Raw genomic sequence first — 113,161 nt, 5'->3', positions numbered from 1 at the left:
CTTCGATCTCTATGACCACGCCGTCGCTTCGGGGTTCCTCGTCACGGTATTCACCAACGGCACGCTGGTGACGGAAGCCATTGCCGACCGTTTCGCCGCGCGCCCTCCCCATCGCATCGAAATCAGCCTGCACGGACTCACTGATGAGACGTTCGAACAAGTCACCCAGGGGCGAGGCTCGCATGGGCGATGCTTGGCGGCGATCCGGCTGCTGCGCGAACGAGGACTCCCGCTGCTCCTCAAGACGACGGCCATGACCGCAAATCGTCACGAGATCATTGAGATCAAACGCTACGCGGAGAAGCTCGGAGTGGGATACAAGCTCGGCGAGGACATGCGGCCTGCGCTCGACGGCGGGGAGACGCCGTTCCGGTACGCCCTGTCACAGGCCGAGCAGGACGAGTTGAACCGCCGGGACCCGACCCTGTGGCAGGAGGCTTGCCGGAAACAGGCTGCGCCTCCACCCCCCTGTCGAAGCGGAATGCGCACGTTTCACATCGACGCCTACGGCGGACTGCAACTGTGCTCAGGGAACCGCGCCCAGAGCTACGATCTCCGCCGAGGCTCGTTCAAAGAAGGCTTCTATCGGCATCTGCCGACCTTCGCTTGTCCCTGGAAAGCTCAACCGTCCTCTCACCTCCCTTCAACCGGCCGCCAACCATGCGTGACCGCCTAGCTCTCCTCTCGCAGGAATATCAGGACTTCAGCCGCCGCGTCCACGAATGCGCCGCCCGCACCCGTCGGGTGATCAAAGCGCAACTGGAGCTGACTTACCGTTGTAATCTCCACTGCCGTCACTGCTACACCGATCCCTATAACCATCGAGATTGGTTTCCTCGCGAGCTGACCCTGCCGGAGATCGGACGGCTTGTGAATGAAATGGCGGACCTAGGCATCCTGTGGTTGAACCTGACCGGCGGCGAGATTTTCGCGCATCCTCACTTTTGGGATATCTACGAGGACGCCTATGGCAAGGGCTTTCTGTTGCAGTTATATACGAATGGCACGCTGTTCACTCAAGCGACCGTCGAGCGGTTGCAGCAGCGGCCGCCGTTTTCGATCGACATCTCCTGCCATTCGGTGAACGAGAGCGCGTTTGATCACTTTACCCAGGTGCCGGGATCGTTCCGGGCTTTCATGAAGGGCATTGCCTTGCTCAAAGACAGCGGCCTGCCGTTCACCCTCAGAACCAAAGCAATGAATTGGAACAAGGAGGAACTGCCTGCGATCCGGCGATTCGTCGAATCGCTGGGTCTCACGTTCGGCTTCACCACCGCCCTCTCGCCACGGCTCAACGGCGATTTGTCGCCGCTCGATTTCAGGTTGGCTCCGGAAGATGTCGTAGTCCTGGAGCAGCGTGATGACGCCACCCGGACGGGCGACCGACCGTGTTCGGCTTCGGCTGACTTATCGGCTCCGCCCACGGACCGGCTGTACCGCTGCGGCTGCGGCACAGACGCCTTTCACATCAACGCCTGGGGCGAGTTGGGCGCCTGCACAATGGAGTATGAGCACCGCGTCTCTCTCCGGGAGTACTCGCTGCGCGACGCGATCGACAAGGTCTTTGCGGCCATCCACGCCAGCCGATATCATGAGTCGTCCCCCTGCCTGACCTGTCAGATCTTTACCTTTTGCGAGAAAAAACCCTCGGAAGCCCGCCGGGAGTGCGGGAGCGTTCAGGCGCCGATTCCGTACGCTTGCGACATGGCCCTGGCGCGCGCTGAGCAGGCCCTGGGTCGGACGTTGCTCCATCCGCTGGGCCTGAGAAAGAGGAGCTTGGCGGCCCTATGAGCGAGAAAAAACCGTACAGTACGCCAGAACTCTACCGGGTCGAGCTGAACCAGGAACAGGCGATTCTGAGCGCGTGCAGCCTCACGGCGACCAATCCGATGGCCGGCGGCATGGACGTGACTTGCCGAGCCGGCGGGTGCAAGAGAGCCAACCCCGGCGGCAGCTCCGACAGCGGTCTGCGCCCCTCGTAAAGGAAGCTGTTCGATGAGCGAGAAAAAGCCGTACAGTACGCCAGAACTCTATCGGATCGAGTTGAACCAGGAACAGGCGATTCTGAGCGCGTGCAGCCTGCTATCCGGCAACCCGATGGCCGGCGGACTCGACCTGTTCTGTCGCATGGGCGGATGCAAGAGAAACGCGACTCGTCGCGGATCCGACAGCGGTCAGCGACCGTCCTGACTAGACGAGCAGCGGAGTGAGCCCAACCGATGCCGATATATTGCCGACCAGAATATCCCTCGGGGGCCGCTCGACCATGATCATCGATTTCGAACTCGGAGGCTACCAGGTCCGACTGGCGGAGCACAACAACCGCCCACTGATCAGTTGGCCCGTGAACCCGTTCACCACGTTTGTGGTTCAGTCCGCGGATTTATCAGACTGCCCCGCAGACTGCCGCGCAGACCGTCCCGCGGACATACATGTCACGGTCACCCTGGTGCGCACTCTCCCCGATTTCCCGGATCGGCTCTTGCGCTTCGATGCCTGTCGCGGACTCTGGGCCTTATATGAGAGCCCGTCAGGCTACATGCTGGAAGCCCTGGACACGCAAACCTCTGCGCCGCGAAGCCGGTCGTTGATCGACGCCTCGTTCTCTCGCATCCACACCTGGATCACTGAGCAGACGTTCGAAGAAACCTGCGGCTGGTCTCCTGTTCAGATCCTCAACCCGCTCGTGGAAGTCTGTCTGGTGACCAGGCTCGCGCGAGACGGCGGCGCGCTGCTCCATGCTGCGGGAATCCTGACGCCGGCAGGCGGCGTGGCATTCTCCGGTCCATCGGGAGCCGGCAAGTCGACACTCTCGGGGTTGTACGCCGATCGCGGATCGACGGTGTTGAGCGATGAGCGGACGATCCTCCGACGGTATCCGCACGGTATCATGCTGCATGGCACTCCTTGGGTGGGATCGGGCCGGTTCGCCGCCAACGACTCGGGTCCCTTGTCGAGGCTGTACTGTATCCGGCATGGGCAAGACCGCCACGCCGTCACACCACTGTCCCCTCCCGCTCTCTTTCGATTCCTGCTCGGCCAGTGCGTGCTTCCGCTTTGGGATCGGGAAGGGTTGGAAGGAGCCCTGTCATTTCTTTCGGAATTGGTCGAACGGGTGGGGGGCGCCGAACTGGCGTTTCTCAACACCCCCGACATCGTGGACTATCTGGAGGCCGACGGTGCCCCACTGTCAATGGTCGCACGATGAAGACGCTGACGGCTGAGAACTTTTTCACGTCGCTATCGCGCCGGTCCGTCGCGGCCAGACGGCCCGAAGCCGTCACCTTTGAGCTGACGTACGGGTGCAATCTCCGCTGCGTGCACTGCTACAATCCGACCCACCGGGCGCTGCCGAATGAACTGACGATCGCAGAAGTCACGACGATCCTCGATCAAGTGGCGGAACTGGGGGTCCTGCACCTGACCTTCAGCGGCGGAGAACCTTTTACCCGTCCGGACTTCTTGGACATCCTGCGGCATGCCCGCCGCCTGGGGTTTGTCCTGCACATCCTGACCAACGCCACACGCGTGACGCCGAAGGCGACGGCGGTCCTGGAAGAAGTCGGCGTGAACCGGATCATTGTGTCGATGTACGGCGCGACGGCGCCGACGTACGAACGGATGACCGGCATCGCAGGATCCTATACATCCTTTCGGAACGGGCTTCGTCACCTGGCCGCCTGCTCCCTGCCGGTCATCGTCCGCATGCCGGTGACGACGGTGAATCACGCCGAAGTCGAGGCCTGCCGGAAGTTGATCGAACCGTACGGCTGGAAATTCCAATACTCGCTGGACATCATGCCGAAGACAGACGGCGATAAGACACCGCTTCGGTACCGTCTGAGCCCTGAAGGGAAGATCGCGATCGATCAGGCCAGGTTATTCAACGCCAACGGCACCCCTGTCGAGGACCCTTGCTCGTCGAATGACCGCTTCATCGAGTGCGCCTGCGGGCGCAGCCGGTTCGCCATCACCCCGTACGGTGGGATGAACCTCTGCACAGCGTTCCCGATTCCCAACTACGACCTGCGCAGGGGGACTGTCCGGGAGGGATGGGAGGTCCTCAAGCAGACCGTGGACCGGGCGGAGCCGAACGCGCAGTACGAATGTCCGAGCTGCGAACTGCGTCCGTACTGCCGGCAAGGCCGCAGCGACGCCTGGCTGGAGACCGGCGATATGAGCGTGTGCCTTCCCCATTTCAAGGAGTGGGCCACCTTGGAGAAGCAAGCCCATGTCCCCCTCAACCCTCGACGATCTGGCTGAAGCGTACTCGCGGGTCAGCCTCGCCAACAAACGCACGCTCGACCGGTTCGTCCAGGTCGGCCGGCTTTTCCACGACGGCGGGATCGACTTCATCGTCCTGAAGGGCGCCGACCTGCTCTCCCGCGTCTATGGTGTCCGCGGCCTCAGACCGATCACGGACGTCGATCTTCTGGTGCATGAGCGGGATCTGTGGAAGATCGACGAGATTCTGACGGCCTCGGGTTTTCGTCGGCTCATCGACGGCAATCCCGCTTATGTGTCGCCGGAGGGCGGACTCATCCTGGATATCACGACCGCGGTGTGGTACGCGGACGATCAGGCCGGCCTGTGGGAACGCGCCGTGCGCCGGACGCTCGACGGGCTTTCGATCAAATGCCTGGAGGGGTATGATCTGCTGTTGTATCTGACCGCCTACAGCGTCGTTCATCGTGGCTACTTTGTCCCCTCATTCATGACCGACCTCCGCCTGCTTACGCGAAAAGAGCGGATCGATTGGCAACCTCTGATCGCAGAGGCAACGCGTCACCATCTGAAAATTCCCGTCTACCATGGGCTCTCCTTCGCCTGTCGGCAGGAGCCGCGCGTTTTTGTACCGGACGGGGTCCTCAGGCGGTTGGCTCCGTCCAGTGCGGGGGAACGCCTGCTGGCCTGGCTTCTGCGCAGATTGGTGGGGACGCAGCCGATCGAGGGACTCGGCCATTTGTTGCTGTTTCTCACCAGGCCTCCGGGGCAGAAACGCCTATGGCTCCGGCGTACTTTCTGGCCGCCGCCAGAGTTTCTCGCATCTCGCTACGGCGACCTCGCGAAGTCGCAGCCCGTCATGCTCCGCGTCACGCGTGCGCTCCATCTAATCCATCAAGCCGGGCTCCTGATCGGCCGAATCCTGGCGCGTTCGATTGCACGCTCGTGTTGACGCGTACGTCGTCATGATCCGCCGTCTCGTCCTCGACAACTCGTCGGCTTTTCAGCCTCCGGCTGATCTGCTCCCTCTTCTGAGTTCCCCGCACGGAGGCCCGCTGATCAGGCTCAGGGTCGCAAGCTGGAGTATGTTTCCGACCCTTCAGGAAGGCGACGTCCTCGAAGTCGAGGAGGCGCACGACATCCGTCCCGGAGACATCGTCGTCTTCCGCCGCAACAACGTCCTCGTCTGTCATCGCGTGACGGGTTATGGCCGACCGGGCGAAATCCTCACGGCCGGAGACCGGACCCGGGAGCCCGGCGAAGCCGTCCCCCTGTGCGACGTGCTGGCCAAGGTCCATGCGATCAGCAGGCGCGGGAAACGGTTGGTTCCCGGCCGACCGGCCGAACCGACCGTGGCCGCGCAGCTACGTCTGGTGCTGGATCGGTCTCTGACGGCTTGGAACACGGCATGGCGCCATCGGGCCGAAGAAGTCTGGGAATGGCTGAGGTGTAGTCCTCGTGGTCGCGCCCTGCTGTCCTGGTTGATCAGGCGCGGAGCGCGAGTACATGTCATCAGGCGGACGCCGCTTCACTCGCTTGGAGCGTTTTCCGTCGTCCGCCGTGAGACGATCCGGCTGGACGAAGTCGAAAGGACGCCGCTCGTTCGCGTAGCGCCAGCCGCGGAACGCGTACGGCTCGAAGTCCGGCTCGGGCCTTATGCGCTCGGCGCGTGCGATCCGGCCTCCGGCAAGATTTTTGTCCAGCCGCTCGTCAAGGACCTCGGCCTGGAGCAGGTCCTCCACAAGCTGACCCGGCGTCTAGAAGCCGGCCCGTCCCTCGAGAAACAGCCTATCGAGACAGGGCTCGGCCTCCAACCCGAAGATCGCTCAGGATCCGTCATCGGTCGCTTGCCCGGTTGAAACCTTTCCGTTGTTTCACCCGATGTCACACACGCATCTTTTTGTCGGTTTCGAACGTAGAATGCTATGATTGAGGCGTGTAAGTCGCGTGGGAAGGTTCGATCCCGCTAAGCACCGGTCTGCATGGACACCTCATCCCGACACGCCTCATCCTTGATCGATCCGAAGCTCATGGCCCAGGTGGTCAAGGGAGATCACCAGGCATTCAGCCAGTTGTATGATCAATCCAGCTCGCTGCTGTATACGCTGGCCCTTCGCATTCTGGGGAATCGGGACGAGGCGGCCGAACTGCTCCAGGACATTTATTTGGAGGTCTGGAAGAAAGTCGCCCGGTACGATGTCGGGCGGGGCACGCCGATGGCATGGCTGGTCACGCTCACCAGAAGCCGCGCGCTCGACCGGCTGCGTGCACGAGCTTCAAAGGCTCGGACCGTCGTCGACTCGATGGACCTTTCAACGCCCCACGTCCCGGACCAGTCGCCGGGCCCGTTCGAAATCCAGGCGGACCTGGAGTTGCGGAACGCCGTCAGCAAAGCGTTGGCCGAACTGCCGGAAGCCCAACAGCAGGCCCTGGAATTGGCGTACTATGAGGGATTGTCCCACACAGAAATCGCGGCCCGGTTGAATGAACCCGTGGGAACGATCAAGACCAGAATCAAACTCGGTATGAACAAGCTGCGCACGGCTTTGAGGGGATGTTGCGACCAGGGCGACGCTCGATGAACCACGAGGAATTTGAAGAAGCGGTCCCCTTGTATGCGGTCGGCGCGTTGGAACGCACGGACCGGCAGGCGCTCGAAGCGCATTTGCTGTCCGGCTGCCCGTCGTGCCATACGGCCTTGAAGGAGTACCAGGCCGTAGCGGCCATGTTGCCGTACGGGCTGGCTCCCGCGCCTCCGCCTCGCGGGCTCAAAGCGAAAATCATGGCCCCTCGAAGTCCGGCCGACACGGAGGCGGTCAAGCGACCGAGCAAACCCAGCCTCGAACCGGGCGAATGGATGAACCACCTGTTTCCACCGCTTCCGTCCGCGCGATCGTTTCCTTCCAACGCCGCCCGGTTTGCGCTGGCGTTCGCCGCACTGCTGGTCGTCGCCGGAGCCGGCTATGTCGGGTGGACCCTCTACATGCAGACCCCGGCGGAAACGGAGAGGCTCCAACAGCTTGAAACAGCGCTCCAACGGGAAACCGCGAAGATGGCGTCGCTCCAACGCGAGGTCAGAGACAAAGAACTCGCCCTCGCACAGATGCGGCAGGAACTTGAGCGACAGGACGTCGAGATCGGTGAGTTGCGGGACACCGTGATCCGCCGCGAAGCGGAGCTCGACGATGCGCGCGCGCAACTCGCCCAGCTCGAGAAGGACAGCACCGCGTTCCGGCGTGTACGGGCGCTGCAGGACGAGATCGCGGCGTTGTTGCGGATGCCGACCGTCAAGGTTGTCTCATTGTCCGGTTCCGAGATGGCGAAGGGGGCCGGCGGGCTGTTGCTGTACGATCCCGATACGAAAAAAGCGTGGCTGTACGCCTTCAACCTGCCTCCGCTCCCGGGCGGCAAAACCTACCAACTTTGGGCCGTCCAGGAGAAGCCCGTCAGCGCGGGCACCTTCACCACGGACGCCGGACAGAAAGGCCGGTTGCTGATCCGATACCTTCCCGAATTCTCCCGCACCACCAAGTTTGCCGTCAGCCTGGAACCGGAAGGCGGCCGTCCCCAGCCGACCGGCGCGATCTATCTCATCGGCCAACTGTAGTCCCCACCCACTCCCGGCTTGACAGGTCCGTGCAGGGCGGTTACAAGAGCCGGATTTTTTCTCCTCGTGATTGTCTCGTCGTCGAGCGATCATGGTCGCATGTCCAAGGAGCCCTGCTCGTCATGCTACGACCCGGACCGCTCCTTTGTTTCCGGAACGTCGCCATTTTGGTGGCTCTGGCCGTTCCATGGATCGCTCCGGCCTGGGCGCTGGAAAAATACGGCCGGCCGTTGCCGGCCCTCGGCGACACGGCGGAGTCCGCCGGCCTTGAAGCCGCCGAGCAGCACTGGCTACGCGGCTACCTGCTCACCGCCGCGTTTGTCGATAATCCGACCTTCGCCGCCAGACCGGACAACACCGGACTCGTCGGCCTGCGCCACATGCTCCATCTTGAAACGGATCTGTACAAACAGTACCTGCAGTTCTACACCGATCAGAATTTCTTCTCCGACCGGCGCGGCGGATGGATCGCGCTCTCGGAATGGGACGCCACGTTTGCGTTCACCGGTTCGCTGGGCAACTGGGGCTGGCGGTTGCAGTACGAGCGAGACGCGCCGCTCGATCGGAGCGGAATCAAACAGATCTACGCGGACACGCTGATGACCTACCGCTGGCCTGACGCGAGCCAATGGAGCTGGTGGCGAACGCATTTCCCCAACCAAAACCTGACGACCTATGCCGGAGCCGGCTGGCTGTTCCACAACGAAAACTACTTCGCCCGCCCAGACAACACCGGCCGGGCGCTTTTCCGATACGTCGCGCACGCGGACCTGGACTTGTATCGCAACCGCGTCGTGCTGTTCGCCGACACGAATTTCTTCACGGACCGGAGCGCCGGCAACGCCGTGCGTCCGACCGAATTGGATCTGGTCGTCGGTCTCGCGCTGCGGCACGGGGACCTGGAGCTCAGCCTGATCCACGAGCGCGACATGCCGCTGGACCGCGGCGGGCTGGTCCAGCGGTATCTCGCGCTCCAACTGCGTTATGAGTTCGAGTGGGTGCGCCGCTCATCTGCAGCAACCCGTTGAATCGGAACGGCGTACCGGCTTCTCCTGACCGGAAGGCTGTGTTAAGATAACGCCCGTTTTATCCGCACGCTGCACGGACGGAGAGTCGAGGGACAGGATCATGACGGAGTTCACGCAGAAGGATGTCGAATTCATGCGGTTGGCGCTGGAGCAGGCCAGGTTGGCCCCTGCGCTCGGTGAAGTGCCGATCGCCGCGGTGTTGGTCCTGGACGGTCAGGTGGTGGCGCAGGTGCACAACTACCGGGAGGCGTGGCAGGACCCCACCGCGCACGCCGAAGTCGTGGCGATCCGTGAAGCCGCGACGCGGCTCGGGACATGGCGCTTGACCGGCGCCACGCTGTATGTGACCGTCGAACCCTGCTCGATGTGCGCCGGAGCGATCATTCAGTCGCGGGTCGCCCGACTGGTCTTCGGCGCGAAGGATCCCAAGGCCGGGGCCTGCGGATCGGTCTTCAACATTCCGGCCGAACGTCGTCTCAACCACCGAGTTCAGGTCATCGGAGGCGTGCTGGAACGGGAAAGCCAGGAACTGATGCAGAGTTTCTTCCGGCGGTTGCGCGACATCGGCGAGCGGGCCGGCCTTCCGGTTCGCTAGGAGCCTGTCCGACATTACCGTTCGTCGCGAGGCGAAGGAGGCGTGAGCAGATGCGCGGCCGCAGGACCCGAAAAACCGGAGGCGTATTCGCTGGAATACGTTGAGGTTTTTCGGGGCCGAGAACAAAGCAGATGCTCCTGCATCGTTCGCCATAGCAGAATGGGTAATGTCGCACAGGCTCCTAGACTGACGGTCTATCCTCCGGCGGCTTTCCTCCTCAAACTCACCTCATAGAATCCGGCCCTTCCGGTTCCGCCCACTGCCAGCACTGGAGCGGCGATTCCTCGCCTTCCGCTGTGACGGCGCCCACGTACCCCCCGTCCAACGGCAACAACCGAACGTGGCAACTCCGGGTTTCGACACCGGGCTTCTTGATCGTGACGCGCGCGGACGATTGCTCCGGAATCAGTTCGACCTCCAACCGATCGAGCGGAAAAGTCAGCCCGGTTCCCCAGGCCTTCAGGCAAGCCTCCCGACACACCCACAAGGTAAAGAACAACCGCCGCCGCTCTTCAGGAGAACGCTCGCGGAGCGCCGACGCTTCATGCGGCGCAAAGAACCGTTCGGCAAGTTTGAGCACGTCGACGTGCTCTCGAATGCGCTCGACATCGATTCCCACTTCCCTTCCCCAGGCAAAGGCATAGAGCACATGCTCGTGCGAGTGCGACAGGTTGAATCGCAGGTTGCGGGTCGGATTTCGGTCGGAAAGCAGCATGGGTTTGCCTTGCGGACCGGCGCCGAAGCTGAGCGTTCCGGGATCTTGCCCCAGATACCCGCCCAACAACGCTCTTAGAATTCCACGCACGGCAATGAGCTGGGCTCGCCGGTCAGCGGATATGAGCCGCTCCGCTCTGGCCCGTTCATCGGCCGACAAAAGCCGCCAAAAACGATCGTAGGTTTCCGGGGGACACGTCAGGGAGGCGCGCCATACATGAATCTCCCCCGGCTGCAACACCGGCACATCGGGAGGGACAAGCCAGGCTTCGGTCTGCACAGCGCCAGAAGTTCAGAAAATGGAGAAGGTCGGGCTATCGGTCCGCCGCGCACGGTTAGGCGCGCTTCGGATTGCTCCGCAGCCTACCGGAAGCACGGCCGGCCCGCCATTGGTCTTGCGGGTGCTCATCACGTTTCATGCGTTCATTCCGATTGCAAAAGTCTGACGCGCACGATAAGCTTCAGCCCCTACAGTCGTCTCTCCGGCCGCTCGGAACAATCGCCCGGCGGCCGGCTCAGCAAGCTCGGTGGAGAGGTGCGAGAGTGGCCGAATCGGGCGGTCTCGAAAACCGTTGTCCCGTAAGGGACCGTGGGTTCGAATCCCACCCTCTCCGCCAAACCGCACTTCGTGCGTACTGCGTGCTCTTTTAGGCTTTCTCGTCATTGACGCACGCGAACACGCACCTCACGCATTCTTCATATTTCATGACGCTCCTCGTACGGAGAGTCATGCAATCGTTCTCGGCGACCGGATAAAGACAGAATCGAGTCCGGCACCTTCCATCCTGCTCGACCCGGAGGCCTTACTGAGGCCTTACTACTATGGCCGACGGGATAGACAGCTTGATTTTGTGCATGACAGTCCGCTCCACAGGCTAGCCGCAAGTCAGACCGTCGGGTTTTTGCCCCGCAACGCCTTCCTCAATTCCAACATCGCCAAGGTATCCCGGGCGCAGTAGCGCAGCAAGGCGTCCCGCAGCCGCATCTTTTCCACCCAATCGGCCTCCTCAAAGATCATCCGCTCGTACACCCTGGCCGCCATGTGACCGTCTCGAACCTCCAAATCCTCGTAGCCCAGCGTCGATACGGCGGCGGGCAGAACGGCCTTGATCGAAAAAGACCCTTGGAACTCCGGATGATAGTAGTGTGCTTTGATGACCTCGAGCAGATCCCAGAGGCGGGCGATCACCCGTTCGATGTCCTGTCGCAACGCCGGAATCGCCTCCGCCAGCTGCTCCAACACCTGCCGCTCATAGCTGGAATACACGCAGATACTGCCCTCCCGTCCCAACGAGTCCAGGAGGGCGACAGCCAGTTCTTCGCGAGGGTCTTTCGATTCCACGCTGAGAAATTCATGATGCAGAATCTCGCCCGCTTGCGTCTCGATGTGATCGGACCACTGGATCGGGATTGCCTGATAGGGTCTCGTCCGAGGAAACTTCGGGACCACCGGCATGAACGTCTCGAAGTCCAGATGATGCACCGGATAACGCACGGTCGCGAGCGCCGTCTTGAGCCCAGGACTTATCCATTCCACGTTGTCCTTTACGCGACGCTGAATCGAAGAGAGCTTGAATTCGTCCGGAATATCGTCGATGGTTTGAATCCCTTCCTGCGCGAGTGTTTGAAACGTCCGTCCCCCGCCGGGCAAGTAAAAGATCCAGCGGGCGGGTTTGCTCTGTGTACAGTGCTGCCAGAACGGACATTCGTACGGCGCATGGCAGTGTCCGTCCGGCTCGATCGCCGGAGGAACCGATGAAGTCAACATGGTCCGCATCTCGGCCAACCTGGCGGGAATGGCGCTGAGCCGACTCTCGACCTGCTCCGTAAGATTCTGCACGAGAAACAATCGGGCAAGATCGACCTCGCCTCCTTCGTAGACATAGCGGGTGTTCACATGCATCAGACAGGCCTCAACCGGGCGGATGCCGGCTCCTCGCAAGACAAACGCCTGAATGGCCAGGTCGTCGACATGGACATCCTTTACCCTGGAAGAGGATTTGACTTCGATCAGCCGCCAGGCGCCGGGACGGGACGGGGCGCCGGCCAGCCGTTCCAGAATATCGACGCGGATCAGCACATCCTCGAACCGAAAGGCGCCCTCAAAAATCGCCGGAACGGCCGGATCGGTCAGCAATTCGTCGGTTCGCGACAGGGCTTCCGTCACGCGACGATGGTCCGCTTCAACCAGGACACCGCCCGGAAAACGGCGACGGGCCAGTTCGCCGATTTCAGCGCCTCTGTCAAGAATCGCCTGGGTCGATTCGTCCGGCTCGGTCGCCAGTTCAGGGGAGTGAACTTCCAGATACAGCCGCTTGTGGCACTGAAGACCGGAAAGAAACCGCGATTTGGACAAACGGAAAGATCCGGTCGCCGCTTGGGAAAGACGCTGAGGGAAGATCAACAATGTCGCTTCACCGACGGCCGCGTATCTCTTCCCGGCCCCCGGGTCAGTTCGATACGGGCCACCCCTTTCACATTGGCGCAGAGATCGCCCAGTCCCGGCACCACCAGGCGGAAGGGCCCCCCTTTCGACGCCGGCAGCGGAGCTCCATCAACCTCATACACGAGCACCCCGTGCTCGATCGCTTGCGCGAGCGTCAGGCTCGCGGCGAACTGCCCGTCCTGAGAATGGAACGTGACGTGGTCGGCGTCGACGGCCAGCGCCGGCACGTCGAGAAGACCCTTCACCCTGATCCCTTTCCCTTTCGTCCCCGGCAGCAGCGCGCTGAGATCGTGGATGTGATGCTCGGCCGGCAACGCCGCCAACGACGCCCGGTCCAGCATCACGGGTTGAAGGACGGCTCCATCGATCCGCAACACGTCCGGCCCGCTTCTCTCCTTTTCCGTAATGGTCTTGATCATCGCCGTCAACGCGTCGTTGAGGGGCGTGGGAATGCCCAGCTCCCGTCCTCGCCGCGCCACGTATCCGTTCAAATAATCGATCTCCGTCCGCCGACCGGCTTTCCAATCGTCGTACATGGAGGTATGAATGTCTCGAATCTCCTGTGTCCACTTCACCACCCGGTCCGCCATATCCGGGGCCAACGTCACCTTGCAGCCTGCCGAGACCGCAGCGACTTCTCCCACGATGTGACGGATCACGTCGAGCATTTCCGGATGTTCCAGCGCCTTGGCCACCCGATCGTTGATGATGACGGTCAACGGATTGAAGACGCAGTTCCAGCACATCTTTTCCCATTTGCTCCGCCGAATGTCGTCCACAATCTGGCAGGGAATCCCGGCTTGGGCGAACAGGTCCGCAATCCGAAGCACACGCTGGCTCCTGTGCCCCATGAGTTCCCCGATCGCCACGGCGCCCTTCTTGTAATGATCGATGACACCCGGCTCGGCGATTTTCGCATAGATGAAGGCGACCCCGCCGACGACGCAGTCCCGTTTCAGCCGTTCGATGATCCGATCCTCCGCATCGACTCCGTTCTGGAGAGTGAGGAAGACGGTTCGTTCCGTGACGACCGATTCGAGCTGACTCATCACCTCGTCCAGATCGTAGGCTTTCACAGAAAGGATCACGAAGTCGGGTCTCGGTAACGCTCGGGGATCGGACGCGGCCATGGGGGTGACCGTGAACGTCCCGGCGGCGCTCCGAATCGTCAGGCCGCGTTCCTTCACGGCCTGCAGCGTCCTGGGCCGCAGCAGAAAGGACACGTTCGGATTGGTCTTCGCCAGATGAGCGCCGAAAAATCCGCCGACTGCCCCGGCGCCCACCATCATGATCTGTTCCATGACCCCCTCCGCATCCGGCCGTCGGCGCTCACCTGTCGCGACGAGCAGGCGAGAAGCTCACCGAAAAACAGGCCTCAGGCTGAGCGCCGACCGCCCACGGCCACTATAGCACGTCCGTTTCGGTCCGAAAAAGTGACGTATAATGCCCGCATGTCGTCCCATGATTCGAAGATCCATGAAGCGAAAGCGCGTCTGGCTTCGGCCCGTTCAGTCACCGTGCTCACCGGCGCCGGTATCTCCGCGGACAGCGGCGTGCCCACTTTCCGCGGCGCCGACGGTCTCTGGAGGAACTTCAAGGCGGAAGACCTTGCCACGCCGGAAGCCTTCGCGCGCGACCCCCGCCTGGTCTGGGAGTGGTACAACTGGCGGCGGGAACTGATCGCGACCAAGCAGCCCAATCCCGCCCATTACACGTTGGCCGAGATGGAACAGCGGTTCCAGCAATTCTGGTTGATCACCCAAAATGTGGACGGCCTGCATCGTGCGGCGGGGTCCTGCAAGCTGTCCGAGCTCCACGGTAATATCTGGAGCGTTCGGTGCACCGAGTGCGGCGTCGTGTCGGAAAACCGGGACGTGCCCATTGCGATCCTCCCCTCCTGCGCCGCGTGCGGCGGTTTACTGCGCCCGCACATCGTGTGGTTCGGCGAAGCGCTGCCTGAAGGGCCCTTGCATCGAAGCTACGCCGCCGCACAGGCTTGCGACATCTTTCTGATCATCGGCACATCCGGTCTGGTCTACCCCGCCGCCATGTTCGGCCCCCTGGCCAAAGAGAGGGGCGCCTATGTCGTCGAGATCAATCGGGATCCGACGCCTTATGCGGACATGGTCGATGTCTCCATCCAGGGCCGGGCCGCCGAGATCGTTCCTCGCCTGCTCTAGCGCGCATTATTCATGAGCGCTTTTGGCTGCCTCTGCCCAGTGCTCTCGATCCTGCAATGGTCCGCGCCCGGCGATGCTCCGGTACCTGGACTTTCCGGCACACGTCCGCTATGGTAGCCGCATCCCGGGCTGACGGTGGTTGTGTTCATGCCCGCTCGCCCGCACCTCCGACACCATGCAGAGCATTCGCGTCGCCTCGCTGCAATACTTCATTCGCCCCGTGCAGACTTTCGAGCAGTTCCGCGATCAGGTCACGGCGCTGGTCGAAACGGCGGCGGACTACAAAGTTCATTTGCTCGTGTTTCCGGAGTACTTCACCGTTCAACTCCTCACGCTCGGCGACGTCAAGAAACCGATCCGTGAGCAGGTCCGCGATCTGGCCCGGCAGGCGCCGCGTTTTCTCGACTTGATGAAGGCGCTGGCCGTCGCGAATCGGATCTACATCGTCGCCGGGACGATTCCGGTCCTGGACGACGGCTCTGATCGGGTCTACAACGACAGCTTCATCTTCAGCCCGTCGGGAACCCACGGAGTCCAAGGTAAGCTCCACATGACCCGCTTCGAAAGAGACGAATGGAACGTATCGGCCCGGTCCACATTCCGCATCTTCGACACGGCGTTCGGACGATTGGCCATCACGATCTGTTACGACGTGGAATTCCCGGAAATCGCCCGCGCCGCCGGGCGCGAGGGCGCGCACATCCTGGTGGTGCCGAGCTGTACCGACGAGCGGCAGGGGTTTCTGCGCGTCCGATACTGCGCCCAGGCCCGCGCGATCGAGAACCAGATGTACGTGATCCAGTCGTGCACCGTGGGTTCTCTCCCGATGGTGCCGGCCGTGAGTCTGAACTACGGCCAGGCGTCGATCCTGACCCCGAGCGATTTCTCCTTCGCTCGAGACGGCATTCTCGCCGAAGGTCATCCTAATCAGGAAATGATGGTGATCGGCGACTTGAACCTGGAGACGATCCGGCAAAGTCGGTCGTTCGGCACGGTGCTGCCGCTCCTGGACAGCCACCACTCCCTTCAGATCGCCGATAAGCCGGAAGTGGTCCGATTGTGAGCCCGACGCCGGGACCCATCGCGGTCCGCACCACGCAGCCGGCCGACATTCCTCAGATCATCGAGTTGTCGAAGCTGGTCTACCCGTTGGGCCCTCCCTGGACCGCCGCGCAGTTGACCTCACACCTTCGCGTGTTTCCGGAAGGTCAACTGGTCGCCGTCGAAGCCGGAACGGACGAGGTCGTCGGCATGGCCGCGAGCCTGATCATCCTGTGGGACGACTATGACGTGCGGCAGTCCTGGCGGGATTTTACGGCCAACGGAATGTTCACGAATCACGATCCGGAGCGAGGGCGAACGCTCTACGGCGCGGAAGTCATGGTGCGGCCTTCCCTGCAACATCGCGGGATCGGAACCGCGCTCTATCATGCCAGACGCGACGTAGTGACCCGCCTGAAGCTGCTGCGCGTTCGAGCCGGCGCCCGTTTGCGGGGATACCACCGTTACGCCGACCGGATGAGCGCCGAAGACTATGTCCTTGCCGTTCTGCAAGGAGAACTTACCGATCCCACCCTCTCGTTCCAACTCAAAATGGGATTTCATGTCCTAGCGGTCGTTCCCGATTATCTCCCGAACGATCCCGAAAGCTTGGGACATGTCGCGGTGATTGAATGGATCAATGAGCGGGTGGCGAAGCCGGAAGATTATCTTGGGCGCGATCCGCGATTCCAACGAGACACCAGAACAGGATGACGCCGCGGGCGATTCGGGCGGCTTCGCTATCGCGAATCGGGAGCCGGCGACAAGCCGGGCAACAGGGTGGGAAGTTCATCGAGACCGGCGATCGTCAGCCGCCGCGCGTCGGTGCCGTCCGGCCGATCGCCTTCCGGCCTGTCTCGTTGGAGGTGGAACGCCCAAAGTCCGGCCGCCCTTGCTGCTTGAACATCCTCGGTCAGACTGTCACCGACATGCAGCGCTTCGCCCGGATCGGCCGCATGCTTGTCCAGCGCGACACGAAAAATTCTGGCCGACGGCTTGGCGGCGTGAGCAAGGCTCGAAATCGTCACCGTGTCGAACAGATCGGCGATCCGCAACCCTCTCAACACGTTGAACAGCCGCGAATCGAAATTGGATACAATCCCCAATTCGTACCCGCGTCCTTTCAATTCTTTGAGCACGCCGAGCGTCTCCGGGTAGAGCGTCCAACACTCCGGCCCATCGAAGGCCTGGAAGATTTCATCGAAATAGTCGTCGAATCCTTCGAACATCCCGACCCGGTAGAACACATTATGGACGATGTCGAACCACCACATCCGTTCGCATTGTTTGATTTCCGCAGGATCGGCGGCGGCGAACACCGGCGGCGGCGCTTCCTGAAACGCCCGCGCGAATGCGGCCTTTACGGCGGCCAGCGTCTCACCCGTCCGCTTCACTCCGTATTTCTCCGCGTACCGGAGATAGATCTCGGCGACCGAGCCCTTGACGCGGAACAGCGTCCCGGCCGCATCGAAAAAGACGACCTGAATCCGGCTCGTCACGGAGTCGACGTCCTCCGACTGAGATCCCGGGCGGAAATGAGATCCTGCACAACAGTCCTCATCGGCGGATTCTTGAAAGTAAAGCGGTACCGACGAGGCTGCGGTTAACCTAGATGAAAATACGGGCGTGGGCGACCTGCTGCTCGTCCGTAAGCCCGCCGGCCTTGTCTCGTATGCGCGGATTCTATTCAGCTCGCGAAGTCGAAGTCAAAACATCCCCATCTCTTCGCTTTCCTTGACAGAACCTAGACCCTCTGCTAGCTTTCACAATAGTTCAATGAAATTGGAGACTTACGTGGCCTCTCGCATTTTCATCGTGGACAGCAGCCCGGCTGTTCGGCGGATGGTCGAGCAAATCTCCGCCCCCGAGGGGTTCGAGGTCGTCGGGTTTCAAGACGGCCCGACCGCGCTCGAGGCGGCCAAGCGCCTGAGCCCGGATCTGATCATCGCAGACTATCATCTCGATAAGATGACATTCTCCGGGTTTTGCAAGGAACTGAATCAGCACGACAATCTGTCCGACACGTACATCGTCTCGTTGATCACCCTTTCAGACCGGCCGGACGAGAACCACTTGCGGTCCTTGGGCGTCAGGGCCTTCCTCAAGAAACCCTTCCAATCCGAGCACCTGCTGGAAGTGATCAAGAGTTTGCATCAAGACGGCAAGCAGACCAAGGCCGACGCCACAGGCTCGAAGCCCAAACGGAAGACATGGCCGCCTGAATCTCAGACCACCGACACCGACGAATCCGTCGAGCTGTCCGACCATTCTGCCAGCGAGCCTTCAGCCGAAGAACATGAGGCTTCTGTCACCGAACTGCCGGCTTCCCCTGTCGCCTCGACTCCGAATTCCTCGACGCCGCCAACGTCTCAGACAGAATCCCAAGGGCAGCCGGTAAGCATTGTGGAGGAGGCCATGCGCGACCTGCTCGCCCATCTGGTGCAATCCATGACCGAGCGCGCGGAGCGAAAAGCGGAGGAACTCCTGACAGGAATGCTCAGCCGGCAGGTCGAAGCCCAAGTATCACAAGCCGTCAAAGACGAAATCGAGAAACAACTCACTGTCGGCTTGCTGGCGGAACGGATCGCTCAAGTGGCTCGCGACGGCATTGCGGACGAGTTGCCGAAGGCCATGTCTCGACAGAATTCGGACCTCGAATCGATGCTCTCGAAGCACATCCGAGAATCGGCTGTCTCGGCCGTGCAGAACACGATCGAACACGCTGGGGGACAACTTGTCGAATCGGCCATCCGCAGACAATTGCCGGGCATTGTCCGCGAACAATTGGGGGCGATCGATGAGCTCGTGAAGGAAGCCGTACAGGAAGCGGCGGCGCGACACGCGCGCGACGCCGCGGAAGCCGTGGTAAGAGAAATCGCCGAGAAGAGCATCGCGCTGGCCGTTCGGCAGATCGTGCCGGATCTCGCGGAGAATCACGTCAAAGACGAGATCAAAAGACTGACAGCTTAATTTCAGCCTTCGTCCTCGTTCACAAATCTCTCAAGCCTTTTTCCCCTTTTTGCTGCGCCGCGCCTTCGCCAGGGCTTTCAACCGTTGAATGTTCTTACGATGCTTCCTTCTCGTTTTTCTGTCCTTCTCTCGTCCTCTCGCCATGATCTCAGCATCCCTCTCGGTTAAGGTGCGAACCTGTTCCAAAGCGGCGCATGTATAACACGGCGAGCCGTGCGCGGACAAGCGCGGCCGGTTCGATGACTCCCACAAATGCGCGCGCTGCGCCTTGTGAGGGCGGATCGGCCATGTTAAGATGACCGCTCATCTCCACCGCCTATGCAGGGTTTATGTCAGGCCATCAACTCGAGAAGACCTACGACCCGAAGCAGGTCGAAGAACGGTGGTATCAGGTCTGGATCAACCGGGGCTATTTTCACGCGACTGTGACCCATCCCGGCCAACCGTACTGCATCGTCATCCCTCCGCCCAATGTGACTGGATCGCTCCATGTCGGACATGCGTTGAACAATTCCCTGCAGGATATCCTGATCCGCTGGCGCCGCATGCAGGGGCGCAATGTGCTCTGGATGCCGGGCACCGACCATGCCGGCATCGCGACGCAGAACGTGGTGGAACGGCAACTGCTCGCCGAAGGCACCTCGCGCGAAGCCCTAGGACGGGAACGATTCCTCGAACGAGTCTGGGAATGGAAAGCGAAATCGGGCGACACCATCATCCGACAATTGAAGCGTCTCGGCGCTTCGTGCGACTGGGAGCGCCTGCGATTCACCATGGACGAAGGACTCTCCAAAGCGGTCCGCGAGGTTTTCGTCCGCCTCTACGAAGAGGGGCTTATCTACCGAGGGGAACGGTTGATCAACTGGTGTCCGCGCTGCCTCACCGCACTGTCGGACATCGAAGTCGAGCATGAAGAAATCAAAGGGAAGCTCTACTCCATCGAATACCCGCTCGCAGACGACCCGCACACGAAGCTGATGGTCGCCACCACCAGGCCGGAGACCATGCTGGGCGACACAGCGGTCGCCGTTCACCCGGAGGACGCACGCTACAACCGGTTGATCGGCAAGCAGGTGAAACTCCCGCTGACCAACCGCACGATCCCGATCGTCGGAGACCCGATTTTGGTCGATCGGGAGTTCGGCACGGGCGCGGTCAAGATCACGCCCGCCCATGACTTCAACGACTTCGAAGCCGGCGAGCGGCACAGGCTCCCGCGGCTTGCCATTCTGGACCATCATGCCAGGCTCGATCCGGTCGGCTTGAAGAACGCGGCGGTAGAAGCCTCCGTCATCGAACAGATCGAACGGCTTCCCGTCTCCAAGGCCAGGCCGAAGATCGAGCAGATCCTGCGAGACAGAGGAACACTCGTCAAGGTTGAAGACCACAAGATGGCGATCGGCAAGTGCTACCGGTGCAAGACGGTCATCGAGCCCTATCTGTCGCCGCAGTGGTTCGTCAAGATCAAGCCGCTCGCCGGGCCGGCGATCAAGGCGGTTGAAGACGGGCGGGTTCGCCTGATCCCGGAAGCCTGGGTCAACAACTATCTGGGCTGGATGCGGGACATCAAAGACTGGTGCATTTCGCGACAGATCTGGTGGGGTCACCAGATTCCGGCTTGGTATTGCATTCCTTGCGGCCGTGATGCTGGGACACTTTTCGAGACATCTCATATAGGTGGAGCCACTGCCGAAAGCGGAATGCTTTCCTCTGCATGGAAAACGTCTATAACGCTCACTCCAGAAGCAAAACCGATAGTGGCGAAGACTGCCCCAACGCACTGCCCGGACTGTGGCCAAAGCAACCCACAGGACTTTTATCGCGATCCCGACGTGCTGGACACCTGGTTTTCCTCGGCCCTCTGGCCCTTCTCGACCTTGGGTTGGCCGGAGCAGACCCCTGAGCTGAAGACTTTCTACCCCACGTCGACATTGGTGACGGGTCTCGACATCCTGTTCTTCTGGGTCGCCCGGATGATCATGATGGGGCTCAAGTTCATGGGTGACGTTCCTTTCCGCGACGTCTACATTCATGCGCTGGTCCGGGACGCCGAGGGTCAGAAGATGAGCAAGTCGAAGGGCAACGTCATCGATCCGCTCCACGTGATGGAACAGTACGGCACCGACGCGCTGCGCTTCACACTGGCCTCCATGGCCTCTCCCGGTCGCGACATCAAGTTGGCGGAAGAGCGGATCGAAGGCTATAGGAACTTCGCCAACAAGATCTGGAACGCGGCCCGGTTCATTCTCCTGAACTTCGAAGGCCCGCGGGAGCAAGTTCCCGCCGCGACGCGCTCGTTTCCCGACCGGTGGATCCTGAGTCGACTGAACTTCACCATCAGAAGCGTGAACCAGGAGCTGGAACAATATCGCTTCGACCGGGCCGCCAGCCGCTTGTATCACTTTATCTGGCACGAATACTGCGACTGGTATCTGGAGCTGATCAAGCCTGCCTTATCGGATCAAAACAGCCCCGAAGCCAACCGCTCCAGACACACGCTGGTTGAAACCTTCGAGACCGTCCAACGGCTGTTGCACCCGTTCATGCCGTTCATCACCGAGGAGATTTGGCAGGCGCTGCCTCATGAGGGCGAGAGCGTTGTGATTCAACCCTATCCCGACGAACGACCTGATTGGGACTCCAAGGACACGGAAAGCGCGTTCATCATCCTCGAACAGTGCGTGACGACCGCCCGAACCGCCAGAGTGCTGCTGAATTATCCGCCGGGAAAGCCGGTGGCCTTTTTCGCGTGGGGGGGCCATGAGCGTAACGGCAAGATTCTGGAAAATCTGCTAGGACATGTCGCGCACCTCGGTCGCGGGGCCGTGCAGGTTATTCCGGTCGACCGGTGGCCTTCGTCCAACTTGTTGAGACTTGCCGCGGAAGGCCTGACCGTCGGCATGGTTGTCGAAGGAGACGTCGACTTACAGAAGGCTCTGGCCCGCATCAGCAAGCAGAGAGCTGAGGGGGCCACGGAAGCCCAACGATTGGAAGCCAAGCTGAAGAGCGTCGATTTCACATCCAAGGCGCCTCCCGACGTCGTCGCCGAGCATCAGGAGCGCCTCAAGGTTCTGCAACGTGATCAAGCCATCCTGTTCAGCAGCGAAGAGCAGCTCCGTGCGATCATGGGGCGACGATCACCATGATCCCCATACCCTCCGCAGACATCCGTCAGGCCGTTCGCTCGGCACTTCGGGAAGACCTTGCGCTCGGCGACGCGACGACCGCGGCGCTCTTTTCCGGTCCCTGCCCGGCTCGGGGACTGATCGTGGCCCGACAGACTCTGGTCGCAGCCGGCATCGCCGCGGCCCACGAGGTCTTTCGCTCGCTCGATCCTTCGCTGAAGATCGTCCGTGCAGTGAAAGAGGGAACGAAGCTCGCAACAGGCGACGTCCTGCTGGCCATTGAAGGCGACGGCCGCTCGCTCTTGATGGGAGAACGGATCGCCCTTAACTTCCTGCAACACCTGTCCGGCATCGCGACCCTCACTGCGCGATTCTGCCGAGCCGTTCGAGGTTATCCGGTCAGGATCCTGGACACGAGAAAGACCGTGCCCGGATCACGCTCCCTGGAAAAGTGGGCGGTCCGGCTGGGCGGCGGGTCGAATCATCGCCATAGTCTTGGCGACGGCGTCTTGATCAAGGACAACCATCTCGCCCTCTTGAGAGCGCGGGGGCTGAACGTCGCAGACGCCTGCCGACTGGCCAGGGAGCGCTGCCCTCACGGCCTGCGGATCATCGTCGAGGCGGAATCCCTGGAGCAGATCCGCGAGGCGCTGGACGGAGGGGCCGATGTCATCCTGCTCGACAATATGGCCCCGGCGACCGTGCGCCGGGCCGTGGACACGATCAAAGGGCGCGCTCTGGTGGAGGTCTCGGGCGGCATCACGCTGGAAAATGTCCGGGAAATGGCCGAAGCCGGGGCGAATTTCATTTCGATCGGCGCGTTGACCCATTCGGCTCCGGCCGCCGATCTCAGCATGGATATTCTTCCGCTCGGAAACCGGCGCCGGACCGCGTAACCCGTGCCTCACTCATCTTTTTCCCTCCCGCTCACGGTCGACTCGATCAAAAGGCATCTCTCGACCAAGACCGTCGGCCGCACGCTCCATCTTCTGGAGGAGACGGATTCCACCAACACCACAGCGGCGATGTTGGCCCAGCAAGGAGCGGAAGACGGCACGACCGTGGTCGCGGAATTCCAGACCGCCGGCAGAGGGCGCCGCGGCCGGTCGTGGTTCTCGCCGCGCAGGCTGAATCTGTCTTGCTCGGTGATCGTGTTGCGTCAGCCGTCGCCGGAACGAAAGGCGCAGTGGTTGTCATGGATTCCGCTGGCCTCGGCCCTGGCCTGCGCCGACGCGGTTCAACAGGAGACTTCGCTGACGCCGTTGCTCAAATGGCCCAATGACCTGCTGGTGAATGACCGGAAAGTCGGCGGCTTGCTCTGTGAAAGCGCGTGCCGGCGGGACGGCGCCCCGTTTGTCGTCATCGGCATCGGCCTCAACGTCAATATCGATCGCGACCGGTTTCCCGACGATCTTCGCAGAAGCGCCACCTCGCTGATGGCGGAGACCGGTCATTCGGTCGATCGCGCGCAGTTGTTGGCGAGGCTCTTGGAGCAGGTTGAGCGTCGCTTGGAGATGCTCGCATCGGAGCCAATCGAGCGGCTGAGACAGGAATACAGCGGCCGTTGCGCGACCCTGGGACGCAGGGTCCTCGTCACCCTGGCGCAGGGCGAACAGATCGAGGGGGTGGCCGACTCGATCGCCGAGAACGGCTGCCTGAGAGTCATTCACAGCGGCACACCGTCCGCCGTTCCACATCCGGAGCTGTTTGAGATTCACGCCGGGGATGTCCTCCACCTGAGATGATGGCAACACCGGGCGAAGACAGGGTAAAATTTGACCCATGCTGTTGGCCATCGATATCGGAAATTCCAACATCGTCTGGGGACTGTTTGACGGTCGGACCCTGAAGGGCCATTGGCGGTTGGCGACCGATCCCAGAAAGACTTCCGACGAGTACGGGATTTTGTTCTCGAACCTGCTGGCGGTGGCGGGAGTGAAGCCGGAACAGATCTCGGGCGCGGTCATTTCCAGCGTCGTCCCCGCCTTGACCCGTCCCTTCGAGACCATGGCCCAGACGTTTTTCGGCCAAGTTCCGCTGATGATCTCTTGTGACACGGACACTGGCCTCACCTTGCGCTACGCCAACCCGAAAGAGATCGGCAGCGACCGGTTGGTCAATGCAGCGGCCGCGTACGAGCGATACCGAGCCGACCTCATCATCGTCGACTTCGGCACCGCGACCACCTTCTGCGCCGTCACCAAGGCCGGTGAATACCTCGGCGGCGTCATTGCGCCGGGTCTGGGCATCTCCGCGGATGCGCTGTTTTCCCGTACGGCCCAATTACCCAAGGTGGAACTGGTCCGTCCCAAGTCCGTGATCGGCCGGGACACGGCGAGCAGCATCCAATCCGGCCTGGTCTACGGCTATGCGGGGTTGGTGGATGAGATCGTCCGACGCATGGAACAGGAGTTGGGCCATTCCTCCCTGGTGGTCGCGACCGGCGGACTGTCTGCGATCATCGCTCCCGAATCTCGAACGATTCGAGAAGTGCGTCCCCTGCTGACCTTGGACGGCCTGGAACTGCTTTACCGGCGAAGTCGAGGCGAAGGTTGAAGTCGCTTCTCCGCACACGCACCGCCCTGACCTTCTTCACTCACGCGGAAACATCCCCGACGAAACAAATCTCTTGAGACCCGTTGACTTTAAGGTCTTGGTGGCTATCTGGCTGCGTGTACAGGTACACCAGTGGATCAAGACGAGAAGAACCCCAATACAATCGACGAGTTAGAAGCGAAGACTCAGGAAGTCCCTTCTCCGTCGGAAGAATCGCAGGAAGAAACGAGACCGGTTGCTGAACTCAGGCAGGCGCTCTCTTCCAAGACCGCGGAATGTCAAGCGCTTCAGGACAAGTATCTCCGGCTGGCGGCAGAGTTCGAGAATTACAAGCGCGTGGCGCAGCGGGAGCAACGGGAGCAGATCCGATTCGGGAACGAGCAAATTCTACGGGAACTGTTGCCGGTTATCGACAACTTGGAACGTGCGATTCGCTCGGCCAAAGAGAACGGCGGAGGCGAAGCCCTCGTTCAGGGCGTCGAACTGACCTTGAAGCAACTGACGGAAGCGTTGGCAAAGTTTGGAGTCCGTCCGATTGCAAGCGTCGGAGAGCCGTTCGACCCGACCTGCCATCAGGCTGTGGCCCAAGTCGAGTCCGCCGCCGTTGCGGCCAACACCGTGGTGGAAGAATTTCAAAAAGGCTATTTGTTGCATGACCGATTGCTGCGTGCCGCCATGGTCAGCGTATCCACCGGAACGCCGGACAAACCCGAGAATTCCGCGTCGTAAGGGCGGCATCGACGGACGCAATGAATTTTTGAACAAGGAAGGAGACGCACATGGGTAAGGTCATCGGCATCGATCTTGGAACCACCAATTCCTGCGTCGCGATCATGAGCGGCGGAGACCCGGTCGTCATCGCCAACGCGGAAGGCAGTCGAACCACTCCGTCGGTCGTCGCCATCACAGACAAAGGCGAACGGCTGGTCGGCCAAATCGCGAAACGTCAGGCCATTACCAACCCGGAAAACACCATCTTCTCCGTCAAGCGGCTGATGGGGCGCAAGTACCGTTCGCGTGAAGTGCAGGAAGCGATCAAGAGGCTCCCCTATAAAGTCGTCGAGGCGGACAACGGCGACGCGCACGTCGAGCTGCGCGGCAAACGGTACAGCCCGCCTGAGATCTCGGCGATGATTCTCCAGAAAATGAGGCAGACCGCGGAGGATTATCTCGGCGAGAAGGTCAGCGAGGCGGTCATCACCGTGCCGGCGTACTTCGACGACAGCCAGCGCCAGGCCACCAAGGACGCGGGACAGATCGCCGGCCTCAACGTGCTTCGCATCATCAACGAACCGACGGCCGCCTCGCTGGCCTACGGCCTCGACAAGAAAAAGGACGAACGCATTGCGGTCTACGACCTCGGCGGCGGGACGTTCGATATCTCCATTCTGGAGATCGGCGACGGTGTCTTCGAAGTCAAGTCCACCAACGGCGATACCTACCTCGGCGGCGATGATTTCGACCTCCGGATCATGGACTGGCTGGTGGAGGAATTCAAAAAAGACCAAGGGATCGATCTGCGCAAGGACCGGATGGCCCTTCAGCGGCTCAAGGAAGCGGCCGAGCGGGCGAAAATCGAGTTGTCGTCTTCGCAGGAGACCGAGATCAATCTGCCCTTCATCACTGCGGACGCCAGCGGGCCGAAGCACCTGGTGACCAAGCTTACGCGGGCCAAGCTGGAACAGCTTGTCGACGATCTGATCCAGCGCACCATCGAGCCCTGCAAGAAAGCCTTGGCCGATGCGGGCGTGACGGCCAAGGACATCAACGAAGTGGTGCTGGTCGGCGGTATGACCCGAATGCCCAAAGTCATCCAGGTCGTCCGCGAATTTTTCGGCAAGGAACCGCATCGTGGCGTGAATCCCGACGAAGTCGTGGCGGTCGGCGCGGCCATCCAGGGCGGCGTGTTGAAGGGCGACGTCAAGGACGTGCTGCTTCTGGACGTGACGCCGCTCACACTGGGTATCGAGACCCTGGGCGGAATCTTCACGCACCTGATCGAGCGCAACACGACCATCCCGACCAAGAAGAGCCAGATCTTTTCCACGGCGGCCGACAACCAAACCGCGGTGACGATCCGAGTCTTCCAAGGCGAGCGCGAGATGGCGAACGACAACAAGCTGCTCGGACAGTTCGACCTTGTCGGCATCCCGCCGGCTCCGCGCGGTGTACCCCAGATCGAGGTGACGTTCGATATCGACGCCAACGGCATCGTGCATGTGTCCGCGAAGGATCTGGGTACGGGCAAAGAACAGTCGATCAAGATCACGGCCTCCAGCGGACTCAGCAAGGAAGAGGTCGAGAAGCTTGTCAAAGAAGCCCAGGCCCACACCGAAGAAGACAAGAAGCGGCGCAAGCTCGCCGAGGCTCGCAACCAGGCCGACACGCTGATCTACAGTACCGAGAAGAATCTGACCGAGCACGGCGACAAGATCGGCGAGGACGACAAGAACAAGATCAAGGACGCGATTGCGGCCGTCCGTAAGGCGATGGAAGGCGACGACGTCGCGGCCATCGAATCAGCGGTGCAAGCGCTGACCAGCGCGTCGCACAAGCTGGCCGAGGAGATGTACAAGAAGGCGTCCGCCGCCGCTGGCGCCGGCCCGAGCGGTACGCAGGGGAACGGCGGCGCCCAGGGCAAGACGGACGACAAGGTCGTGGACGCCGAATTCGAAGAAGTGGACAAAGAGAAAAAGTAAGGTACAATACGCCGCAGCCGGACCGAGTTCCGCCCGCGCGGGACTCGGTTTTTGTTCGACATAGAAAGCTATGGCTTCCGTGGCCAAACGCGATTATTACGAGACGCTCGGAGTCGATCGAAACGCTTCCGAGGAGGACATCAAGAAGGCCTACCGCAGGCTGGCGCGCCAGTACCATCCCGATCTCCAATCTACCGAACAGCAGAAAAAAGCCGCAGAAGAAAGATTCAAAGAGATCAACGAAGCCTACGAAATTCTAAGCGACCAAGAGAAACGCCGGCGTTACGACATGTTCGGCCATGTCGGCGCGCAGCAGGGCCCCGGCGGATTCGAGGGCTTCGACTTTGGCCGTGGCGGCTTCGGCGACATCTTCAACGACATTTTCGAAGATTTCTTTGGCGGCCCGCGCGGGCGTGCGAGAGCCGAACGTGGATCGGATCTCCAGTACAACCTGGAGTTATCCTTCGAAGAAGCGGTGTACGGGAAAGAAGCCAAGCTCAAGATTCCGCGGTGGGAGGTCTGTTCGGAATGCAAAGGCAGCGGCGCCCGGTCGGCTTCCTCGATCAAAGTCTGCCCCAGTTGCAAGGGTTCCGGACAGCTCCGATTCCAGCAGGGCTTCTTCAGTGTCAGCCGGCCTTGCGGCCAATGCGACGGCAGCGGTCATGTCATCACGGAGCCCTGCGGCACCTGCCAAGGCCGGCAACGTGTCTACCGGGAGCGGACCCTGTCCGTGCACATTCCCGCCGGGATCGAATCGGGCATGCGGTTGCGACTGGCCAACGAAGGCGAGCACGGCGTCAACGGCGGACCTCCCGGCGACCTGTACGTCGCCGTGACCGTCAAGCCGCATCCGATCTTTTCGCGCAAAGGTAACGACATTCTGTGCGACGTCCCCGTCAGCTTCGTGACGGCGGCGCTGGGCGGGAAAGTGGAAGTGCCCACGCTGAAGGGCAAGACGGTCATCAAGATTCCTCCGGGCACGCAACATGACAAGGTGTTGCGCCTGAAGGGTCTGGGGGTGCCTAGTCTGAAGGGACACCAGACGGGCGATCAGTTGTGCGCGATCAAAATACACATTCCGACCAAGCTGACGCCCAGGCAGAAGGAACTGCTGACCGAATTCGCCAAAGAAAGCGGGATGATACTGGACAACGAGGGAGACGGTTTCTTCGACAAGATGAAGACCTTCTTCGAATAGTCCCCTTCGTCCGCTTCCCGCCTCGCCTCTCGTTCCAACCAACCATCGAGCCCGTCACCCATGCCTGTTTTCTTTATTACTGCGGCACAGGTTCAAAACGGGACCGTGATCATCGTCGGCCCGCTCCTCGATCATCTGCGCGCCAGCTTGCGGGTGCAGGCGGGCGAGGAAATCCGGGTGGGCGACGAACGGCGCCGGCGTTATCGGATTTCAATCACCAGGATAGGCCGACATGAACTGGTCGGCCGGATTGTGCAGGAAGAACAGGAACCGGATCGTCGGAGCCCCCCGCTCATTCTCGCTCCGTCCCTGCTCAAGGGCGACCGGATGGATTGGCTGATCCAAAAGGCCACAGAACTCGGAGTCTCCTCGATCGTTCCGCTGATCACGCGCTATTCGGTCGTCCGGCCGCGGACGACGCGCATTCCTCACCAGCGAGTTCGCTGGGAACGTATCGCCCTCGAAGCGGCCCAACAGTCCGAACGTTGGGACATCCCGACCCTTGAGGATCCCTGCGACTTCGAGGAGTTTGTTCAGCGACAGCCCGACACACACGGCAAGCTCATCCTGGGCGAGCGGGCGAGCGGACTCGGCCTGCTGGCTGTTCCTCTGCCGGAAAGTTCCACAAGGCCGATCGTCCTGGCGGTGGGGCCGGAAGGTGGGTGGGCGCCCGAAGAAGTGGAACAGGCTCGCGCCTGCGGCTTCACTTCCGTCACCCTGGGGAATCGAATCCTCCGGGCCGAAACCGCCGCCCTGACGGGACTCAGTGTGCTGCAAAGCCGGTTGGGAGAACTGGGCTAGCCCGGATTATTCACAACGCTTCGTCACGAAAACGCGCAGACGCGTTGTGCTAGACCCATTGCAGCAAGAAGAGCAATGGGTGCCCCCAAGCGCAGCCGCGAGGGAGGGAGGCGTACTTGAAACAGTACGTTGACCGACTGAGTGGCGAGCACGCCCGTCGGAACAGCGTATCGGGGTACCCATTGCCCTGCTGTTGCAATGGGCCGAAGCAGTAGAAGCGTTCGTGAATAATCCGGGCGAGAGGACGTGAGAGGTGAGGAGCCTAACGTTTTACGGGTTCTAGGGGTGCCGCGATGTGCACGATAGTTCCCCGCTCGCCGCTGGCCCACCCGTGGAACGGATCGGGAAAAGAGAGGCCGAACAGGGACACCTTGGCGTCGTTCTTCTCCTCCACCCACGTAAAGCCTGCATCGGTGGTTCGGAAAACGCTGCCCCGTTCGCCCACGATCCAGCCGGCCTGAGGACTGGTAAACCGAATACGGATGAGATCGGTCACTCTCGTGCAGGACTTCGTGCAGGGCAGGGTCCGGTCGATCCAGCGGTTGCCCGCATCGCTTGTCTGAAACATCGCGCCGGCGTTGCCCACGGCCCAGCCATTCGACGAATCGTTGAAAAACACGTCAAAGAACGTCACCGAGCTCGGCGCCTCCTGCGCGATCCATGTGGCACCGCCGTCTGCGGTCGATAGAATGGTGCCCAGCGCTCCGACCGCTGTCCCTCGCCGCGAATCCACGAAATGCACCGCGTAAAGCGCCGCGTTGGTCCCGCTTATTTGGTCCGACCAGTGGATGCCACCGTCCTCCGTGTACAGAATCGTGCCTGATCCGCCCACCACCCACCCGTGCGTAGGTGAGACAAAATAGAGGCCGTACAAGGGCACCTGCACTCCGGACGATTGAGGAGCCCAACTCTCGCCCCCGTCTTTGGAGTGGCGAATCGTTCCGTTGGCCCCGACGACCCAGCCGCGTCGGGAATCCACGAAGAACACACCGGTCAACCGAGCCGACGTCCCGCTGGGAACTTTTTTCCATCGCTTCCCGCCGTCGACGGTCTTAAGAATCGCGCCGCCGTCCCCCACCGCCCAGCCGAGCCGGGTATCGTGGAAATGGACTCCCATCAACGTGACTTCGGTGCCGCTTTTCTGCTGCGCCACCAACACGTGTTGGGATTCGGCCGCCGGGAGCGGACCGGGCGAGTTGGCGAGCCACAAACTGAAGAGAAATACCGTGATGACTGGTCGAGGCGGGAAAGCGGAGGATTTCATGAAGGACGAGATTACTGGGTCGTGCTCGCTTCCGGACTCGTATCGTTGAAGTAACGCTGATCCGGCAATCCCTTCGCTTTAATCGTGAACGGTCCGGCCTCCAAGGTCAGCCATTTTTTCGGCGTGCAACAGCTTCCGTCCGGCAGTAAATCCCACGAACCCCGGCGCACCACCAACGGACCGGTCGACAGATCGGGATTGAACTCCCCCTTCTTGCCGACGCCGAAGACGTTCCGGCGTGGGACACGGACTTTGATTTCGGTATCCGTCCACGACACGACCATTGCGGCGATATTGTTGAACAGCACCTCGGTCCTCGACACGTTCTCGCCGAGATCGATGGGGGCGCTGTCATGCCCCCCTTCGTTCAGTCCGGGCTGCGTCGCTTCGGTCGTCTTCAGGAACGTGCCGAACCCAGACCCTTTGATTGTCACAATCTCATCGACGCCGGCCGATGTCGGAGAGTAGGACTCGATCTTCGGCGTGATCACCGTGAATGTCCCGGCTTCCGTGGACACGATCCCGCGCTCGGCACAGCAGGACCCGTCCGGGTTCGGCTTGGTGCCTCCCCGCTTCACCACAACCGGACCGCTCTTGGCGCTAAACGGCACCCAGGCGTCGATTCGGTCATCGTGCCAGCGATAAATGATGGCCGGCACCCCGCCGATCTCGACGCTATTTTCACCCTTATTGAAATCGGCGAAGGCGAACGGCGTTGAGCCGCTCTCCGAGTACAGTCCGAAATGCTCGCCCATGATTTTGATGAGTGTCCCAATCGGCGCGCTCGCAGGCGTGACCGCCGACGCCTTGGGCACCTGGACCGTGAAGTTCCCGACCGCCCGTTCTGCCCCGCCGTGTTTGAGGACGACCGGCCCGCTGGACGCATCGAGCGGCACATGGACGACGATCAAATTATCGGCCCATTTCGCCACCGTCGCCGGCCGCCCGTTAAAGAGCACGCCGTCACCCGGGGATTTGGTCTGGCCGAATCCCTTCCCGAACAGCACAACTTTCGTTCCAACAGGTCCGCTGAGCGGATCGACGCGCACGGAGGGGATCAGCGTTACAGGCACGGCGTTGCTGACCGTGTATTCGACCGGGGCGCAACAGGAGCCGTCGGGCAATGGGTCCGAGGATGCGAGCCGCACGACCACGTCCCCCGACGTCGCATTGGCCGGGATCTCCACTTCGATGGTGTCGTCCCGCCAGCGGCGCGCCCGCACAGGCACCCCGCCGATCAACACATCGTTGACGCCGAACATCGTATTACGATCGCGGGACCCGGCGGTGTTGCCGAAATGCGCCCCGTGAATACGGAGCAGGGCCCCCGGTTCCGCTTCGGACGGCGTCACGGAATGGATCGTCGGCCGCACGACCTTGAACGTCCCCGCCTGAACTTTCTTCTTGCCTGCGACCACTTCAACCGGTCCATCGGCGGCCCTGAACGGCACCTTCACCTCGATCAGATCCGGCTCCCAGCGCTGAATTAAAGCCGCGACGCCGTTGAACAGCACCCGGTTGGCCTGCGCGGATTTGAATGCACCGAACCCGGCGCCTGCAATCGCTACCGTGGCGCCGGGCGTCGCAGACTCCGGCGTGATCGTGATCCGGACCGCAGCGAAGGCTTGGGAATCCGACGCCACAGCGAGCGACACGATCACGAACAGACCGACAAGCCCCAGCGAAGCCGCAACGCGGACAATACCGCCAGGACCTGAGTCTGGGCGGGGACGGTCGCCGACCTGCTGCGAACGGAGGAGGCGGACATGTCGTGAAACGTTCATACGTCGTCCTGATCGAAAATTTGACCCTGCGCGCGGCCCTGAAACCCCGCGCAACTGAGGCATGAGGCCGAGACGGGGACGCACCGTGAAGCGAAGGGACAATGCGGACTATAACAACCGCGTTTTTTTCTTGTCAAGCAAGGGCAAAGCCCGTGAGATCAGTTTACCGGAGACGCGGGAGTCGAGGCGTTGAGGGCCGATACGGCCGCTCTTCGGATCTCCGGGTCTCGATCGCCCGTGGCCGTCCGTTCCAGAGCCGACCGCACTTCGGCTGAATCCCGCAACGGCGCCAAGGCTTCGATGGAGGCCAGCCTGGTCTGTCTGTTCGCATGTCCCAGCAGCGCCGTCAGCACCGGCACCGCCCGGTCGTCCCGCAACCGGCCGAGTTCCCGGATCGTGTTTTCTCGAACCAGAGCCGGATAGAGCGATTCTCCCGGTAGAAATCCGTGCGCATCCTGCAACTGCTCGGTCTTCGGCGTTTCGGCCTGGATCATTCGTTGCAGACTGCGAATCAGCGCCTCCGTCACGTCCGAGCGCGATCGCGTTCTGAAGGACACGATCTCTCCGAGAAAATAAAAGTACGGATTCGTGTCGAACCGCTCCAAGGCTTCGAGATACGGCGGCGTCCCGGAATCATACGCTCCGGACGTCTCCCGAATCGTCAGGTCCAGCAACAACCCCGCTGAGGCATGCTCCAACTTGACCTCGCACGTAATCTCTGTCCCGTACGTATCGAACTTATATTGCTGTCCCCGCTCCTCACGATATCGTACCTTGAGCGTCAGATCGTGCGGATCGCTCGCCTTGGGGACCACCGTGAATCCCGCGTTTGTCAGCTTGATTTTCAGAGCGGGCCCGATTTGCGAGAGGGTGCGTCCTCGCGGATGCCAGGTAGAAAAGGTCAGGTCGATATAGACGGACTTGGCCTCTGCGATCTGCGCGTATTCGGCATCCGCCAGAACCCGTGCGTTGACATCAACTGCGCGCGCGGTTTCGACCGCACCCAGCGCCAACACGGCCGCCAACAACAGTGTTCTCGCAGCCATACGTGACGTTCCGCATCCGATGCGGCTACGGACATTACAATCGCAGCGCCGCTCGGAGTCAAGCATGCTCCGGCCGCCCGGTCACTTGCACGATGAGCTCCAGCTCGACCGGCGCATGGAGCGGCAATTCGGCGGCGCCCAGCGCGACGCGCGCGTGACGGCCCGCCTCACCAAACAGGGACACGAGCAGATCGGACGCGCCGTTGATCACCGTCGGATGCTGAACAAACCCTTCGGCCGACGCCACGTGTCCGACCATGCGCACGATGCGCTTGACCCGATCCAACGTTCCCAATTCGTTCCGGATGATCGCCAGCGCATTCAACAGGGCAATCCGAGCCGCCTCGACTCCCCGCTCGACCGTCAATTCCCGCCCCAGTTTGCCGGTCAACGCCACCTGCCCGTCGCGGAACGGAATCACGCCGCTCAAGAACAGCAGATCACCCGCCTGAACCGCCGGCACATAGGTCGCGACCGGCTTGGGCGGAGGGGGGAGTTCGACGCCGAGTTGCCTCAATCGCTCTTCAAACGACATCGCCGGTCCCTTAATGCGTCAAGCGGATCTTACGTCTTTCGAGGAGGCCTGTCTTTTCGGACGATTCACGCTTGATGTTCCACGCGTCACGTTTTCTCATCCCGGACGCAGCGCGTCTAAAAAACTCTCGCCGCACGCCAGCCTCGGGGCCCCCAAAGCTTCCGCGATCGTCTGCCCCAGATCGGCGGCAGTTGGATGCGTTCCCAGATCCACCCCACGTGCAAGTCTCGGCCCGCTGATCAGCAACGGCGCATATTCGCGTGAATGGATCCGCCCGGCTCCGATCGGATCAGCCCCATGATCGGCGGTCAGGCAGAGGAGGTCGCCGGGACGGAGCTTCTCCTGAAGCCCCGGCAACAGCCGGTCAAACTCCTGCAACGCCGTCGCATAGGCGAGGGCGTTCTGGCTGGCCAGATCGATGTTCGCAAAGATCAAGCCGCGCGGCACCTTGTTCAAAATCTTTCCTGTCTCCTCAAACACCCGGACGGTCGTCCCCGCCCGCGCGGATCGGGTCAACCCGCGACCGGCGAACAGGTCGTCGATCTTGCCTATGCCTATCACCAGTTGCCCAGCCCGATTGAGCGTGTCGAGCAGCGTTTCTCCGGTCGGCTCCAGAACAAAATCGCGCCGCTTGTCCGTGAGGATGAACGCGCCGACCTCTCCGGCAAACGGGTGCGCAACGATCCGATGCACTGGGCACGGGGATTTCAGCGCCTTCCTCATCTCTCGGCACAACTTGTAGAGAACCTCCGGCGCAACGACTCTCTCGTGGGCGGCGATCTGAAGGTCGCTGCCTCCACTGGTGAACAGGATCAGTGCACCGCCGCGTATGTGCTCCGCCCCCAGTTCATTGACGATATCCTCCGCCCGGGCTGCGCGATTCCCCAGGATCTTCCGCCCGCTCACACCTTCGACGATATCCCTGATTTCCTTGGGAAGTCCGTCCGGGTAGGCAGAAAGCGGCTCATCCAGCGACAGTCCGGCCAGTTCCCAGTGACCGGTGATGGAATCCTTTCCTTTGGAGAGAAACCCAAGCTTGCCGAAACATCCGTCCGGTTGGCCGATCGGACGCACGCCTTTGAACTCACCGACATGTCCCAGACCCAAGGCCTCCAGGTTGGGTGCGGCCAGCCCACCGACCGCTTCCGAGACATGCGCCAACGTGTTGCAATCGGCATCCCCGTATTCCGACGCATCCGGTAACGCACCGACGCCGACTCCATCCAGCACCATGAGGATGACGCGGTTGACCATAGTCCGCGCACTATAGCAGAAGCCTCTTCGGTCCGAAAGGCGGAGCGGTGATCGATCGGGGATGGAAACTCACAAACGAGTCGAAACAGCGGGAGAAAAGTCTCAGACTTTGCAGCTTATCCGGTCATCGCGCAGCGACGAGACATCCGGCCCGCTTCCACGTCACACCGCGCACTTGGCTCCCCAACACCGAGTCACTTGCCGCTGCTGATCGGGGGATCATGATGAACTCCACCCGGCGGTCAACCGCTGGCGTCATCGCCGCTTCGCGGCCGCCAACCACTCCTCCGTAATCTTCACGCTTGCGCTGGTGCCGATCCGATCGGCCCCCGCCTCCAACAGAGCTTGCGTCGTCCGCCAATCTCTGATCCCGCCCGAAGCTTTCACCCTGGCTTGCCCCGCAACCGTCGCCTTCATCAGCCGCACATCCTCCACCGTGGCCCCTCCGGCGCCAAAACCTGTCGAGGTTTTCACATACTCGGCGCCAGCATCGACCGCCAGCCGACAAGCCGTCACCTTCTCCTCCCGCGTCAGATAACAGACTTCGAGAATCACCTTATGACCGACTCCCGGCGTCGCTTTGACGACCTCTTCAATGTCCAACCGGACGAGACTGTACTCGCCGGATTTCAGACGGCTGATGTTGATCACCATGTCCAATTCTCTGGCGCCGCGCCCGGCCGCCTCCGCCGCCTCGGCGACTTTCACCTTTGTCGTATGGCCGCCCAACGGGAACCCGACGGGAATCCCGATCCGGATCGCCGTGCCTTTGACCGCGGCCATGGCGTCATCGACATAGCACGGAGGCACAAAGACAACGCTGAATCCGTACTTCACCGCTTCTCCGCACAGACGGAGCACGTCGGCTTTGGTGGCTTCAGGCTGCAGGATGGTGTGGTCGATGAGAGCCGGAAGGTCGGCGATCAGCATGCGTCACGACACTCTGCGGAAGGGTCGGCGCTGATACTTCTCGACCGCCCGATTATGTTCCTCCAGCGTGGAGGAGAACTGGTGCGTGCCGTCATTGCGCGAGACGAAATAGAGATACGGCGCCGGCGCCGGATACAGCGCCGCCCGGATCGATCGCGCGCCCGGACTGGCGATCGGTCCGGGCGGCAGTCCCTTCACCCGATAGGTGTTGTAGGGGCTCTTATTGTCCAGGTCCTGCCTTCGCAGATTGCCGTCGAACGACGCCGCCAACCCATAAATCACGGTGGGGTCGCTCTGGAGCGGGATGTTTTTCCGCAGGCGGTTGTGGAAGACCGCCGAAATGAGCGGGCGTTCCTCGTCTACGCTGGTCTCCTTTTCGATCACGGAGGCCAGGGTCAGGACTTCGTGGATGCTCAGGTTTACCTGCTTCGCCCGCTCGCGCAATTCCGGCGTGAACACTTGCCACAGATTGTCCACCAATACACGGAGGGCGTCTCCCGCCTTGGTGCGACGGGCGAATCGGTACGTATCGGGGAAGAGATAACCCTCCAGGCTGTCCGCCTCGATGCCCAGAGTCCGAATGAACTCGCGATCCTGCGCCAGACGAAGGAACTCGGCCTGATCGACCAACCCCCGCTCTCCAAGCGTCTCCGCAATCTGGGTCATGGTGAATCCTTCCGGAATCGTGACCTGATGCAGGACCACGCGACCCGAGACGAGCATGGCCAAAATCTCTGCGGGCAGCATGCCCGCGTTGAGTTCATACTCCCCCGGATGGATTTTGCGGTCCGCGTCATTGGCTTTGCCCAGGAGAAGAAACGCCGAGCGGCTTTTGATGATCTGCTCCCGTTCCAATAACGCCGCCACCTGTTGGAACGACGCTCCTTCGGGGACGAGCACGATCTTGGTAGGAGGTGCGTCGGAGTGAGAAGCAGCCGGAGCGGCCGCCCATTGCATCACCTGATACCCGGCTATGCCGCCCAAGGCGAGCGAGGCGACGATCAGCCAGGGAACCAGTCGAGTGGTTATCATTCCGATCTCGGCTGCGCGACGTCGTTAGCCGCCGGAACCGTCCGTCGCTTCTTCCTCCCGCCCCGCTTCGCCGCCATGGACCGTTGAGGCCAGGTTCTCGAGATAACTTTGGAGCAGGAGCGCGGCAGCGACGCGGTCCACCGCTCCTTTTCTCTTCTTCCGGCTGACGTCGGCGGCGATCAGGAGCTGTTCGGCGGACTTGGTGGTCATCCGTTCATCCCAGGTGACTACCGGAACGTTGAGGACCTGCGTCAATCGCTCGATGAACCGGTTCACCGCCTGCGCAGCCGGCCCGACCTCGCCGTCCAGCCGAAGCGGGATGCCCATCACCACCGTGCCGACTTCGTGCGTCCGCACCAGATGCTGGATGTGCGCGATGTCCGCATCGAGACTGCGCCGTTCGAACGTTTCGAGCGGTTGCGCGATCCATCTCAACTCATCGCTCACGGCCACGCCGATGCGCTTGGTGCCGTGATCCAGAGCCATGATGCGCGTTCCAGCCATCAGCTTACCGCTCCAGCGCCTTTTGCACCAGCCCAAACACTTTTTCCAGCGCCGCCCCGAGCCGCTCGGGATGCTTGCCGCCGGCCTGCGCCATCTCGGGCCGCCCGCCGCCGGTCCCCCCCACCTCGGCCGCCATGTCGCGGATCAAATCGCCGGCTTTGAGGCGCGCCGTCAAATCTTTGGTGACCACCACCAGCAACGACACTTTGCCCTCATTGACCGCCCCCAACGCGATCACGCCGCTCCGCAGCTTGTCCCGCAGTTGGTCGGCCAACGCGCGCATGCCGGCGACATCCAGACCGTCGGTCCGCTGGGCGTGCACCCGGACACCGCTCACGGTTCTGACCTGCGCGTCGACCGCCGACCCGCCGGCCATCTTGAGTTTCAATTCTTCCAGCTCGCGCTCTTTCTCCTTCAATTGCGCCGTCAGCTTGCGGGTCTTCGCGACCAACTCCGAAGGGCTGGCTTTGAGGAGCTCGGACAACTCCCGAATCTGCGCCTCCAACCGCTTCATATGGGCGAGCGCCCCGCTGCCCGTCAGGGCTTCGATCCGGCGCACACCGGCCGCCACCCCGGTCTCCGACACGATACGAAACACGCCGATCTCCCCGGTCTGTCGGCAATGGGTGCCGCCGCAGAGTTCCTTGCTGAACGACTCGATGCTCACCACCCGCACCCGGTCGCCGTACTTGTCGCCGAAGAAGGCCAACGCTCCGGCCGCCACTGCGTCCTGGACTCCCATCACCTCGGTGCGCACCCGTTCGTTGCGGCGCACATGCTCGTTCACCATCGATTCGATCTCGTCGATGTCGCGCGAGGACAGGGGCTTGAAATGGGCGAAATCGAAACGGAGCCGATTGGGCGCCACCAGCGAGCCGTATTGCTTGACGTGCGGACCCAGCAGTTCCCGCAGCGCCGCATGGACCAGATGGGTTGCGGTATGGTTTCGGGCCGCGTCCTGTCGGGTCACCGGGTTGACCATCGTCTGGACCGGCTCTCCCTCGCGGATCCGACCTGCCCGCACAGTGCCTTTATGGACGATCAAGCTGGTCACCGGCCTGGTCGTTTCCACCACCTCCACACGCCCCTCAGGCCCGGTCAGCATCCCGCGATCCCCCACCTGACCTCCGCCCTCGGCATAGAACGGCGTCTCGCTCAGCACCAGCTCGATCTCGTCGCCTTCGACCGCTTCTTTGACCAGTCGGTCCCCCTTCAGGATCGCTTGGATGACGCTCTCCGATTCCAACCGCTCATAGCCGACAAAGCGCGTCGCGCCCACCTTCCCCGCCAGTTCCACCAGCACCGGCCTGGCCGCTTCCTCCTCGAATCCGGCTGTCTTTCTCGCGCGGGTTCGTTGCTCCTCGATCGCGCGCTCGAAGCCGGCCTCGTCCAGTGTCATCTCCTGTTCCCGGCAGGCCTCGGCGATAAGGTCCAACGGGAATCCGTAGGTGTCATACAGCTTGAAGACGTCGGTCCCCGGCAACACGGACCTGCTGGCGCCTTTCACCTTGGCGATCATGTCGTTGAGAATCGGCAACCCCTGATCCAGCGTCGCGATGAACCGTTCCTCCTCGCCCTGCGTCACTTCCGCGATCGTCTCCGCCGCAGCGTGGAGTTCCGGATAGGCGTCGCCCATCAGCTCGACGACGGCTCCGGTCAGCTTATAGAGGAACGGTTCGGTCAGCCCGAGCAGTCGACCGTGGCGCGACGCCCGGCGCAGGATGCGTCGCAGCACATAACCGCGCCCCTCGTTGGACGGCAGAACGCCGTCGGTGACGAGAAAGGTGATCGCGCGCAGATGGTCGGCCACGACGCGCATGGATCGATCGGCGACCTCGTCGTCGCCGTACGGGCGGCCGGCCTGCGAGCCGATCGCGGCCAGCAGCGGCCGAAACAGGTCGCTGTCGTAGTTGCTGTATTGCCCTTGCGCCACCGCGGCCAGCCGCTCCAAGCCCATGCCGGTATCGATGCTGGGTCTCGGCAGCGGATGCAACTTCCCGCCGGCATCGCGGTTGTACTGCATAAAGACCAGGTTCCAGATCTCGATGACCCGGTCGCCTGCGCCGTTGGGCACATCGTCGCCCGGCACCGCCGGCCCCTGGTCGTAATGAATCTCGGAACACGGACCGCAGGGTCCGGTATCGGCCATCTGCCAGAAGTTATCCTTCTCCCCGAAGCGCATGATCCGCGCCGCCGGCATTCCGATTTTCTCCCACAACCGGTAGGCCTCGTCGTCTTCCCGGAAGACCGTGACCCACAGGCGGTCTTTCGCCAGTCCGACGGTCTTGGTGAGGAACTCCCACCCGAACCGGATCGCCTCGTCCTTGAAGTAATCGCCGAACGAGAAGTTGCCGAGCATTTCAAAGAAGGTATGGTGCCGGCGCGTATAGCCGACATTCTCCAGATCGTTGTGCTTCCCGCCGGCCCGGAGACACTTCTGCACGGTCACCGCGCGGCGATAGGGTCTGGTTTCCTCGCCGAGAAACACCCGCTTGAACTGATTCATCCCCGCGTTGGTGAACAGCAGGGTAGGATCCGCCTGCGGAATCAGCGGCGAGCTCGGCACGGCCTGATGGCCCTGGCTCTCAAAGTAACGGACAAAAGCCTGGCGCAGGTCCTGGGCGCTGCGATTCATTGTCGACTAGGCTCCACAATTCCGGTTCTCGCTTGGCACGACATTGTCGATCGTCTCTTGGTCAAATCCGCGTTGCCTGAGCAGCCGCGCAGCCCGGCTCGGGGAAACCGCCGCCCGCCTGGACACCCGTTGGATCGCCTGCGTGGCCAGCTCCCGCTCACGCTCGTGCCCATAAAGGCGATCGAGCGTCTCGGCGACAAGGCCTTCGGCCAGCCCTTGTCGTAACAACTCCGCTTTCAGCGCCTCACGCCCCATCGGGCGCCGGGCCAACCGTGCCTCCGCCCACCGCAGGGCGAAGGCGCGATCATTGACGTACCCCGCCTTGGCAAGTCGGCGCAGCACCGAACGAACCTGTGCCCGGGAGGCGCCCTTGCGGTCGAGATACCGTGCGACCTGAGCGCTGGTGCGATCTCGTTGGGCCAGGTAGCGGAGTGCGGCTTGCTCGACCCGATCAGTGGAGATGACGGCGCGAGGCATCCCCTCAGCCTGACTGTGCGGCCTTCTGCCGGCACTGATGCGTCAACCCCGGAACGCTCAGGCCCCGGCGCGGACGCTATGGCCCCTCCGGTCCTCGCTCCGGTTTTCCGGGCGTTTCTCTTCTTTCACCTCGGCTTTCTTCTCCCCGCCGCGGCCTGGAATACCCGCCAACTCCCGCAACCGGCCCTCGATTTCCCGAGCCACCGCCTGATTGGTTTTTAAATAATCTCGGACCGCTTCCCGTCCCTGCCCCAGCCGCTCCCCTTTATAGGAGTACCACGCGCCGGATTTCTCCAGGACTTTCTTCTCGACGCCGAGATCCACCAACTCGCCGGCCTTAGAGATGCCTTCCGCGAACATGACGTCGAATTCAGCCTGCTTGAATGGCGGGGCCAGCTTGTTCTTGACGACCTTCACCCGCACTCGGCTGCCCGTCACGTCCTGTCCCTCTTTAATCGATTCGATCCGCCTGATGTCCAGCCGCACGGAGGAATAAAACTTCAGCGCGTTGCCGCCGGTGGTGGTCTCCGGATTGCCGAACATCACGCCCAGCTTCATCCGAATTTGATTGATGAAGATCACCGTGGTCTGCGACTTGGAGATGGCGGCCGTCAGCTTGCGCAGGGCCTGCGACATGAGTCGGGCTTGCAAGCCCATGTGGGCGTCGCCCATCTCTCCTTCGATCTCGGCTCGCGGAACCAGCGCCGCGACCGAGTCCACGACGATGAGATCGACCGCCCCGCTGCGGACCAACGTTTCGGCGATCTCCAGCGCCTGTTCGCCGGTGTCCGGCTGCGACACCAACAGGTCGTCCGTCTGCACCCCCAGCTTCCTTGCATACCCCAGATCGAGCGCATGCTCGGCATCGATAAAGGCCGCAATCCCGCCGGCTCGTTGTGCTTCGGCGATGGCATGGAGTGTCAGGGTGGTTTTGCCCGACGCTTCAGGGCCGAAAATTTCGACGACCCGTCCTCGCGGGAAGCCGCCGACGCCCAGGGCGATATCGAGTCCCAGAGAACCGGTCGAGATGGCCGGGACATCGGCCGGCGCCTCCGCCGTCCCCAGTTTCATGATCGCGCCCTTCCCATACTGTTTTTCAATCTGGGACAGAGCAAGGTCCAACGCCCGTTTCTTTTCGTCTCTTTCGGCCATCGCGATGCTCCTTTTGGTTTGCGGGAATCGGCGGATTATACCGAACTTCCCTGAGTAAACCTAGCCTGCCTCGACACTCTTTTCGCTACACGCCGGCTGCTTGCTGCAATTCAACTTGCCAGAGCCGCCGATACTCCGCGCCGGCGGGTTTGAGTTCGCTCCTCATGAAAGCGATCGCGCCGACGACCAGGTTCCCGCACGACAGCGGGCGGTCGAACACCCCGCTCTGCGCCAGGACCTTGCCGACCTGCCTCTCCCCGTCCTTGACCCTCGCCAGCGTGACGTGCGGACTGAACGGCTTCGCCTCCGCCGCAAACCCTAGCGGCTCGAGCGCCCGCTCGACCGCCTGATGCAATCGGCGCCACCGACCTACTTCCTCGGATTGCTCGGCCCCGCCGGCGCACCCAATCCAGAAGACCCGCGGCCCGTTCCGATTGGGAAATACCCCGATCCCTCCCACCGGGACGGTAAAACGCGACGTATCGGCCAGCGCGGGGCCGAGCGCGTGTCTGATCCGATCCACGAACGCCTCCTCGATGTCTCCGAGAAATTTGACCGTCACATGAATGGATTCCGGACGGACCCACTGAATGCGCGCGTCGCTCCCGAGTTGTCGGCTGATCCGATCGCGAAGTTCGCGTTGGACCTGCTCGATCGCCGCGCGCAGATGCTCGTCCAACTCCACCGCGAGGAATGCGCGGATCATCGATGATCGGCTCCCAGGCCCAGCAGCCACCGGCGCAGGAGATCCAGCGCGGCCTGCGAAGATCGAAGCTTGATCGCGTCACGGTCCCCGTGAAATCGAAACCCCCTGGTGAGACTGTTTTCCCCTCCCCAATCAAGCCCGACATAGACCAATCCGACCGGCTTCGCCGCCGTGCCGCCGCCCGGACCGGCGATCCCCGTCGCGCTCAACCCCACCGCCGTGCCGCTCCGTTCGCGAACCCCCTTCGCCATGGCTGCCGCGACCGCATCGCTCACCGCGCCGTGCTCGACAATCAGTTCATTCGGCACCCCCAACAACTCCGTTTTGGATCGATTGCTGTAGCTGACGACGACACGGTCCAGATAGGTCGAGGCTCCGGGCACCTGCGTGAGCCGATGGCCGATCAAGCCTCCAGTGCACGATTCGGCGACTGCCAGAGTGAGTTGTTTGTCGGCGAGGAGGCGGCCGACGACGGCTTCCATCGCGTCTTCACCCTCTGCGAAGGCAAATTCACCGAGGCGCCGGCGGATTTCGTGAAACACACGCGTTAGAACATCAACGGCGCGCGCGGGGCTGGTCGATCGCAACCGTTTCGACCCCATCGCAGCGGGAGAGGCGGTCATCGACACCAGCACACCCAGCGGCGAAGCCTGAAGCCCAAGCCGTATGCCGCTGTCTCGAGGAACGACGCCCCTGAGCCTGAGGTCGATTTCCGATTCGGGCAGGCCGAAGGTGTGAAGCACTCGCCGGACGATGGGAGCAGGCTGTTCCCGCCCGCTTCTTCCCGCTATTCGTCTTTGCAACCTGGGCAGCACCTCCGCGGTCGCCATCGCCCGCGCTTCAGCGGGCACGCCGGGCAAGGCCGCCAGGAAGGCGCCCTTCCATTCCAGACAGAAACCGGGCGCCGTCCCCACCGGATTGATCAGCACCTCCGCTCCGGCGGGGATCAGCGCCTGCCGCAACTGCGCGGCAGCGGGCATCCGGCCCCACGCGGCAAGTCGTCGCCTCATGCTCTCCAGCGCTTGAGCGCGTCGGCGCAACGGCCGCCCCGTCACCCGCGCCACCGCTTCCCGCGTCAGGTCATCCTCGGTCGGTCCCAACCCGCCGGTCATCACGACCACGTCCGCGCGGCGCACGGCCGTCCGAATCACGTCGGCGATGTCGGCCTCTTCGTCGCCGACCACGGACTTGAACCGTACTTCGACGCCGAGCAACGCCAGTTGACTCGTCAGGAACAGCGAATTGGTATCCGTCCGTCCCCCGATGAGCAATTCGGAACCGATGGCGAGAATTTCAGCTTTCCACATAGGATTCCGAGGAGGCTGCTCAGTCAATCTGGGCGAAGTCCAGCTCAAACGTGACCTCTCCTCCTCCGGAGGGAAACACCACAAGCTTGGTCTTGGCGCGCGGATCGAGATCGGCATAGGCGAAGGACGCGACGACCTTGGCGCGATACGCAGGCGAGCTCGGCCAAACCGCGGTCCGAGCCGCCCGTCCGTCGAACCGGACATTCAGCGGCTTGATCGTCTTCCCGTTTTGCTCCAGAACCATATAGCTATCCACCGCGAAGTTTGGCCGGTCGCCGAAGAGAATGACGCTGACTAGCAGCGTTTTGGCATTCAGAATCTGAGCAATCTCTTGCTCGGTCGGCGTCGCGGAGCGGAGAGCGAAATGGGTGCCCATCACGACCAACCCGTTGAGCTTGGTCATCAGGAACCCCTTGGGATGCAAGTCATCGGTTGCTCCGAACCACGCATAGAGCTGATCCGGAGGGATGCGCTTCTCCGCAGCGGCCCTGCCTTGTTGCAGGGCGGCTTCGATCTGGACGCGGGTCGGCTGGACTTCGATGGCCTGCGCCTCGAACGGAAGAACAAGTCCCATCACGAGCCCTCCCCATTCGAGACCGCGAAGCCTTCGCCCATGCCGCGACGAGGGAAACCACGCTGTCATGGTCGGAGGCACTAGCAGATTGTTCGAACCTCTGTCAACGAGCCCGCACGGTCCCGGACATGTTGACAAACAAAAGGACGAAGTGCTAAAGACAGTGCCTCTTATCCGATTGAAATATTCCAGAAATTTCATGGAGGACCGTAATGGCCAGCCCTGAACAATCCGCGAAGCGCCAGTACGTGAACTTTGCTTTCTATAAGGTTGATTCTGCCTGGCGGAGACTGCCAGAAGACGAGCGGTCCAGAGGCAAACAAGAGTTTATCCGCGCCGTCGAAGAGTACACCGGAAAGGTCATGGTGCTGGCCTACACCACCGTCGGCATCCGCGGCGATTGCGACTTCATGTTGTGGCGAATCAGCTATGAGTTGGAGCTGTTCCAGGAGATGAGCACCAAGATCCTGGCCAGCGGATTGGGCAAGTATCTGGCGACGCCGTATTCCTATTTGTCGATGACCAAACGGTCGATCTACGTTGATCATCACACGCATGAAAATCAAGAGAGTAAACGGCTCTCGATCATCCCCGGCAAAAGCAAGTACATCTTCGTGTATCCGTTCGTGAAAACCCGCGAGTGGTTCCTGCTCACGAAAGCGGCCCGCCAAGGCATGATGGACGAGCATATCGAAGTCGGCCATCGTTTCCCTTCCGTGAAACTCAACACCACGTATTCCTTCGGGCTTGACGACCAGGAGTGGGTGGTGGCGTTCGAAAGCGACAAACCCGAGGATTTTCTGGATCTCGTGATGGCCCTCCGGGAGACCGAAGGCAGCCGTTACACCTTGCGTGATACGCCGATCTTCACGTGCATTCGAAAGAGTCTCAAAGAAGCTCTGGACACTCTTGGAGGCTGACCGGTCGATCTGTCGTTTCGCGTTGAGCGGCCTTCGGTCTCTCCACCGAAGGCCGCTTGTTTTTGACGCGACACCGCAGACATGCCGCTCATAAACGGACCGCAAATTTCCCGTGCCGCAGTCCCCTCAGCCCGAACATCGATTCCCTTCCGCCCCCGTCCCCGCCGTTTCGCCATCTCTTGCCGCAATCTTGTCGGGGTTGATCCCCGGTCTTGGCCAGGCGCTCCAAGGGAGACCCAAACAGGCCTTGACCATTTTTCTGACCGGCCTCTTGCTTGTCGCCTGCGCCTGGCTGGGCGGACGCCTAGGCGGGTCCGGAGCCGGGGTGTTCTTGTTCATGCTGGTGGCCCTTCCCTGGTGGGCCGCTCAGAGTTACCACGCCTACCTGTCGCGTACGCCGGACCCGCCCGGGTTACTGCAAACCTTTCGGATCGCCTGGGCTAAGGCTCACGATATCCGCTACCTCGGTGGTCTGTTCCTGCTCACGGCCCTGACGGATTTCTACATCATTGTCGCGAACCCGACGTACGCCTTGACCATCTTCTGCATCAAACCGGACGGGCTGATGGGCATTCTGGCCAAAGCCCAATCTCCCACCCTTCATGTCTTGATCGGCTATGGGTTCCTGCGCCTTCGCCGGTGGTCGCTCTTCCTCTACCTTGTCTATGCGGGTTTCGGCCTTCTGAACGCGACCGCCAACTTCGCTTGTTTCGGGTACGGCCGTGTCCGGTTTGTGTTCTTGATCACCCTCGCAGCCTTCACCGCCTATGTGATCTGGCGAAGGGCCTGCTTTTCCTCGCCGGGATCGATGGTCAAGCGCCCGGCACTTTGACACCCGGACCTGCCGTGTGTTATTTGGACACTATCTCCGCGGCCTTTTGCTTCCAGCAACCTGTTTTCCGGACGACGAAACATGGCCGATAACACAGCGTTGTACGCGATCCGCTACCCGGACGGATCGGTCAGCCTGTACGTGGACGAGGAATACGCCCTTGAACGTGGAGTCGATCCCGCCAAGCTGGTCCGGGTGGAGATTCCCAGAGAACTGTTTATCAGCGGAACGGTCCAGCAGATCCGAGAATATGTCGCCGTGTATCTGGAATCGCATCAGAGCGGCTCCGCCTGAAACCGGAGCAGGCGCCCGGAGATATCTTCTTCCATGGCATCCGTGATTACCGCCGAAGATGTCCAAGCCGTCATCGACGCCCTGCCGATCCAGGGACGCATCATGATGCGTCTGCTTTTTCTCCAATACTTCGACGTCACTCAGGAAGACATCGAATACATGGCGGCGGACCGACCGGATCCCCGTCGCCAGACCGGTACCAAGGCTCCTCCTCATGTCCTGATGTCCCGCGAGGCGATCGAGTCGGTCACGGACCGCGTCGCCCAATATCGCCGCCAGGTTCGGTTGCGGCGGGAACGGACATGGCTGCAAGTGGAGTGTCTCCGCAAATTGTGCGCGCTCTGTGAATCGCAGGCTGATCGGGCCGAGCATCTGTTGACGTCGAAATTCGGGCTCAGTCCGACGGCGGTGAAGGAAGTCCGGCAGCAGGCTCGTACCGCGCTTCCCAAGCCGGCTATCCGAGCGCTCGAGCAGAAATGGGAGAACGAGGAAATCTCGGAAACGGGTTATCAGAAAGAACGGCTGATCATCGAATGTCAGACCCAGGTGAGACTGGCGGAACGACATCGAAAACGCCTTGACCTGTCGCAACGGGAATACGTCACCGCCAATCACACTCCACTGCAGGATCACGAAATCGCCCACATCTGGGGCATTCCAGCCAGCAGCCTGGCTGGTCGAAAGGTGAAGTACTTGCATCAGTACCTGCAGGCCTTGCAGGCTCGGTTGCAAACCTCCACCTCCCCGCTTCAGCAGGCGGGATCGCCTCCGCTGGATATTTGGAAAGAGACCTTGACGGCGTTGTCCCGGCGCCCCGTCGAGCGGTCGGTAGCCGTGTACGACGGCTTGGAGAGAACGGAGTCGGCCTTGCTGGAAAAATTGGCGGCTTTCGCCTGGGGAACCCTGCCTGAGGAGGTAGAAGGAAGGTTTTGGCTTTCCCTGGTGCATGGAGCCAGCTCCAACGCCGTTCACTCGGAACCGACCCGCTCGCTTTTCGGGTTGCAACGCCTGGCTGCGATTCTCTCGGATATCGACATGTCTCCGGAAGCGCTCGAACAGGAACTTCTCACGCGAACCGCGCCGAAGCCCAAAGTGGCCATCGAGCAACTCGAAGCTCCCACCGAGCAGACGCCTCTTGAACTGGGTGAAATGGGGCAACACGTGTTGAAAAGTCTCATGGGAGAGGAGCGGAGCTAACCGCCCCGAACAGCCTTTATCATCACAAATCCAAAGCCGGCCGAACGCAAAGTCGCTTTCGTCTCCGAACCATGCGGGATTCTGAAGAAACAAGATCCGGACAAGCTCGGTTTTGCCATTTTGAAATTTTTCGGCTCATTCCTGTATAATTCGCTCATGCAGAATGCGGGACGGGCGGTTCGGACACTGAGCGGGACTCTCCGGCTGTTCCTTCCCGTTCCGGTTTTCCTCCTCTTCTTCGTTTCTGTATCTCAACCTACCACGCTGCGTGCGGCGAACGTCCTGGACATCGCCGAACTTCTCTCCCATCCTGACCAATATGACCACCAGGTGGTCACCGTCGCCGGCAAGGTGACAAACGTTCAACTCGCGACGAACAGGCAAGGCCAGCCGGCTTACGGTTTCCTGCTCCAGGACCATGCCGGCACGTTGAAAGTGATCGGACTCGGCAAAGCTGAGGTACGAGAAGGCGATCTGGTGATCGTCGAAGGCATATTCAGTCGCCTGCGCCAGGCCGGACGAGCCATCGTGTACAACGAGATCAAGGCCACCGCGATCATGCCGATGAACAGACTGAATCCGGACTTGATCGGATAAACCCTTCCTGGCTCCTTATTTTCTTCACCGCGCGCCCATACGCATTGATTTCCACACATCGTAAAGTTCGACCGTTCACTCGTGCCGACGACACGGTGTACGCCCCTTGACGCCGTCGAACCCGCATTGGTACAACCACTACCCGTGGCGGACTTATAAACCGCCTCTCGCTTCTCTCCTCCCCTAACAAAACTCCACAAACTCCAAGAGATTCGCAGCCTCCAGCGCGCGTTCCCGTTTCGTACCATCCGATCTGTTCCGCCCAAACCGACCAGTTCCGGCCTCTTGGTGAACATATGGTGAATAGTTCAAAGGACATATAACGAACAGGGTGCGCCCAAAGTGCTGCAGGGCTCTAGCGGCATTGCGCACGGGCTCATGGTCTTCAGCCGCGGGAGACGCGTAGGCGTTGCCCAAGTTGTTGTGAAGGTCAGCGCGTTTCTTGGGACCGGCCGCCCGTGGCAGGGCGCGTATCGCCCGATGAAAACAGCGGATCGCTTTGCAGATGTTGGCAATTCGATCGCCGGATTTCAGCTCGCGGTAGGCGGCCCCCAGATTCTACAATGTCGCGGCATGGCGTGCGCCGTCTTTCTGCCGAGTCCGGATCGGCAGCGCTTGTTCGTAGTGTGTGATGGCCCGCTCCCATTTCTCCGGGAATTGCCTCTCCGGAACCTTGCTCCAGGCATTGCCGAGGTTGTACTGCTCGCCGGCCCACGCAGCCGGCTTCCCTTGGGCCTTGGACAGCTCGGCAGCTTTCTCGGCACGGTCACTGTCTAGCAAGAGCCACGCTTTCGAAAGGAAGGGAGATGACCGATTGAGGTCCGCCTTGGCGGACACGGCTTCTCTCTCCGGTCATGTCGTTAGCCCACATGGGTCACCCACGAGCAGAGACCACCACCGTCGTGGTAACCTCTCCGTGCAACAGCAGGAACCGGCGCTGCCGGGTGCCTGAACGATCGTGACAGCGTCATCCCCCACACCGGTACATCTTGAGCTTCCCCGCTGCGGCGGCCTGCTCCAGATCCTCGATCGTCCTGCCGGTCAGAACTGAGGTCGTCCATTTCTCGGTGATCTCGACGCCTGACTGGGCGCGCTCGTCACGTTGTTTCATGAGCAACCACTGGCGCGGACGACCCTTCATCCGGACCAAGGTGAATCGGCCCTGAAGCCTTCTTCCATGCAAACAGAAGTCCAATTTCCCGGACTTGAGCATTCCTGAAGCGGTCGCGGCCCTACCCTCCTCGGTCAGCTCGAACCAGCCCGTATCCCAAACCAGCACCGGCCCGGCCCCGTAGTGACCTTCCTCGATGACGCCTTCAAAATCCGCGTATCCGACGGCATGGTCCTCGACCTCCACGGCCAGCCGCTTGACGGTCGGATCCATGGACGGTCCTTTTGGAATCGCCCATGACTTGAGCACACCGCCAATCTCGAGGCGAAAATCGTAATGTAAATGAGAGGCCCGGTGTTTCTGCACATTGAATATCGGGCGCTTGTTCCCAGGCATGGACGCCTCCAAGAAGCGAGTAGCAGTAGATCACATACCAAGGGAGTCTTCAGAATGCTGAGATTTGGTGGAGAGAAGAAGGTGTCCAGTATGGAGATCTGGGTATCCTCGGCCTGGACACATGTTGCCGATTGCTACAGTCATTGATACAGGTGATCGATCTCCCTTTCTTCACCGACGGAGACCTCGCACCGGATTCGATGTGACCGCGGACCCAGCGCAAGATGTCCTGGAGGACTAACGCGCCGGACTGCCGCGCCACCTCACGTCTCCCCTGGAAGAGCATCAGCGTCGGGATGTCCGTGATGCCGAACCGGTCCGCCAGTGCGTCAGACTCGGCCTCCGGTGATCCAGTGAGAGTCCGCCTAAGCTCCTCCCGGGCGTGGCGGGGCGCATGGCGGTCCAGACCCCTTCGTCGCCCGCTCGGCGAATTCGGCCAAGACCTTCTGCTCCCACGCGTCCGGCATCCCGAGCAAGGGATTGCGCACCCGCGTCGCCACGCGGGTCACGCGCCAGCCATGCTCACAAGATAGCCTGCCGGCGATACCCGGGGCGAGTTCGGCGCAGACCTTGATCGCCTCCGCCGTCCCTTTTTTGCTCATTTCCCTCGTCATCCCCTCGCCCAACTCCTTCAGGAACAGACCGGCCACTTCCTCGGCAGCCCGTTCACGATCGGCCACCCCAGCGAAAACGATGTTTGCAACCCCTCCAACCGGCTCCAGGGTCAGGGACCTATCGAAAGGGCCCGATCCCTTGCATCGTCTTTCAATGTTTATGCTCTTCCCCGCCGGGACGTTCGGTTTCGGGCCCATCTCCGCCATGGTCTCCGCGTGCCCCGCTGCAGCCCATCGTGCCCATGCCGCGCTGCATTCCACCCATGCCACCACGATGTTGTCCCTCGCCCCTGCCTTCCCTCATCATCCGTTCACGATGGGCACGATCTTTTTCCCGCTGTTCCGGCGTCAACATCGCCATGGCATCACGCTCGGCCTTGATTGCGGCAAGCAGGAGGGCCCCTTCTGCTTTCTCGAGTTGGTCAACCTTCGCTTGAACTGCGGAGAGGTCGGCCTGCTCCTCCTCCTCCTCCTCCAAGAGCGCATGCAACTCAAGTGTGGCGATCTTGATGTCTGCCTCCTTTCTCGCTCGGCTTCGATTGAGGTCGAGCTGCATGGCTTTGACCTTGCCGATCTGTTCCGGTGTCAGGCCGATCTCTTTGGCATGCTTCTGCAGATGCGTCAGGTAGTCAGCGCTGTGCTCCTCCGGTTCGCCCTGATCGTGGCCGCCATGCATCTGGCCGCGCATCGTGACCCCGTGGTCATCAGCCGCAAGATCGGCCGGAGGCGCCGCGGCGAACAGCCATGCCGCCGCGCCACACACACCAGCCCATTGCCGAATCGTCATGATCCTCTCCCCTCACTTCCCGATCGCTTTGAGCACTTCCTGCGCGACAGCGACTTCCGGCTGCGCACCCAGGACGCTGTGCGTCTCATTGATAATCGTGTTTGGCACCCCCTGCACGTTGTATTTGACCGCGAGATGCGGGAACTCGGTGGTCTCGACCATGTCTGCGGTGATATGGTCCGACGCCATCGCAAACCGGTGGGCGGTCCTCACGGCCACGGGGCAATACGGACAGGTCAGCGTCACCATCACCTGCATGTGCACAGGCCGGTCCACTTTGGCCAGCAGTGAGAGCACCTCCGGCCCGAGTCACGGATCGCGCCGTCCCACCTGCCTGATCGCTTCGATCAGCGAGGCAACTCATAGCCGCCCGGCACACCGTAAAGACGAATCCCATAATCGCGATTACCCATCACGATCGTGGCCGGAATCTTATCAACGCGATACTGCAGCGCCAACGCTGCTTCAGCGACGAAATCATGGACCTCCACGGCGAGGCGTTTCGAAAGCGCGCCCACTTCGGCGAGTAAGTCGTGCACGAGCCGGCAGGACTCGCATTCGACCTCTTGCGTGAACATCACGAGCTTCACCTCGTGCGCCAATTCATCAAAGGTCTTCCGGAGCGCGTGCTTGTCCTTGTCCTTGTCCTTGTCCTTGTCCTTGAGCAGTCCCATGAGCCCTCCTCACCCTCAATCCCACACGACTCATCTTCATGGTTGTCCTACGAGATACTCATAGGCGGACAGCGCGGCTTTCGCTCCTTTCCCTGCGGAAATGAGAATCTGCTTGTGCGGCACGGTCGTCACGTCGCCGGCCGCGAACAGGCCTGGCACATTGGTGCGGCAGTGGCAATCCACAATCATTTCACCGACCTCATTCAACTTGGCGAGCCAGCGGACCGGCTCCGAATTCGGGAGCAATTTGATCTCCACAAAAATGCCGTCGGCTGGGATGGTCGTCTCCTGATTCGTCTCCCGGTCGCGGATGTGCACCCCCGTGACCGACTGCACTCCGTCGATCCTGGTCACGGCATGATGGTCGAGGAGCCTCACATGAGGCTGCACGCGCACCTGGCGCTGCAGGATTTCATCGGCTTGCCAGCCCTTCGCAAAGTTGACGAGGGTTACTTCCTTGGCCGCCTTCAGCAAATCCACCGCCGCGGTGAACGCCGAATTGGCCCCGCCAGCCACCACCACCCGTTTGTCCTTGAAAAACGGCGCGTCGCAGGTGGCGCAATAGGCGACGCCTTTCCCCACCAACTCCTTTTCGCCGGGGACCTTGAGCGTGCGCTCGCGTTTGCCCGTCGCAAGAATCACCGCTCGCGCCTGAAATGCCGTACCGCTTTCGAGCGCCACGGTTGAAGACGCCGTCTTGTTTGGTCACGGCTTCGATTGTCTCGCCCTGGCCGATCGGCACCTGGAAATGGCGGACGTGCTGCTGAAACCGTTCGACCAGTTCCCTGCCTGTCACCATTTGAAATCCGAGGTAGTTGTCGATCTCGGAAGTCTCCATCATCTGGCCGCCGAAATCCTTGGTCAGGAGCGCCGTTTTGACCATCTTACGCGCGGCATAGAGCGCAGCCGCCATGGCCGTCGGCCCGCCGCCCAGGATCAACAGGTCATAAGTCGCAGACGGGTCAGGCTTCGTGGCGTCTTCGATGGGTGACCAATCGAACAGAGGCTTCCGAATTCCATCGGACCTCCTACTTGCGTGTGGTTATGTCCGTGTCGTCGGCGGTCATCCCACTTTGACTTCAATCGCCTTCGGTTTCGCCTTCTCAGACTTCGGCAGGTGGACCTTCAACACCCCGTCCTTATATTCGGCATTCACTTTGGTTCCATCCGCATCCTCAGGTAAGGTGAAACTTCGCTCGAAGCAACCATAAGCGCGCTCGATCCGATGGTACTTCTTGCCTTTCTCCTCTTTCTCCTGCTTGCGCTCTCCCGAAATGGACAGGACATCGTCCTGGACGGTAATCTTGATGTCCTCCTTTTTCATCATCCGGCAGTTCGGCCTTGATGACATACTCCTTGTCGTCCTCCGTGATGTCCACGAGCGGCGACCATTCCGCCACCGTCAGAGCTTCCTCCTCGCCTTCCCGGCGGCGCAGCGGCCTCCCGAACCACGCCGACAGCCGTCGCTCCATGTCTTCCAGTTCCTTGAACGGATCCCACCCTCGCCGCAACCGGAAAGGTTCCCACCGTGTCAAGTCTGCCATGACCATCCCTCCTTGTTATGGTTAGAGTTGTTGTGATGTGTATGACAACTCCCTTTTCTGCACGGGTCTCATCCGTCCGCGAGCTGACAGTCTGATCCTCAAGAGTGCGTTGAAAATGTCCCCTCCCCACCTCACCCTCCCCTCTCCCCCTGAGCGGAGGGAGAGAATCAGAATGAGTGAGCCTCAGATAAGGCCGTTTCATCATCCATAGGTGAGCCATCGCTCATATTCTTTCGTGGTACCAATGACTTCTGAGGGGAGCGGCATAAGCCCCTGCACTCAGCGTTTTCGGGACCGTATGTAGGCTAGGAGATCAGCCATTTGTTGGTCGTCGAACGCTTCACCGAAGGCGCTCATGGCCGTGCCGGGCACCCCCTCAATGATCACTTTGCGCAGTTGCCCGTCCTTCTTGGATTGCGTCTTCTTGGCCGTGAGATCGGCCGGCGGCGGTGTGAGATACTGAGCCATCTCGCTCTTCCCGTCGCCGAGCGGCCCGTGACAATGTTGGCAACTTTCCATGTAGATTGGCTTCCCGGCTTCGGGCCTGCCCTTGGATGCCCCCGCCCAAAGGACAGACCCGCTTCCCGCTGCCACGGTCGGGATCGCCATACCGATCGAAACAGACAGGCTCAGCAGCCCCTTTCGAATCATCTCGTCTCCTCCCCCTAGATAAGGCCGGAGCGTCATGGCTCCCAGCGGAAGCGAGCGGTTCACCCGCTCATAAGCTCATCGCTCTTACCTGACTCCGAGCCGGTACAGATCATGGCAGGTCGTGCAGCACGCCGTCATGCTGGAGAGCCGCTGCAGGATTTGTTCTGGGGTTTCTTTCAGCACGATCGCGTCGGCCAGCGCGTCCATGTCTTGGTGGATCGACATGCCCATCTGCTTGAAGGCCAGCGGCAGCTTGGCCATGATCGCCGGACTCGTGTCGGCCGCCATGATCTTTCCGGCTGCGCGCGCCGCCTGTTCTGCGGCCTTCACGTCAGCGCCTGACCTGCTCAATCCTGTCACCACGCTATGGCCCGCTTTCAGGAGTTGCCGCATCTCGGCCAGAATCTGCTCCCGCTCGGCCGGTGCCAGGAGAATCTCAGTGCGCCCGTCCGAGCTGGACACGGTCCACCCCTTGATGAAGAACCAGCCCAGCGCCGCCACGGTCACGACCCACAACACCAATGCCGTCACTCCAATCGCGCGTGCTGTCATCGATCTTCCCGCCCTCCGGCCAGCCATCACTGAGCTGATTCCGGCCGTTCACAGCATCCTCCCTCGCGCGGACCTATCCCCTTACGTGGTCCCCTGTGACCCTTTCCTTCCCGTGGCCCCATGGGCCTTCCGCGTCCATAGTCCCCCGCGAAGCTGCGCTCGTACGAAATGATCGACCAGATCTCCTCATCCGTGAGTACGCCGCCAAACGGAATCATCGCCGTCCCTGCAATGCCGTGCTTGATCGACCAGAAAATCTCGCCTTCCGTCCGATGACGCCAGAATCCGTGATGGTGGAAATTGCGGGGGGACGGATCGAGCCCCGCCGCAGCCGGACCGTTGCCCATGCCATCCTTACCGTGACAGTTGACGCAGGTCCCCTTCCCTTCGTAAAGCGCTTTGCCGTTCTCCACCACTTCCGTCGAGTCCGGGAGCGGGCTCTTCAGCGCTCGCGCTTCCGCCAGTTCATCCGGAAACACCCTTGGCTGCATCATGGATCGCTCGGCCGCCTGCACGGACCCCGCGACCAAGAGGAGACCGCCGGCTACGAGCCGAAGTACACGTGACACGGGCTACTCCTTGACGATCACGCCGCAGGCGATGCGCGGCCCGCCCGGCGCGTCTTTCGTCGGAGGATCGGGCAGGTATTTGTTCTCGAATTCATGGATGATGAAGGCGCTGCCGTCCTTATCGAACACCGTGTTCAATCCGGGGGACAGCGTCACCCGGCTCGTAATCGTGTACAGCGTGCCTTTGCGATCCTCGTTCACCATCAGATTCGGCAAGTCGCCGAGATGGTAGGGATGGTTGCCGAGGCCGGGGCTCACGTTGGCTTCCGGGTTCACCTGTGGAGCAACATTTCCGTCATAGTGACCCTTCGCTGCCGAAAACGGCTCACAATTCCCGGTCTCGTGGATATGGATTGCGTGCCTGCCGGGAATGAGCTTACTGTCCGGCGTTCCCTCCATCTTGAGCTTGATCCGCACCCTTCCCTCGTACTCTTCGTACAGCTTGGCTTCGCCCGTAATGCCCGGCCCTGCGATCGTTGCCTTGGCACGCAACGTCGTGTCATGCTTGCCTGTGTAATATCGGGCACAGCCAGCCAGCGCGAGGATCATAATCAGGCCCATAGCGCCCCGAATAGATAGGCGAATCATCTGAGCCGCCTTTTTATCGCTCATAAGCCATCTCCTTGCTCGTCGCGGAGCCGGGCCCGCTGACCGTCAGGAAACCCGGCATGCGCCAACCTGCCTCCGGCGCGATCGCCGCCGTCGGTAACACAGCGAGCAATTGCTGAGCCATGCAGGCACAATGTCGGACATGGTACTCGCCGTGTCACCACGTGGAGCTCCGCCCGGCCGAGGCGTACTCGCGCAGCACCTTGCGAATCGTTGGTAGCGATAATTTGTCCGGGGATTAGACCAGTTATTCGGACCAAGCTAAGATGGTCCGACTATGGAAAACCCGGGTTATTGGCGGCATGGACGCTGTCGAGAAACAGGCTTCCAGAAATCAACACAGATTTCGCGACATCCTGTCAAGTGTCCTCGATGCGGTACGCGGCGGAGTGATAAGCTGGCTGATGGTCGTCGGTGCTGCAAAGTATGTCGCCACCGATCTACGCCCCGGCTTCGCAAGGCCCGGCTGCAAGCGAAGACGGTCAAGGAGATCGTACGCCTGTTCTGGCTGATGGTTCCGGCCGAGCGGGTTGCTCGTGACCTGGGGGTCAACCGCAAGACGGTGCAACGCTACTACAGGCGTCTGAGGGAAGCCATTGCGGTGGAGAGCGAGCGCCATCTGGACCAACTCGGTGGCGAAATCGAGGTCGATGAGTCGTACGTTGGCGGCGTCCGTAAAGGCAAACGGGGGCGCGGCGCAGGCGGCAAAATCCCTGTATTTGACCTGCTCAAGCGCGCTGGTGAAGTCCGCGTGGTCTTTCCCGAGCGACTGGACACGTCCACGCTGTTTGGCGCCATCAAGACCCACGTGAAACCGCAGTCTTGGGTGTACTCAGACAGCTTCAGGGCCTATGACCGGCTCGATGTGGAAGGGTTTCACCACGTGCGCATCAGCCATGAATCGACGTTTGGTGGCGGCAAAATCCATATCAACGGGATCGAGAACTTCTGGGGTTTTGCCAAACGACGGCTCAAGTTGTATCACGGTGGATTCAAGCGCAACTTCCGGCTGTTCATGCGCGAGATGGAGTTTCGATTCAATCACCGCCATGATCCTGATCCCGTAAACTACCTGTACAAACTGCTAAACTTTGGTCCGAATTAGTGGTCTAATCCCTTTAAATTTGTGACAGGTCGTGACGAAACCGCCGAGACGCCGCGTTCAAAACCGATGCTCTCCTCCAAGTGACACGATGTTGTCGTGAAAAGACCTCGTCACCACGTTGGAACTTCGCTGCGTCCGTTGATAGCTCACAGACACCCCGGTAGCGGGTGTAATCTGATATCGAAACTCCACCAGACCCTGGTGGGTCGTATCGAACCGTCCCAGATGGATATCGCCGGCAATGGAGCTGGTGAAAGTTTTTCGGAGATGCAGGTACGCCAGGTTGAGCGCCAGGCGCTCGATCGGACGGAATTCCGCGCCAACCGAGAGCACGTGGAGGTAATACGAGACATCGTCCTGAACCTGTGGCTCCTCACGCCCATCGGCCAGCCCGCGCTCGTAGAGATAACCCACCGTGGCCGTGACCCAGGGAACCGGTGTGTAGGCAACCTGCGGGCCTATCGCAAAGAATTGGGTATCGCGCTCCGCAAATGGCTCGTTGTACAACCGAATGCCGTAACGACCGATTGCGCTCAGTCGCCATGAGTCTGCGACTTCTCGGTCCACTTCGAATCGCCACCGATGGGTCGTCACCCGCTCCTCTCGCATCAGTCGCTGACCAGTCCGACGCTCGAAATTCGGACCAAGGAACAGATTGGGAAGGTAACGGTACCGGAAAAGGATTGAGGTGTCGGATCCCAGCCACTGTCTTGTCTGAATGCGGTAGTCGCCGTGGTTGAAGATCGCCTTATCGGTGTACAGGAACCCATGCCCTTTGACTGAAACCTCGTTCCGTCCAAGCCAGGTGGAGAAAGCCCTGGTCACCTCGACTGACGGTTCCCAAATCACGTCTTCCGGCTTGTCGAGGGGGACGACCGTCGGCTGCGAAGGATCTTCGGCCAGCGCCAGCCGGCGAGCAGCCGAGAACTGAAAGACATCAGTCGTGTAACTCACCTTCGCACCGACGACGGAAGACCACGCTCCCTCGGCCTGCACAAGGGCGGGGACAGCAAGCAAAGCGGTGAGACCGATCAGGAGCTGGCATGCCCGCGCGCCCATGTCTCACGGGTCACGGTTGACCGAACGATCGCACATAGAGCAGCACGTGCCAGGCTTCATCTTCGGTCAGCACGAGCGGGATGAACGACGCCATATCCGTTCCCGGACTTCCATTCCGGAGAATCCAGAACAGTTCGCCGTCCGTCCTCGCCTTCTGCCAGGCCTTGTCGGTGAAGTTCCGCGGCAACTTCCCGCGCAGGCCCTCGACATCAGTCAACCCTTTGCCATCGCGTCCGTGGCAAGTGACACAAAACGCTTTACCGTGATACAGCGCCCTGCCCTTCTCTATATTCTCCGGGGTCATGGGGAACGGGTTGGTCACCGCACGGGCCGCCTCCAGTTGATCAGGAGGCACACGGGCCTTCAGTACCTCCGCGTCGGCGCTCCAGGCTGGGGAAGCCCATGGCAGCGCGAGGATGACGACAAAAGAAAGGAGAACGGAAAGCCCCTTTCCTCCAGACGGGGCCGAGTGTCGAATGGATTGATCCATACAGATTCCTTGCACGACCGTCTCCCTTCTATGTTGAGCCCCCTCCCCGACCCTCCCCCGCGCAGAGGGAGGGTCGGACGAGGCGTTCTCCACTCACCAGTCGATATGCGCTACCGTGAGATCAGTGCTCAGTGTATCCGGTGAACTTGTGCCCAAGGGACTGCGGAAAGGTCACCGTGCCATCGGGGAACTCCTGGCCTTGTTGCCACAGATGATAAATAACACCGTCCGTCTTGGATGCGGCCTCGGCGACTTTGGCCGCTTGGTCGGACGGCATGTCCAGCACTTGCACCCGACCAGTGGCGATCTCGACCTTGTGATCATGGAAATGGCGGTGCCATTGAACCGGTGGGAGTTTCCTGGACAGGTCTTTGGCCACAAAGTATTCAACCGCAACAAGTTTGGCCTTGGGATCCGTGGACTCGAACAGCAGACATTGGAGAATCTTGTCGGAAATGCCCTTGCAGTAATGGTGGAACGGCCCGCCCGGAGTGCCATCATGCATCATGTGCGGCGCCTGGACATGAATATCAAATCCATCGACCGGCGATTTCGGTTCGGCACTACCTTGCACTGGGGTGAGCCCAATGCTTCCAACTACACTGAGGATTGCGGCAACGAATACGTATTTCCTCATTATGGCCTCCTTGGTTAAGGTTAACGGTGAACAGGATAGGGCGGTGGAATCCCTCTCTCGCGGAACTCGACCGCATGGCATACCGCCTTAGAGCACCAAGCCGCAAAAAGGATTCACACGGTTCATTTCGGCAACTTGCATTTCGAACTTGATCGGCTCGCCGATGAGCGCTTTGAGGCAGGCCACTAACTCCACCTTCTCCTCCTTGGTGAGGCCGAGCGGCTTCAGGAACGGACTCAGATTCGGATTCTGACCGCCTCCCTGATCGAGGAAGTCCACGACCTCTTCCAGCGTCTTGAACCCACCATCATGCATGTAGGGCACCGTCTCGGCGATGCTGCGCAATGCCAGGGTTTTGAATGCCCCTTTGCCTTTCTCATGCCGCGTGACGTAGTAGCGGCCAAGGTCTTCCTTCTGAGGCCCGGCCTGCGGGACCCCGAGATTGTGGAACCGGTTGGCTGAGTTTCTTCACGACGTTCTCGCGCGTCTCGGCCATTTCCACCCGATTCTGGATCGGTCCGATCGCCTGCCCTTCCAGCGAGCCGGCGCGGCCGTCCGAGAACTGGAACGGAAGAAATCCCGTGTTGTAGACGGTCGGTGCTTGCCGGCCGCCGACGCCACCCCCCACGCCGATCGAGGTTTGGCGCGGATCGGCAAAGCCCGTCCCAGGATTGTGGCAGAAGGCACAGGAGACTGCGCCGTTCTTGGAGAGCCGTCCATCGAAGTAGAGCTGCCTGTCCAGGTCCACCTTGGCCTTGTATTTGAGGTTCGTGGCCGGGACCGGCACCGCTGTCGGCAGCGGACCAATCTCAGGCACGGTGACCCCGTCGATTGTCACTGATCCAATCGTCTCTCCCACTGCTGCTGGCGCCGCCACCTGCAACGTGGCTGTCAACAACCCGATACTCGCAAGACCTCTTAAGACAAGCCTACCTCCTCTCATCCATCATCGTTCTCCTTTGTCCCCATGCATGACACGCTCTCCTTGACCGCCCATGGTGGTCCAAGATCACTCTTCTCGGGGTCCGCCTCATACTCCCCGGATTTCCGGTGGCAGTCTTTCTACTCTTCGACGCCCAACTTCCGCAAAAAGGCCATCATGGGACACCAGCCGGTGAATGCCGACTGCAGCAGGTTCACCGCCACGAAGGCCGCGAAATAGTTCCAGTACGGATGGACCGTCGCGCCGAGGACCAGTGCGAGCAGCACGAACGCGCCGGCGATCAAGCGTAGCCATTCATTGAGGTTGAGAGACAGAGCCTGCGTCTTGCCTTTCCCGGACTCGACCGCAGCGGTCGCATAGCAAGCCGTTTCACGTTGGGTTCTCATGGTTCTCACTCCTTTCCCATTTCTCGTTCTTAAGCGGTCACAGCTGAAGGGGATGGCTCCTGGCCTGCCTTGGATGCACCACACTCCTGTGCTAGCGGCTTCGACGAGTATTCGCTTACTTAGCAGGCATGCTCGTCTTGACCAAAGCCGATCGGACATACCGCAAGCCGCCTGTGACCGGCGACGTCGACTCGGCAGATCCCAGCGCCGCCATCAACATCCCCACAGCCAAGCGGGCGTGGCCGTGCACTTCCGCGACGTTCGCGCCCTTGATCGATCGCTTGGCATGCTCCGTCGCTTCTTCCAGATAGGCCATCGTATGCGACAAGGCTTCCTTGACCTCGGGACTGATCTGGTCATTCGCCAGCGCATCCTGGGCAGCTTTCAGGTAGGTTACTGCTCCATGCCCATCACCCGGATTTTCGACCTTGGCTTTGAAATCCGGCCCTTGCTCGCCTTGCAGCACATTGATGACCTGCTGCATGTGCATGCGGGTCCATCCCGAACCGACTTTGTGCGGAGCCAGCGACTGCTCCGCTAGCTTCAGGGCGATCGTCAACTGCGTTTCTGCCTGCTCGATCAGCTTGTCGTCCTTCGCGCCTGCGGCAGCCGTTGCCGGCATGGCCAGCCATGCGGCCGCAGATATCATCAAGGCGCCGACTCCCAGCATTCCGATTGCCCTCCGATCTATCTTCATGATGGATGCTCCTTGGTTTGTTCTAGGATCCTGTCTGCGGCTCCTCCCACACGTTCCGCCTCACGTCGCAATCTTCTTCCGCCTCCCCCAGGTTTTTGCCCAGGCTTCATATCCCCCAACAAGGTCGATCACGTCGGCCATCCCCTCTCGGGCCAGCAGACTCGTAGCGATGGAAGACCGATATCCACTTTGGCAACTGACCACGATCGGCCGGCTCTGGTGTAACTCCGAGGCGCGAGCCCGAAGCTGAGTGAGGGGAATCTTCACACTGCCCTCGATATGTCCCGCCTGCCATTCACCCTCGGTGCGCACGTCCAGCACGAGGAGCGGCTGGCGGCTCATGAGTAGTTCCGCAAGCGCCCCGCCGGTGACCCGTTTCGTCTGTCCGATCAGCTCCGGCCTGTTTGTCAGCGCGCTCATCCCTCCCGCCAGATACCCCAGCACACGGTCGTATCCGATTCGGCCGAGCCGTATGGCCGCTTCTTGCTCCCGCCCCGGTCGGCGATGAGGACAATCGGTGTCGACTTGTCCAGCAGGCTGCCGGCCCACGTGCGGCCCGCGTGGCGAACCTTCCGCCCAGCGCGATATTCAGGCTGCTGCAAAGATGCGCCCCGGCGAAGTCGGCCGGCTCGCGGACATCCAAAAGCTGCACGCCGTTCCGCTGTGCCTCCAGGACCACCTCCACGCTGAGCGGCTTGAGCGCCGCCACCGCCTGCTCCAGGATTGGGTAAGCCAGCCGATTGAACTCTGCCGCATGGCGGAAGTACTGCGGCGCTTCGGGCTGGTTCGTGGTCACCAGTTTGACGAAGGCGGCTTTGTTCATGGGCTGCAGTGCATAGTTGTGCCGGCGTTGCGTTCCGATCGTGGAGACTCGCTTTTCGCTGAGATTCCTGCCGCACATCGAGCCAGCTCCGTGGGAGGGATAGACCAGCGTGTCATCGGGAAGGGCGAGCAGCTTCGTGTGGAGTGAGTCGTACAGCCATCCGGCCAGCTCATCGGCAGAGACGCCCTGCGAGACCATCAAATCGGGCCGGCCGACGTCCCCGATGAACAGGGTGTCGCCGGTGAAGACCGCGTAAGGTTTCCTGTCGTCCCTGGCCAAGTCGTAGAGGAGGATGGAGATCGCCTCGAGCGTATGCCCGGGGGTCTCCAGAACGTGGAAACGGACTTGCCCGAACTCCACGACATCCCCATCCTCCACCGGGAAGAACGCGTACTCCGCCTGCGCCTTGGCGCCGAGGTAGATCTCGGCGCCGGTCCGTTCCCGGAGCTCCAGGTGCCCGGCGAGAAAATCGGCATGAAAGTGGGTGAGAAAGACGTAACGAATATGGAGTCCTATCGCTTCTGCATCGTTCACATAGTGGTCAATATCGCGCTGCGGATCGATCACCGCTGCCAGTTTCGTGGCTTCATCACCGATCAAATAGGACGCGTGAGCCAAACAGTCGAGGTAATAGGGTTTAAAGATTATGAAGTCGCTCCTTTCTGCCATCCACTTCCAACTTTTCAGAGTGATGTCGCACGAAGAAGGATTCAGCAACAAGAATGCCAAAAGCAGGCTCACAACGACTGACACACAGACGTTGTTGTCACGTTATGACTTTTTCGGACTCAGGCACTCCTGAGCGTTGGAAGCAGTCGCCCGCTGTTAACTCCAGAATGTTAACGTGTTAACTTAACGGATTAACGTCGGAAGGATTCGGTGGGAATGCCCAGGCGGCGAAGTTTCTTCCAGAGGGTCACACGGCTGTAACCGAGGAGTCTGGCCGCCTTGAGACGACTGCCGTTCGCCTGATTCAGGGCTTTGAGGATCCGAGCCCGCTCGGCTTCGTTCGGCTCAGGTCGGGCCCGTGAATCCTTCACGGGCGTGGACGGTTCAGCGGGTTGCCGGATCTCCGGCGGGAAATCAAGCAGGGTCAGGCGATCGCCTCCGACCGTCACGAACGCGTACTCGATGGCATGTTTGAGTTCGCGCACGTTGCCGGGCCAGCAATACTGCACGAGGGCCTTGAGCGCATCACGCGCGATTCCCTTGACGGCCTTGCCGTAGTCCCGCGCGCATTCAGTCATGAAATGATCCACCAGGAGCGGGATATCCTCACGACGCTCGCGCAGGGGTGGCAGCCTGATTTCAAAGACGCGAATCCGATAGTAGAAATCTTCCCGCATCGCCCCGGACCGGATTAATTGCTTTAGATCCCGATTCGTGGCCGCGACCAACCGGACATCCACCTTGATCGGACGTTCCTCGCCGACCCGCCGGACCTCCCGCTCCTGCAGCACCCGGAGGAGCTTGAGCTGGAGCAGCGGGCTCGTGTCGCCGACTTCGTCGAGGAAGAGGGTTCCGCCGTTCGCCGCTTGGAACATGCCCAGCTTGTCCTTGGTCGCGCCCGTAAACGCGCCCTTCACATGGCCGAACAACTCGCTTTCCAAGAGCGTCTCCGGGATGGCCGAGCAATTGATCGCCAGGAACGGTCCGGCCTTGCGGCCGCTGAGTGAATGAATGGCTCCGGCCACGAGTTCCTTGCCAGTCCCGGACTCACCAGTGACGAGCACCGGAACCTCGCTCTCCGCGGCCAACCGAACACGGCGAAACACTTCCTGCATGGCCGAGCTTTTCCCCACCAGCCGCTCGAACGTCTGGCGACTCCGGGCATGCTTTTCAAGCAGAGAAATCCGTTCATTGTTCAGCACGAACGAGGTGAGGTCGCTGAACGTCCCGATGGCACCGACCACGGTCCCTTCCTCATCGGTCAGCAGGCGCACGTTCCCATGCAGGTAGAGTTCCTGTCCGCTTCGGCTGAGGATCTTACATTCCTGGTGACAAATGCCGGCAGGGGCTGAGGACGGATTGCTGAGCAGGTCGGTGACAGTGGAGAACCCCTTGCAGCTCGGTCCCTCCAGAACGTGCGCCGGCTGACCGACCAGCTCCTCGCTGCGATACCCGGTAATCCGCTCGGCGCCAGCACTCCAGGCCACGATGTTCCCCTTCGCATCGACTGTAAAGACACCGTCCGCCATGGCATCAACCATCGTCGCGAGAATACTCGGATTCTTGCGGAAATCCAGTTCCATCAGATGCTCACAGCCACCGTCGGTTTCCTCGGCGGGATATCATACTACGGATCCGCCGTGATCCGCACCGGTTGGATTCCCCAGCGAGCAATCCGCAGGGCTTCGGAGAGAGGGGTCTGGGGCGCCTCCAGAAACTGCAAAGTCGTGACGAACACCGTCAAGTCGCGGGACCCGGCGGAGATGCTGCGATGGGTCCTCTGGAGAGGTTTACTACAAGGCCATCGCCCGGTTCAGTGGACGGCTGTGCGCCGTCCGCTGAACCGGCTAAGAAGATCGAGGATGGTTATGATCTGGCGAGGTCGAATCGATCCAGGTTCATCACTTTGCCCCAGGCCGCCACGAAGTCGCGCACGAACTTCTCCCGAGCATCGTCCTGCCCGTAGACCTCCGCGATCGCGCGCAACTGGGAGTTCGAGCCAAACACCAGATCCACGCGGGTGGCGGTCCACTTGATCTTGCCGGTCTTGCGGTCGCGCACCTCGAACAACTCCTTGTCGTCGGACATCAGTCTCCACTCGTTGCCCATATCGAGCAGGTTGACGAAGAAGTCGTTCGTCAGCACGCCCGGCCGCTCGGTGAACACCCCGTGCTTGCTGCCGTTGTAGTTCGCGCCCAGCACGCGCAGCCCCCCGACGAGCACCGTCATCTCCGGTGCGGAGAGGGTCAGGAGTTGCGCCCGGTCCACCAAGAAGTGCTCGGACTTGATCTCCGGGTACTTGCCGCTTCGGTAGTTGCGGAAGCCGTCGGCGATCGGTTCGAGCACCGCGAACGAGGCGGCGTCGGTCTGCTCCGCCGTGGCGTCCATGCGCCCCGGTGCAAACGGCACGGTGACGCTGACGCCGGCGTTCTTCGCCGCCTGTTCGACCGCGGCGCAACCGGCCAGCACGATCAGGTCAGCGAGCGACACCCTCTTGCCGCCACCGGCCGCCTTGTTGAACTCGCCCTGGATCGCTTCGAGCCTGGCGAGCACCTTGGCCAGTTGCGCCGGCTGATTGACCTCCCAGTCCTTCATCGGCGCGAGGCGTATGCGCGCACCGTTAGCGCCGCCGCGCTTATCCGAACCCCGAAAGCTCGCGGCCGACGACCACGCGGTGTAGACGAGCTCGGACACCGAAAGACCGGAGGCCAGCACCCTGGCCTTGAGCGCCGCGATGTCCTCGTCGTTCACCAGCTTATGATCGACGGCGGGGATCGGGTCCTGCCACATCAGGTCTGCCTCAGGCACCTCCGGGCCGAGATAACGCGCCTTGGGGCCCATGTCGCGGTGCGTGAGCTTGAACCAGGCGCGCGCGAAGGCGTCGGCGAATTCTTCCGGGTTCTTGTGGAAGTGGCGTGCGATCTTTTCGTACTCGGGATCGTAGCGCATCGCCATGTCGGCGTCGGTCATGATGATCGACACGCGCTTGGTCGGGTCATGGGCGGCCGGCGCCAGGTTTTTCTCGGTCTTCTGTTTCGGCGTCCACTGCGAAGCACCTGCAGGGCTGCGCGTCGGAACCCACTCGTTGCCAAACAGCATGTCGAGATAGCTCATGTCCCACTTCGTCGGCGTGGGCGTCCACGAGCCTTCCAGGCCGCTACCGATCTGATCACCGCCTTTGCCGGAACCATGCTTGCTGATCCAGCCGAGACCCTGGTCCTCGATGTCGGCGGCCTCTGGCGCGGGTCCGACCAGGCGCGGGTCACCTGCGCCGTGGCATTTGCCGAAGGTGTGGCCGCCGCAGATAAGCGCCACGGTCTCGTAGTCGTTCATCGCCATCCGCGCGAAGGTTTCCCGCACCATCTTGGCAGAAGCGAGCGGGTCTGGCTTGCCGCCCGGACCTTCCGGGTTGACGTAGATCAGGCCCATTTGAACCGCGGCAAGCGGGTTTTCGAAGTCGGGCTTCGTTCCACCGCGCCGGTCGGCGAGCCACTCGGTCTCCGAGCCCCAATAGACCGACTCGTCGGCCTCGTAGACATCGGCGCGCCCTCCGCCGAAGCCGAAGGTCTTGAAGCCCATCGACTCCAGCGCGCAGTTGCCGGCCAGCACGATCAGGTCGGCCCAGGAAATCTTGTCGCCGTACTTCTTCTTGATCGGCCAGAGCAGCCGGCGCGCCTTGTCGAGGTTGACGTTGTCGGGCCAACTGTTCGTGGGCGCGAAGCGCTGCTGGCCGAGGCCGGCGCCGCCGCGGCCGTCGCCCACTCGGTAGGTGCCGGCGGCATGCCACGCCATGCGGATGAACAGCGGCCCGTAGTGGCCATAGTCCGCCGGCCACCAGTCCTGCGAGTCCGTCATCAGCGCGTAGAGGTCCTGCTTCAGGGCCTTGAAGTCGAGCTTCTTGAATTCGTCGGCGTAGTTGAACGACGTCCCCATCGGGTTCGTCGCCGGGGCGTACTGGTGCAGGATTTTCAGGTTCAGCTGATTGGGCCACCAGTCGCGGTTCGATAGGCCTCTCCCGGTTGCTTGTAAATTTGCTCCGCCCGTGACCGGGCACTTGCCATCTTCGTTCATAACGTTTCCGCCTTTGTTGTGTGACTCGGCACGCCCGGAACTCGGGGTCCCGAGGGGAGATCACTCCAGGTCGTTCAAGAGCGCAAACCGCATGTCGTCGGGAACGGGAACTGTCGCGTAATAGTTGGGGTGACTGATTCCCAGGTCGACCCGCGTCTGAAGATTCTGCAAGTCCGTCTTCGCCCGGTCCGGAACACGAAACCGAACAAAATGGACGGCGCTGATTTTCTCTTCTTGACTCCGTCCTGCTTCAAACACCCCGTAGATCATGTGCGGACCGATGCGCAACCAGACGGTCTTCTCCCGATCCAGGCCTTGCAGCCGATCGAGGATCTCCTTCACTCTGGATTTGTCCGTGATTTCGATCATCAGCGTGGCGCTGAGCTCGCCGGGAGCCGGGATCAGTTCGTTATAGGTCTCGACTTCGGCCTCAACCTTCTCAACGTCCGTGATTTTCTCGGCGCGGATCATTTCCTGAATCTGAAACCAGATCGTCTCCCGGTTCTCGAAGACGAGCGTGATGCACTCTCCGACCGCGATCCGCCGGCTGCGCTTGAGCGCGATCGTCCATCGGCGCACCTCCTCACGGGTCTGTTCGTATTCGTCGAGAGGCTTCAGGTCTTGAACCGTCAACGGTTGCATCGCAATCACCTTCGTTCATAATCCATACGCTTGCTTGATAATCTGGATCGGGTGCAGGGTGGGGCGACCGGCCTGACCGGCTTGATCGATCTGCAGAGCCGCCAGCGGACAATCGGACGCGACGAGATCTGCCTGAGCTTCCTTGACCTGGCGCACCACTTTATTGGCGATTTTCATGGACAGCTCGAAGAACTCCGCTTTAACTCCCCAGGTTCCATCATGTCCCGCACATCGCTCGATCACCTCCACCGTGGCTCCGGTCAACTCCATCAATTCCTTGGATTTGAAGCCGATGTTTTGATCCCGGAGATGGCAGGGAATCTGATAGGCGATCTTAAGCGGACGCCGTACAAAGTCCATGTTCAACTTCCCTTGCCGTTTCAGCGCCACGAGATACTCACAGATATCAAACGTACGGGCACTCACCGATCGGGCGATGTCGGTCTTGAGCAGGTCCGGATATTCCCGCTTCAGCATCAGGCTGCAACTGGGCACCGGTGCAATGACGTCGTAACCCCGGCGGACCCATGGCTCCAACGCACGCAGGTTGGTCTCGGCCATCCGCTTGATCGTCGCGACGTCGCCAGTGTCGAAAAACGGCATCCCGCAGCACTGTTGCCCATCCGGAACGATCACCTCGACCCCGTTCTTTTTCAGGACCTGCACGGTAGCCCGGCCGATTTCGGTGCAGTGGTAATTCACCGTACAGGTCGGAAACAAGGCGACCTTGGGGCCGGACGTCGAGCCCGAAGGTGCGCTGGTTGCATGGGACCTGGCCCACCAGCGGGGAAACGTTTCCGATTGGAAGGGAAGGAGCCGGCGCTCGCGATGGATCCCGAGCGCAGCGTGCATCACCCGGCGCAGGAAGGGATTGCGATTGGCCCAGTTCACCACAGGCGCGAGCAACGTTCCGACACGCCCAATGATGTCTGTCCGGACGAGGAGTCGATCACGCAACGGCGGAGTGCGTGCCTCGGCGTAAATGCGTTTCCACATCACCATCAGCCTGGGAAAGTCAAGATCGAACTGGTGCGGCGGCGTGTAGGGACAATGGTTAAAACAGAGCTTACAGTAATAGCATTCGTCGACGATCCGGCGCGTATCGTCGGCTGTCAACTTGTGGACGTCACTGTCCACAACGTCCAGCCGATCAAGCAGGGTGTTGAACGACGGACACAGATTGATGCATCTCCGGCACCCGTCGCAGATATCGAAGATGCGGAGCGTTTCCTTTTCGACCGCCGCGCGGTCTATCCGGTCACCTGCCAGGTCGACCCCTTTCATCCTCTCCTCACCGGATCATCTCCCGGTCCCGAACGGCTCGGCGTTACTACACTTTCAGTGTCTCCAGTCCCTTCTTGAATCTGTTGGCATGCGAACGTTCTGCCTTGGCCAATGTTTCGAACCATTCAGCCAATTCCGGAAAGCCTTCGTCACGCGCCGTTTTGGCCATGCCCGGATACATCTGAGTATACTCATAGGTTTCGCCTTCGATCGCCGATTTCAGATTGGCTTCCGTATTGCCGATCGGCACCCCCGTTACCGGGTCACCAACGTCTTTCAGAAAATCCAAATGTCCGAAGGCGTGTCCCGTCTCCGCCTCGGAGGTGTCCCGGAACAACCCGCCCACGTCCGGATAGCCTTCGATATCCGCGCGCCGCGCAAAGTACAGATACCGCCGATTCGCCTGCGACTCCCCGGCGAAGGCCTCTTTAAGATTCTCGAAGCTCTTGGTCCCCTTCAGGCTCTTTCCCATGATTCACTCCTCCTTTGATGGTGAACGGTCCCTCGTCTGGCGTGCCGACTTGGAAGCCGCTGCACGAAACTCCACAAGTCAGTTTCTCACGTTTGCGACATGTTCCTGTTCTCGAACTCGACGTCTCGTTCGCCTCCCCACCTCGCTCGACACGGTTCGCAATACCCGCGAAACTCCACCCGATGCGTGCGAATATCGAAGCCCCGCTGATGCGCGGCCGACGGCCGTAGATGATCCAAGGTCTCGTCGTACAGGTCTTCGATCTTCCCACACCTCACACACACGAGATGATGGTGTTGATCCATATTGGCATCGTAGCGTGAACTCGCATGCTCGACCGGCACTTCCCAGATCAACCCCGCCTCCTTGAGTGCAGTCAACGTGTAGTAGACGGTGTTGAGCGAAAGCATGGGAAAGGTTTGTTTAACGGCATGATAAATATCATCGGCGGTGGGATGCGCTTCGGTATTCATCAGCATCTGATAGATGGCCAATCGCTGAGGTGTGAGCTTGAGCCCTTTCTCCTGAAATCGCTGCTGCAAACGTACCGGTGTGAGGTCGCGAACGGTCTTCATAGGAGTACGCCCCGCGTCTTTACTTGGTTCCTAAACAGGAATCATCCTCAATTTATTCCTGCTTGTGTCCTCAGCGGGCTCAGCATGGGCCGCAAGCTCCACGCCGAGCCCCGCTGGTTACGATTTGGGCCACAATGGCCACATATTGAGGTCCGGCTCGGTCCGTCTCGATATCGTGGGATGTTCCCGACCATCGTAAACGAGAGCCTTGGCAGACTCGATCTGCTCAGCTTTAAACGTATAGGGCCACCGGTTCAGAGCCGATTCTTCGGCCTCCCTGCGGAAACCGGTTGTCTGAAGGACAAGCTGCCCGTTGCCCCTCTCAGGACATCCGGCCAAATCCTGGGTGCGCAAGGGCCACCGGTTAAGTTCAGTGGTCTCTCGAGCGCAATTCTCGGGAAGAGAAACCTCGAACGCCTCAGCCGTTCCTGATACTGCTGGAAATCCCAGCCCCACGATCGCGACAGCGATGATGAAGCGACCGGGCCACACTTGCCGCATACGGTCTGTAGATCGAACGTGATTCATATGTAGCCTCCTTTCCTTTTAAGCGGCCCATAAGAACCGGCCGCCGTCTTTCTGGTCCAAGCGAGCTCCTTACCCTACTCACCGTCATTGCATCTCATTCCCAATGTATGATCGAGGCGACGCACTCTGAATGATAGGTCGGCTTTGCGACTCATGATTTCTCCGCATCAACTGGTTCTGGGATTCTGCCAAGGCTTCTGACAGGTTCATGATGAGCCGTAACAGGTCGCTCATTTGATGGGTCAGGACACCGACGCATTCCCGCAATCCATCGCTCTCCGCCTTAGCCGCCAATTGAGGACAGGTATCGACAAGCGAGGCCTCGTGATCATGGACGGCCGGACCATGGACCAAAGATTCATGTGCTGTCGCTTCACCAGCGCTACTGAACTGCTGAGCTGCTGTTGACATGACATCCCTTGTCTCATTGACGGCATGAGCTTCATGAGCCAAGCTAGGATTGGCCCAAAGTCCAATGCCAAGAAGTGCAAGGGCCAACATCTTCTTCACCATAACCATTATTACCTCCTATTTAATAATTGTTCTCATTCAGTAATCGATACTATTTATAGCCGAGAAGCTCATTCTTGTCAAGACCCGCTACAGAAAATTTTTCGTTCAGAGTTCTCTTCCTACTCGATCCAATTTTCTTTCACCTTATTAGATAGTTACACAATTCCCCATGTCACTATCCCCTGCACCGGGGACTCCTACCATCTTGGGCCATCCACGAAAATTCCCATTTCTCCCCAGTGATTAATGTTCCTCCCTCATCAATCATGTGAGAATCCTCGCTGATCAGGAAGAGACTCGTTCCCGTAAGGCAATGGGGCTCAATACCTTCCACTTCAGCTTCGATGCACCTGAAACTCACACCGAGCACGGAGTGGGATGTTCCTCTTACAAATTCATTGCATAGAGCGAGTCATGATTGAGTATCTTGATCGATGGAATTTTTACAGGGTCTCGCCTGTTTCAGGACTATCAGGTGACCCGATCCTGACGAGTTTCTCTCCCGATTGTCTACACAAGGTCAGGCGAAGCTGCCTGGCTGGGCAATACATTCGAGTTGTCGTAGAACTCATCCTTGGGGGCTGGACGAGGTAGACAGTCCCCTTAACCTGGCAAAGGCGCCAGCACTAGTTTCGAGAGGGATATTTCCTTCTCGAAGCTGTTGCTCTGGCGCCTTTTTTATTTGAGGTGGCGTGATGGCTTGTTCCAACGTGACGGAAACTGCTCAACAGTCTCTGGAGAACTCAACCGACCGTGATTCCGAATCAGGCCAGTGCTCACCGCTCTTGCCCGCCTTTATGTGGAATTGCCGGACAGCACTCACGCGCCGAATCGGCAGCTCTGCGTGGCCGAGAACGCGAGGGCTCGGGAGCCGGTCGTGGTCGCCGCGGCTCCGGCCTCGATTGTTGCGGGAACGAATGGCTCAGCGGAACCCACAAGGTGAGCGTGATCGGCATCGGCTGGAGGTGTGGTCATGAAGCGCGAGGAGATCATGTACTGCTCCCCATTTGTCGAGCGGCCACGAACTGAGTGCTGTGGCTGAGTGGTGGTTGTTCAATCTGACACGGTGTCCGATCCCCGAGTGCGGAATGCCAATACCGCGTGTTGGACCTGCGATCCAGGTCCCGAGCGCCTGCTCCAATTGTGGCCGGCTGGTCCGGTCACGGAGCCAACGCAGCGTTTCCTTGAGCGTGCGCATGAGCCGTTCCGTCTCCGCGTTCTCCTCCGGGTGTAGTCGCGCGTGAAGGCGGGCGTGGGGCCGAGCGTCGCACAGGCCTTCATGAACGCGACGGCCGGGGGCGTACAGCCGGTATCACTCATGCGGTGCCGCTCCTGATCGCGGCTTCCGTTGGGGAACGGGCGCTGCACTGCCATTGCCAACGCGGCCAGCCAGCGCGATGTCTTGGCTTGGAGGCCGGCAGAAGACCCCACGATCTGTTTCGTGTACCAGTCCAACACCAGGACGAGGTAGACCCAGCCGACCGGCTTCACCATCACCGTGGTCATATCCATCTCCCACCACCGATTCGGAGCCGTGGGCCCCGGCTGACTGCGCATCGGCGTCCGGGTCGCCTTCCACCGGGGATTGCCTGTCACGATCCAGCCCTGCGCTCGGATCAGCCGCATGAGGCGCTTCTTGTTGACGGCCAGCCCGTCCGCACAAGGCAGGTGCGCCCCCAGCCGGTGAGAGCCCCCAAACGGCTGCTCCGCGTTCAGCGCCTCGATTCGTACCAGCACCGGCGCATGGCGCTGGTCGACCGTCGGCGAGCGGTGCCCGCTCCTGGCTAGGCCTCTTCGTCGCTTGTTTTGAGCTCCAGCGGGAGCTCCTCGACCAACTTTTTCAGCCAGGCGTTCTCAGGTTGGAGCCGCGCGTCACACTCCGTTTGCTGGGCCACCTCAAACGCTTTGGGGGCGTTTGAGAGACATTGATCACGCCACTAGTAAGAGTGTGCTTGACTGATCTGGTAGTCCTGACAGATGGCTGTGACCGATTGGCCCTTGAGGCCTTCGAGCACGATGGTGGGTTTGGTTTTCGCGTCCCACTTCCGTCGCTTCATGGCTCATCCCTCCCTGGTGGATCAGCCTCAGTTTACTGAGTTCAGTTGGCCGTTGTCTTAGAGGGGAGCAGTATAATCGACTATCCATCCAGGACGCTCGAGGCACCCATAGCGTTTGGACGGGACAGAACCTGACCATAATTGTTTGATGAGCGATAGTCGCACGCCCCAATGGAAGTCCAAACCGTCAGGGATTATGACACTCATTGGACGCAGCTACGCGATGTCCGACGCCTACAGGACCATTCGGCTGGTCTGTCAGAGCGACGCAACAATATTGCTGCGGGCGAAAGCGGGACTGGGAAAGAACTTGTGGCGAAAGCGATTCTTACGGCAAGCCTGAGGCCGAACGGTCCGTTTCTGGCGCTCTATTGTGCCGCGGTAGCCGAGACCCTCTTGGAAAGTGAACTGTTCGGCCCTGAGCCTGGCGCCTCTACCGGGTCGATTTGATTGCGAAAAGAGCGGTTCTAGCAAGCTCACGGAGGCACCTTGTTTCTCGATGAAGTCGGGGACATCCCCGTCACTACCCAAGTCAAGCTGCTGCGCGTTCTCCAGGATCGACGATTCGAGCGGGTCGGAGGTACCCAGCCCATTGCCGTTGACGTTCGACTGATCGGGACGACTCACCGGGATTTGGATGGATGATTATTCGAGGAACCTTCCGAGAAGATCCTTTTTTATTACCGATTGAGTGAGTCTGGCACCATGTCTTCCGACATAAATGTCTGTCACGTTGTCTGTTGTCCGACAATAGTGTCAGCATCAGACCCGGTGATTCCATTCAGAACCCAAGAATCCTCGCGAATTGCCATTGTGAGGTGTGGCATCCAAGTTGCTTACTTAATTTCGTGAGGCTTGAAGCAGACAATCGACTCGTTATGGTTTATCAACTCAACCCATTTGCGAAGACGAAGGAGAGGTATCATGGTGTGCCGGTGAACTTGCTTGTGAAGTTTCTCATGACCGCCGGATTGGCGCAGCTGTTCCAGGTGGGGCTGCACATGGAGCGGGAAGCCTATATCGTTTTGGCCGTGGGCCTCTTGCTGACCTTGGCAGTTCACCTCCTTCAGGCCCGCCTCGTCAAGCTTCAGGCCACGATGCTCGACGCCGTCGGCCAGTTGCAGCCCCTTCCTTCGCTGGTGGAGCTCATTGAAGATGTCGAGGCCGCCAGAAAAGGGCGCGCGCTGGTTGAAAGCATGCGCAATGTACTCGGCATGCTCCGGCAAGGAGACATCCCGCTGACCGAGAGTGAATGCTATTACGAAGCCACGCAAAGCCCCGGTCAGTGCATCCATCTCGTTCAAGCGGTCAATGCTGTGGATATCACCGACTGGATCGGAAAGGTACAAAAACGGAATTACGACCAAGCCCAAATTTAAGCAAGCCGACGCGGGGTCGACGTGGACCGCAACTTTGTGCTTCACCGTAAAGAATTGGCTTCGCTGGAGATCCAACGGACAATCAAGAGCCAACTGGACGATGGGGTCAAGGTGCACGTGGCGCTCCGCGAAGATTTGCGCTTTTCAGGAGGACTCGGAACTGGAGAGGGAATTGAGGAGGTTACGAATTTCGTGCTCTTCGACCATCGGAAAGCGCGATTGTTCGGACCGCTCTGCTGGAAATCTATTATGGGGGAAAAAGTGCGACTGCCTAGCGAACTGGCTCGATTGGAACGAATGTACAGGATTTTGCACCAGCATGCGAGCTCCGCCGAAGAAGCTCTCCGCATGGCTCCGGCCAGCGTCGAGATCGCTGAGGAGGACCCGGTGCAATCACATCTTGATCATAATCTGAGATGACCAGATGCCTCGTTCCAATGCGACGAACTCCCTGAGTGAGGCCCAAACATGAAGAGAGAAGGAGTGAACTATCCCAAGTTCGCGGATAAGTTCGCGGTGATGGATTTCGAGGCCGATCCTCTGCCGGTGCTGTCCTTGTATCCCGTACCGCCGCAGACGACGCTTCACGAGCTCGGCATCGAGATCTGTGGTCTAGACCAGCATCCTCGACGAATTACCTGGCATGACCTGGCCGCGTTGCCCTTTGTCTCACTTAAGGCCCCGCTGGTCTGTCAGATCTTCAACTGGTCCGAAACGGTCGAATGGGGAGGCATCAGGCTGGTGGACGCGCTCGATCACCTCAAGATTGACACCCATCCGGAGGGATACTACGCCCTTGCGTCCCGTGATGGGATGTATTTCGAAGCCTTATCGCGAGACGAGGCGCGAGATCCGCGAGTTCTGCTGGCAACCATGTTGAACGGCATCCCGCTTCCGAACCAGTACGGAGGACCGCTGCGATTGGTAGTGCCCTTTCTTCAGGGTTATAAGAGCGTCAAATGGATCGGCGCCATTAAGGCGTACCGTCACAACCCGGTAGGCATCAAGCGTCTGCTCGGCCAGAGTCGAACTGGACAACTCAGTGCGTCATGGAAGAAACGATTCGGGATAGAGCAACCGGTGGGCCGTGCGGCCGACCCCGCAGAGTCCATGGTTGCATCGGTCCGTCAAACACCAATTGATGCGGTGATGCGACAGCCGAATGCCCCGGCCGTCGAGGCCACAGTGTTCAGTTCTCACCTGACGGTCGTAGAGGAACACCTCAGCCGCTCTGATTCGCTGTGCGAGGTCATGGCGGTTGTTCGACCTGACAAGCGAGCGGCGACTCAGAGGGCCTTACGACAGATCGGCGTTGTGGCCTACAGCGCACAGCCGGTGATGGGTCGAAGTCGACAGCGGGGGCTGCGATTTCCATCGGCTGGAGCCCAGATCGGAAACCGCCCGGCGATCCGATTCCTTCCGAAACTGCTTTTTATGATGGTGATCGAGAAGGCAATGGTTGCCGAGGTGATCGAGGCCTTGATCCGGGCCAACCGGAGCGGCCCCGGTCACTTTGGAGACGGAAAAATATTCGTGTTGGAAGTCGCTGATGCCGTCCGCATCAGCGCAGCCGAATACGACCGTGTGACTGTGCGCTAATTGTTGCCGGAGGACCGCTTGTCATGAAGAGGATTTTCGCGATTCTGCGCCCAGAGAAAGAGAACGATGTCATCGCCGCGCTAGAAAAGGAGAATTTCTATGCCCTGACTAAGTTCCCGGTGACCGGGCGCGGCCGGCAGGGCGGGATTCAGGTCGGATCGGTGACCTATTCCGAGCTTGCCAAGCTGATGGTCATGCTCGTGGTCGAGGATCAAGACTGTCCACGGGCCGTGCAGACGATCAAAGACAGCGCCCATACCGGCCACCCGGGCGACGGGAAGATCTTCGTTCAGGAGGTCCAGGAAGTTTATACGATCCGAACGGGACAGCGGGAACTCTAGAAAAAGGAGGCTGCGCGGAGATGAAGAAGCTGATCGCGGGGATTCGGAGCGGCGACCCCGGCTCGCTGTTGGCGGCCTTTCTCTATTTCGACGTGAGTTTCATGGTGTGGGTCTTGATCGGCGCGCTGGGGGTCTTGATCTCTCAGGATTTGGAATTGTCCCCGACCCAGAAAGGGCTGATGGTGGCTGTGCCGCTCCTCAGCGGGGCGGCGATGCGGATCCTCATTGGAGTCCTGACAGATCGGTTTGGCCCGAAGCGCATCGGCGCGTGGAGCCTGTCGGTGGTGATTATTTCGCTGCTCTGGGGCTGGCGGGCGGCTGGGAGCTTTCCCGAATTATTGGGGCTCGGCCTTCTTCTGGGAGTCGCAGGGGCGAGCTTCGCGGTCGCGCTTCCGCTGGCCAGCCGGTGGTATCCATTGGCGCATCAGGGGCTCGCAATGGGCATCGCCGGGGCGGGTAACAGCGGGACCATCATTGCCGTTCTGGTGGCTCCGCGAGTGGCTCACCTTGATGGAATCGGATGGCATGGCGTATTCGGGCTCGCCATACTCCCCGTGCTGGCGACGCTCATCGCCTTTTTGCTTCTCGCTCGTGAAGTGCCTCCCCGCACGCCTCCGCGGGCGGCCACAGTTCTCCGGGAGCCAGACCTGTGGTGGTTCTGTGGTTTCTACAGCGTCACGTTCGGCGGGTTCGTCGGACTGGCCAGCTTTCTGAGTATCTTTTTCCACGACCAATATGACGTGGAGGCAGTCCAAGCCGGAATGCTGACGGCGCTCTGCGTCTTCGCCGGGAGTCTGATCAGACCGGTCGGGGGCTTCCTCGCCGATCGAGCGGGCGGGCTCAGGCTCTTGAGGCTCCTCTACGGGTTCATCGCCGTCCTGTTTGGGTGTGTCGGCCTCCTGCCCCCATTGTATCCGGTCGTGGGTCTCATGTTTCTCGGGATGCTGGCGCTGGGCATGGGAAACGGCGCGATTTTTCAATTGGTAGCCCAGCGGTTCGCGGGCCAGATCGGCGTCGTCACCGGAATCGTCGGAGCGGCGGGCGGAGTCGGAGGGTTTTTCCTTCCCTCCCTGCTCGGCGCGCTAAAGGACCTGACCGGCTCTTATGGAGCGGGATTTCTCGTGTTTGCGTTCATTGCGCTTGGTTGCCGGGCCGCCATAGCGGTGCATCAACGGCGATGGACGCTGGCGTGGGCACCGCCGGTGGAAGAGTTAGCTCTAGACCAACCGAGGCGGATCAGAATGGAAGTGGTCTTCGGAGGCTGATCTCCACACGGAGGTTCATGACCATCCCGTCCACCGATAACCGCCTTCAACGAAACGAGCCAGCGTCTGCCGGATCCGCGCCACATTTCCGCATGAGGGACCAATGAACAAGATCGAAGCGATGAAACACGAATGCGACGGCCTCGACGTCAAAGCCAAGATCGCACACTACGCCCAAACCGGATGGGAAGCGATCTCGGAAGACGATATCCAGAGACTGAAATGGTGCGGCCTGTTCCTCCGCAATCCGACACCGGGCCTCTTTATGATCCGGGTCAGGATTCCGGGCGGCAGAACCACCTCGTATCAGCTGCGCGCATTGGCTGAGATTGCCTCGACCTATGGGAACGGCGTGCTTGATCTGACGACTCGCCAGCAAGTGCAACTTCGGCACATCCGGATCAACGACGTGCCAGCCGTCTTCACGAGGATGGATGACGTCGGACTGACCTCCTTGCAAACCGGTATGGATAACGTCCGCAACATCATGACCTGCCCGGTGGCAGGACTGAGTCCGGACGAGACCCTGGATGCCACACCGGAGGTCACCGCTCTCACACAGGAGATCCTCGACAACCGGGCCTATACGAACTTGCCGCGCAAGTTCAACATCGCCGTCACGGGATGCCCGGATAATTGCCTTCACCTGGAGACGCAGGATCTGGCTCTTGTTCCGGCCTATCGGGAAGTCGGCAGCGACAAAGTGTATGGCTTCAATGTCCTGGCCGGAGGTAAGTTGGGCTCCGGAGGCTACCGGATCGCCAGTGCGCTCGATATCTTCGTGACGCCAGGTGAGGTTCTTGAGGTATGCCGGACGATCATCCACCTCTATCGCGATTTCGGGCCACGCGAGAGACGCAATGCGGCGCGTCTGGCCTTTCTCTTGGAGGACTGGGGCGAACCACGCTTTCGCCATGAGGTTGAGGCCCGCCTTGGACGATCGCTGAAGCCGGCCGGCATCGACGCCCGAAGGAGCGCCACGAACGATCACGTGGGGATTTACCGCCAGAAGCAAGCCGGTTTGAACTACGTAGGGCTCAAGGTGGCCGTCGGACGCATCGCGGCGGTCGATCTTCAGAACATCGCCGCGCTCGCCGAGCGATACGGCACAGGAGAGATCCGGCTCTCTCCCGCTCAGGCGCTGATCATTCCCAATGTGGCGGATCGGAAAGTGGGAGCCCTCGCGGAAGAGCCGCTCGTCGCGCAGTTTGCCTACAATCCATCGCCCATCCGAAAGGGACTCGTGAGTTGTGTCGGCAATGATTATTGCAACCTGGCTGTGATCGAGACAAAAAGTAGGGCGGTTGAAACGGCACGGGCGCTGGAAGCAACCCTAAGGGATGGGGTCAAGCCGATCACGATGCACTGGTCCGGCTGCCCAGCCGGTTGCGGGAACCACCTGGTTGCCGACATCGGATTGCTTGGCAAGAAGGCTAAAGTCGACGGGCACGTCGTGGATGCCGTGGATGTCTATGTGGGTGGCTGCTCCGGTCCTAACCCCAAAGTGGCCCTCAAGATTTTGGAAGACGTCCCGTGCGAAAAACTTCCCCGCGTCTTGGAAGGGCTCATTCCCTATCACACTCGCGAGAAGATGCATCGGGCAAGGGGAAACGAGCCGAAGCGACCTTTGATCAAGCCCGAAGCGGAGAGTCGTTCAGCGCCGTGCCATAGTGCACCGCTGTCACCCCTCGGACTTTTACCCACGTAGCGGTGCGTTTTGGAGACTCGTGTGGCGTGATGCAGAAGCGACGCCAATTCCCCTTGAGCCGTTTTTCAACATCATCCAACGGGAATGAGGTCTGCTCTCTGAAGCCGATGAGCGCATGTCTCACAGATCGTGAAGAATAGATCCCGCTGAACCGCGCAGATCTTGGGCTAACGAAACGAGATGGCTACGAGCAGGGGTGTTTCGTCCACCTGCGTAGAATCTTCTCGGTGTCGAACGTGAGGCGGTAGGCGATGCATTCCTGTCTGCCGCGCACACAATCACTGACGGGAATATCGCGGCAGACCGGGATCAGGCGGTTCACTCGATATTCATAGGTTAAGACCGTGGTTCCGTCAGCTCCTGGCTGTTCCATTGCCGGTAGACCCCACCGAGCCACAATGTCGTTCTGGGTCGCAAGATCGAGCGAGTCTCGGAGATAGTCCTCGGACCCCAAGGCGCAGGACGCCAGCATCGCCAGCCAGAAAATGAGCACCGCACCCATGACCGGGATGATAAACTGGTGCGTGCGGAGTCCATATCTCGTTGCAGGGGGATGCGAGAGGGGCAGCGAAGAAACCATCAAAGAGTCTTGCGCGCGATCCCATTCAGATTCTACGGAGCCCGAGGCTTCCGTTGCCGTTCAGCCGGTTTCACCTGCTTCTTGAGCGACCGGATCTCTTCGTCCCTGGCGGTAAGCGCCCTGTTCGACTCAGCCAGTTCCTTGGTGAGCTGTTTGACCACACCGAGCAGGTCGTTGACCTGAGCCTCCAAAGTTTTCACACGCTCCGCCACGGCCTGAACATCGTTCGAAGGTCTGTCTCCGCCCGCATTAATGACGGACGTCTCATCGGCCGCCTTCGAAACTTCTGGCTCACGCTGAATATGGGAACCCTGACCGGCAACGGAAGAAGACGCAGTGCGCTCAGAAGACAGAGCCTTGGGCGACGGAGTGGATAGGAACCGTCGGTAATCAATTGCCACATGGGCATGAGGATTCCCGAATAATTCTGTGGCCGGAGACGGTTCTACGGCCACGAGGTACTCCGGATATGCGAACCCGACTGTCAGATCTCCGGGAAGATCACGAGACACCCCAGGGCCTCTCGTTGCCGCTCCTTCCAGGGTTGACTTCAGTTCGGACTGCTGGCGACTGCTTGCAACCTGGTGCCGCACGAGTTGCACATGCAACGTCTCACTGTGAATCCACACCGCCCACTCTAAGACTTCAGGAGTCTTCGCATTTACTGCCCGTGACACGATCACGGACACCCGGTCCCTCGACGAGGCACGTGCCAGCCCAGCAGAGACCTGAGGGGCCAGGATGGTCAATTCCTCCCGAGAGAACCCAGGCTCGCGCTGGGTCCCTAGCACCATCGATACGAGCAATCCGCGCGAACGCTCGACGGTGATCTCTCTGAGAATTCCGAAGACTTGATCTGTCCTGATTCTGGCAGGATGGTCATGCAAGGTGGACGGCTTGGCGGTGTCCACGGACGGATCCGGCACCACGCTCACCGTGAACTGCGGGTCCTGGTAAACAATCACGTGACCGGGACCCAATGCCCCGCAAGCGAAGAGTCCGACTACCAGGCAGCTTGAAAGAGTTGCCTTGAGAACCGGAGCCACAATCGAGACTCCTTTTCCACATCGTAGAAATGCTAGCACACCAGTGAGAAGGAAATCGAGCAACGACTCGACTGTGCTGGGTGCCCTACTCCGATAGGAACAGCCTGGCAATCACTCGCAAACAGACCATTGAAACAACCACGACAAAACCCACGAAAAGGATCCACATGATGCCTGCCTCCTTTCGATTCTTGGACTCCGCAACGATAGATTCCGATCACGCATAGGCATGGAGGCCAGACAGCAGAAAGTTTACCCCCCAGAAGCAGAAGATGACCATCAGCAGCCCGAAGATAGCATAGATCGCGGCGCGGCGCCCTTCCCAGCCACGAGTCATCCGAGCATGGATATAGGCGCCGTAGATCAACCACACGATGAGCGACCAGGTTTCCTTGGGATCCCAGCTCCAGTAGCCGCCCCACGCATAGTTCGCCCACATCGCCCCGAGAATGATCCCGAAGGCCAGCAACGGGAATCCCACCATGATCGCCTTGTAGCCAAGCTCGTCGATGGTTTCCAGATCGGGCAGGCTGGCCGCGATTCTGGACCGGCCTCCTCGCCGATCCGCGCGTTCCTTCACGAGGTACATCACCCCGAGGCCGCCTGCCATCGCAAAGGCCGCGTAGCTGGTCAGCGTCACCGAGACATGAATATAGATCCAATAACTGTTGAGCGCCGGCACGAGCGGCTCCGCGGTCTGGTACCGATACGGCAGCAAGGAAGCAGCCCCCATCGCGATAAATCCGATCCCGACGACAAACGCGCCGACGGCTCTGAGCTGATAGATCGACTCGAGCACTACGTAGCCGAGAATGATGGCCCACGAGACATAGGCCATCGCTTCAAACTGGTTGGACCAGGGGGCGAAGGTGCCGGAGAGCTGCATGCGTTCGTTCGCACGGATCGTCAGGGCGAGAGTATTCACGAGCCACCCGATTGCGGTGACCAGGGTCGCAACCTGCCCGATCTGCCCCGCCCATCCCGCCTCGTTTCCTCTCGAGGTGAGCGACGGGCCAGCGACAGCCAGCTCAACGGAAGGACGTTTGACGAACACGTACAAGACGTAGAGGACAAATGCAACCAGGTAGAGCCAGAAGGTCATATCGAACAGAAACAAGGACCGCAGCATGGCACCCTCGCACTGACACGGGAGGTTCAGACGACTCCCGCCTGATGCACGTCGGTTGGTCGCACGATTCGGAGCCGGTGGCGGAGAATCGCTTCCACCTGCCAGGCCACCGCTTCCGGCAAGACGGACCTTACATCCTTGTCTCCAGGGGTCTTGGCCACCCGTACCGCCGGAACTCCCATGGCCTCCGCGAGGACGAGCGACTCCTCGTCGGCCGACACCAGCACATCTGTTTCAGCAAGCACCGCGAGCCATTCGCGCAAGGACAAGCTAAAGAGGAGATCAAGCGCCCCGCGTTCCAGCCACGGGGCAAGAGAGCAAGGTTCTTGATCTGATCGTTTCAGGCCGGCCAAGACAAGGTTCCATTTAGAGTTTAGGAGACCCATTGCGCCGGATAAACATGAGGGATGAACGAACACGCGCGGTCTTGACAGGGCTCTAAGGCGCCGTTGAGCGCGCCGCCGCTCTCGCGGCGTCAGGACGATCCAGGGGCGAGGTGGAAGGCGAGAGGGCAGGCCCATGATCCGGAAGGTGCTGGGCACCGATGCCTCGACCGCAGCTTGGCGACAGCCGAAGAGACCGGCCAGCATGCGCGCTATGGTCCCCGACCCTGATCCTCCATCGCAGCAGATCCGGACGGGAACCCGCGCGAGCATCGCGGCAACAAACCCTCCGGGGCTGTAGGTCAACAGGAGCACGGAGCCCGGCGATTGCCGTCGAAAGAACGCCACCAGGTCCGGGAAGCTCAGATCACTGAGCGTCTGGTCGACGGCCGGATGACGTTCCAAAATCGGAGCCCCGTCGCCACTGACCACACAGGTCACTCGGCACTCCGGCCGGTACGTCTTCAACGCGATCGCCGCCGAGACGCCAGTCACAGCCCCTATGACCCCCGGCTCGCACATCAGAATAGTATGGGTCCATTGTGGAAACTTATCCATCCATGGCCTCTTTTCATCGTTCCCACGTGATGACCGTTAAATGAGGGAGAGCGCGGCCCGCCCACCCGACAGGCCAAGAAGGACAGGAGGAACACCCGAACCTCTCGAGTGCCGGAATGCGGGGTGGTCGGCTCTCCCGTTTCTGTCTAGACCGTTCCTTCTTGCGCAAGGACGACACCACCGGATACACGTACAATCCCAGAGGCCTCCGAACCGAGAAGGAACAGATTGATCGCGTCGGGCCGCACTTGAACTAACAACTCCATTCCGAGCACAAAATCATCGATCTCATACTTATCAAGTATCGCATGGATCCGACTGCCGGCAACGCCCAACACGATTCGCGCGGTCCGAACCCCGATACACAAGTCGACTATCCGTCCTGAGAAGAAAGGAATGGAGGCATCAATGGCGGACTTGCCAACTCCGTCCACCATCCGCTGCTGCTGGTCTCCTGCTAGCTTGTCAACCATTGCTATTCCACCAGAATGAACCCTCCCAAGTGGAGATCTTTGTGAGTCGGGCAGAAAAACGGGTACCGAGCCCCGAGGTTGCGCGCTCCTTCCAACCCGATAGGCGCCACTTGTATTTTCACGGCACTATTGGCCTTCACTTGGACTCGAGTCGGGGCCATCACGTGCCCCGTGATCGGACCGGTGAATGGATCGGGTCGGAGCGAACTGGTCGTCTCTTCGGGGAGAACCATGAGCAGCCCTCCCACGGCAAACTCGTGGTCGGTCCCGGTCGGATTTTCTAGGACGAAATACAACGGTTCTTTCAGATCGGTCTTTTGATCGATGACAATCGTACCAGGTTGCCAAATCGCGCGCTCCTTCGCCATTTCCTGGGCGATAAACCTGATCTCTTTTGCGGATGCCACCTCCGCACTGAGCGCCGATGCGACGACCAAGAGGCTCACTCCAATCCATATGGTCAGCCTTTCGTTCCTCAGCATGTACTACCTCCCTCTAGGTACACCTCATTTCAGACACGGGCGGTGTCAGACTCACAGCAGTGGCTCAGAAGCGATAATTCAGTTCCAGCAATCCCACTTGCATATTATCGGCCTTCTGCGTGACCGGGTTGTTTCCGATCCCGACTGTCGTAGCCGACGGAGCCTCAAAATAATTGCCAGTGATCAGATACCCATAGGCTGCCACGGCTGACAGGTCCTTGAGAATCTGATACCGGAGAAAGATGTCCAACTCTGTACCGATATGATCGCCCCCCTTGGTGAAGTTCGGACTGCCGGCTGCAGTCTGGATCGGTCGGTCACGGGCCGTCCAAACCGGTATGACATCGCCTTCGATATTCAGTTTCGGCATAGAGGGCGGCGTGTAATTCGCGGCAAACTTGAACGCGGTGAGGCCGGAGCCGCCGTAGCATCCCGGCCTTCCTCCCAAGCCCTGAGCATCGAACCAGCTCGGACAGGTTCCGTCGATGGGCGCGGGCGATCGAGCTCCGACGTTCATCGTGATGATCCCCATCGTATAATTGCCGTTAATGCCGTTGATATTCGCCCGCTTGCCGGTGCTCAAGTCCCCGGCATCCTGACCGGAACTGTGCAGAAAGGTTGCTCCGACATTAAGCCCACCTCCGAGATCCACATCCCCACCGAGGAGCAGGTTATACCCTTGAAGCAACGGCGCGGGGCCGTTCGGATTCTGAATGACCCCTCGAATCAGGTCCGCCTCGAACACTCCGTGAAAAATGCCTTTCCGAACGTCGCCCGCAATGCCATAAATACCGGCATGCGCAGAAGCTGGCGCGCCGAGCGCCGGCAACGCCGGGTTGAGTTGAGTGATAAAGGAGGGGCCCCGATCCTGGTAGTACCCAGCGAAGACGTCGACACGCAAGTCCTTGTCCGGAGTCAAGCGGTAATTCAGCAGATAAAGGTCTGTGTCGCCACCGGTCCCGCCAAACAATCCGGTACCTGGAAACACACCGCCCGCCCCAGCCGACCGGGTCGAATCCAAAATCTTCAGGTTCGCCACCGTGATCGTCGACATGGAGCCGATCGGCACGTCCAGGCGAAACGCGTCCACAGCGTCTTGCACCAGCAAGGCATTCCCAATGGTGAAAATCTGGCGCCCGGCCGTGAAACTCGCCCGATAAATGTTCAATTTGAGATAGGCCTGCAGCATCGAGAACGTGTTCTGCGTGCACGCCGTAGCACCTCCCTCATTACCTACACCGGTACACGTCACAGCCGCACTGCTATCGGGGCCAAAGGCGACCTTGCCGAGGCGCGACTGTCCCGTACCGTTGGAACTCGTCAAGAACGGCGTCACGTGACCCTCAATGCTGATCGGACCCTCACCGCTGACCACGCCGACATCCAGCACATAGCGCTGAATATTGAACGCGTTGCTGTCCTTGCGCGCATTACTCGCATCCGTCAGGTTAGTGTTGTAGAACCCACGGATGCGAAAATCGCCGTTGATCGTGAGTTTGGGGCTTAGAGTAGCGGGGCCTGAAAACCTCGGGCCGGGACGAAAATACTGCTCATATTCCTGACCGGCTACAGGCGGCGCCTGTACGACCGGGCCAGCTTCCTGGGCCAGGACGTATCCGGCAGAGCAAACCAGACCAGGCAATCCAAGAGCGAACGTGACAGTGAGTAGAAACCTTTTCATAATCCTCCTTTCCTGGAATCAGCCAGCTACGTGGGACCCAATAAAAAGCCCATCCCGGATGTCACTCCGCGATGGGCTTCTGAGCCTCGAGGGCTTCCGAGTCTCGATATGTCAGCGTCGCGACACAGTCACGACGACGGCGTAGTCAGCAGCTTGTGGGACCGAGCAAGGTGAACAAGTTCATCTCTTGACAGCGCGGGCATTTCACTTCGACTTGAGACGGTCCGCTCCTATCCCACCGGAGCAACAGACGGCTGCAACGCTGGCATCTCACCTCTTGAAATGCCAGCGCAGGAGCCCCGCCTCTTTTTGCTTCGCGAGCAATCTGCGAACGGCTCGGCATGGTCATTTCTCCCGCGTCTGGTGGAAATCAAACGGATGGGTTCCGATTTGGGGCTTCACGGATGAAGAGCCGTATCGATAGGCGCACCCCAGAATCTTCGACATCCGCTCTTCGTACCGCTTTATCAAATCATCGAGCTCCCGTTGCATCCGCTTCAGATCAATCGTGTCCCAATCGTAGCCTTTCGCCTCGACTAACTTGCGCATGTCATCGAACTGCCGTTCGGCCTTCTCGATCCGATATCGCAAATCCAAAATATCGGGTGCCATGGCGCCCCCCTTCGTCCTTACGTCTTAATGCGCTGGACGCGGACCCAGAAATTGCCGTCCGGAAACTTCCCCCCGTAGTACGGATCGTTCGCGGACGGTGACGGGACATGGGGCGCCCGGAATGAAAATTCGGCTTTCAGCTTCCCGTCGCGCGACACGGCCTCGTAGAGATCGTAGGGCGGTTCCTGATGGTGGGTGATGTTTGTGACCGTCCATCCTCGATTCAATGCAGTGAGAAACTGCTGAAACTGCTCGGCGGTCAGGGAGGTGAACAGATTCTCAAAGTCGCTGCGCAAATCATCCCACATCGCATACGACTCACCCTGCTTAATTCGCCGCAATGCCGACTCCCTGTCGAATCGAAACGATGCCACAACCCGCCCTTCCAACTCCAGCGGTAACGCCAGTGGATGGTATTTGGTGTTGAACCAGACCACCAAGACGGAGGGAGATTTCCCTGCCTGGAGTAGGGCCTTTGGCGGAAGTTCTACGGATGCGGGCAAGGACGGGGCACCGTGCTTGACGATCATCTCCATGGCCGACTCCCCGGGGAAGGCCGCTGCCCTGAAAGGGATCCCCTCCAGGACAGCGATGACCCCCAGGACCAAAAACCAGCTAGCTGCACGCTTGTCGCTCCGGGATAGTTTCAGGCTCATGTGGCGATCTCCCTTTGCTGTGGTCCCGCGTATGACGAGGATGCGCCCGTACTTGCGTCAGGAATTTGAAGGTGCCGCTCCGATTTGCATGACCTGGCCCTGGTTGTTCCAGTTCATGTAGGCTTCCAAAGCATTCATCTCTTTGCTACCTAAGGGGTAAGGCTTCCCTTGGTTCGGGATCGCGATACACCACCCGATCATTTCTTGCACTGTGGCGACATGTCCTAACTGAGGTTTGTATTTGGGATAGGTCTCCGGGTGCGTGACAGATCCATCCGCATGGCACATGTTGCAAGCTTGACCGTTCCCGCTCATCGGCAAGTCACGGCTGTGCCAGAGCTTATCGCCCAAGGCGATCATCTCTTGCAGTTCCTTGGTCCCGGTTTCGACCGTTTTGCGGTCCAGGATTTCACCACTTTGAGCATCCTTGCGCTGAATTTCAGAGGTCAGGCCTGGCAAGGTTTGAATATCCATGGCCCGCTGTGCATAGACCCATACCGGAACCGATACGACCAATGCCCCGATCACCATCCATACGGCGTGTTTCATCGATACGTTCCTCTTCATCTTCATCACTACACCTCCCCTGAGATCAGGCCTTCGTACGGGACCACTCTTCATACTTGACGCTCACTTCCCCTTGATCACCCACGCTCATCGTCTCCCACCCTAAGCCGCCGAAGATATTGGCCGGATTGGCACGCGGCATCTTCGGCGATCCGGCCGGCACTCCACTGGTCGGGTAAGGATGCGGCCACCCGGTCGACAGGCTGCTGGCAAATTTGATGTTGCCGATCTGGTTCTTGACGATGTGGTGAACATGGCCGTGAATCACTTGGACATGTTCATATCCCTCCAGCAGGAGATGCACTTCAGGAGCGTCCTCTGTCCAGAAGTTCCAGGGCTTGTAGTAGTAGTACAGCGGCGAGTGGGAAAAAATGATGATGGGGGTGGTCTTCTTGACCTTCTTCAAGTCGTCGCGGAGCCAGACGAGTTGCTTCTCGCCGACGTGGAAAGGCCCAGGCAGGGGGTGATTCAGCGTGCCGGCGATATCCATTCGTTCTTGAGCAGTGAGACCACGCGCGGTCCAGAAGTCTCTCAGCATCACTGTATTGAGCGCGATGAAGTGGACCCCATTGTGATCCCACGAATACGTCGTCTTGCCGTAATGCTTGCTGTAGGACTCTCCCAAATCGAGATACCAATCGTGCTCGCCCGTGATGTACTTCACGGGAGCCTTGAGCGGCGCAATGAGTTCATCGAAGAACTTCATCTGTTCATCAGACCCATCGTGCACCACGTCGCCGAGCGACATGATGAAGTCAGGCTTCGAACTCAAGTTGTTGATCTCTTGCACGCAGCGCTCAACGCGCATTTTCATGTAGTTGTTTTTGGGTCCCATCGTATGGTGGTCGGCCATCACCGCGAACGTAAACGGCTTTGTCATCCCCATACTTTCAGACTGCGCGGCCGATGGAGACAAAAAATCGAGCGACACCAATCCACCCAGCGATGCCGCAAGACCGGTAAACGCGGACATCTTCATGAAATCCCGTCGTGAGACCCCCAGTCCCACAAGAGGCTTGTTATTGTCTGTTTTCATCATTCCCTCCAAGGATGCTTACCCTCAGTTTCACCTACTATCTCCTATGACTGACTGGCCCACTCACCTGACCAAACTTCTCCTCTTTGTTTGCTACCCCCTTGCCTGCCACCCCCTTTCTTTCATTTCGCCGTTGGTCTTCTCAGCCGATCGAGTCGTCACCTGTTGTAACCTTGGCGTAATAACAGAACAGCGCCTCCTTTTATTCCCAACAATCCCCATGATCGATCGCTCACCTCGCATGATGAAAATCACGAACCGGTAAGAGGCAAGGGGCTCGGGGCAAGGGGGTAGCAACTGCGACCTCTAGCCCCGGCCTCTAGCCTCGCGCCTATTTCAAAGCAGAGATACGCTGTGAATGACTTTTGGTTCTTGGGGGGGGGAAACGATGGCAGGACAGCGGGCTTTACGTCGGATGAAACACGGAATTGCGGAAGGCTGATACAGCCCGGCCCAGAAGACGGACCGAGGCGCTCAGATCAACTTTCTCGCGGCCTTAACCGCAGATTGGAGCAATCGACCGGTACCGTGGCAAATCTGGCAAGCCTGTCGATTTTTGTCTTGAGAATCGGACACGAAAACGTACGCCATTCCCTCGAGCGTCCAGCTCATTGTCTGAAGACCATGATACGAGGATTGATAGAAGTGGACATTCGTATCGATCATTTCCTGACTGCCGAACAGTTCTACGCCATCCGCAGTCGTCATCACAAGGGACAATGGGCGCCCGTCGACATCGTACGCCAAGAGCACCGCCTTTTTCCCTTGAATCGGTAAAACGGTCCCTCCCATGAGCTTCAGATTCTTGACCGGACTTTGACCGAGCGCGACGGTAAAGCCCGCCCGTTCCCTCAACCAGCTCGAGACCCGGCGTGGATCACTGCTCTTGACTTCCAGCGAGACCTCATGAGCTGCGTACTGCTCATGCGCGGTGACCGCCGCGATGACGAACCCCGGCACCGTAGGCTGACGGACTAACAAGACGCTCGCGACCAGAACGATGAGTGAGACTGCGAACGTGGGAACGAGGACCCTCCAGAACCTGATGGCTGACTGTTTTCGCTCGGTCGCTTTGTCGAGCGCCTGCTTGACCTTGAACGGAAGCCTACTGGGTGCCGGCACCCGGCGCAAAGACGCTTTCAGCATGTCAAGATACAACTTTTCGTTACGGAACAGAGCCGTACAGTCCGCGCAACCCTCCAGGTGCGCTTGGATCTCGATGACATCTCGTGTGTCAAGCTCGCCATCGAGATAGGGATGGAGTAACGGTCGCATGGATTGGCAATCAAGCATCAGGGGCTTACCTTTTTCGCCTTTGTTGTCGGTTGATCTTCCACGTTGGCGTACGCGCTCAGCACCTGGCGGAGCAGCTCTCTCCCGCGCGATAATCTCGACATCACCGTCCCCATCGGGCAATCTAATAGATTAGCAATCTCACGATAGCTAAATCCCTCAATGTCTCTGAGCACGACGACGACGCGGAATGAATCAGGCAACAGCTCCAGCGCCATCGCCACGTCGTGCCGAAACACGCCCTCTTGCTCGCTTCGAGCCGCATCGAGCTTCACGCCGCTGTCGAGAGACTCAATCAATTCCTCATCACCGTGTTGGGTCTGCTCCGGGCAGAGCACCTCTCGAGCTCGTTGCGGAACGCGATTCAGAAAAATGCGCTTCATGATTGTACACAACCAGGCCTTGCAATTCGTCCCCGATTCATAACGGCTGAAAAATTGCAACGCACGAACGTAGGTATCCTGGACAAGATCCTCGGCCTCTTCCGGCTGCCTCGTTAAGACCAACGCAAAGTTATACAACGCATCAATGTGCGGAAGAGTGGCTGCTTCAAAAGCATCGCGTTGTTTGTCGAGATCCATAGAGGCCCGGCTAATGACCCCGAACACAACCTTTACATAGATCGCATTGCATCACACGGTAGCTCTCAGCAGGTTGCGCAGATGATACTCTAAAACGACAATTTATACACACCCTCTCTCGTGAATAGCTATTTCTTGAGTCTTGCGCAAAGAGGCACACTACGCTACAGTCATCCACCCCGTATGTCTCTAACAGACAAGGCCGGCCGTATATTCCCGATCCAATAAGACCGAATCTCTTCGAAAACATAAGGCCTTAGACCAGATCAAGCAATAATGGCCGCGAAGAACTGTACAAGACGGAGCGGGTGACGCGTGAGCGGGGTCCCCTATCGCCCGCAGTGGAAGGGGTGAAAAGCCAACGGGGTGCCGCCGAACGTCGGTATCGAATGCCCACGCCATGTCACACCCCGAAGCGACCGGATGCCTCCTCCGCTTCGGTCGAACAGACGGATTCTCGATCGAACGGTTCGGCGATGCCGCCTGTCCTTTCTTCCTGATGATGGACCAAACTTAGATGGTGTAGCCTGAGATTGTCCGCTCGCGAGTTATGTCTCCAGGTGCGCGCGAAGCATCCACGCCATGTGTTCGTGCTTCTCCATGAGACCGGTGAGAAAGTCGTTCGTCCCGGCGTCGTGGTGCTCCGCCCCTACTGTTTCCGGATCCTTCCGAAGCTGCCGGATCAGGGTTTCATAATCAGCCAGCAACTGAGCGATCATGTCGGCGGCTGAAGAGCGCTGCCCCGGTTGCTCCTTGAGTCGTGCCGCCTGAAGAAACTTCGCCAACGTCCCCGGCACCGACTCACCGAGCGCACGGATCCGTTCGGCCATCTCATCAACGATGTCATCCAGCTCTTCATACTGGGCTTCAAAGAACTTGTGCAGATCGTGCAATTGCGGGCCCCTGACGTTCCAATGAGAGTTCCGCGTCTTCGTGTGCAGCACATATTCGTCAGCCACCAGGCTGGCGAGGATCTGCGCCACACTGGCCTGCTGGTTGGCTGTGAGTCCGATATTGCGTTCCATAGTCTCCCCTCCTTTTACGATCACCTAGTCAAGTCGCCCGGTCGAGGTCGACTGGTATTCGCACAGTGATTCAGTTCCTCGGTTCAATACACTTGGGCATGTGGCACTTGCCGGCGATACTCCATGGCTGTTCCCTCAGCCTGCGACGCAGCCGTCTGAAGTTGTGATGCCGTCTCGAGATCTCGCCGGACCTGCTCGTCGTTTCCTCCTCGTGTCTTCGCCAGAATCTTCGCCTCGAGCTCGTACCGACGCGCAGCCTCGCGAAGATCGGCGGCCTGTTGGCGATAGCGAAAGGCCAGTTCGGCGGCTTCCCGCGGGCTGACGGCCTTCAACTCGCCCAACTTTGTCGCCGGCGATGGTGGATCGGCCGCCAATCCCGCACACCCTGCAAAAAGACCTGCGAGCAGCAACGGGCCGCCCCTTCGAACCAGATGATGACGTGTCAGGGTCTCTTCCTCCTTTCTTATGATGTAACGCAGACATTCTCTTATGTACTCTCTGGCTGCAGCATAGGGCTTGGCGAAACATGAGTCCAATTGATTGTGTCTGCTTTCATGATTTATTTTGTTTATTAAAACGCTTCGAGGACGAAGATGACGCTGACAGAACTGCGATACATCGTGGCCGTGGCCCAGGATCGCCACTTCGGCCGCGCGGCGGAGCGGTGTTTCATCACACAGCCGGCGCTCAGTCTTGCGATTCAGAAACTAGAGGACGAGTTGGGCGCGTAGATTTTCGAGAAGAAACGGAAGGACGTGGCCCTGACGCCGCTTGGCCAGAAGATCGTCGAACAGGCTCAACGGGTGTTAGAGGAGGCGGACCAGATCAAGCTGATCACGGCGCAGGGCAAAGACCAATTGAAACGGACCTTGCGATTCGGAGTCATCGCCACAGTCGGCCCCTACCTCCTGCCGGATCTGGTGCATGCTCTCCGCAAGCATGCGCCGGAGATGCCCTTGGAGATCGAAGAGAATCTGACTGCAAATCTGAGTCGCATGTTGAAGAACGGCAAACTCGACGCGATCATGATCGCGTGACCATTCGACGAACCGGGCATCTCGGCTCGCGTGCTCTACGACGAACCGTTCAAGGCGGTCGTGCCTGTCAACCACCCTTGGGCGAAGAAATCGCGGATCGGTTCCCGCGCCCTTGCCGGCCAACAAGTGCTGCTCCCACACGCGGGCCACTGTTTCCGCCAGCAGGTCCTGGACTCCTGTCCCGAGCTCAGCCGTTCCGATCATGAGGGCATCCAGGGGAACTCGCTGGAAACCATCAGGCAGATGGTCGCCTCAGGACTGGGTATCACCGTCCTCCCATGCAGCGCGTTGACCGCCAAACATCGTCATAAGCGCCTAGCCGTTGTGCCCATTGCCGATCCCGTGCCACAACGCCGCATCGGCCTCGCCTGGCGCAAAGGGTTTCCCAGACCCGCAGCGATCGACGCCATTGCCGATGCTGTGCAGTCATTGAAGATAGCCGGACTCGTGCCACTGAAGCAGCCGTAGAGCATCAGTCCTCCGACGAAGTGATTGGACTCGGCGGGGAGCCTACTGGACTGAGGGCTTACTTCTCCATCGTGACTCCCTCCCTGTGCCCATTCGATCATCAGAAGCTCACCGTCGAGATCCTTCTTGCGTGAGAAACTACGAAGACGGACGAGGAACGGGTGGCCGTGAGGGCAGGGACCTTTACGAGGTCCTTGCTGCGTGGTATAAGCACACCACGAGCGGCAGCACAGTCGCGGTGAACAGTTGGTGCACAGTTCGGGGCCGGAGCGTTCGGCGGGCACGACGAGAAACCCTTAGAAGTCAATGACGTGGCGGTGTAGCTCAGTTGGTAGAGCAGCGGACTCATAAGCCGCGGGTCGGGGGTTCGATACCCTCCACCGCCACCATACCGCACTTCGTGTGTACCGCTGGCTCCTCACCGTTGTTTCGTACTGCGTAAACCCTTCAGTGTTCGTCGTCGGTCGAACCCCCGACGGAGGGTTTCGAAGGGAGTGTGCTCCCTTCGTGGGGAGCGCACGAGACGGCTGGCCCTCTCGTGGGAGCCGGTGAGGCAGGCGTCAGAGCCGATCCGGCGGCGGAGGGGGTTCGATACCCCTCCACCGCCACCAAACCGAGCTTGCTCGTGCCGCAGGCGCTTTAGCGTTTTATCGTTATTGATGCCCGCGGATAAACACCTTCGTCCTTACAAAATTGTCTTATTGATCATTCCGACAGCTTGCTGAAACCGCGAGCCATCCGATAGCTCCTGGCGAGCGGAGAGACACCTCCAGTTGACTTCCTCTTTCTCCAATTCCGAGCTTGCTCGACCCGGAGCCTTGAGAAATTGCTCTTGCCGACGGGATAAAACCCTTTCGCTACCCTCCCCTCCACTGCTGTCACACCACGCTTCGCTTGAGCCGGCCGCTTATTTGAGATGTAGCGTCACCGACGCGGCCGGACTTTGACGCCTCAATCGCAGCAGCCGGTGAGAAATTGCTGGCGCTGCATGAACGCGCCAAGGCATCTGCCGCACAAATCGAGCGCCGAATGGGTCTGCCGATCGAGGCAGCGAGTCCGTTGCGGCACCATCATTCCGCAATCTGAACAGGCCCCTTCTGTGCTTGGATCAGTTCCGCGACGCGGTCTCATGGGACGCCCTCCTTCTATTTTCCCGAACAGTCCGCTGTGGCGGCGTCAGGATAGGGCGGTTCATCAAACGGCTGAACCACGAACCGGTCCAGGGCTGAGTCGATCCTACGCCACAAGCCGGTTCACTCAACCGGTGGTGGAGTTGATTCACACGGGCGTTCAACTGCTCGACCGTGCGTTCTAGTCCGATGAGACGCTCGGTCAGTCGGTGCGATATCCGGACAGCCATACGTCACCTCCTTGTAATGACCACCGTCAATCAGCGGCAATACCTGACGACACCGATGAGAACTCCTTCGATGCGGAAATCATCCGAGGGCGTCACGATAATCGGCTTCATCGACGGGTTTGCCGGGTGCAGTTCGATGCGATCCGCTTTCTGGTAGAACGTCTTGATCGTGGCTTCTTGATTCACGAGCGCGACCACGGTTTGACCGTTCCGTGCCGTTGGCTGCTTATGAACGATGACCAGATCCCCGGGCAGAATGCCCACGTCCAACATCGATTCGCCCTTCACCCGCAGGGCGAAATTCTCTCCGTCCCGCAACATCCCCGGAGGCACCTCGACCAACTCGGACTGAGGAACCGGTTCAATCGGCGCCCCGGCAGCCACAATCCCGGCCATGGGAATCTGCGCAGATGACATCATTTGCTTCAGCGCAACCTCCACCACCCCGGGGATACGGCGTGTTCCACCTTCATACCGCGTGATCGTCATGCGAGTCGTGTGCAACGCTTTTGCAAGCTGCTCTTGCGTCAATCCTAACGAATGTCGGAGTTGTTTCAGTTCCCGTGGCTTCATGATGTAACCAATGGTTACATCAGTGGGTAGTCGCGTGTCAAGCCCCTAATTTCGCACGCAACGACCTGTGTTGCCGACAAGGAAGGTCAAAACAGCGCGGGAAAAAGACGGCCGGCGTCGGCGGGACCGAAAGCTTGATTGAAAGTCTAAAGCCTATTCTGCACCGTTTCGGTCAGCCAGGAAGGCCACGGTCTCCATGGCCCTTTGGGCCCGGAAAATGCGGGTGGCGCCGACCTGGGTGCCCCCCACCAGTTGCACGCGACCCATTGCAAGACGAAGCAACGGGTGCCCCGGCACCGGGTACCCGGCTGGTCGGTGACAGGCCCCGCATTTTCAAAGCTGGGAAACCCGAACTGCACAGGAGCAATTATCCCCAACCTCGGGCTTGTCCCCGTGTATTTCGTCATCGGCGCAGCCGGTCGGACTCGCTGATGATCTGGAAACCGTCGGCCAATCGAAAAACACAAGTGGTTTAATGTGCCGATGGATGCTAATGCCTACACCTCTTTTCTTCCACTCAATTAGTTGGGGTTCAAACCGGCTCAGACTCAATGCTCAAAAATTAGGCAAGTTGTTAGAGCGCTGATCATTTGCCGCGTCTGAGCGTGGCGGAGTGGACTTATTCACAGGGATATCCACAAAACTTGGGGAGAGAACAATCCGAGCCTATGCAGCCTGTCCATCGCGTCGTGGAATCAGATGGACGGCTCCTGCCTTGATTGCAGCGGCGATCGGCACACCGGGAGCAAGACCAAGTTGCTCTAACGCAGACCGTGTGACCGTCGCCGTCAGCGGAAACCCGCAGTCAAGACGAAGCTGGGCCAACGCGCCCAGTGAACCGATTTCACTGACAACCCCTTGGAGGTGATTGCGCGCGCTGGTGGCGCCAGTCCCGACCGGCTCAAGAATGACATCCTCGGCCCTGATGCAGACGAACACATCCGGTCCGATGTCCTCCGCACAGAGCCCCATAAGTTTGATCCCGTTGACTTCCACTGTGGTAAGCCCCTGTGAACCGCCGACCACCCTTCCTCGCACCACTGTTTCCACTCCGACGACTCGAGCGACCTCCGCATTCTGTGGACGGCTGAAAACCTCCTGCGGCGTCCCGACCTGCAGCACACGGCCCTCACCAATCACCGCCATCAGGTCTCCGAGCGTCAGCGCCTCCGCCCAATCATGCGTGACCACGATCGACGGCAAGGACAATTGCCTCAGCAGGGTTCGCAGTTCGCTGCGGAGACGGGAACGCGTCGGCACATCCAGGGCGGACAGCGGTTCATCCAGCAGGAGCAATTGCGGCCGCCGCGCGATCGCTCGCGCCAAGGCCACCCGCTGCTGCTGGCCTCCCGAGAGTTGAGCGGGTTTCGCCCGTTCCAAGCCTTGGAGTTGGAGCATGGCTAAGACTTCGGCTACCCGACGATCGCGTTCACTGGTGGCGAGATCGCCGAGCCCATAGGCGATATTGCCGGCCACCGAATAGGTCGGGAACAGCGCGTAATCCTGCGCCATGTAACCAATGCGTCGGTCCTGAGGTGAGACTCGTATACCGTTTGCCGTATCCAGCCAAGTCTGCGACACGAAACGGATCAGGCCCCGCTCAGGCCATTCCAGCCCGGCGACACAGCGGAGAATGGTCGTTTTGCCGGATCCCGACGGTCCGAAGAGAATCAGAACGGTGGATTGCCCAAGGGCCACGGTCAGACGGGCGTCGATCGTCAGCCGGCCCGGAAACGACTTCGCAATGTCGACGATCATTTCTGCGGCCATGCCGCCCCAACCCTTCGATTCATGGCGTAGACGACGAGCAACACCGCATAAGAGACAACCAGAAGAAATGCGGCGGTCTTCGCAGCCCCGGCATAATTCAGTGCCTGGACCTCATCATAAATATCGATCGAGACCGTGCGCGTCACGCCTTCGATGTTGCCGCCGACCATCAAGACAACCCCGAATTCGCCCAACGTATGGGCGAAGCTCAGCACCGCACCGGTGATGACGCCGGCCATAGATAGCGGGACAATAAGCTTGAAGAAGGTGCCGAGCTTGGAGACCCCCAGCGTCCAGGACGCTTCGATGAGCCGCCGATCGACTTGATCAAAGGCTGAGGCGAAGGGTTGCACGGCAAACGGCAGGCTATAGAGAACCGAGGCGATGAGTAGCCCTTCGAAGGTGAAGGGTAACGGATGGCCGACCAGGTCCGCATAGAGCCGGCCGACCGGGCTATATGGTCCGATCGCGACGAGGATGTAGAATCCCAATACGGTGGGAGGCAAGACCAGCGGTAGCGCCACGACCGACTCGACCAGGAATTTCCACCGCCATCGCGAAAAGCTGACCCAATAGGCGATGGGCAGACCGATCACCAGCAGCACAAGCGACGTGAGGGATGCGAGCTTCAGCGTGAGCCAAATCGCGGTCCAGTTCAAGACCGAGCCCCCTCCCGTCCGATAGCTCGTTCATACGGCCGTTCTTTTAGAAAGACTTTCCACGCAGAAATGATGAGAATCACCCCCAGCAATGTCTTGAGCATGGAAAGAGACACCGCGTTGACCAGCAAGCCTCCCATCACCGCGCCGAGCATCGACCCTACATTCATCGGAAGCACGGTTTCACCCCATGCCCGCCGGTCCGTGAAAGAGCCTTGCCTGGCGTGACCGATCAAGCCGATCACCACCATCGGCATACTGATTAGGAGACTCGCCGTGCCGGCGGTCTGCATGTCCCATCCGAACGCAAAGATCAGCGTCGGAATGAGGGGTTCACCTCCGGCCACACCCAACTGACCGCTGATAAGCCTGATGACCGCGCCGAAGAAGAAGCCCGCTCCGACCCGGCTTGGCGCCGAACGGTCGATCAGCCTCACCGGTTCATGGATCAGAACACTGTCGAGCATCAATCCGCAGCCAAGGCCGACCAACAGAACGAACACCACTCGATCAAGGTGCCGATCGGACCACCGACCGCCTAACGCAGGGCCGAACGACGCGCCGATGACCGATCCGCCGATCAGCGCCGACATCGCCGGAATACGACGTGCGAAAGAGTCAAGCGGAAGAGCCCCGCCGCGAGTGCCCAACACCGCCGTGACCGTCGCCAGCGTGACCGCCAAATATAGGGCCACCGCCTGGCACGCACGATATTTCAGGGGGCCCGCCAGCACCGGCAAGCGGAACTCTGCACCGCCCAAACCGATCAAACCGCCCAACATCCCGATCGGCACGCCGTACGCCAAGGCCATCGCGGACCGACGCCCTCCCGCACGCATCACATCCGGATCAGCCACGAAGGGCGCCTGAGACCGGCAAGCTTGATCCATCTGCACCCTATTTCCCGATCAGGACATCCGTCGCTTTCACGACAACCAGCACGGAGTCATTCACCTTTAATCCCATGTTCTTCACCGAACCATCCGTAATGGCCGCCACAAATTCCAGGTTGCCGATCTTGACGACCACTTCAGCCATCGCCTGGCCCTCTTTGATGCTCGTTACCATGCCTTGAAATTGATTCCGCGCGCTGAGCTTCATGATGCCCTCCTTTTATTTACGCTCACAGGCAGGATGTTGAAACAGACCGCCAGCTTTGTTGGGGGCACCCATTGCGTCCCTTTTGCAATGGGTCCTACGCTCGGAGGCTCAACGTCCGTTTCACCCGTTGCATCAAACAGAGCAACGGGTCCTCGGTGCGCCTCGCCTCTTCACTCACTGCGACCGCGCTTGAGGACGGCGTTGCTGGACAATCTGCAGTCTGCGAGGTGCTCAAATGGTGAGGCGCGTTCGAAACCCGGTCTTCAGCCCATGCCAGCACCGCGACCAGCAGGCCGATCCCCAGTAGACAATGCAGAACATGCTTGGTTCTCATTTGCATTCGAACTGAATGCCCCAGCGCCGACCGATCGGCTCGTCTTCCATGCCTTCCCGAAACCCGGCTCCCGTGCCGTACCTCCGCGCTTCGCCTTCTCGAATCACGCGATAGCCTCGGGGGCATCTGTCCGCCATCAATTCGAGCGCCCGTTTGCGGTAAGGCGAGACGACGGGCCCGCCCCGTTCATCCTTGAATGCATAGGTGACGACCCCGCCGTTCGGAGTTTCATTGACCAGCGTCGCTCCGATCGAGCAGCCACTGCACACGAAAACGGCGACACATGCTGCCACTGCCTTCACGGCAATCCTCCACCAGCACAACCGGTCGCCGTGCGGACGGTCACGGCGCCGCACCATCTTCCCCTGGCAGGAGAAACCCGTACCGTTTCATCACGGCTCTCGCAGCCGGTGTCTGCAAGAACTCCAGAAGCTTCTTGCCGCTGTCCTGATTCCTCGAAGATTTCACGATCACCGCTCCTTGATCAATCCTCGGATGAGCCTCCTGAGGGATCAGCCAATACGTTCCGACGGCTTGGACCGGCGGAGCGAGCGCCAAGGAAAGCGCGATAATCCCGATATCGGCGGCCCCGGACTGCGCAAATTGGGCCGCCTGCGAGACATTCTCGCCCAGTACGAGCTTGTCCTTCACCCGGTCATAGACCTTGAAGTGTTCCATGGCCGCCACCGCCGCCCGCCCATAGGGAGCATGTTTGGGATTGGCGATGGCAATTCTTTTGATCGACGGATCACGCAGGACATCCATCCCTTTCGTCACATCCAGCTTCGAGCCGTTCGGCACCCACAGCACGATGCGTCCCGTCGCATAGTGGTACAGAGAGATCGGCACGGCAAGGCCCTCTTGAATAAGTTTCCTTGGATATCCGATATCGGCGGAAAAATACAGATCGAAGGGGGCGCCGTTGGAAATCTGCGAGTAAAAATTACCCGATGAGCCCAAAGAGAGTTTCACGTGCTCTCCGGTTTGTCGTTCGAACTCCGCGACCAAATCCTTGAAGGCGTAGCTCAAATCCGCCGCCGCCGCCACCGTCAATTCGCCGGCATCGGCCGACGGCACCCAGCACAGCCACGCCGTCATCGCAAGACTTAAGAGACCGGTCACGATCGGTTCTGACCACATCCATCGCCTCACAGCATTGTCTGTCATCTCAGTGTCTCCTTATGGTTACTCCTGTTCTCTGTTTCCCCAGCCGTGGTGCATCCTCGATCATTCACTCGTTGCACAGGGAGGAAGAGGCCTCGACACCGCGAGTCCCCTTCCCCCTCCGGGGAGCCAGGAGGAACACGCGTGAACTCCCCGATGCGACGGGTGACCAGGCGGAGCTGTAGCAGGATGTTGAAAAAGCTTTCCAGCTTCGTTGGGGCACCCATTGCTCTTCTTCATGCAATGTGCCTGACGCTCAGAGGCTCAACGTCCGTGTCACCCGTTGCATCGAGCTGAGCAACGAGGCTCCATATCGCCTCGCCTCAACTTGTCTAGGATCAATCACAATATTCACCCGGTCCCACGTTGTCGGGCGTCGTTGCAATCCCAACACCGGTCCTCCTTTCTCCCCGCACAGGGGCCCCTTATGCACCGTCCGTCTCAGAATGCAGGCTCACCAGAAAAGCTGGTACTGGACCCGAATCATGTTCTGGATCAGCGTCCCGCCAACCGCGTCCAGGGGCACCGAGCCAGAACCGGGCGGCAGCGGATCGCTCCGGCCGATCGCATAGCCGCCGGTCCCCATCTGGATGTTGCTGAACGTCAGCATGATCTGGTGGTCGTAGGTCCCTCCCAGGAACCAGTTCAGCGACACATCCACCTGTCGCACAAGATCATCCGCCGAGTTGGTGTCCGGGTCCCAATAGGCATAGCGGGCGGCCACCTCCAGCGTGCGAGGAACGAGGTAGTATCCGCTCTGGACATACCAGCCCATGGAATTGCCCAGCAGTCCTGGCGCGAACGCCGTGCAGCCGGTGTTCGGGTCGTTGTTCGCGACCGCCCTCATGCAGGGCAGCCCCTTGTTATGCCTGGTGATATTTTTGAAATAATATTCGCCCTGGAGCGAGAACCCCCGGTACTTGAAGACTCCGTCCACTCCCCAGGTGGCAAAATCCACAACACCCCAACCCAAGGCACGGCCATTCCCAAAGGTGGCAAGCTGCCGGCGAAAGTTGAGGTTGGCGAGGTCGGTGCCGATAAACGAGCTGTTCGAGCTTGTGTCTACGGCTGGATTGTAGGAAAACCCGCCTCCGATGGCCATCTGCGGCGTCTCGGAGTAGGCGAGGTCGCCTTCCCCGTACCCGGGCCGGCCCATCACGTTCCACATCACGCGGGCCGAGTACATGAGCTGGTTCAGGTTCGACCGGAGGTTCGCGTTGATGTTCCGCTGCGGCGGCGCGCAGCCGGTCGTAGAAGGAAAGGGATTCTGGCCCGTTGTGCCGCCCGGACACCCGGGGGTCGGCTCCTCGCTGAAAAACCCGCCCAGGCGATTGAAGCTTGGACCGGCCCCGTTGAAGACTCCGAAGTAATAGTTGACGGGGTAAATTTCTTCGTCGTTCATGATCGTGAGGCCAATGTCCCGCCGGTCAAGGCCGCTGGCGGTAAAGGCATCCATGACGAGCGCCCGCTCGGCGAACTGCATGGACGCAGTCGAGTTGATCTGCGCACGGTTGAAGAACACCTTGTACTGCCCCGCTTGCACGTTCAACCAGGAAACATGTGAGCTGGTCAGCGCCAAGTCGAGCACCCGAACCGCGCTGGGGGTCTGCGAGTTCTCCGCGGTCTCTCCGGAGAACTGGGTGTAATACTTGAAGTCCGGGCTAAAGAGATGCCCCATGAAGTAGAGCCGGGCGCGCCGAATATTGAAGCTTGACGCGGTCGCCCCGAGCCGAGTCGCCCGATAATCGCCGAAGACGCCCAGCAGCTCGGGAAAATTCTTCGCGTCGCCAGGGTTCCGCCAGGCGTCGTTCTGAAACCGCTGGGTGAAGCGCATCTGGCCCCGGAACCGGATCTTGAGGAAGAAGCTGTTGTCGTTCATCGAGAAGTTAAAACCCCGGTCGTACCAGGCTTTGAAGCTCGGCGAGAGGAGATAGGCGCGCTCCTCCGACTCTTTTTTCACCCGTTCGTATTCCTCCTCGGTAATCCATCCCTGTTTGACGGCCCGCTCCAACAGCAGCTTGAGCGCCGGATCCTGATCTTCCACAAAGACGTACTTGCCGTCTTTTTCGATGAGCTTTCCGCCTTCCACGGCCATGGCCGGAACGCTCCAGGCGATAAACCCGACCGCCACCAAGACCCACGTGCCCCAGCGACAGAAACGACCGGCGTCGCGACCGGCGGCCTGCGCTTCCACGTCCTGACCTTTCATAGATCTTCCTCCCTTCGATCCGAACGACGCGAGAACCGCTCCGTGATGCGCTGACGGACGAGCATCACCGGGCCGGTAACGACTCCGCCGACTTGAGAAATTCCCGATAGTCCACTGCCCGGACACCCCTCGCTGGATCAGTGACCCAAAACCGTCCCGGCTCGAACATGAGGAGGTAGTTGCCCGGCACCGGCGGCACGAGCGGATAATTGGGATCGTACTGATCGGATTTCCTGGTGGGGATTTGAACGTGAAAATGATCGATCGTCAGATGCCAGTAGGGATCGCGCACGGCGATCCAGCCCGACGTCGTATCGCGAGCGACCGCCGGATTGAACCCGGGCGCGAACACGGAAAACGCGACCCGGTCGCTCGGCCCGACCTTTTCCAGAGCGACCGAGAGATGCGAAACCAGCACATTCAGCTCATCCTCGCGAAACAGCGGTTGGGGCGGTTTCTCTTCGGCAAACCAGCGCAACGGCAATGCCTTTTTCTCCCGGATCGAAAAGCCTTTCAGAATGCTTCGAATCTCTTGCGCGCTCAGCTTGACCGGATGGGTGTAGCTCACCGGCACAACCTCCCGCTGAATGGCGACCAGCACCCGCTGATCTTCCTGCACCACCTGCGTGGTATACGGCAGCCTGGCGCACCCGGCTGCGGCCAGGAAGGTTCCCAGCAGAACAATTGTCAGAACCCGCTTGCTCCACTGCTTCAGCGGCCGGCGACGACTCATCACGCTCTCTTCGTTGTCGGTCATGCCCCTGTCCTCCTCTAGTCAGGATGAATGATATTCTGACTGCTATAGTTGACAACTTCCTCATAAAAAAAATTTCCTGCCATCCCTATCGGCCCGCCGTCATCGCCTCCGGCGCCTTCCCATTCAACGCTTCGACCGGCGACAGATACCCGAGCGATCGCAACGCGGCTTGCGCTTCCCTCCCCTGCGTGAATTCGATAAATCGCTGGGCGAGAGCTCGGTCCGGACATTCGGCGTCCATAGCCAGCGAATAGACCACCGCCTCCGTCTGTCCGTGATTCGCAACTGCCGCAATGCGGATGCGCTGTTGCTCTCGTACGGCCTCAGGCCCGAACAGGATGCCCACATCGGCCTCTCCTCGCATCAGGTGATCGATGACGCCGCGGGCATCCGCAGCGAGAGTCAACCGCCCGTTCACGGCCTGCCAGAGTCCGAGCGATTGGAGCAGGGCTCGGCTCTTCTGCCCCAGGATCGTCACGGCCGGATCGGCGATGACGATCCGCAGGCGCTCACCCTGTGCCAGCGCCTCGAACGTCATCGGCGCCTCGACCACCGACTCCGGCACCACCAGCACCAACGGCTGCACCGCATATGGCCGACGCGACCCCGGCCGGATGTAGTTTTTGGACTCCAGGCGGGTGAGCAATTCGTCGCCCCCCGGTGCAATGAGATGAATCAGCCCTCGCCCCCGGTGGATGTTGACCATCAAATTGTTTTGCATGCCGGCAATCGTCTGGCGCAGCTCCAGCGCAGGCTCGACATGCAACCGAACCCGTGTGCCGGGGAACTGCGCTTCGAACGCGTTGCCGAGCGCTTCGAGCGGCACCTTGACGGTTGGTGAGGCGGCAATCACTAACAACTCAGCCCGTGCGAGCTCCAACCGGCAGAACAGTCCGACGCACAAGAACACCAGGGCAGACGCCGCGATTCTGATTGGAACGATCATCTAGCCTTCCTCCTTTCTGCTTTTCGCGTGGACGACACGCGATCCCCGCAGGCTTCTGACGGTTCCCGTCTCCCTCGTATCGTACCCGCCCAACGCTTCCACCTCGGTGCGAAACGGCCGGCTGACGATCGTGTCCAACAGGACCGAGAGAGTCGGATGCGAAGCGATCACCGCCTTGGGGACGACCAAGTCATACCGCGCCTCTTGAAGCGGGATAAAGTCCAGTCCGTAATAGCGAGCCGCAGCACGGATGCCGATGCCCACATCCGCGCGACCTTCGGCCACGGTTCTCGCGACTTCAAAATGTGACCGCGCTACATGGCGGTATCCGTTGACCTGCGCCGGATCGATTCCCGTCGCCGCCAGCTTCTGATCGAGCAACAACCGCGCTCCTGCCCCCCCCTCCCGATTCATCAACGTGACATCCTCGCGCGCGAGGTCGCCGATATTCCGGATGCCTTTCGGATTCCCACTCCGCACCAGCAGCCCCTCTTCCCAAATGGCGAAAGTCACCACCATGACATCTTCGCCCGTGAGGTGCCGCCGCAAATACGGGAGATTCGATTCGCCCGACTTCGCATCGACGATATGGAGCCCGGCCATGTGGACTTCCCCCCGCTTGAGCGCCTCCAGCGCGGCCGCGCTGCCCATCGTCCAGCCGACGACGGTCGCCGCGTGGTGATGACGCCGCAGATATTCACCGGCCAGCACGATGGCGGGGTCGCAGCCGGCGACGGCAACCTCCTGCTCGACCCCGCGACGATCCCTGAGCAACCGCACGGTGACCCGACTACCCGGCTTGACCGTTCGTCGCTCACCACCTGCCGGGCCGATGAGTAACCCATCCGCCGGCACGGTGAAGTTCAAGATCTCGCCCAGCGCCGAGACAGGACGGATGACGAACCGGGTTCCGATGCGTGCGACCTTGACGCGGGCTTGACCGGCATGTGATGCATGAAGGGGGATGCTGCCGACCAGATCGCCTTCGATGTGCTCTCCGATCGTCAGCAGGCTAAAAAGATCCTCGACGCGGCAACCCAGCGCGCCGGCCAGACGAAGCGCTACGGCCGTCGTGGGCAGATACCGATTGGCTTCGATGGCGCAAACCGCCTGACGCGTGATGCCCGCCGACCTCGCGAGTTCGGTTTGCGAAAGGCCGCGCGCCATGCGGATGGTCTGCAGGCGATTCTCGATATTGGAAGCCGGTTCAGCCTTGTGCTTTTCGCCCATGAGCGGGCGCAAACTATACGCCGATAGGAGATATCTTGTCAACTATACTGTCACTCATCCTTTTCGCCCTGAAACGCTACCGAGGCAGGGGGCGTCCGCATCACCTCCCGAATCCGCCCTGCCAGAGGACCGTGCCGATGGGGAAACGCCGGCTGTGTGTGTCCGGCCGTTTTTTCAGGACTCGACTCGTCATCTTGCACTCACTCCCGGGACAGCCGTATTTCGGGAGCGAACCCGGGGCGTTCGCGCGGGCCTTACCCGATGGCCGCGCGGTGGAAGCTCACGGCGGAACCGCTCGTGGTTGCAGCGGCGCCAAGGCGATCATGGCAGAACGATTCTTGACAAACCGCGCCTGCAAGGAGTACCCCCTACACACAGCTCGACAGACCAACTTTGTTTGTGAGGCTCTTATGAAACACTTTCATTTGATGCCGGCGAATGGCGCGGTGATCGCCTTGTCGATCGGCCTCGCCGTTTCTCTGGTCCAAGCCACCGACAACCCGCTCGAGACAACGGCTAGGTACGTGCTGGAGACGGCTCAGGCTTTCCGTACGGTGTATTCCAAAACCATCGTCGAGAAAGCCGAAAAGGTGGGGGTCAAGCCCAGCGAACAGTGGATCACAGAAGACCACGCGATCATGCTGCCGGCGCAGTTCGTCAAAGCGGCCGGAGCGGAGATCAGGAGTTTCGACTTAGGGCTGATCGGGTTGACGCCGATCAACCCGGCCAATCTGCCGAAGACACAGGCGGAGGCCGAAGCCTTAAAGAAACTGGCCCGAAATCCTGACTTGAAAGTCGTGACGTTTGCGGACGCCGACCAATTTAAGGGCCTTGCCGCGGACTTCGCCATCGTCCAGGCTTGCGCGGATTGTCACAACACCCATCCGGCCAGTCCCAAGCGCGATTTCAGGCAGGGGGATGTGATGGGGGCCATTGTAGTGAGACTGAACACGCGTTGAAGCGATCGGCGCAAAAGCCTACGTTTGAGGCACGGGAGTTCCGTCCTTCTCATGCGTGCGGCAGACGCTCCGGCGGTCAGTCACTGGGCTCGGGTTTCAGCGCAAGCGTGTTCTTGAAGGTCCCGTCACCGAGCTGTCCGTCCTCGTTCGCCCCCCAACAGAGGACCGTTCCCTTCACCACTGCGCAGGTATGCTCTCCTCCCGCGGTAATGGCGCTCACTCCGGCTAGAGCCAGTACGACATCGACCGGCGCATTTCGGTCCTTACCGGTGCCGTCTCCGAGCTGCCCTTCATGATTACTACCCCAGCATTTGACTCCACCGTCGGTCAGCAGGGCGCAGTTATGGCCCCATCCGCACGCGATCGCTTTCACACCATGGGTCAGCCCTGCGACATCCACGGGAACATTTCTGTCGCGCCTGGTTCCATCGCCGACCTGGCCGCGGTGATTTCCTCCCCAGCACTTGACGCCGCCGGCGCTTGTGAGCGCACAGGTATGCCGCCAGCGGGCAGCGACCGCGGTCACGCCGCTCGTCAGCCCGACGACATCGACAGGCAACGGACTATCGTTCTCCGTTCCGTTGCCAAGTTGCCCATCGTGATTGTTCCCCCAGCATTTCACCCCTCCCGCTGTGGTGAGTGCGCAGGTGTGCCGCCACCCCGCCGTGATGGACGCCACGCCGCTGGTCAGCCCCGTCACGTCGACAGGGGTGACCCGATCCTTCCTCGTCCCATCCCCAAGCTGCCCATCGTGGTTGTGCCCCCAACACTTCACCCCGCCGGTCTCGGTGACGGCGCAGGTATGCCGCTCCCCCGCGGCAATGGCGGTCGCCCGCGCCAACAAGCCCACCACGTCTTGCGGCGTCCTCCGGTCGTCCTTCGATCCGTCGCCGACCTGCCCATCGTGGTTGTTCCCCCAGCATTTCACGCCGCCCAACGAGGTCACGGCACAACTGTGCCGCCATCCGGTCGTAATCGCCTTTGCTCCGCTTGTCAAACCTACCACGTCCACCGGGGCGCCCCGATCGGTTTGAGTGCCGTCACCCAACTGACCGTCGTGGTTGAACCCCCAGCATTTCACTCTGCCGGACGAGGTCAGGGCACAGGTGTGCCGTTCGCCCGCCTTGACGTCGACGACGATGATGCCCTGCGCCGGGACGCCGATCTCGGCGCAGCCCGACAGAAGCAGAACAGGCGCGAGCAATGCGCCGATTCTCATCAGACACTCGGTTCCGACACACAGGTGAACTGGGAGTGCACGACTGGCCATACCGTCCTCCATGCTTTCCGGCGGTGCATTCCGCGGGCGACCATCTTGCACCGGCTACGGTTTAAGCTCCTTCCTCTCTCTTTCGCCAGTTGCTATACTCGCTCCGTGACAAACTCGGAGCTTCTTCGCGCTCGCCTCGGCAAAGGCATACGCCCGCCACTCCTTCTGCTCGGCGTCCTTTTCCTGCTCCTGGCTTCACCTTCCGTAACAACCGCAACCGATATAGTCGATTGGCTCGCCCAGATTCAGTGGGTACCGACCGAAGAGGAAATTCGGAAGTACCGCAAAAGTTGGAATCCCCTCTCGCACGGGCCGATGCTGATTTCTTCGCCGGACATCCAGCCGGAAGGGCAGTGGTACATTCGGCCCCTCATCTTTTCGCAAATCGGCGAGAGCAGTTTCGGCAATCAACTGCGCTTCGCGACCGATACGAAGGCCGGCCCCGTCCACCTTTACAGTGCGCAGCTTCCGTTCATTCAGACTGCGTACGGCCTGACCGACCATTGGGAACTCGGGGCGCAAACCGCGCTGTCAGCTTTTTGGGCCAGGGAGAACGGGAAGGTGACGAATGACGCCGGCTGGGGCGATCTCTCCTTCACGCTCAAGTACCGTCCTGTCGTGCAGGACCCGGACAGTTGGGTGCCCAGCGTCAACTGGTTCAATCAGGTGGCCTTTCCAACCAGCAAGTGGGCCGGGACGGATAAACCTCCCGGAGGGTTTTCCCCAATCGGACGCTTTCCCTCCACTCGGTTCGGGGAGGTGAGTTTTACGACCGGTCTGGCCTTTCGAAAAAATCTCCAGCCCTTTCGCTGGAGCGGCGGCGTCTATTATACCTATTCCGCCCCCGGCCTCAAGAACGAACGCGGCGAAGCCACCTACGCGGGCGATTTAATCAACACACGCCTGATCTTTGAGCATATCCTGAGCGACAAACATGGATTCGGCTACAACCTGGAGTTTGTCACCTTGCACGGTCTCACTCATCGTTTCGACGGACACGCGATCAATGCGGGCCAGAAAAGCGGGTTTTCGGTGATCGGAGTAGAGCCTTCTGTTCAGTGGCGGATTGGCGATACGAATTTCTTGTGCGCTGCGGGCGTGCTCTTCACAGTGGCCGGACAGAACGCCATCAACGCAATTTATCCGAATTTTTCGTTCTTCTATTATTGGAGCAAGAGCGGCAAGGTGATGATGCGGTAGCTGGCACCGCTTCCGCCGCTATGGTACGTTACGCCATGCGCGGCGGTCTGACGAGCTGGTTTCGCCGTCTCACGATCGGCCAGAAGCTCGTCCTCTCCTCCAGCGTCATGCTGGCCGTCCTGGCGTTCAGTCTGGCCGCCATCCTGATCTATCTCGTCCGCATCAACAGTTACGTCGACCGGCATCAACGGATCACCGTTCCGGCGATCATTACCGCGGCTACCATGCAGCGGGAAACGCTGGAGCTGAACCTGATCTACCACGTGTTCTTGGAACGGAAATCGTCGGACGGCTTGGAGGACACGTTGGATCGCCTGAACGCGCATGCGGCTGCGATCAATCGGTCGTTGGAATTGTATCGAACCACGCATGCGGCCCGCACCCATCCTATCCTCTACCGGATGTTGACCGACCATCACCAAACGGCATTGGCCGATCAGGAAGACGCCGCCATCCGGCGGATCGAATCAGCCATTGAGACGTTGACGGCGAACTGGAAGACCTATCTTTCCGCGGCGCGCGCGACGAGACCGGGTTCGCGTTCCCCCGCGCAGCAGGCCGATCGCTTGATCGGGGAGCTGACCGACGGCCTCGATCAGCTCGCGGACGCGCACGTTCGAATCGACATGGAGATGAAGCGCGAAGGGGATTTGCTGGTCAGCCGCGCGCGCGGGGTGGCTCTGGCCTTGGTGGCGCTGCTGGCCTTGGTCATCACAGCCACCTACGCCCTCTTCAACAAGCAAATCGCCCAGCCGCTCACACACCTGGCTACGACGGCGGATCGTGTGGCCCGTCAAGACCTGTCGGCTTCGTTCGATCTCTGGCCTTCCAAGGACGAAGTCGGCATGCTCTCCGCATCACTCGTCGCCATGCTGGCCACCTTGCGGGAGCGCACCCGCGCGCTGGAACGCAAGACCAAGGAACTGGAAGCCTTCACCTATTCCGTCGCCCACGACCTCAAAGCGCCGTTGCGCGAGATCGAAGGGTTTTCCTCGCTGCTCGAGCGCAAGTTCGGCCGGACGATGGATCCGACGGCCTCGGGCTATGCCGCGAAGATCCACGCGTCCTCTCTTCAGATGATTGCCCTGATCGACGCACTGCTTCGCTACTCGCGTCTTGAGCGACAGACCCTGCCCAGGGTCCGCGTGGATCTACGGGCGCTGGTTCACGCAGTGGTGTCGGATCGCCTGCAGTCCGCGCCGTTCCCGGCGCCGACCGTGACCGTCGATCTGCCGGCCGCCGAGATCCCGGGAGATCCCGCAGCGATCCGGCAGGCCGTCGTGAATCTTTTGGACAATGCGCTGAAGTTCTCGCGCGGCGACGTTCCTCCTGAGATTTGCATTGGCGGCACCGTGACAGCTCATGAATACGTACTGTGGATCAAAGACAACGGCATCGGGTTCGACTCTAAAGAGACCGAACGCATCTTCGGCTTGTTTGAACGCCTCCACGCTCCATCGGAATTTGAAGGGACGGGCGTCGGGCTGGCCATCGTGAAATTGGTCATGGAGAAACACGGTGGTCGGGTCTGGGCGGAATCTTCGCCCGGCAAGGGGAGCGTGTTCTATCTTGCGTTCCCGATGAAGGACGTTCCATGAAGGTGCTCGTCATCGACGACGAAGAGTTCGTCCGTCTAGTCCTGGAGGAGACGCTGCGGCAAGAAGGCTGCGCCGTGACCATGGTCGAGCATGGGCAGGCCGGGCTCGACGCACTCAAGGTTTCGTCCTATGACTGCGTGATTACCGACCTCCGCATGCCCGGCGTGGACGGACGCGCGGTAGTGGAATGGGTGCGCGAACATCAACCGGATGTGGATGTGATCGTGCTGACCGGACACGGTGAAATTCGAGCCGCCGTCGAGGCCATCAAGGCGGGGGCCTGGGACTTCCTCGTCAAGGAGACGCCGTTCGACGGGTCGCAGGTCGCCGCGGCGTTGGCCAAGCTAAAAGCCGTGCGCGCGCTCCGCCGCGAAAACCTGGCGTTTCGTCTGGAGTCGGCAGCCCGGCGCGTCGACCGGATCCTGCACGGTACGAGCCTCGCCTGGCGAAAGTTGATGGAGCTGGTGCGGAAGATCGCGCCGTCCAACGCGCCGGTGTTGATCCAGGGCGAGACCGGCACGGGCAAGGAATTGATCGCGCGCACCTTTCACGCTCTCAGCTCTCGCCGGGACGCTCCGTTTCTGGCTGTCAATTGCGGCACGGTGAAGGGCGACCTGCTGGAGAGCGAGCTGTTCGGATACGAAAAAGGCGCGTTCACCGGCGCCGTCGCCCCGAAATCCGGTCTGATCGCCGCGGCCGAGGGCGGCACGTTGTTTCTAGACGAGATCGGCGAGATGAGCGGGCCCATGCAGGTCAGCGTGCTGCGGGTGTTGGATCGAGGAGAGTATCGTCAGGTCGGCGGGACGAGAATCTTGACGGCTGATGTTCGGTTCATCGGTGCGACCAACCGCGACCTTCAGGATCTGGTTCTCGCAGGACGATTCAGAGACGACTTGCTGTACCGGATCAACACCGTGACGCTCCGCGTGCCGCCGCTGCGGGAACGGCCGGAAGACATTCCTCTCCTGGCCGAAGGCTTCCTGCAGGCGCTTTGGCCGCCGGGCTTGCCTCCCCGTGTCTTCTCAAAGCCGTCGATCGAGCGCCTGGCCGCGTACCCTTGGCCGGGCAATGTCCGGGAACTCCGCAACGTGGTCGAGCGCCTGGTCCTCCTGTCGCCGCCCGGCGCCGCGCCAACCATCGAACCGGACGAACTGGCGGCCCTGTTGCCTGCCGCACAGGACCGACTCTCCTCTCGTCACACCGCGCCCCCGCGTTCTTTGGACGAAGCCGAACAAAAACATATCCTCCGCATCCTCAAGGAACACGGCGGGAACAAAACTCAGACGGCCCGCACCCTGGGTATCGATTACAAGACGCTCCTCACAAAACTGCGCAAGTACGGGGTCACGGAGGAACAGTCCGGTTCCTAGAAAAATTCCCCTCCACCCTGGAATTTCTCCAGGGCGAGACCTCATGACCGCTCCATCGGTACTCGCACTCGTGCCTCACCCAAAGATCCATTTCCTCGATTTCTCAACGCCTTCCAATCAGCTTTGAGCGTTCTGCTCGTCGTTCCGATGCGGCATTTCATTTGCTGAGTCATCCCGCATTCACCCGGCACGAAGACGCACCATGCACTGCGCGACCGCGGCAACCGGCAAGCGCATCCTCTTGGTCGAGGACAACCGGGGCGAGTGCGAGCTCTTGCAGGAAGCGATCGCTCAGCAGGGGTTCGGCGAGTCGACCCTGGCCATGCACGACGCTGAGTCTGCGCTGGCCCTGCTCCAAGCCCAGGCCCGTTCGCCGCAGCCCGCGCTCCCGCAAGTGATCATTCTGGACCTGCATCTCAGAGATATGACCGGCATCGAATTGGTGTACCGGCTTCGAGCCGACGCGCGCCTGCCCCTTATCCCCATCGTCATGCTGACGACCTCGGACGACCCGCGCGACATCCGCGCCTGCTACGAAGCCGGAGCGTCGGCCTACGTGGTGAAGCCGGGCACATTCGAAGAGCTCTCCACGCTCGCCCACGACCTCTGCCGGCATTGGCTGCACTGGAATCGAACTCCCCACCCGATCGAATCCCGATGCTGACCGGAGTCTCATTCACGCATCGCTCCCATGCGCTCCCGATCTGTGTGCCGGCAATCACGTCGTCCTCGGACGAAGCGGCGCGGAGGCGAAGCCGCGCGCGAACCTCGGAGAGTCCGTGCGGATTGTGTTGATGATGTTGATGGGGGCACAATTGGCGCAGGCCGTCTGCGCGCAGCCGGTCCACGCTTCGAGTTGGATACCTTCCGATGAAGACATTCGGAAATACCGGAACAGTTGGAACCCGTTCTCGCACGGTCCGATCCTGCACACGGCGGTCGATCTCCAGCCCAAGGGACAGTCTCTGCTTCGGCCTTTCATCTTTTCCCAGATCGGCGAGCATTCCTTCGACAACCGCTTTCGCTTCTTCTCGGACCGCAAGAGCGGACCGGTTCATCTGTATAGCGTGCAGGAACCCTCCCTCGAATTCGCATACGGCGTCACCGACCATATCCAGTTCGGCGCCACGACCTCGCTTCAATCCTTTTGGGCTCGAGAAAACGGCAAGGTGGACACCGACACAGGCCCGGGCGACACCTCCCTGGCGATCAAATACCGGCCGATCGTGCAGGACCCGGGCTCTTGGCGCCCGTCGGTCACCCTGTTCAATCACATCGTTCTGCCGACGGGGAAATGGACGGGCACGAGCAGGCCGCCCGGCGGCTTTGCCCCGATCGGCCGCTTTCCCGCCACCCGTTTCGGCGAAGTGGCTTTTACGGAAGGGATCATGGCTCGCAAGAATATCCGCCCGTTTCGCGTCCAGGCCGGTGTCTTCTATACCTACGCCGCGCCGGGGAGCGAAGGCCGAGAGACGACGTACACCGGCGATCTGGTCAACACGCGCCTGGCGTTCGAGCATATTCTGAACGACAAAACGGGATTCGGCTACGGGTTGGAACTGGTCACCCTGCACGGACTCGCGTGGCGCGCCGACGGCCATGCGATCAACCGGGGACAGCGGAGCGGATTCAGTATCATCGGCCTCGAGCCCACGATCCAGTGGCGGTTCGGCGACACGAATTTCGTCGGAGCCGCCGGCGTCCTGTTTACCGTTGCAGGTCAGAATGCGATCGAGTCCATTTATCCCAATCTTTCCATCTTTTATTATTGGAGCAAGACAGGCACCGTGCTGATGCGATAGAACAATCTCCATGAGCCTTCAGCGGCGACCCGTTGCTTTGGCCCATTGCAACAGAAGAGCAACAGGCGCCCCAGCAACGGGTACCCGGCATGATGAACATCATGGCCGGGCCAGAGGCACGAGGCAAGGGGCGAGGGGTTCGACTCCTGGCTCTAGCCCGCATGATTCACGACGGTTCGTCGCGTTCCACCCGTTGCGATGAAAGAGCAACGGGTACCCGGGAGTCGCGTTGCGAGACGGGCAAGCGCAGCCATGAAGGAGGGAAGCATACTTGAAAC

The 113,161-nt window shown here is 60.4% G+C and carries 117 protein-coding genes, 2 tRNA genes and 4 pseudogenes (1 of these 123 cut by a window edge); 47 read left to right on the top strand and 76 right to left on the bottom strand.

The features are described 5' to 3' along the window. The 12 genes from AB1555_15970 to tadA form a co-directional block, all read left to right on the top strand. On the top strand, nt 1-676 hold the 3' portion of the coding sequence (locus AB1555_15970) for a radical SAM protein (GenBank protein MEW6248189.1). Its footprint begins 242 nt before the window's first position; the window shows 676 of its 918 coding nt (coding positions 243-918); its start codon lies beyond the left edge, outside the window; the stop codon is at nt 674-676. After that, nucleotides 661-1,791, top strand: a complete 1,131-nt coding sequence (locus tag AB1555_15965) for a radical SAM protein (GenBank protein ID MEW6248188.1) — start codon at nt 661-663, stop codon at nt 1,789-1,791. Before AB1555_15970 ends, AB1555_15965 begins: the two co-directional genes overlap by 16 nt. Beyond that, nucleotides 1,788-1,982, top strand: coding sequence for a hypothetical protein (locus tag AB1555_15960; protein MEW6248187.1), 195 nt, complete (start codon nt 1,788-1,790; stop codon nt 1,980-1,982). The genes AB1555_15965 and AB1555_15960 overlap by 4 nt, the downstream gene beginning before the upstream one ends. Nucleotides 1,983-1,995: 13 nt before the next feature. Then, nucleotides 1,996-2,190 (top strand): hypothetical protein, encoded by a 195-nt coding sequence (locus AB1555_15955; GenBank protein ID MEW6248186.1) that lies wholly within the window; start codon nt 1,996-1,998, stop codon nt 2,188-2,190. Between the two features lie 76 nt (nt 2,191-2,266). Beyond that, nucleotides 2,267-3,208: a hypothetical protein gene (locus AB1555_15950; GenBank protein ID MEW6248185.1), complete on the top strand. Its 942-nt coding sequence runs from the start codon at nt 2,267-2,269 to the stop codon at nt 3,206-3,208. Further along, the gene (locus AB1555_15945; GenBank protein ID MEW6248184.1) at nt 3,205-4,263 is read left to right on the top strand and encodes a radical SAM protein; all 1,059 of its coding nucleotides are present in this window, start codon (nt 3,205-3,207) and stop codon (nt 4,261-4,263) included. The genes AB1555_15950 and AB1555_15945 overlap by 4 nt, the downstream gene beginning before the upstream one ends. Further along, on the top strand, nt 4,232-5,176 hold the full coding sequence (locus AB1555_15940) for a nucleotidyltransferase family protein (GenBank protein ID MEW6248183.1): 945 nt from the start codon (nt 4,232-4,234) through the stop codon (nt 5,174-5,176). The genes AB1555_15945 and AB1555_15940 overlap by 32 nt, the downstream gene beginning before the upstream one ends. Before the next feature lie 13 nt (nt 5,177-5,189). Then, nucleotides 5,190-6,083: a S24/S26 family peptidase gene (locus AB1555_15935; GenBank protein ID MEW6248182.1), complete on the top strand. Its 894-nt coding sequence runs from the start codon at nt 5,190-5,192 to the stop codon at nt 6,081-6,083. Between the two features lie 123 nt (nt 6,084-6,206). Continuing rightward, the gene (locus tag AB1555_15930) at nt 6,207-6,806 is read left to right on the top strand and encodes a sigma-70 family RNA polymerase sigma factor (GenBank protein ID MEW6248181.1); all 600 of its coding nucleotides are present in this window, start codon (nt 6,207-6,209) and stop codon (nt 6,804-6,806) included. Next, the gene (locus AB1555_15925; protein MEW6248180.1) at nt 6,803-7,831 is read left to right on the top strand and encodes an anti-sigma factor; all 1,029 of its coding nucleotides are present in this window, start codon (nt 6,803-6,805) and stop codon (nt 7,829-7,831) included. The genes AB1555_15930 and AB1555_15925 overlap by 4 nt, the downstream gene beginning before the upstream one ends. Nucleotides 7,832-7,953: 122 nt before the next feature. Then, nucleotides 7,954-8,859, top strand: a complete 906-nt coding sequence (locus AB1555_15920) for a hypothetical protein (protein ID MEW6248179.1) — start codon at nt 7,954-7,956, stop codon at nt 8,857-8,859. Nucleotides 8,860-8,959: 100 nt separating this feature from the next. Beyond that, on the top strand, nt 8,960-9,454 hold the full coding sequence (tadA, locus tag AB1555_15915) for a tRNA adenosine(34) deaminase TadA (GenBank protein ID MEW6248178.1): 495 nt from the start codon (nt 8,960-8,962) through the stop codon (nt 9,452-9,454). Nucleotides 9,455-9,677: 223 nt separating this feature from the next. Here the strand turns inward: tadA and AB1555_15910 are convergent, their stop codons facing one another. After that, the gene (locus AB1555_15910; GenBank protein MEW6248177.1) at nt 9,678-10,448 is read right to left on the bottom strand and encodes a 4'-phosphopantetheinyl transferase superfamily protein; all 771 of its coding nucleotides are present in this window, start codon (nt 10,446-10,448) and stop codon (nt 9,678-9,680) included. Between the two features lie 249 nt (nt 10,449-10,697). On the opposite strand from AB1555_15910, the gene AB1555_15905 reads away from it, so the two are divergent. Beyond that, nucleotides 10,698-10,785, top strand: a tRNA-Ser gene (locus AB1555_15905). 269 nt (nt 10,786-11,054) lie between these two features. On the opposite strand, the gene AB1555_15900 is transcribed toward AB1555_15905, so the two are convergent. Together AB1555_15900 and AB1555_15895 are read right to left on the bottom strand one after the other, a co-directional pair. Next, nucleotides 11,055-12,524 carry a DUF2779 domain-containing protein gene (locus tag AB1555_15900; protein MEW6248176.1) on the bottom strand — a complete coding sequence of 490 codons (1,470 nt, stop codon included), beginning with the start codon at nt 12,522-12,524 and terminating at the stop codon, nt 11,055-11,057. 44 nt (nt 12,525-12,568) lie between these two features. Beyond that, a complete protein-coding gene (locus tag AB1555_15895; GenBank protein ID MEW6248175.1) occupies nt 12,569-13,915 on the bottom strand; it encodes a 2-dehydropantoate 2-reductase in 1,347 nt (448 codons plus the stop codon). Nucleotides 13,916-14,065: 150 nt separating this feature from the next. On the opposite strand from AB1555_15895, the gene AB1555_15890 reads away from it, so the two are divergent. From AB1555_15890 to AB1555_15880, 3 genes are all read left to right on the top strand, one after another. After that, the gene (locus AB1555_15890) at nt 14,066-14,794 is read left to right on the top strand and encodes an NAD-dependent deacylase (protein ID MEW6248174.1); all 729 of its coding nucleotides are present in this window, start codon (nt 14,066-14,068) and stop codon (nt 14,792-14,794) included. Between the two features lie 175 nt (nt 14,795-14,969). Beyond that, on the top strand, nt 14,970-15,857 hold the full coding sequence (locus AB1555_15885; GenBank protein ID MEW6248173.1) for a carbon-nitrogen hydrolase family protein: 888 nt from the start codon (nt 14,970-14,972) through the stop codon (nt 15,855-15,857). Then, nucleotides 15,854-16,549, top strand: a complete 696-nt coding sequence (locus tag AB1555_15880; GenBank protein ID MEW6248172.1) for a GNAT family N-acetyltransferase — start codon at nt 15,854-15,856, stop codon at nt 16,547-16,549. The genes AB1555_15885 and AB1555_15880 overlap by 4 nt, the downstream gene beginning before the upstream one ends. 26 nt (nt 16,550-16,575) lie before the next feature. Here AB1555_15880 and AB1555_15875 read toward each other — a convergent pair whose 3' ends face one another. Next, nucleotides 16,576-17,334: an HAD-IA family hydrolase gene (locus AB1555_15875; GenBank protein ID MEW6248171.1), complete on the bottom strand. Its 759-nt coding sequence runs from the start codon at nt 17,332-17,334 to the stop codon at nt 16,576-16,578. A gap of 295 nt (nt 17,335-17,629) precedes the next feature. On the opposite strand from AB1555_15875, the gene AB1555_15870 reads away from it, so the two are divergent. From AB1555_15870 to AB1555_15830, 9 genes are all read left to right on the top strand, one after another. Next, the gene (locus AB1555_15870) at nt 17,630-18,805 is read left to right on the top strand and encodes a response regulator (protein MEW6248170.1); all 1,176 of its coding nucleotides are present in this window, start codon (nt 17,630-17,632) and stop codon (nt 18,803-18,805) included. Between the two features lie 329 nt (nt 18,806-19,134). Continuing rightward, nucleotides 19,135-21,951: a valine--tRNA ligase gene (locus AB1555_15865; GenBank protein ID MEW6248169.1), complete on the top strand. Its 2,817-nt coding sequence runs from the start codon at nt 19,135-19,137 to the stop codon at nt 21,949-21,951. Then, nucleotides 21,948-22,826 carry a carboxylating nicotinate-nucleotide diphosphorylase gene (gene nadC, locus AB1555_15860; GenBank protein MEW6248168.1) on the top strand — a complete coding sequence of 293 codons (879 nt, stop codon included), beginning with the start codon at nt 21,948-21,950 and terminating at the stop codon, nt 22,824-22,826. The genes AB1555_15865 and nadC overlap by 4 nt, the downstream gene beginning before the upstream one ends. Before the next feature lie 3 nt (nt 22,827-22,829). Further along, nucleotides 22,830-23,675: a biotin--[acetyl-CoA-carboxylase] ligase gene (locus AB1555_15855; protein MEW6248167.1), complete on the top strand. Its 846-nt coding sequence runs from the start codon at nt 22,830-22,832 to the stop codon at nt 23,673-23,675. Nucleotides 23,676-23,712: 37 nt separating this feature from the next. Further along, nucleotides 23,713-24,486: a type III pantothenate kinase gene (locus tag AB1555_15850; protein MEW6248166.1), complete on the top strand. Its 774-nt coding sequence runs from the start codon at nt 23,713-23,715 to the stop codon at nt 24,484-24,486. Between the two features lie 132 nt (nt 24,487-24,618). Further along, nucleotides 24,619-25,215, top strand: coding sequence for a nucleotide exchange factor GrpE (gene grpE / locus AB1555_15845; GenBank protein MEW6248165.1), 597 nt, complete (start codon nt 24,619-24,621; stop codon nt 25,213-25,215). Nucleotides 25,216-25,265: 50 nt separating this feature from the next. Next, on the top strand, nt 25,266-27,185 hold the full coding sequence (dnaK, locus tag AB1555_15840) for a molecular chaperone DnaK (GenBank protein MEW6248164.1): 1,920 nt from the start codon (nt 25,266-25,268) through the stop codon (nt 27,183-27,185). A 70-nt stretch (nt 27,186-27,255) separates the two neighbouring features. Next, complete coding sequence (dnaJ, locus tag AB1555_15835) at nt 27,256-28,383, top strand: molecular chaperone DnaJ (GenBank protein MEW6248163.1); 1,128 nt, start codon at nt 27,256-27,258, stop codon at nt 28,381-28,383. Between the two features lie 60 nt (nt 28,384-28,443). Continuing rightward, nucleotides 28,444-29,184 carry an RsmE family RNA methyltransferase gene (locus AB1555_15830; protein MEW6248162.1) on the top strand — a complete coding sequence of 247 codons (741 nt, stop codon included), beginning with the start codon at nt 28,444-28,446 and terminating at the stop codon, nt 29,182-29,184. Between the two features lie 262 nt (nt 29,185-29,446). Here AB1555_15830 and AB1555_15825 read toward each other — a convergent pair whose 3' ends face one another. The 14 genes from AB1555_15825 to AB1555_15760 form a co-directional block, all read right to left on the bottom strand. Further along, entirely contained in the window at nt 29,447-30,448 is a 1,002-nt protein-coding gene (locus tag AB1555_15825; GenBank protein ID MEW6248161.1) for a YCF48-related protein, read from the bottom strand. A gap of 11 nt (nt 30,449-30,459) precedes the next feature. Next, entirely contained in the window at nt 30,460-32,232 is a 1,773-nt protein-coding gene (locus tag AB1555_15820; GenBank protein MEW6248160.1) for an IPT/TIG domain-containing protein, read from the bottom strand. Nucleotides 32,233-32,390: 158 nt separating this feature from the next. Beyond that, entirely contained in the window at nt 32,391-33,278 is an 888-nt protein-coding gene (locus tag AB1555_15815; GenBank protein ID MEW6248159.1) for a HEAT repeat domain-containing protein, read from the bottom strand. A 58-nt stretch (nt 33,279-33,336) separates the two neighbouring features. Beyond that, nucleotides 33,337-33,813 carry a RidA family protein gene (locus AB1555_15810; protein MEW6248158.1) on the bottom strand — a complete coding sequence of 159 codons (477 nt, stop codon included), beginning with the start codon at nt 33,811-33,813 and terminating at the stop codon, nt 33,337-33,339. A gap of 96 nt (nt 33,814-33,909) precedes the next feature. Then, a complete protein-coding gene (locus AB1555_15805) occupies nt 33,910-35,067 on the bottom strand; it encodes a phosphopentomutase (protein ID MEW6248157.1) in 1,158 nt (385 codons plus the stop codon). A gap of 255 nt (nt 35,068-35,322) precedes the next feature. Then, nucleotides 35,323-35,994, bottom strand: coding sequence for a deoxyribose-phosphate aldolase (deoC, locus tag AB1555_15800; protein MEW6248156.1), 672 nt, complete (start codon nt 35,992-35,994; stop codon nt 35,323-35,325). 6 nt (nt 35,995-36,000) lie between these two features. Further along, nucleotides 36,001-37,029 carry an endolytic transglycosylase MltG gene (mltG, locus tag AB1555_15795; protein MEW6248155.1) on the bottom strand — a complete coding sequence of 343 codons (1,029 nt, stop codon included), beginning with the start codon at nt 37,027-37,029 and terminating at the stop codon, nt 36,001-36,003. A gap of 24 nt (nt 37,030-37,053) precedes the next feature. Next, nucleotides 37,054-37,533: a Holliday junction resolvase RuvX gene (gene ruvX, locus AB1555_15790; protein ID MEW6248154.1), complete on the bottom strand. Its 480-nt coding sequence runs from the start codon at nt 37,531-37,533 to the stop codon at nt 37,054-37,056. Nucleotides 37,534-37,537: 4 nt separating this feature from the next. Then, entirely contained in the window at nt 37,538-40,168 is a 2,631-nt protein-coding gene (gene alaS, locus AB1555_15785) for an alanine--tRNA ligase (GenBank protein MEW6248153.1), read from the bottom strand. A gap of 6 nt (nt 40,169-40,174) precedes the next feature. Next, nucleotides 40,175-40,645, bottom strand: coding sequence for a regulatory protein RecX (locus AB1555_15780; protein MEW6248152.1), 471 nt, complete (start codon nt 40,643-40,645; stop codon nt 40,175-40,177). Nucleotides 40,646-40,702: 57 nt separating this feature from the next. Continuing rightward, nucleotides 40,703-41,797 carry a recombinase RecA gene (gene recA / locus AB1555_15775; GenBank protein MEW6248151.1) on the bottom strand — a complete coding sequence of 365 codons (1,095 nt, stop codon included), beginning with the start codon at nt 41,795-41,797 and terminating at the stop codon, nt 40,703-40,705. A gap of 85 nt (nt 41,798-41,882) precedes the next feature. Further along, nucleotides 41,883-42,503 carry an RNA 2',3'-cyclic phosphodiesterase gene (gene thpR, locus AB1555_15770; protein MEW6248150.1) on the bottom strand — a complete coding sequence of 207 codons (621 nt, stop codon included), beginning with the start codon at nt 42,501-42,503 and terminating at the stop codon, nt 41,883-41,885. Continuing rightward, complete coding sequence (locus AB1555_15765; GenBank protein ID MEW6248149.1) at nt 42,500-43,810, bottom strand: competence/damage-inducible protein A; 1,311 nt, start codon at nt 43,808-43,810, stop codon at nt 42,500-42,502. Before AB1555_15765 ends, thpR begins: the two co-directional genes overlap by 4 nt. Nucleotides 43,811-43,829: 19 nt before the next feature. Further along, a complete protein-coding gene (locus tag AB1555_15760) occupies nt 43,830-44,384 on the bottom strand; it encodes a hypothetical protein (GenBank protein MEW6248148.1) in 555 nt (184 codons plus the stop codon). A gap of 212 nt (nt 44,385-44,596) precedes the next feature. Here AB1555_15760 and AB1555_15755 point away from each other — a divergent pair, with 212 nt between their 5' ends. The 5 genes from AB1555_15755 to AB1555_15735 all read left to right on the top strand — a co-directional run bounded on the left by AB1555_15755 (nt 44,597) and on the right by AB1555_15735 (nt 48,224). Next, on the top strand, nt 44,597-45,304 hold the full coding sequence (locus AB1555_15755) for a chlorite dismutase family protein (GenBank protein MEW6248147.1): 708 nt from the start codon (nt 44,597-44,599) through the stop codon (nt 45,302-45,304). Between the two features lie 247 nt (nt 45,305-45,551). After that, the gene (locus AB1555_15750; GenBank protein MEW6248146.1) at nt 45,552-46,136 is read left to right on the top strand and encodes a hypothetical protein; all 585 of its coding nucleotides are present in this window, start codon (nt 45,552-45,554) and stop codon (nt 46,134-46,136) included. 81 nt (nt 46,137-46,217) lie between these two features. After that, the gene (locus AB1555_15745; protein ID MEW6248145.1) at nt 46,218-46,430 is read left to right on the top strand and encodes a hypothetical protein; all 213 of its coding nucleotides are present in this window, start codon (nt 46,218-46,220) and stop codon (nt 46,428-46,430) included. A 33-nt stretch (nt 46,431-46,463) separates the two neighbouring features. After that, a complete protein-coding gene (locus AB1555_15740; GenBank protein MEW6248144.1) occupies nt 46,464-47,627 on the top strand; it encodes a hypothetical protein in 1,164 nt (387 codons plus the stop codon). A 156-nt stretch (nt 47,628-47,783) separates the two neighbouring features. Continuing rightward, on the top strand, nt 47,784-48,224 hold the full coding sequence (locus tag AB1555_15735; GenBank protein MEW6248143.1) for a hypothetical protein: 441 nt from the start codon (nt 47,784-47,786) through the stop codon (nt 48,222-48,224). 558 nt (nt 48,225-48,782) lie between these two features. Here the strand turns inward: AB1555_15735 and AB1555_15730 are convergent. From AB1555_15730 to AB1555_15695, 8 genes and pseudogenes are all read right to left on the bottom strand, one after another. Then, a complete protein-coding gene (locus AB1555_15730) occupies nt 48,783-49,061 on the bottom strand; it encodes a hypothetical protein (GenBank protein ID MEW6248142.1) in 279 nt (92 codons plus the stop codon). Between the two features lie 130 nt (nt 49,062-49,191). Continuing rightward, on the bottom strand, nt 49,192-49,731 hold the full coding sequence (locus tag AB1555_15725) for a DNA polymerase ligase N-terminal domain-containing protein (GenBank protein ID MEW6248141.1): 540 nt from the start codon (nt 49,729-49,731) through the stop codon (nt 49,192-49,194). A 214-nt stretch (nt 49,732-49,945) separates the two neighbouring features. Continuing rightward, nucleotides 49,946-50,080 (bottom strand): annotated as a pseudogene (locus AB1555_15720) (thioredoxin family protein). 16 nt (nt 50,081-50,096) lie between these two features. Continuing rightward, on the bottom strand, nt 50,097-50,411 hold the full coding sequence (locus AB1555_15715; protein ID MEW6248140.1) for a DUF3365 domain-containing protein: 315 nt from the start codon (nt 50,409-50,411) through the stop codon (nt 50,097-50,099). Nucleotides 50,412-50,496: 85 nt separating this feature from the next. Further along, nucleotides 50,497-51,033, bottom strand: coding sequence for a hypothetical protein (locus AB1555_15710; protein ID MEW6248139.1), 537 nt, complete (start codon nt 51,031-51,033; stop codon nt 50,497-50,499). 111 nt (nt 51,034-51,144) lie between these two features. After that, nucleotides 51,145-51,429: a thioredoxin family protein gene (locus AB1555_15705; GenBank protein ID MEW6248138.1), complete on the bottom strand. Its 285-nt coding sequence runs from the start codon at nt 51,427-51,429 to the stop codon at nt 51,145-51,147. Between the two features lie 50 nt (nt 51,430-51,479). Beyond that, nucleotides 51,480-51,806 (bottom strand): hypothetical protein, encoded by a 327-nt coding sequence (locus tag AB1555_15700; GenBank protein ID MEW6248137.1) that lies wholly within the window; start codon nt 51,804-51,806, stop codon nt 51,480-51,482. A gap of 36 nt (nt 51,807-51,842) precedes the next feature. Beyond that, on the bottom strand, nt 51,843-52,487 hold the full coding sequence (locus AB1555_15695; GenBank protein ID MEW6248136.1) for an FAD-dependent oxidoreductase: 645 nt from the start codon (nt 52,485-52,487) through the stop codon (nt 51,843-51,845). A gap of 16 nt (nt 52,488-52,503) precedes the next feature. On the opposite strand from AB1555_15695, the gene AB1555_15690 reads away from it, so the two are divergent. Further along, on the top strand, nt 52,504-52,797 hold the full coding sequence (locus AB1555_15690; protein MEW6248135.1) for a hypothetical protein: 294 nt from the start codon (nt 52,504-52,506) through the stop codon (nt 52,795-52,797). Nucleotides 52,798-52,869: 72 nt separating this feature from the next. Here the strand turns inward: AB1555_15690 and AB1555_15685 are convergent. From AB1555_15685 to AB1555_15665, 5 genes and pseudogenes are all read right to left on the bottom strand, one after another. Beyond that, nucleotides 52,870-53,350: pseudogene (locus AB1555_15685) on the bottom strand (Hsp20/alpha crystallin family protein). Between the two features lie 279 nt (nt 53,351-53,629). Next, nucleotides 53,630-54,001 (bottom strand): cytochrome c, encoded by a 372-nt coding sequence (locus AB1555_15680; protein ID MEW6248134.1) that lies wholly within the window; start codon nt 53,999-54,001, stop codon nt 53,630-53,632. A gap of 84 nt (nt 54,002-54,085) precedes the next feature. After that, nucleotides 54,086-54,553 carry a hypothetical protein gene (locus tag AB1555_15675; protein ID MEW6248133.1) on the bottom strand — a complete coding sequence of 156 codons (468 nt, stop codon included), beginning with the start codon at nt 54,551-54,553 and terminating at the stop codon, nt 54,086-54,088. Nucleotides 54,554-54,579: 26 nt separating this feature from the next. Then, nucleotides 54,580-55,122: a c-type cytochrome gene (locus tag AB1555_15670; GenBank protein MEW6248132.1), complete on the bottom strand. Its 543-nt coding sequence runs from the start codon at nt 55,120-55,122 to the stop codon at nt 54,580-54,582. Nucleotides 55,123-55,125: 3 nt separating this feature from the next. Then, the gene (locus AB1555_15665) at nt 55,126-55,734 is read right to left on the bottom strand and encodes a superoxide dismutase family protein (protein ID MEW6248131.1); all 609 of its coding nucleotides are present in this window, start codon (nt 55,732-55,734) and stop codon (nt 55,126-55,128) included. A gap of 274 nt (nt 55,735-56,008) precedes the next feature. On the opposite strand from AB1555_15665, the gene AB1555_15660 reads away from it, so the two are divergent. Continuing rightward, nucleotides 56,009-56,836 (top strand): IS1595 family transposase, encoded by an 828-nt coding sequence (locus AB1555_15660; protein MEW6248130.1) that lies wholly within the window; start codon nt 56,009-56,011, stop codon nt 56,834-56,836. A gap of 57 nt (nt 56,837-56,893) precedes the next feature. On the opposite strand, the gene AB1555_15655 is transcribed toward AB1555_15660, so the two are convergent. The 17 genes from AB1555_15655 to AB1555_15575 form a co-directional block, all read right to left on the bottom strand. Continuing rightward, entirely contained in the window at nt 56,894-57,895 is a 1,002-nt protein-coding gene (locus AB1555_15655) for a hypothetical protein (protein MEW6248129.1), read from the bottom strand. Nucleotides 57,896-57,905: 10 nt separating this feature from the next. After that, the gene (locus AB1555_15650; protein MEW6248128.1) at nt 57,906-58,385 is read right to left on the bottom strand and encodes a c-type cytochrome; all 480 of its coding nucleotides are present in this window, start codon (nt 58,383-58,385) and stop codon (nt 57,906-57,908) included. 121 nt (nt 58,386-58,506) lie between these two features. Further along, entirely contained in the window at nt 58,507-59,022 is a 516-nt protein-coding gene (locus AB1555_15645; GenBank protein ID MEW6248127.1) for a DUF1264 domain-containing protein, read from the bottom strand. A gap of 87 nt (nt 59,023-59,109) precedes the next feature. Then, nucleotides 59,110-59,337 (bottom strand): hypothetical protein, encoded by a 228-nt coding sequence (locus tag AB1555_15640; GenBank protein MEW6248126.1) that lies wholly within the window; start codon nt 59,335-59,337, stop codon nt 59,110-59,112. A 61-nt stretch (nt 59,338-59,398) separates the two neighbouring features. Then, a complete protein-coding gene (locus AB1555_15635) occupies nt 59,399-59,860 on the bottom strand; it encodes a cytochrome-c peroxidase (GenBank protein ID MEW6248125.1) in 462 nt (153 codons plus the stop codon). Nucleotides 59,861-60,084: 224 nt separating this feature from the next. Continuing rightward, on the bottom strand, nt 60,085-60,351 hold the full coding sequence (locus AB1555_15630; protein MEW6248124.1) for a DUF2892 domain-containing protein: 267 nt from the start codon (nt 60,349-60,351) through the stop codon (nt 60,085-60,087). Nucleotides 60,352-60,466: 115 nt separating this feature from the next. Next, nucleotides 60,467-61,048 (bottom strand): hypothetical protein, encoded by a 582-nt coding sequence (locus AB1555_15625; protein MEW6248123.1) that lies wholly within the window; start codon nt 61,046-61,048, stop codon nt 60,467-60,469. A 60-nt stretch (nt 61,049-61,108) separates the two neighbouring features. Then, the gene (locus AB1555_15620; protein MEW6248122.1) at nt 61,109-61,390 is read right to left on the bottom strand and encodes a rhodanese-like domain-containing protein; all 282 of its coding nucleotides are present in this window, start codon (nt 61,388-61,390) and stop codon (nt 61,109-61,111) included. Beyond that, complete coding sequence (locus AB1555_15615; protein ID MEW6248121.1) at nt 61,344-62,540, bottom strand: MBL fold metallo-hydrolase; 1,197 nt, start codon at nt 62,538-62,540, stop codon at nt 61,344-61,346. Before AB1555_15615 ends, AB1555_15620 begins: the two co-directional genes overlap by 47 nt. Nucleotides 62,541-62,731: 191 nt before the next feature. Further along, a complete protein-coding gene (locus tag AB1555_15610; GenBank protein ID MEW6248120.1) occupies nt 62,732-64,123 on the bottom strand; it encodes a sigma 54-interacting transcriptional regulator in 1,392 nt (463 codons plus the stop codon). A 283-nt stretch (nt 64,124-64,406) separates the two neighbouring features. Continuing rightward, nucleotides 64,407-66,611 carry a catalase/peroxidase HPI gene (gene katG / locus AB1555_15605; protein MEW6248119.1) on the bottom strand — a complete coding sequence of 735 codons (2,205 nt, stop codon included), beginning with the start codon at nt 66,609-66,611 and terminating at the stop codon, nt 64,407-64,409. Nucleotides 66,612-66,671: 60 nt separating this feature from the next. Next, entirely contained in the window at nt 66,672-67,253 is a 582-nt protein-coding gene (locus AB1555_15600) for a DUF3501 family protein (protein ID MEW6248118.1), read from the bottom strand. Between the two features lie 15 nt (nt 67,254-67,268). Next, nucleotides 67,269-68,537 (bottom strand): heterodisulfide reductase-related iron-sulfur binding cluster, encoded by a 1,269-nt coding sequence (locus AB1555_15595; protein ID MEW6248117.1) that lies wholly within the window; start codon nt 68,535-68,537, stop codon nt 67,269-67,271. 46 nt (nt 68,538-68,583) lie between these two features. Next, nucleotides 68,584-69,009 carry a rubrerythrin family protein gene (locus AB1555_15590; protein MEW6248116.1) on the bottom strand — a complete coding sequence of 142 codons (426 nt, stop codon included), beginning with the start codon at nt 69,007-69,009 and terminating at the stop codon, nt 68,584-68,586. A gap of 86 nt (nt 69,010-69,095) precedes the next feature. Further along, on the bottom strand, nt 69,096-69,584 hold the full coding sequence (locus tag AB1555_15585) for a Fur family transcriptional regulator (protein ID MEW6248115.1): 489 nt from the start codon (nt 69,582-69,584) through the stop codon (nt 69,096-69,098). Between the two features lie 612 nt (nt 69,585-70,196). After that, nucleotides 70,197-70,631 (bottom strand): hypothetical protein, encoded by a 435-nt coding sequence (locus AB1555_15580; GenBank protein MEW6248114.1) that lies wholly within the window; start codon nt 70,629-70,631, stop codon nt 70,197-70,199. A gap of 1,047 nt (nt 70,632-71,678) precedes the next feature. Continuing rightward, nucleotides 71,679-72,362, bottom strand: coding sequence for a DDE-type integrase/transposase/recombinase (locus AB1555_15575; GenBank protein MEW6248113.1), 684 nt, complete (start codon nt 72,360-72,362; stop codon nt 71,679-71,681). A gap of 491 nt (nt 72,363-72,853) precedes the next feature. On the opposite strand from AB1555_15575, the pseudogene AB1555_15570 reads away from it, so the two are divergent. The 7 genes and pseudogenes from AB1555_15570 to AB1555_15540 all read left to right on the top strand — a co-directional run bounded on the left by AB1555_15570 (nt 72,854) and on the right by AB1555_15540 (nt 78,974). Next, nucleotides 72,854-73,327, top strand: a pseudogene (locus AB1555_15570) (sigma-54 factor interaction domain-containing protein). A 233-nt stretch (nt 73,328-73,560) separates the two neighbouring features. Next, nucleotides 73,561-74,061: a hypothetical protein gene (locus tag AB1555_15565; GenBank protein MEW6248112.1), complete on the top strand. Its 501-nt coding sequence runs from the start codon at nt 73,561-73,563 to the stop codon at nt 74,059-74,061. A 21-nt stretch (nt 74,062-74,082) separates the two neighbouring features. Beyond that, a complete protein-coding gene (locus tag AB1555_15560; GenBank protein ID MEW6248111.1) occupies nt 74,083-74,481 on the top strand; it encodes a hypothetical protein in 399 nt (132 codons plus the stop codon). A 48-nt stretch (nt 74,482-74,529) separates the two neighbouring features. Then, nucleotides 74,530-75,660 (top strand): molybdopterin-dependent oxidoreductase, encoded by a 1,131-nt coding sequence (locus tag AB1555_15555; GenBank protein MEW6248110.1) that lies wholly within the window; start codon nt 74,530-74,532, stop codon nt 75,658-75,660. Nucleotides 75,661-75,683: 23 nt separating this feature from the next. Then, nucleotides 75,684-76,001, top strand: coding sequence for a P-II family nitrogen regulator (locus tag AB1555_15550; GenBank protein MEW6248109.1), 318 nt, complete (start codon nt 75,684-75,686; stop codon nt 75,999-76,001). A 20-nt stretch (nt 76,002-76,021) separates the two neighbouring features. Beyond that, on the top strand, nt 76,022-77,266 hold the full coding sequence (locus AB1555_15545; protein ID MEW6248108.1) for an MFS transporter: 1,245 nt from the start codon (nt 76,022-76,024) through the stop codon (nt 77,264-77,266). A 103-nt stretch (nt 77,267-77,369) separates the two neighbouring features. Further along, nucleotides 77,370-78,974: a ferredoxin--nitrite reductase gene (locus tag AB1555_15540; GenBank protein ID MEW6248107.1), complete on the top strand. Its 1,605-nt coding sequence runs from the start codon at nt 77,370-77,372 to the stop codon at nt 78,972-78,974. Nucleotides 78,975-79,158: 184 nt separating this feature from the next. Here the strand turns inward: AB1555_15540 and AB1555_15535 are convergent, their stop codons facing one another. The 16 genes from AB1555_15535 to AB1555_15460 form a co-directional block, all read right to left on the bottom strand. Beyond that, entirely contained in the window at nt 79,159-79,476 is a 318-nt protein-coding gene (locus AB1555_15535; GenBank protein ID MEW6248106.1) for a hypothetical protein, read from the bottom strand. A gap of 110 nt (nt 79,477-79,586) precedes the next feature. Beyond that, nucleotides 79,587-79,754: a hypothetical protein gene (locus AB1555_15530; protein MEW6248105.1), complete on the bottom strand. Its 168-nt coding sequence runs from the start codon at nt 79,752-79,754 to the stop codon at nt 79,587-79,589. A 1,063-nt stretch (nt 79,755-80,817) separates the two neighbouring features. Continuing rightward, nucleotides 80,818-81,729, bottom strand: coding sequence for a c-type cytochrome biogenesis protein CcsB (gene ccsB / locus AB1555_15525; GenBank protein MEW6248104.1), 912 nt, complete (start codon nt 81,727-81,729; stop codon nt 80,818-80,820). 26 nt (nt 81,730-81,755) lie between these two features. Continuing rightward, a complete protein-coding gene (locus tag AB1555_15520) occupies nt 81,756-82,670 on the bottom strand; it encodes a hypothetical protein (protein MEW6248103.1) in 915 nt (304 codons plus the stop codon). A 146-nt stretch (nt 82,671-82,816) separates the two neighbouring features. Then, nucleotides 82,817-83,143 (bottom strand): hypothetical protein, encoded by a 327-nt coding sequence (locus tag AB1555_15515; GenBank protein ID MEW6248102.1) that lies wholly within the window; start codon nt 83,141-83,143, stop codon nt 82,817-82,819. Between the two features lie 2 nt (nt 83,144-83,145). Continuing rightward, the gene (locus AB1555_15510) at nt 83,146-83,625 is read right to left on the bottom strand and encodes a hypothetical protein (GenBank protein ID MEW6248101.1); all 480 of its coding nucleotides are present in this window, start codon (nt 83,623-83,625) and stop codon (nt 83,146-83,148) included. A 64-nt stretch (nt 83,626-83,689) separates the two neighbouring features. Next, nucleotides 83,690-85,306 carry a hypothetical protein gene (locus AB1555_15505; protein ID MEW6248100.1) on the bottom strand — a complete coding sequence of 539 codons (1,617 nt, stop codon included), beginning with the start codon at nt 85,304-85,306 and terminating at the stop codon, nt 83,690-83,692. A gap of 145 nt (nt 85,307-85,451) precedes the next feature. Then, nucleotides 85,452-85,649: a Com family DNA-binding transcriptional regulator gene (locus AB1555_15500; GenBank protein MEW6248099.1), complete on the bottom strand. Its 198-nt coding sequence runs from the start codon at nt 85,647-85,649 to the stop codon at nt 85,452-85,454. A gap of 2 nt (nt 85,650-85,651) precedes the next feature. After that, entirely contained in the window at nt 85,652-85,918 is a 267-nt protein-coding gene (locus AB1555_15495; GenBank protein MEW6248098.1) for a hypothetical protein, read from the bottom strand. A gap of 17 nt (nt 85,919-85,935) precedes the next feature. Next, entirely contained in the window at nt 85,936-86,574 is a 639-nt protein-coding gene (locus tag AB1555_15490) for a hypothetical protein (GenBank protein MEW6248097.1), read from the bottom strand. Between the two features lie 57 nt (nt 86,575-86,631). Next, a complete protein-coding gene (locus tag AB1555_15485; protein ID MEW6248096.1) occupies nt 86,632-87,123 on the bottom strand; it encodes a hypothetical protein in 492 nt (163 codons plus the stop codon). Between the two features lie 43 nt (nt 87,124-87,166). Continuing rightward, nucleotides 87,167-88,177: a metallophosphoesterase gene (locus tag AB1555_15480; protein ID MEW6248095.1), complete on the bottom strand. Its 1,011-nt coding sequence runs from the start codon at nt 88,175-88,177 to the stop codon at nt 87,167-87,169. A 474-nt stretch (nt 88,178-88,651) separates the two neighbouring features. Continuing rightward, nucleotides 88,652-89,452 (bottom strand): zf-HC2 domain-containing protein, encoded by an 801-nt coding sequence (locus tag AB1555_15475; GenBank protein MEW6248094.1) that lies wholly within the window; start codon nt 89,450-89,452, stop codon nt 88,652-88,654. A 17-nt stretch (nt 89,453-89,469) separates the two neighbouring features. Further along, nucleotides 89,470-90,051, bottom strand: a complete 582-nt coding sequence (locus AB1555_15470; protein MEW6248093.1) for a sigma-70 family RNA polymerase sigma factor — start codon at nt 90,049-90,051, stop codon at nt 89,470-89,472. 548 nt (nt 90,052-90,599) lie between these two features. Further along, nucleotides 90,600-91,076 carry a DNA starvation/stationary phase protection protein gene (locus AB1555_15465; GenBank protein MEW6248092.1) on the bottom strand — a complete coding sequence of 159 codons (477 nt, stop codon included), beginning with the start codon at nt 91,074-91,076 and terminating at the stop codon, nt 90,600-90,602. A gap of 83 nt (nt 91,077-91,159) precedes the next feature. Then, entirely contained in the window at nt 91,160-91,450 is a 291-nt protein-coding gene (locus tag AB1555_15460; GenBank protein ID MEW6248091.1) for a hypothetical protein, read from the bottom strand. Between the two features lie 219 nt (nt 91,451-91,669). On the opposite strand from AB1555_15460, the pseudogene AB1555_15455 reads away from it, so the two are divergent. Both AB1555_15455 and AB1555_15450 read left to right on the top strand, forming a co-directional pair. Next, nucleotides 91,670-92,581: pseudogene (locus tag AB1555_15455) on the top strand (hydrogen peroxide-inducible genes activator). A 313-nt stretch (nt 92,582-92,894) separates the two neighbouring features. Continuing rightward, nucleotides 92,895-92,970, top strand: a tRNA-Met gene (locus AB1555_15450). A gap of 1,001 nt (nt 92,971-93,971) precedes the next feature. Here the strand turns inward: AB1555_15450 and lexA are convergent. The 11 genes from lexA to AB1555_15395 form a co-directional block, all read right to left on the bottom strand. Continuing rightward, nucleotides 93,972-94,514: a transcriptional repressor LexA gene (gene lexA, locus AB1555_15445; protein ID MEW6248090.1), complete on the bottom strand. Its 543-nt coding sequence runs from the start codon at nt 94,512-94,514 to the stop codon at nt 93,972-93,974. Nucleotides 94,515-95,180: 666 nt separating this feature from the next. After that, a complete protein-coding gene (locus tag AB1555_15440; GenBank protein ID MEW6248089.1) occupies nt 95,181-96,284 on the bottom strand; it encodes an ABC transporter ATP-binding protein in 1,104 nt (367 codons plus the stop codon). Then, nucleotides 96,269-96,943: a molybdate ABC transporter permease subunit gene (gene modB / locus AB1555_15435; GenBank protein ID MEW6248088.1), complete on the bottom strand. Its 675-nt coding sequence runs from the start codon at nt 96,941-96,943 to the stop codon at nt 96,269-96,271. The genes AB1555_15440 and modB overlap by 16 nt, the downstream gene beginning before the upstream one ends. Next, a complete protein-coding gene (locus tag AB1555_15430) occupies nt 96,940-97,800 on the bottom strand; it encodes a sulfite exporter TauE/SafE family protein (GenBank protein MEW6248087.1) in 861 nt (286 codons plus the stop codon). Before AB1555_15430 ends, modB begins: the two co-directional genes overlap by 4 nt. A gap of 40 nt (nt 97,801-97,840) precedes the next feature. Continuing rightward, complete coding sequence (locus AB1555_15425; protein MEW6248086.1) at nt 97,841-98,044, bottom strand: TOBE domain-containing protein; 204 nt, start codon at nt 98,042-98,044, stop codon at nt 97,841-97,843. Nucleotides 98,045-98,374: 330 nt separating this feature from the next. Next, nucleotides 98,375-98,680 (bottom strand): hypothetical protein, encoded by a 306-nt coding sequence (locus AB1555_15420; GenBank protein MEW6248085.1) that lies wholly within the window; start codon nt 98,678-98,680, stop codon nt 98,375-98,377. 40 nt (nt 98,681-98,720) lie between these two features. Continuing rightward, the gene (gene modA, locus AB1555_15415; GenBank protein MEW6248084.1) at nt 98,721-99,545 is read right to left on the bottom strand and encodes a molybdate ABC transporter substrate-binding protein; all 825 of its coding nucleotides are present in this window, start codon (nt 99,543-99,545) and stop codon (nt 98,721-98,723) included. A gap of 451 nt (nt 99,546-99,996) precedes the next feature. After that, nucleotides 99,997-101,751, bottom strand: a complete 1,755-nt coding sequence (locus tag AB1555_15410) for a porin (protein ID MEW6248083.1) — start codon at nt 101,749-101,751, stop codon at nt 99,997-99,999. Between the two features lie 64 nt (nt 101,752-101,815). Further along, entirely contained in the window at nt 101,816-102,508 is a 693-nt protein-coding gene (locus AB1555_15405) for a hypothetical protein (protein ID MEW6248082.1), read from the bottom strand. Nucleotides 102,509-102,593: 85 nt separating this feature from the next. After that, nucleotides 102,594-103,454, bottom strand: a complete 861-nt coding sequence (modA, locus tag AB1555_15400) for a molybdate ABC transporter substrate-binding protein (protein MEW6248081.1) — start codon at nt 103,452-103,454, stop codon at nt 102,594-102,596. Continuing rightward, a complete protein-coding gene (locus AB1555_15395) occupies nt 103,455-104,684 on the bottom strand; it encodes a substrate-binding domain-containing protein (protein ID MEW6248080.1) in 1,230 nt (409 codons plus the stop codon). A 410-nt stretch (nt 104,685-105,094) separates the two neighbouring features. Between AB1555_15395 and AB1555_15390 the strand changes: the two genes are divergently transcribed. Continuing rightward, nucleotides 105,095-105,643: a DUF3365 domain-containing protein gene (locus tag AB1555_15390; protein MEW6248079.1), complete on the top strand. Its 549-nt coding sequence runs from the start codon at nt 105,095-105,097 to the stop codon at nt 105,641-105,643. A gap of 76 nt (nt 105,644-105,719) precedes the next feature. Here AB1555_15390 and AB1555_15385 read toward each other — a convergent pair whose 3' ends face one another. Beyond that, nucleotides 105,720-106,862: a hypothetical protein gene (locus AB1555_15385; GenBank protein ID MEW6248078.1), complete on the bottom strand. Its 1,143-nt coding sequence runs from the start codon at nt 106,860-106,862 to the stop codon at nt 105,720-105,722. A gap of 366 nt (nt 106,863-107,228) precedes the next feature. Here AB1555_15385 and AB1555_15380 point away from each other — a divergent pair, with 366 nt between their 5' ends. From AB1555_15380 to AB1555_15360, 5 genes are all read left to right on the top strand, one after another. Next, nucleotides 107,229-108,113, top strand: coding sequence for a hypothetical protein (locus AB1555_15380; protein ID MEW6248077.1), 885 nt, complete (start codon nt 107,229-107,231; stop codon nt 108,111-108,113). A 35-nt stretch (nt 108,114-108,148) separates the two neighbouring features. Beyond that, nucleotides 108,149-109,711, top strand: coding sequence for an ATP-binding protein (locus tag AB1555_15375; protein ID MEW6248076.1), 1,563 nt, complete (start codon nt 108,149-108,151; stop codon nt 109,709-109,711). Then, nucleotides 109,708-111,081, top strand: coding sequence for a sigma-54 dependent transcriptional regulator (locus AB1555_15370; protein ID MEW6248075.1), 1,374 nt, complete (start codon nt 109,708-109,710; stop codon nt 111,079-111,081). The genes AB1555_15375 and AB1555_15370 overlap by 4 nt, the downstream gene beginning before the upstream one ends. Nucleotides 111,082-111,283: 202 nt before the next feature. Further along, nucleotides 111,284-111,745 (top strand): response regulator, encoded by a 462-nt coding sequence (locus tag AB1555_15365; GenBank protein ID MEW6248074.1) that lies wholly within the window; start codon nt 111,284-111,286, stop codon nt 111,743-111,745. 115 nt (nt 111,746-111,860) lie between these two features. Continuing rightward, nucleotides 111,861-112,883: a hypothetical protein gene (locus tag AB1555_15360; GenBank protein ID MEW6248073.1), complete on the top strand. Its 1,023-nt coding sequence runs from the start codon at nt 111,861-111,863 to the stop codon at nt 112,881-112,883. The last annotated feature ends 278 nt before the right edge of the window (nt 112,884-113,161 follow it).

The organism is Nitrospirota bacterium (genome assembly GCA_040755395.1).
Taxonomy (GTDB): Bacteria; Nitrospirota; Nitrospiria; order Nitrospirales; family Nitrospiraceae; genus DATLZU01.
Note: the sequence above shows the minus strand (reverse complement) of the source record. Positions and strands in the feature narration are given on the sequence as shown.

Excerpts from the sequence above, each read along its gene's own strand:
- AB1555_15965 (MEW6248188.1), top strand. The coding sequence starts at position 661 with ATGCGTGACCGCCTAGCTCTCCTCTCGCAGGAATATCAGGACTTCAGC.
- AB1555_15960 (MEW6248187.1), top strand. The coding sequence starts at position 1,788 with ATGAGCGAGAAAAAACCGTACAGTACGCCAGAACTCTACCGGGTCGAG.
- AB1555_15955 (MEW6248186.1), top strand. The coding sequence starts at position 1,996 with ATGAGCGAGAAAAAGCCGTACAGTACGCCAGAACTCTATCGGATCGAG.
- AB1555_15950 (MEW6248185.1), top strand. The coding sequence starts at position 2,267 with ATGATCATCGATTTCGAACTCGGAGGCTACCAGGTCCGACTGGCGGAG.
- AB1555_15945 (MEW6248184.1), top strand. The coding sequence starts at position 3,205 with ATGAAGACGCTGACGGCTGAGAACTTTTTCACGTCGCTATCGCGCCGG.
- AB1555_15940 (MEW6248183.1), top strand. The coding sequence starts at position 4,232 with ATGTCCCCCTCAACCCTCGACGATCTGGCTGAAGCGTACTCGCGGGTC.
- AB1555_15935 (MEW6248182.1), top strand. The coding sequence starts at position 5,190 with ATGATCCGCCGTCTCGTCCTCGACAACTCGTCGGCTTTTCAGCCTCCG.
- AB1555_15930 (MEW6248181.1), top strand. The coding sequence starts at position 6,207 with ATGGACACCTCATCCCGACACGCCTCATCCTTGATCGATCCGAAGCTC.
- AB1555_15925 (MEW6248180.1), top strand. The coding sequence starts at position 6,803 with ATGAACCACGAGGAATTTGAAGAAGCGGTCCCCTTGTATGCGGTCGGC.
- AB1555_15920 (MEW6248179.1), top strand. The coding sequence starts at position 7,954 with ATGCTACGACCCGGACCGCTCCTTTGTTTCCGGAACGTCGCCATTTTG.
- tadA (MEW6248178.1), top strand. The coding sequence starts at position 8,960 with ATGACGGAGTTCACGCAGAAGGATGTCGAATTCATGCGGTTGGCGCTG.
- AB1555_15895 (MEW6248175.1), bottom strand. The coding sequence starts at position 13,915 with ATGGAACAGATCATGATGGTGGGCGCCGGGGCAGTCGGCGGATTTTTC.
- AB1555_15890 (MEW6248174.1), top strand. The coding sequence starts at position 14,066 with ATGTCGTCCCATGATTCGAAGATCCATGAAGCGAAAGCGCGTCTGGCT.
- AB1555_15885 (MEW6248173.1), top strand. The coding sequence starts at position 14,970 with ATGCAGAGCATTCGCGTCGCCTCGCTGCAATACTTCATTCGCCCCGTG.
- AB1555_15865 (MEW6248169.1), top strand. The coding sequence starts at position 19,135 with ATGTCAGGCCATCAACTCGAGAAGACCTACGACCCGAAGCAGGTCGAA.
- nadC (MEW6248168.1), top strand. The coding sequence starts at position 21,948 with ATGATCCCCATACCCTCCGCAGACATCCGTCAGGCCGTTCGCTCGGCA.
- AB1555_15850 (MEW6248166.1), top strand. The coding sequence starts at position 23,713 with ATGCTGTTGGCCATCGATATCGGAAATTCCAACATCGTCTGGGGACTG.
- dnaK (MEW6248164.1), top strand. The coding sequence starts at position 25,266 with ATGGGTAAGGTCATCGGCATCGATCTTGGAACCACCAATTCCTGCGTC.
- dnaJ (MEW6248163.1), top strand. The coding sequence starts at position 27,256 with ATGGCTTCCGTGGCCAAACGCGATTATTACGAGACGCTCGGAGTCGAT.
- AB1555_15830 (MEW6248162.1), top strand. The coding sequence starts at position 28,444 with ATGCCTGTTTTCTTTATTACTGCGGCACAGGTTCAAAACGGGACCGTG.
- AB1555_15825 (MEW6248161.1), bottom strand. The coding sequence starts at position 30,448 with ATGAAATCCTCCGCTTTCCCGCCTCGACCAGTCATCACGGTATTTCTC.
- AB1555_15820 (MEW6248160.1), bottom strand. The coding sequence starts at position 32,232 with ATGAACGTTTCACGACATGTCCGCCTCCTCCGTTCGCAGCAGGTCGGC.
- AB1555_15815 (MEW6248159.1), bottom strand. The coding sequence starts at position 33,278 with ATGGCTGCGAGAACACTGTTGTTGGCGGCCGTGTTGGCGCTGGGTGCG.
- AB1555_15810 (MEW6248158.1), bottom strand. The coding sequence starts at position 33,813 with ATGTCGTTTGAAGAGCGATTGAGGCAACTCGGCGTCGAACTCCCCCCT.
- AB1555_15805 (MEW6248157.1), bottom strand. The coding sequence starts at position 35,067 with ATGGTCAACCGCGTCATCCTCATGGTGCTGGATGGAGTCGGCGTCGGT.
- mltG (MEW6248155.1), bottom strand. The coding sequence starts at position 37,029 with ATGATAACCACTCGACTGGTTCCCTGGCTGATCGTCGCCTCGCTCGCC.
- ruvX (MEW6248154.1), bottom strand. The coding sequence starts at position 37,533 with ATGGCTGGAACGCGCATCATGGCTCTGGATCACGGCACCAAGCGCATC.
- alaS (MEW6248153.1), bottom strand. The coding sequence starts at position 40,168 with ATGAATCGCAGCGCCCAGGACCTGCGCCAGGCTTTTGTCCGTTACTTT.
- AB1555_15780 (MEW6248152.1), bottom strand. The coding sequence starts at position 40,645 with ATGCCTCGCGCCGTCATCTCCACTGATCGGGTCGAGCAAGCCGCACTC.
- recA (MEW6248151.1), bottom strand. The coding sequence starts at position 41,797 with ATGGCCGAAAGAGACGAAAAGAAACGGGCGTTGGACCTTGCTCTGTCC.
- thpR (MEW6248150.1), bottom strand. The coding sequence starts at position 42,503 with ATGATCCGCGCATTCCTCGCGGTGGAGTTGGACGAGCATCTGCGCGCG.
- AB1555_15765 (MEW6248149.1), bottom strand. The coding sequence starts at position 43,810 with ATGTGGAAAGCTGAAATTCTCGCCATCGGTTCCGAATTGCTCATCGGG.
- AB1555_15760 (MEW6248148.1), bottom strand. The coding sequence starts at position 44,384 with ATGGGACTTGTTCTTCCGTTCGAGGCGCAGGCCATCGAAGTCCAGCCG.
- AB1555_15755 (MEW6248147.1), top strand. The coding sequence starts at position 44,597 with ATGGCCAGCCCTGAACAATCCGCGAAGCGCCAGTACGTGAACTTTGCT.
- AB1555_15745 (MEW6248145.1), top strand. The coding sequence starts at position 46,218 with ATGGCCGATAACACAGCGTTGTACGCGATCCGCTACCCGGACGGATCG.
- AB1555_15740 (MEW6248144.1), top strand. The coding sequence starts at position 46,464 with ATGGCATCCGTGATTACCGCCGAAGATGTCCAAGCCGTCATCGACGCC.
- AB1555_15735 (MEW6248143.1), top strand. The coding sequence starts at position 47,784 with ATGCAGAATGCGGGACGGGCGGTTCGGACACTGAGCGGGACTCTCCGG.
- AB1555_15725 (MEW6248141.1), bottom strand. The coding sequence starts at position 49,731 with ATGCCTGGGAACAAGCGCCCGATATTCAATGTGCAGAAACACCGGGCC.
- AB1555_15710 (MEW6248139.1), bottom strand. The coding sequence starts at position 51,033 with ATGCGCGGCCAGATGCATGGCGGCCACGATCAGGGCGAACCGGAGGAG.
- AB1555_15700 (MEW6248137.1), bottom strand. The coding sequence starts at position 51,806 with ATGGGACTGCTCAAGGACAAGGACAAGGACAAGGACAAGGACAAGCAC.
- AB1555_15680 (MEW6248134.1), bottom strand. The coding sequence starts at position 54,001 with ATGATTCGAAAGGGGCTGCTGAGCCTGTCTGTTTCGATCGGTATGGCG.
- AB1555_15675 (MEW6248133.1), bottom strand. The coding sequence starts at position 54,553 with ATGACAGCACGCGCGATTGGAGTGACGGCATTGGTGTTGTGGGTCGTG.
- AB1555_15665 (MEW6248131.1), bottom strand. The coding sequence starts at position 55,734 with ATGAGCGATAAAAAGGCGGCTCAGATGATTCGCCTATCTATTCGGGGC.
- AB1555_15660 (MEW6248130.1), top strand. The coding sequence starts at position 56,009 with ATGGAAAACCCGGGTTATTGGCGGCATGGACGCTGTCGAGAAACAGGC.
- AB1555_15655 (MEW6248129.1), bottom strand. The coding sequence starts at position 57,895 with ATGGGCGCGCGGGCATGCCAGCTCCTGATCGGTCTCACCGCTTTGCTT.
- AB1555_15650 (MEW6248128.1), bottom strand. The coding sequence starts at position 58,385 with ATGGATCAATCCATTCGACACTCGGCCCCGTCTGGAGGAAAGGGGCTT.
- AB1555_15645 (MEW6248127.1), bottom strand. The coding sequence starts at position 59,022 with ATGAGGAAATACGTATTCGTTGCCGCAATCCTCAGTGTAGTTGGAAGC.
- AB1555_15640 (MEW6248126.1), bottom strand. The coding sequence starts at position 59,337 with ATGCATGATGGTGGGTTCAAGACGCTGGAAGAGGTCGTGGACTTCCTC.
- AB1555_15630 (MEW6248124.1), bottom strand. The coding sequence starts at position 60,351 with ATGAGAACCCAACGTGAAACGGCTTGCTATGCGACCGCTGCGGTCGAG.
- AB1555_15625 (MEW6248123.1), bottom strand. The coding sequence starts at position 61,048 with ATGAAGATAGATCGGAGGGCAATCGGAATGCTGGGAGTCGGCGCCTTG.
- AB1555_15620 (MEW6248122.1), bottom strand. The coding sequence starts at position 61,390 with ATGAGCCGCCAGCCGCTCCTCGTGCTGGACGTGCGCACCGAGGGTGAA.
- AB1555_15615 (MEW6248121.1), bottom strand. The coding sequence starts at position 62,540 with ATGGCAGAAAGGAGCGACTTCATAATCTTTAAACCCTATTACCTCGAC.
- AB1555_15610 (MEW6248120.1), bottom strand. The coding sequence starts at position 64,123 with ATGGAACTGGATTTCCGCAAGAATCCGAGTATTCTCGCGACGATGGTT.
- katG (MEW6248119.1), bottom strand. The coding sequence starts at position 66,611 with ATGAACGAAGATGGCAAGTGCCCGGTCACGGGCGGAGCAAATTTACAA.
- AB1555_15600 (MEW6248118.1), bottom strand. The coding sequence starts at position 67,253 with ATGCAACCGTTGACGGTTCAAGACCTGAAGCCTCTCGACGAATACGAA.
- AB1555_15595 (MEW6248117.1), bottom strand. The coding sequence starts at position 68,537 with ATGAAAGGGGTCGACCTGGCAGGTGACCGGATAGACCGCGCGGCGGTC.
- AB1555_15590 (MEW6248116.1), bottom strand. The coding sequence starts at position 69,009 with ATGGGAAAGAGCCTGAAGGGGACCAAGAGCTTCGAGAATCTTAAAGAG.
- AB1555_15585 (MEW6248115.1), bottom strand. The coding sequence starts at position 69,584 with ATGAAGACCGTTCGCGACCTCACACCGGTACGTTTGCAGCAGCGATTT.
- AB1555_15580 (MEW6248114.1), bottom strand. The coding sequence starts at position 70,631 with ATGGTTATGGTGAAGAAGATGTTGGCCCTTGCACTTCTTGGCATTGGA.
- AB1555_15565 (MEW6248112.1), top strand. The coding sequence starts at position 73,561 with ATGGTTTATCAACTCAACCCATTTGCGAAGACGAAGGAGAGGTATCAT.
- AB1555_15555 (MEW6248110.1), top strand. The coding sequence starts at position 74,530 with ATGAAGAGAGAAGGAGTGAACTATCCCAAGTTCGCGGATAAGTTCGCG.
- AB1555_15550 (MEW6248109.1), top strand. The coding sequence starts at position 75,684 with ATGAAGAGGATTTTCGCGATTCTGCGCCCAGAGAAAGAGAACGATGTC.
- AB1555_15545 (MEW6248108.1), top strand. The coding sequence starts at position 76,022 with ATGAAGAAGCTGATCGCGGGGATTCGGAGCGGCGACCCCGGCTCGCTG.
- AB1555_15540 (MEW6248107.1), top strand. The coding sequence starts at position 77,370 with ATGAACAAGATCGAAGCGATGAAACACGAATGCGACGGCCTCGACGTC.
- AB1555_15535 (MEW6248106.1), bottom strand. The coding sequence starts at position 79,476 with ATGGGTGCGGTGCTCATTTTCTGGCTGGCGATGCTGGCGTCCTGCGCC.
- ccsB (MEW6248104.1), bottom strand. The coding sequence starts at position 81,729 with ATGCTGCGGTCCTTGTTTCTGTTCGATATGACCTTCTGGCTCTACCTG.
- AB1555_15520 (MEW6248103.1), bottom strand. The coding sequence starts at position 82,670 with ATGGATAAGTTTCCACAATGGACCCATACTATTCTGATGTGCGAGCCG.
- AB1555_15515 (MEW6248102.1), bottom strand. The coding sequence starts at position 83,143 with ATGGTTGACAAGCTAGCAGGAGACCAGCAGCAGCGGATGGTGGACGGA.
- AB1555_15510 (MEW6248101.1), bottom strand. The coding sequence starts at position 83,625 with ATGCTGAGGAACGAAAGGCTGACCATATGGATTGGAGTGAGCCTCTTG.
- AB1555_15505 (MEW6248100.1), bottom strand. The coding sequence starts at position 85,306 with ATGAAAAGGTTTCTACTCACTGTCACGTTCGCTCTTGGATTGCCTGGT.
- AB1555_15500 (MEW6248099.1), bottom strand. The coding sequence starts at position 85,649 with ATGCCGAGCCGTTCGCAGATTGCTCGCGAAGCAAAAAGAGGCGGGGCT.
- AB1555_15495 (MEW6248098.1), bottom strand. The coding sequence starts at position 85,918 with ATGGCACCCGATATTTTGGATTTGCGATATCGGATCGAGAAGGCCGAA.
- AB1555_15490 (MEW6248097.1), bottom strand. The coding sequence starts at position 86,574 with ATGAGCCTGAAACTATCCCGGAGCGACAAGCGTGCAGCTAGCTGGTTT.
- AB1555_15485 (MEW6248096.1), bottom strand. The coding sequence starts at position 87,123 with ATGAAACACGCCGTATGGATGGTGATCGGGGCATTGGTCGTATCGGTT.
- AB1555_15480 (MEW6248095.1), bottom strand. The coding sequence starts at position 88,177 with ATGAAAACAGACAATAACAAGCCTCTTGTGGGACTGGGGGTCTCACGA.
- AB1555_15475 (MEW6248094.1), bottom strand. The coding sequence starts at position 89,452 with ATGCGACCGTTACTCCATCCCTATCTCGATGGCGAGCTTGACACACGA.
- AB1555_15470 (MEW6248093.1), bottom strand. The coding sequence starts at position 90,051 with ATGGATCTCGACAAACAACGCGATGCTTTTGAAGCAGCCACTCTTCCG.
- AB1555_15465 (MEW6248092.1), bottom strand. The coding sequence starts at position 91,076 with ATGGAACGCAATATCGGACTCACAGCCAACCAGCAGGCCAGTGTGGCG.
- lexA (MEW6248090.1), bottom strand. The coding sequence starts at position 94,514 with ATGAAGCCACGGGAACTGAAACAACTCCGACATTCGTTAGGATTGACG.
- AB1555_15440 (MEW6248089.1), bottom strand. The coding sequence starts at position 96,284 with ATGGCCGCAGAAATGATCGTCGACATTGCGAAGTCGTTTCCGGGCCGG.
- AB1555_15425 (MEW6248086.1), bottom strand. The coding sequence starts at position 98,044 with ATGAAGCTCAGCGCGCGGAATCAATTTCAAGGCATGGTAACGAGCATC.
- modA (MEW6248084.1), bottom strand. The coding sequence starts at position 99,545 with ATGACAGACAATGCTGTGAGGCGATGGATGTGGTCAGAACCGATCGTG.
- AB1555_15410 (MEW6248083.1), bottom strand. The coding sequence starts at position 101,751 with ATGAAAGGTCAGGACGTGGAAGCGCAGGCCGCCGGTCGCGACGCCGGT.
- AB1555_15405 (MEW6248082.1), bottom strand. The coding sequence starts at position 102,508 with ATGACCGACAACGAAGAGAGCGTGATGAGTCGTCGCCGGCCGCTGAAG.
- modA (MEW6248081.1), bottom strand. The coding sequence starts at position 103,454 with ATGATCGTTCCAATCAGAATCGCGGCGTCTGCCCTGGTGTTCTTGTGC.
- AB1555_15395 (MEW6248080.1), bottom strand. The coding sequence starts at position 104,684 with ATGGGCGAAAAGCACAAGGCTGAACCGGCTTCCAATATCGAGAATCGC.
- AB1555_15390 (MEW6248079.1), top strand. The coding sequence starts at position 105,095 with ATGAAACACTTTCATTTGATGCCGGCGAATGGCGCGGTGATCGCCTTG.
- AB1555_15385 (MEW6248078.1), bottom strand. The coding sequence starts at position 106,862 with ATGAGAATCGGCGCATTGCTCGCGCCTGTTCTGCTTCTGTCGGGCTGC.
- AB1555_15380 (MEW6248077.1), top strand. The coding sequence starts at position 107,229 with ATGCTGATTTCTTCGCCGGACATCCAGCCGGAAGGGCAGTGGTACATT.
- AB1555_15375 (MEW6248076.1), top strand. The coding sequence starts at position 108,149 with ATGCGCGGCGGTCTGACGAGCTGGTTTCGCCGTCTCACGATCGGCCAG.
- AB1555_15370 (MEW6248075.1), top strand. The coding sequence starts at position 109,708 with ATGAAGGTGCTCGTCATCGACGACGAAGAGTTCGTCCGTCTAGTCCTG.
- AB1555_15365 (MEW6248074.1), top strand. The coding sequence starts at position 111,284 with ATGCACTGCGCGACCGCGGCAACCGGCAAGCGCATCCTCTTGGTCGAG.